Genomic DNA, 115,343 nt, shown 5'->3' with positions numbered 1-115,343 from the left:
CAGTTCGTGGTAATCAGAGGGAGAAATATCCCGAAGCTGTCGTATAAAGGCGGGAAAAATTTTCGCAGGTACATCTCGACAAGCTGCACGGCACCGGCTATTACCAGTATGTAGCAAACGTAGCGCGTAACTTCCAGCCCATAAGGCATCAGCACCATGTGGTCGATAAGCCATGTCAGCACGCCAGCGAGCGTTATAACGAACGTTACGGCCAGTCCCATTCCGAAAGCCATATCGAGCCTGCCCGAAACTCCTAAATAGGGACAAATGCCGAGAAATTTCGTAAACACAAGGTTGTTGATAAGTACAATTGATATGAAAGCCGTCAGAAGTAAATAAAATTTATCCATAGTTAAGACCCTCGTACGGATTTTTGGGTAAATGTATTGACCAACGCCATCATGAGCCCCAGCGTAACGAACGCGCCGACCGGCATTCTCATCGCAGCCCACGGCACGAAACCTTTCCACAAAACAGGAATATCCCAGATGGTTCCAACCGACAGCAATTCCCGGATGGAAGCGAGAATACACAGCACAATGGTAAAGCCAATACCCATACTGATGGCGTCGACCGTGCTTACAAAAATCCCGCATTTGCTCGCGCACGCCTCGGCGCGGGCGATGATTATGCAGTTGACGATAATCAGCGGCACATACGGCCCCAATACTTCGCTCATCTGCGGCGTAAAGGCACGCAGAAACAAATCCGCTATCGTAACAAACGCCGCAATAGTCAGCGTAAACATCAGTATCCGCAGGTGCGGCTTGAGAAGGTTTCTCATAAGGCTGACCATAATGTTGCTGCAAAGCAGAACAAACAGCACACTCAGACCCATAGTAAGCGCCGGCTTTACAGCCGTCGTAACCGCAAGCGTGGGACACATCCCGAGAATAAGCCGAAGAACCGGGACCTCGGTCCAAAGCCCGCCTTTCAGCGCATCCGCGGCTGTCATTGTTTTATCTGCCACTGTTTACAATTCCTTTTTGTACGAGTTGTTTTTTTATTTGCTCGAGATAATTATTGAAGATATTGACGACCGCTGTGCTTGACACCGTTGCCCCGCTGATGGCGACAATATCGCTGTCGATTTTTTCTGCTGAACCCTGCTTGGTAAGAATCAGCGTCCCAACGGGAGCGCCTTTGAACTGGCCGCGGTAATAATTCCCTTTAATCCTGTCGCCGAACCCTGGTGTTTCATTGCTCGAAAGAACGCTGTAACCAGCGATTTTTTCGAAAGCTGCGTCAACGGCAATGACAAGCTCTATCTTGTCGGCAAAGCCGGCACCTTCGGCGTTGAAACAGAACCCCGTGGTTTTGCCATCGGAGGTGACAGCTTTGTAAACATTAGTCTTTACGATTTTGCCTTTGCCGAGCTCGACCTGCGCGCCTTCGAGAACAATCTCGAATTTGTTTGCGTCGGTCATAAGAGAGTTCATAAGGCCGTTGAGCTTGTCAATTTTGTTCTGCTCGATTCTTCCCGACCATGCCGAGTTGGTCAGAGCGAGTAAAAGCCCGAACGCAAAGGAACAGACAATCAGAAGCCAGCTCTGTTCTATGTAATTTGCGATTATTTTCTTAAGCATTCGGTTTACCTCCCGCAGGGACCAGTTTGCAGAACCTGTCAATCAGAGGCGTTACGGAATTCATCAACAGGACCGAATACATCACGCCTTCGGGATATTCGCCGAAGATTCTTATAAGCATTGTTATCATTCCCACGCCGATTCCGAAAATCCACCTGCCCTTTATTGTAAGCGGCGCAGTAACTGGGTCGGTTGCGATGAAAAACGCACCTATTAGCAGGCCGCCGCTGTACAAATGACTTAGCGGTGAAATATAGGCATCTCGATTGATAAGATACATAATCCCGGCAAAAGCCGAAGCAGATATTATGACCGCCAGCGGAATGTGGGGACGAATTGTTCGCCTTATCAATAAATAAGCTCCGCCGATTAAAAGCGCCAGAGCGCTTGTTTCACCGAGACATCCGCCGACTTCGCCTTTGAACATCGCTTCGAGCTGCTCATTTACATGGTCAGCCCCTTTTTTGGTTTTTATAGCCTCTTTGCTCCATGCCAGTGGCGTTGCCTGTGTCCTCGCATCAATTTTATTCTCGGCAGATATGACCGGCATCGAGCGGTCAATCGTGGCCGGCACAGTCCACGTTGTCATCAGCATACCGAGAGAGGCAGTGAGAAATGCCCTGCCGACCATAGCAGGATTGAATATATTGGCCCCCAGCCCTCCGAAGACCATTTTACCGATTGCTATCGCGAAGACGCTTCCTATTATTGCTGCCCAGACAGGGAGCGCCGGCGGAACCGATAACGCGAGGATTATACCGGTTACCACAGCGCTGAAATCACCGGTTGAGTTAGGGTTTTTGCGGATTAGATTACAAAGCCATTCGGTTGCAACCGCGGATAAACAGCAGGTAGAGATAAGAATGAGCGCATAAATGCGGAAATAATATCCAGCCGCGGCCATTGCAGGGGCCAAACCTATTATGACGTCTATCATCGCCCTGCGTGTAGAAAGCGGCTCACTTATATGAGGCGCACATGAAACTCTTAAGTCTCTCAGCATTTACTCGTTTTCCTTTAAGAACCGTCTGTATGTCATAAGAATTATCAGCCTGGTATCTTTTTCTTCTGTCTTGCAAGAGTAATTTTGCCTGTTTTGATATATCCTGCTATTTCAATTTTGGCCGGGCAAACATAACTGCAGCAGCCGCACTCAATACAAGCGCGGATATAATAACTTTCTGCTATGTCCCAAAGGCTGTTTTTCACCGCGTGGGCGATTTTAGTAGGCATCAAATTTTCAGGGCAAACTTCCAGACATCTGCCGCAGCGAATACAGGGCGTTTGACGTCTTTCAAATTTAGCCTTGCCTATTTGCTCTTCCGTTAAGACAGTTACAGCGCCGGTGGTTTTTGAAGTTGGTGTTGAGAGGTCGGCGATTGCGATACCCATCATCGGCCCGCCGACGACAACCTTTGCGGATTTTTGAGTTACACCGCCGCAGAAATCTATAATTTCGGAAACCGGCAGACCTATGGGCATGTAATAATTGCCCGGCTTGGCGATTGCCTCTCCGGTAACGGTTACGACCCTGTGAGTCAGCGGACGTTTGCATACGACTGCCTCGGCGATTGCGGCTGCGGTAGCAACGTTTAACACTACAACGCCAATCATAGGAGGGATTCCGCCTGTTGGAACGTATCTGTTGAGAACTGCTTTTATGAGCTGTCTTTCACCGCCTTGGGGATATTTCGTTTTGACCGCGACGACCTTAATATCGTCGTCTCCGGAAGTTTTCAGTGCTTCGCTAAAACTATCGATTGCCTGCGGCTTGTTATCTTCGATGCCGATGAAAACCTTCGAGCAGCCGGTCGCTTTTCTCGCAAGTTTGACTCCTGCAATGATTTGGTTTGTCCACTCTAACATAATCCGATAGTCACAGGTGATATACGGCTCGCACTCACAACCGTTGATAATCAAAGTTTCCTTCGGCTGCTTTGGATTCGGGTCTATTTTCACTCTCGTCGGAAATCCCGCACCACCCATACCGACAAGACCGCCTTCGCGTATGGCTGTGCATATTTGTTCGACCGAGTATTTTTCTTCACTGAAACTGCTTGTAAATTCACTAAAAACCGGCTCTTTAGGAAGATTATTTTCGGTGTTTGCTTCGATGACTACCGCCGGGCTTCGTCCGAGCACCGGGTGCGACTGCAGCGAGATTTCTTTTACTTTGCCACTGATTGGTGAATGAACCGGAGATGATACGAATGCGTCGCTGTCGCCGATTTTCTGTCCTGCCTGAACAAGGTCTCCCTTTTTTACCGTCGGCTGGCAGGCGGCTCCTGTATGCTGGCTTAGCATTATCGCGACTTGTTTTACGGCAGGGCCCGGCTGTATACTGCTTTCACAGGTGAGGTTTTTGCTCTGAGGAGGGTGTGTTCCACCGGGGAAAGAAAACCTGCCTTTAGTATCAATTTTCATATATATCCTGGTGTTACTCGTTTTTGTTAAGGCGTTTGCTTATTGCCTTTATAATCAATATCGCCACGAGAGTTACTGACAACGCCAGCAGAAAGTCGAGGGCTGTTCTCAGGCTCTTCAAGTCCGTTGTTCCGGCTAAAATCCTTTCAAAGGCTGCTAATGAGACAATAAAAATGAGCAGGGGCAGCAGGAAAGCGACCACAGCTTTGAAAACAACCGAGGGCCCCTTGGCTTTGCCCAATTGCTGATAAATATCCTGGCACTTGTGCTTCTGGTCACATTCCTGACAAGGTTTTAGCTCTGCCATAGCGTTTACTATTCGTATAAAATAAGCCGTTTCTTATAGTAAATATCCGCCGGGTTTTCAAATAAAAATTCTATAAATTTGGAATACGTACTTTACTCTCTGTGAAAAAAAAGTCCGACTTCATAATCGGAAGTCGGACTTGATAGAATTACTATCTTTGTACTTTCACCCGGAACAACGACAAAACACCACATCTGCCTTGCGCTCGACTAAAGAGCGGTGAAAAGTTTATCAGTTTTGCTATTTCTTCTTTTCTGTTGCTGGTGATGTGTCGCCGCGAGCTTTCTTTCTCATATCTTCTAATGCGCTATAACCGCATTTAGGACACCTATCTGGGAGATCGTTGCCAGTCCCTCTTTCGAATATGATATCGCATTTTTGACATTTTTCAGCTCGATAACCGCTTGCCTCATTACACTTGGGGCAAACAATTCCCGGTACGGTCATACCACTTCGATTCTTTTCTATATATTCGAAATAATCTTTCTTATCCATTTGCCAGGTGTTTTCACACTTTGGACTGCGGCACTTGATCCAAATCATAGTGCCTCGTTTGATGGAAGCAATGCCCCCATCGGCTCCGGATTGAGATGCAACAGTTATTACAATAGCTGCAACTATACACGCCACAATGATTCCAATCATAATTATTTTTTTCTTGCCTTCTTCCATACCTAAATCTCCTAATAAACAGCAATATAGTTAGCGATTTACGATAATAAACTATTACTTATTGTGTTATTTGTCAAATGCTTATTTTTTTATTATTTACGGACCGGCAGAATATTTATCGGTTCGGTCTGTGCCATTTTAAGGATTCTGCCAGGCTCTTCCGGCATACTCGTACGGGCCGAAAGATATGATGCTTCAATAACGGCCATATCCTTTAGGTTCTCCCTGCCGCTGCTGCAAAGCTTGTTTTTATCAGGCAATAATATACTTAGTGCAAAGTTTTTCAGCAGGGCTGTATACCAGATGAGTTCATCGTCGTCGTATGCTGATTCCTCGTTTGTCTGTCCAAGGCCGTCGCTGATGGCAAATCGCGTGTTGCTGACCGTTAGAATCTTATCCTTGCCGTAGACCTTAAGAACTTCCTGTTCCGAGCCAAAGACCCTGCTTGCTATCAGATTGCCAAAGAAAGTGTCGGTAAATTTCATCGTTACCACCGCCGTATCCTCTGTCAGATAAGACCTCTGCTGTCTGTCGCCGGCTGTATTGGTATTCAGGGAATAGACCTGCTGCGGCGAGGCTATGCTCCAAACTATCTGGTCGATTATCTGGTAGCAGTTACGCAGCAGCACTCCTCCGCCGGCCAATTTCGGGTCGGTTTGCCAAGTGCCCGCTTGCTCATTACCAACGGCACAGAAGGCAGTTATCAAAAAGATTTGCTCAATCCGGCCTTGCTGTAAGAACTCTTGCAAAGCAAGGTAACTTCGGGCGAACCGATGGGGATTTGCGATGGCAAATTTTATGTTTTCATCTTCGGCAAGGTGGACAAATTCCGCAGCTTCCTGAAAATTCCTCGCCAAAGGGGCGAGTTTAAGTATGTTGGTTTTCTTTTTCATCGCCATTTTGATGTATTCGTCGCAACTGTGAACGCCGGCGGCGACTAATAAACAATCGAACTGGTTTTGCATTATGAGCTGGCGGTAATCGTCGTAATGGTCACACTTGTATTTGTAACCTGTTGATTCAGCAAGAGTTGCGTCTGTGTCGGCGACGGCAGCGATTTGAAAATAGTCGATTTGGGAGATGACTTCGAGCAGAAACTTGCCTTTATCATCCAAGCCGAGCACCGCGGTTTTTAATTTGCCTTCGCTCATTATACCTTGCCTATAAAATAGTTACGATGAATACAGAAATAAAGTTCGATAGGTGATATGATAAATGAAATTCGCCGATAGCTCAAAATATTTTTAGAAAAGTGAGAGATTTGTGGGTGGAAAATGGGGTCTGCGTTTTGCTCCGAGGTGTTAAAATAAGGAAGATGGGTAAAGTGGGGTAGCACCAAACGCGCAAGTTTGCGTTTTTAAGCGGGTGTAAAGTGGTAGAAATTGCTAAATATTGGTAAAAGTGTGCGCAAAAGTGAGACAAAAGGTATTGAAATGGTCAAAAAATGTGTGAAAAAATGTTAAAACTTATGGTAGGCAATGCAAACTATAACTATTCGCAGCTGATATAAAGATTAATCACAAATTACACGGATTTCTCAAGAATATTCTTGACAACGGGGGACAGGGGCATATAATACACGATACAACAGCGATAGTTTTTCCCAAGCTTTTCTGAAAACAGGAGGCGGTGTTGGAAAAATGCGGAATATCATTTCGGGTCTTTGCGAGTTTATTGAACGCTAATGGTGCGGAAAGCCTGCGCTTTGAAAAAAATTAACCACGAATGAACACGAATTGACATAAGCTTTTTAGACGCAGATTTCGCGGATTACACTGATTTTAATATAGAAAGCTGAATAAAAAACAAAGCTAATCAGAAAGGGAGAAAAAATGGAAACCGGAAAGAAACGAGCGAAAAAGTCACCCGCCTCCCCGCCTCTCGGCGAGGCCGAGGGTCAGCGAGGCCAATGGTTTGCTATTTTATTACTAATTTTGGTGCTAAGCCTGGTATGCAGCAGCTACGGCGCAGATACCACTGCTCCAAGGCCGGTCCCGGCGAAGTGGCGGATTGTCCCGATAACACTTGGGCCAAATTCAATTCAGATGGCTTCCGTAACTGCTTTGGATCAAGCCAATAGTGTTCCCATAGAGTACTTGTTTGAGTGCTCCAGTGTCCCCTCAGCCAGCAGCACATGGCAAACAGACACCAATTACGTTGCTACAGGCCTTACTCCGAGCACTGTGTACACATTCAAGCTTAGGGCACGTGATAGCGCTTTGAATATGACCAGCTGGTCACTCGTTCGCTCCGCAACCACAGATGCTGTAACTACACCACCCGTACTGCGGCTGGACCTTAACTACACGCCAGATAATAACGAACCAAACACACAGGTCAGTTTTACCAAGTTTAGCATCGCAAACAGTGGAAGCGAAATAAATGGTGTTACAATTGATTTGGGAGGTACCATTACATCAACCAGACGTGATGACCCTTGCGGTGGATGGTCGAGATACGCCGGCTCACCCTTAATGCCGGGCGACCCATGCTATTATGCTCAGCGAGCGGGCGAGAGAATTTATCGCGATTTTGTCTTCGGTGTTAATCCGAGCGGAGTTACAATCACGCTATGGGGACTTGGCATCAACCGGGACTGCAACATAACCATATGGGCATACGACAGCCAAGTCACAGATGCCAATCGAGTCGCTGAATGGTATGCCAACGGCACATATATTTTTGACACAAACTTCATAGGCGGTCCGAATAGTCGGCCTTTGCAGGATAACTATTCTCTCTCCGCCTCTAATGATTTCTGGAAGTGGGCCTTTAGCGGAAGAGTCACGGCAGATGATTTTGGCAGAATTATCCTGACGAGCGAAAGGGCTCCATCCAGTCCGACAGGCCAGCCTTTCGCCTTTGTTAACGCCTTACAGGTGGAGCCTATAGGAGATTTCGTCCCGACAAGATATGCCCACCGTCCGGTGCCGTTTGATGGGACAGAAAACGTGCTTGTAAATGGGGTGCTTAGCTGGAGGCCTGGGGTGGATGCCAACAAACACGATGTATATTTGGGCACCGATTGGGATGATGTCAACGACGCCAGCAGAATAAATCCGCTGGGCGTACTGGTTAGTCAAGACCAGGAGCCTAACACCTTTGACCCTTATGGTATTACCGGCTTTCTCAAGTTGGACCACACTTACTACTGGCGAGTTGATGAGAATAGTCCGCCTAATGTCTATAAAGGTGAGGTCTGGAGCTTTAGGACATTAGCGTATTCTGTTGTGGACAACTTTAATCATGTGTATGACGTCTTCTACCCTGACAGGATTAATGATACCTGGAAGGATTACTGGACCCAGGGTGCACCCAGGACTAAGTCGCAAGTTTATAATATGTCAGACCCGAACCACGATGGAACAACGTATCAGTCAATGAGCGATGAATCCTACGATGACGCAAGTTTATTTATGCTCACCAGCAGCATTCGCGGGACGGCTGAGGCAGCGTGCAGGCCTTATAATAAGCTGTCAGAGGAAGAGAAAAATCGAATTGACGGAACTGGCAACTATTCAGCCGCCGATTACCAGCAGGATTCATATTCGTTAGATACGTTATCTGGTATTTTTGCAGGAAGTGCTGAGGGTATCGTCTATCAATATTATGGAGGAACAGACTGGCTCATCGTCTCGCCGGATTTGGGCGGGTCAGTATTATGCTTAGTTGAATATCAAAACGCCATTTACGCCGGAACACGTGATGGCAAGGTATGGAAAACCGTATTTTCTCCAGGGACTGGTTACATTTGGACAGAGGTAATGTTCCCATCTGGCCAAGAACCGGGTCAGGTGAATGCTCTCATCGAATATAAAGGGGAGTTATACGCTGGTACCGGATACGGTTCGGCGAAATTATTCCGTTTACATGGTAATGACCAATGGGAATTTGTAACAACAGCGAATGGGTTTGCCGGCATCCGTTGTCTTTATGTATATCAGGATATCTTGTTTTTAGGAGATATTGCAGAAGATAGATTTGGACACTATTATGAAGGTGTATATACTTATGATGGTATGTATGGTATAAGCTGCATCTGGGATTTTCAGGAATATAATAACCGGCTATATGCTGGTTCCTATCTTGGAGATGTATATCGCTTGCAGGAACTACTGCCTAATCCATTAACAAGTTTTACTTGGGGGAAAGTGCGGGAAGCTGATAATTATGATACCTGGGAGCTTGAAACATTTCAGGGCCTCTTATATGTTTCTCATTGCGGAGAGCTTTTAACATATGATGGCGATACATTTTCCGAATCAACCATAGTAATTCCTAATGGAAATACGATTATTGCCATGCTAACGTGTAAGGATGGATGGGGAAATCTTCTGATTGGAGTCGGCCAAGAAATGGGTGCTGGCGAAGGTTGTACCGGCACGGTTGGCAGAATCTATCTGTATAACGGGACAGAGTTGATATCAATTTCCGGAGAAATCGGAATGGGGATCCAATGCTTTCTTGATACAAGAAATCTTATACAACTGACCCAGTCTGACGATGTCAATGATGGTGATTGTGTTGGGCCGGGGGATGAGATAAATTACAGGATTGATTACAACTATCCCATGGAGTCAAACATTGGGGATATTTATGACGTGAATATTGTTGACGAACTGCCGGAGGAGGTAAGGTTTATCTCGGCAGATTCCAATGGGACTTATGACCGATGTTCACATACCATCAGGTGGAATCTCGGCACGCTGGAGCCGGGTGAGTCGGGTTTTGTTACGCTGAAAGTCCAGGTGAAATGTGCCGGATGCGATTGGACAGGCAGCATAATCAAAAATTGCTGCGCGATAAAAAGCGTTGGCCAGACATTAGGCATCGCTTGCGAAAGCACGCCCAAATGCTATGCAAGTGACCCGAGTCCGCGTTGCGGGACAGATGTATCAAAGGATGTGGTTCTTGGCTGGAGGCCGGGGCCGAAAGCTGTTACGCATGATGTATATCTCGGCATCGATAGAAGCAAGGTGGCCAGTGCCAACAGAAGCAATCCGCTGGGTGTGCTGGTCAGTCAAGGCCAAGATTCTAACACTTATGACCCTTGCGGACTTCTCGAGAAGAACCAATGTTACTACTGGCGGATCGATGAGGTCAATGACTCCAATATCTGGCGGGGCGGTGTATGGCACTTTAGAACAGGCGCGGATGATATAACTTTGGTTGGTGATGGTCCGCAGTACTCGATGGGGTATTGGTATAGAAACAACCTCACGCCATACTTCTCTGAGGTCAGAGCGGATATTGGCACCGGAGACGCTCAATTGCCTATTGACAAGAACTGGCTTGGGATGAACGCCAAATCACTGACGATGTGGTTCTATGGCATATCCACCAATGCCGTCACTGAGAAGATGTATGTGACACTGACCGATGGCACGAATACCGCGAAAGTACTATACAAAGGCGATATGAACGACATAAGGGCAGAAGAGTGGCAAGAGTGGGATATCGACCTGCAGTATTTTGCAGACCAGGATGTGAATCTATCTAATGTTGCGAAAATCTATATCGGGTTCGGCGACGCTACCAATCCCGCCCCCGCAACAGGTTCAGGTACCGTGTATTTTGATGATATCCGGCTGTATAATCGCAGATGTGTTCCTGAACTGTTTGAAGGTGATTTGGATTGCGATTGTGTGGTCAATTTCAGAGACTTTGCTATCCTGGCGAATGAGTGGCTCGAGACGGGATGCTGTGAGGCTGACCTGTATGAAGATAATAAGGTCGACTTCAATGACCTTGCTATTCTGGTAGATAACTGGCTTGAGAAGGGATAATTGTGGCCGTGAGAGGAATAGTCGATAAACCGGAGTGGATTAGAGAATTGGCAATACTCACGCGGGCAACCACGGCCAGAGTAACCCCTGCCGCGAGCGGCAGGGCTAACCAACCCCCAAGCAGGCTTGTGGGGGCTAAACATATTTGAGATTGCCACGGCCTACGGCCTCGCAATGACCCCGATGAGATAGTAAACAGCACATCTCACGGGGCAGGCGGGGTAAATTTTGCCATCTGGTCAAGGCCATCGAGGCATAATTGTGACCAGGTTTCCATAGAATCGCGGACATCGTGCAGTTCGGCGGGGGTCATAAAGGACATCTGGGTAATCATCTGCTCACGTCTATTGACGTTCGGCTCATCGAGAGTCCACAAGTGAACGATTCCCAAATGCACCTGGCCAACCTCATTCGAGTCGTCATTAAGAAGAGCAACAACTTTATTCTCGTATTTCGCTTCTACCGATACCTCTTCGGCAACTTCACGTTCAACAGCGGTAAGATAAGCTTCATAAAAGTTGTTATTGAATAACGGCATATCGTCGCCGGGGTTTATATGGCCTCCTATGCCGATAGAACGTTTGGCGACAAGGCGGGTTTCGCCTGCACGCTTTCCGCGGACGTAAGTTAGGTATTTGCCGGCGCAGGTCATAATAACATAGGGAATAAGCTGTTTGTATGAAGGGTCTTTCTCGGCTTTTGAGCGAGGTATGAAGCGCGGGACGCCTGTGGCGAAGATTTTGTCGCGATAGCGGTCAACGTCGAAAGCAAGGCCATTGAATGGGCCGAGCTGCTCAAAGATTTTTCGCTCGATTACCAGAATCTGCTCTTCGGAAGCCACGCTGCAACTCCTTAAATTAGAACAGCCAGGGTGTCAGGAAGTCCAGGGGCCGCGGGAATTCCGGATTATTTGGAATAATAAAGTGCTCCGGGACAGGGAATTGGGAAGACAGAAACAAAACTTCTTTGCCGACATCCTCAATAACGGATTCGTTGTCGATGTTTTCAACGATTTTGTTTATAAAGCCGGCGATGAGTCGCATCTGCTCTTCCTTCATACCGCGAGTGGTAACCGAGGGAGTACCGATGCGCAAGCCGCTGGGGTTGGCGGGGTGGTCCGGGGCCATAGGTGTAGTGTTATAATTGGTTTCGATTTTTGCTCTATCGAGCGCTTTAGCGAGCGGTTTACCCTGGACTTTCTTGTTTCTCAAATCGATTAGGATTAAATGATTATCAGTTCCGCCGGATGAGAGGTTAAAGCCGTATTCGAGGAGTTTTTCGGCGAGAGCCTTAGCATTTTTGACAATCTGCTTTGCATAGGCTATGAACTCTGGGGTGTCGGCTTCGGCCAAAGCTACGGCGACAGCGGCAATAGTATTCATATGGGGGCCACCCTGCATACCCGGGAAGACGGATTTATCGACTTTGTCTGCGTGCTCAGCTTTGCAGAGCAACATACCGCCGCGAGGTCCGCGCAAGGTTTTGTGTGTCGTGGTCGATACGATATCGGAGTAGGGGACAGGGCTTTTGTGCATTCCTGCGACGACAAGGCCTGCAATATGAGCAATATCACTGACGTGATAGGCGCCGACTTTTTTTGCGATTTGGCCGAACGCCGCAAAATCGATTTCCCTCGGGTAAGCGGTCGCTCCGGAGATTATGATTTTGGGTTTGTATTTTTTCGCAAGTTCTTCAATCTGGTTATAGTCGAGCCGGCCGGTGTTGGGGTCAACATTGTACCTGACGGAGTTAAAGATTTTGCTGGTGACGGAGACTTTCCAGCCGTGGGTTAGGTGTCCGCCATGTGGGAGTGTCAAGCCCATAATGGTATCTCCGGGGTTGATTAAGGCCATATAAGCGGCGACGTTAGCCACTGAGCCGGAGTAAGGCTGGACGTTAGCGTGGTCTGCTTTGAACACTTTTTTTGCGCGTTCACGAGCTATTGTTTCGATGATGTCAGTAACCTGCTGGCCTTCGTAGTATCGCTTGCCGGGATAACCTTCGGAGTATTTGTTTGTGAGGCAGCTTCCGTTGGCTTCCATTACGGCCCGCGACACGTAGTTTTCGGAAGGGATAAGGCGGATACAAGCGCTTTGGCGAGCCTTTTCCTGTCTAATAAGCTCATAAATCTGAGGGTCATAGCGTTCAAGAGCAGTTGCCATGTTAGTTTCTCCTTAGAGTATTTTTTAAGGCTATCATTTTGCGCCATATTGCAAAATGGAACGGAGTTTTTATAGCACAAGAACGGTTTTTATACAAGTATTTATTTGTTGACAAATTTCAGCCGAAAGTTAGGATAAATGTTTTAGAACCGCATCGAAAAAGGGAAAAGATATAAAATATGCCGGAAAAAGATATTAGTCAGGTATTGGCCAAGGCCAAGGACTTTTTTGAGAGGGCATGGTCGGCATCGGAGAGAAACGATTTCGATTACGCTATCGACATGTATCTCGAAGGCCTCCGATGGGTACCGGATGCGGTTCAGGACGGCCATATAAGGCTTCGTGAATTGGCACTTTATCGCGAGAAAAAAGGCTGGCCCAAGCCATCGGCGGCAGAAGCAGCGGAACGGCTTGGAGCTAAAACAGCTCTTGAGCAAATGCTCGGAGCTGAATACCTTCTTGCCAAGAACCCGGGCCATTTGCCATACGCCGAGGCGCTACTAAAAGCTTCGATAGCAGGCGGTTATAGAGAAACGGCTAAATGGATTGCAGATTTGATGTTTCTGGCGAATAATAACGCCAAAAAGCCATCCTTACAAATATATCTTTTATTAAAAGATTCATACGCAGCAATCGGTCAAATAGACAGAGCGGTAGCTGCGTGCCGAATCGCTATCAGACTCAAACCGGGGGACTCGGTTTTGGTGAGCGAGTTTAAAAAGCTCTTAGCCAAACAAGCAAAGGCCGACGAAGGGGACGTTATGAAGGTTGAGGACCGCCGTCTGGCAGCAGTTGAAGCAACATTAGAGCGCGAGGCAAAAGAAGATGATAGTCAGTTATTGGCTAAGGCCCGTGCTTTTTTCGAAGTGGCGAAAAACTCTTCGGAGACGGATAATTTCGATTACGCCATCGATATGTACCTTGAGGGTTTGCATTGTGCTCCCGATGCTCTCCAGGAAGGCCATATACCGCTTTGCGAGCTGGGCCTTCGTCGGCAGGGAAGAGGCGGCAAGAAACCATCGATGATGGAAAGAGTAAAACGTATGGGAGGTAAAAACGCTCTTGAGCAGATGCTTAACGCCGAATATCTTTTCGCGAGAGCACCCGACCATTTGCCGTATGCCGAGGCGATGCTGAAAGCGGCGGTGGCAGGGGGTTACAGAAAGACGGCCGGCTGGATTGCGAATTTTGTGTTCCAAGGAAACAACGCGGCTGCAAAACCATCTGTGCACACATACGTTCTTTTAATGAAATCATACGAAGCCCTCGGAGAGCTTGATAAGGCGGTAGTTGCGAGCCAGCGAGCGTGCAGACTTAAACCTGAAGACAAAGGGCTGACGGATGAGTATCAGCGTCTCTCGGCGGAACTGACTGTTGCCAGCGGTAAATATGACCAGGAGGGAGATTTCAGGCAATCCATAAAAGACCGCAAAGGCCAGGAAAAACTTCAAGCCCAGGAGAGCGTTATCAAGACGGATGCGTACCGCCAATCAGCGGTCGAAGACGCCAGGAAAGCAATGGCACAGGACTCAAATCTGCCCAAGAACATATTTAATATGGCGGAGGCTTTATCGGATTTGCGAAACGACAAAGCTGAAGACGATGCAGTAAAACTACTGGAAGATGCGTATGAAAAGACGAGGAATTTCAGCTTTAAGCAGCGAGCAGGCCAGTTAAAGATAACACATCTCAAACGCAGGATAAAAGAGGCGGAACCCGCTCTTGCGGCCAAACCCAGGGACGCGCAAGCTGAGTCAAGGGCAGCAGAATTGTCGGAGCAGCTAAATGAGACTGAATTGGAACATTACCGTCTCAGTGTGGAAAATTATCCAACCGACCTTCGGGCAAAGTACGAATATGGTGTTCGCCTGATTCGTTGTAAGAAATATGACGAGGCGATACCTTTGTTCCAGGAGGCCCAACGAGACCCGAGACATAAGATTACAGCGATGGATAAAATAGGGTTTTGTTTTCTTATGAAAGGCTGGTATACAGACGCAATCGACGTTTTTACGCGGGCGATGGAGGCCTACGAAATAAAAGATGATAGCATTGCAAAGGATTTACGGTATAATCTTGCCCGCGCTTACCAGGAACAAGGTAATACTGAGAAGGCTTTGGAGATTTATCGCAAGATTGCCCAGCTTGATTTTGGATACAAAGATATTCGTCAGCAAATAGATAAATTGAGAGGCGAGAAAACAGAGCCGACGTCTCAGTGAATAAGTATTTGTAAATAAAGAGACAGTGATTTTCAGGAGATTACAGTGGCACATTCGTTATCAGCAAAAAAAAGAATTAGGCAAAACGCAAAAAGAAAGACGATTAATCGCTCGCGTAAGGCCCAAGTAAAGACGCAAATTAAACGTTTCGAGGCGGCATTAGCCGGCGGTGACGCAAAGGCCGCGAGTGAACAATACAAGCTTATTGCCAAGAAACTGGACAAGACTGCTGCTACCAGCACAATACATAAGAGGACCGCTGCGAGAAAGAAGTCGCGTCTTGCCAAACGGCTTAATGCTCTTAAGGCGAAAGTTGGATAACAGCCGATTGCCAGCACAATACGCTGCAGAGTTTTTAGTTTGACTTCAGATGAATATATCGCCCTGTCGATATTGAAATTGACCGGGCGATTTTTTACTTTTTACAAGCAGGCCAAATGTCTGAGATTTTCAAGAGACAAATAATTAAATTTTTGAAGCACCGGGACTATACGCCGCTGAAGTTAGCTCCGCTGGCAAAGGCACTGGGGGTAAGCCCGGAAGATTATCCGCATTTTAAATTAGCTTTTGAAGAATTGCGCCGAGCAGGGCACGTAATGATAGGGACCGGCAATTTGGTCAGTCTGCCGCCGTTATCCGGCCGAATCATAGGAACATTCAGGGCAAACCCGAGAGGATTTGGTTTCGTAATACCACTGGAACATAATTTGCAGGGCGATTTGTTTATACCGCCGAACGCAACGGCAGAAGCAATGACCGGCGATATCGTTGCCGCCAAGGTCGTCCAAAAAGGCGAGCGAGCCGGACAGATGCGATACAGCGGCAATGTTGTCGAGATTCTCGAACGAGCGCAAAACAAGATCGTTGGAACCTTAGTGAAACGGCCTGAGGGATGGATGCTTGAGCCGGACGGAAAAGGATTTACCGAACCAATCGGGGTTGACGACGTTACTGCGAAAAATGCGAGGGAGAAGGACAAAGTTGTCGTCGAAATACTAACATGGCCGAGCGAGAAATATCTGGCCCGCGGGGTGATTATCGAAGTTTTAGGCAGGGCAGGGCAATATGAAAGCGAGATAAGGTCAGTAATCCACCAATATCATTTGCCAGGCGAGTTTGAAGCCGACTGTATTGAGCAAGCCCGCAAGGCCGCCGCTGAATTCAAGCCAGAGGCAACCGGCAGTCGGGAAGACATAACGGGGAAAGTGGTTATTACGATTGACCCGCCGGACGCGAAGGATTTTGACGATGCGATAAGCATAGAGAAAAACACAGAAGGCAACTTGGAACTCGGTATTCACATTGCGGATGTGAGTTTCTTTGTGACGGCGGATTCGCCGCTGGACGTGGAGGCAAAAAATCGCGGCAACAGCGCATATCTGCCGGGCAGGACCATTCCGATGCTGCCGGAGATTTTAAGCAACGGCATTTGCAGTCTGCAGCCTGGGCAAAGACGCTTTTGTAAAAGTGCATATATAACTTATGACCGTGAAGGTAATATTCTGGGAAGACGTTTTGCGAACAGCGTTATTAATTCGATGCAGCGTTTGACCTACGAGGATGCTGACAAAGCTCTGAAAGGCCATACCAAAGAGATTAAGCCGGAAGTTATTAAGCTGCTGAAAGATATGGAGATGCTCGGCCGGGTAATTGAGAGACGGCGAGAGAGAAACGGGATGATACATTTAGATTTGCCGGAGATAGAATTGGTGATGGATAAATCTGGGCGTGTCGTTGACGCTCGCCCAGCCGATACAAGCTATCCGCATACGATAATCGAGATGTTTATGGTCGAGGCCAACGAGGCGGTCGCGTCACTGCTGGACAGAATAAATGTTCCATTTATGCGGCGGATTCATCCGGACCCTGACGCTCTGGGAATGAAAAGTCTGTCGCAGCTCGTCCGGGCGTTCGGAGTCAGTGTGCCGCAGGTGCCGGACCGAGCCGCCATACAGAAGTTATTAGCTGCGGTCAAGGAAGCAGATTGCTCCTTTGCGGTGAACATAGCAGTATTGCGAAGTTTCGAAAAGGCCCAATACTCACCGCTGAATATAGGGCATTATGCATTAGCTTCAACCCACTATTGCCATTTTACCAGCCCGATACGGCGATACGCGGATTTACTTGTGCATCGCCTTTTGGAGTATTATCTGCAAAATCGTCTCGATGCGGCCAAGGGGGACACTGCGGAACCGGATTTGACCGAGATTGGAAAGCACCTCACCTTTACAGAACAGCGGGCAGACGATGCAGAGAACGAACTGAAAGCCGTCCTGATATTACAGATGCTAAGCAAACGCACCGGTGAGGAACTTGACTGCGTAGTAACGGGGCTGACGAATTTCGGCGTATTCGTGCAGTCACAAAAGTTCGGAATAGACGGCCTTATTATGATGGAAGATTTAGGGGGTGATGTCTGGAAATATAACCAAAAGGCCCAATGCGTTACGGGAATGCGCTCCGGCGAAAACATTCGTTTGGGCAAGGCGATAAAAGTGCGCATAGTTTCAGTTAACGTTCCAGCCAGGCAGCTAAAATTGGTTCCTGTCAAGCCATTGGTAACACCTGCCTCAGAAAGCTCGTTTCGGCGCAGAGGCCGAGACGCAGCGAAAGGGAAAGACAGGGGAACAAAAACCCCCAAAAAAGCAAGACGCAGGGAGAAACGCAGACGAAGCCGACACTAAAAAATATTCTAAAGAAAACTATCGGAGTCATACTGATTATCATCGGTCTTGCGGCCCTGGTTACTCCTCTTACTCCCGGTTCGTGGCTTGCACTGATAGGGCTTCAGATGGTGGGGCTGGGTTTTTTGTTAGAAAACAGGATTGTCCGAGCGATAAGAAAGAAGTTTGAGGGCCTAAAAAGAAAGTCCACGAAGAATTCAATGTAAAGTACGTAACGCCGGTTTTCTTGACATCCTACTTAGATTCTGTAATATTTATTTCGATGCTGGATAAAACAAGTAAAATCCTCATAAAGATTTTCGGCTCCCGCAACGAGCGATTAGTAAAGGAATATTCTGTAGTAGCCAGACAGGGGTATATGACATGCACGACGAATTTATATTCAATAAAGCCGTTCCAGTCCCGGTAGCCCGACAGGCAGGAGAGTACGATATGCACGACCCCGCCTACTTGGATTCGGTCATTGACCGCATGTTGCCGGTTTGCAAAGTTGCACGATCTGTCAACGCCTACCACTTAGAACCAAGCGCACTCAAGGGCGGCACTCGTGACTGGGTATATATCTGTATGAATTGGATAGGTGTTCCCAGCGACACTATTCCTTATAACCACATCTTCATCTACTCCCGCAAATCAGGCCTTTCTGTTCCAGGCAAGGTCGAACTGTCTACCGAGTCTTCGCAGGAACATCCACAGGGAGATTCATCTCTATTCTTTTACATCTTGCACGATCTCCATATCTCTTTGAAAGGGGTTGCAGCTATCATTGCGCATGAATGTACGCACCTTTATCTAATTAAACAGGGTAAGCAAAAGTGGAAAGGAACAAGCACAATCTTGGATTCAGAGGACGAGATCGCAACTGATGTCGCTAGCATCATCCTGGGTTTAGGGAAAGTGGTCCTCAACGGCGTGTGTGACTATACGATGAAGAAACCCAGCGAGAGAATAGGATACCTAACAGTTGCTGATTTTGGTTATGTTTATGCTATGACAGGCGTTAAACTAGGTTTGACACCGTCAATATTGCGACAGGGTCTGATACCCAGTGCTATAGCTATACTTCCAAGAGGCAAGATATAGCGATGAATTAGAGCTAGTAAAATGGCATTTGAAAAAATAGGAAAAATTTTAGTAAGTATCTTCGGCTCACGAAGCGATCGCTTAGTGAAGACATATTTAGTGGTAGCGCGAGAGGCAGGAACCTATGAAGACGAGATCAATCGCCTTGATGATGAGGCGCTGCGGGCCAAGACGGCTGAGTTAAAAGCATCTCTGCTCTCCGGCACAAAGCCGGAAGATATTCTGGCTGAAGCGTTCGCTTTGGTTCGTGAGGTATCCGACAGACATTTAGGACTGCTTAATGTCCTTGTAGATGATTATAAATTTGACACATCCAAACTAAGTGATGCAAGCAAAAGAATATTTCAAGATTTAAAAAAACAGGTTCAAGAGGGTACAAACCTGCATGACTTGAACGTGCCAATAGAATTTTACGCTGAGATTCGCAATCTTTATCCTGAATCAAAACAGCCTTTTCGATTTCGTCATTTTGACGTGCAGCTCATCGGCGGCAATGTCCTCTATGACGGCAAGATTGCAGAAATGGTTACGGGGGAAGGTAAAACACTTGTGGCAACCTTAGCGGCATACCTTGTTCATTTGACGGGGCGACACGTCCATGTCGTTACGGTCAATGATTACTTAGCCAAGCGAGACTCAGAGTGGATGGGGCCGATTTATAAAGCACTGGGACTATCTGTAGGGGCGATTCAGGCGGATATGAATACGGCCGGTAATGAGCGAAAGACCCAATATGGTTGCGATATAACTTATGGGACAAACAACGAATTCGGTTTCGATTATCTTCGCGACAATATGAAGCTGTCGCTCGAACAAATGGTGCAGGGGGAGCTTGAATACGCCATAATCGATGAGGTTGATTCGATTCTAATCGACGAGGCGAGGACGCCTCTGATTATATCCGGGCCTGCCTTCGATGATGTAACCAGATATGGAAAAGCAGACGAGGTGGCAAGAAAACTAATTTCTCTGCAAAGCAGTTACGACCGTATAAAGAAACAAATCGATTCTGCCGAGCGAACGCAGGCCAATGCCGAAGGCGAGCTGGCCGAAGCAAAAAAAGACAAGGATAATGAACGAGTCGAAAAGGCCCAGAGTGCAATTGAGAAAGCAGAGAGAGAGTTTGAAGACGCACAAGGGCGACTAAGCGGTGCTACGCAGTATTACGAGGTTGAATACGACAGAAAAGCGGTCCACCTGACCCACGAAGGGGTAGGGGCCGCACAGGCTGCAGCGGGAGTAGGGTCGTTTTTCACAGGCTCAAATATGGATTGGCCGCATCTATTGGAACAGAGTCTGCGGGCACATGTGACTTTCGAGAGAGAGAAAGATTACGTTGTAATGGACGGCAAGGTCATAATCGTCGATGAATTTACGGGGCGGCTGATGCACGGCAGGCAATGGTCTGACGGACTGCACCAGGCAGTAGAAGCAAAAGAAGGTGTCCAGGTGAAAGAAGAGACTCAAACACTTGCTACTATCACACTGCAGAATTTTTTCAAGCTTTACGGCCAGATAGCGGGAATGACCGGCACTGCTGCCACCGAAGCTGAAGAATTTAATAAGATTTACAAGCTCGAAGTTGTTGCGATACCGACGAATGAACCCTGCATAAGAAAAGATATGGAAGACATAATCTATAAAACGAGGAGGGAGAAACTTAACGCGATAGTTGAGGAGATAAACAACATCAGCATAGCCAGCCGACCGGTGCTTGTTGGGACGGTGAGCATAGAAAAGAACGAAGCACTATCCAATGCCCTTAAGGGACGGTTCGGTAAAGAATACCCGCATGAGATTCTGAACGCCAAAAATCACGCAAGGGAGGCTGAAATTGTAGCCAAAGCCGGCCAGCAGCACGCGAGCAGGGACGGCCGGATGCAGGGTAATATAACCATTGCAACAAATATGGCAGGTCGAGGAACCGACATAAAACTCGGCCCCGGCGTGGCTGAAATCGGCGGCCTGCACGTTCTCGGGACAGAACGGCACGAGGCGAGGAGAATTGATAACCAGCTCCGAGGCCGATGCGGCAGGCAGGGAGATGCGGGTTCGAGCCAGTTTTTCCTCAGCTTCGATGATGACCTGATGCGAATTTTTTCTCCAGAATGGACGGTGAAGGCACTTTCGTGGATTGGATGGGAAGAAGGACAGCCGATACAGAACAAGCGGATAAGCAAGGGAATTGAACGAGCACAAAAGAAAGTGGAGGAGCGGAACTTCGAGACGCGCAAGAGCCTGCTCGAATACGACGAGGTGATGGATTACCAGCGAAAGATTTTCTATTCCCGCAGGCGCAAAATTCTAACGGGCAAGGAACTGAAAAATATTATCAAGGAAATGATAGAACATTCTATCGAAAAGAATTGCAACACCATTTTGAAGGAAGACTATTCAGCCAAGTGTATCATTGAGTGGGCAAGAAAAAATTTTGATGCCGATTTGAAATACAAAGATATTGTCTATAGGCTGGAGGAAATCGGGATCGAAGTAAGAGAGAAACAGGTTAAAGCAATCGAAAGATTAATAGAGCAACAGACAAAAGATGATGCATCAAACACCACCAAGCGAATTCTCAAAAAGCAAGGTGCAGAGTCAGAACTAATGAAATTTTTATCTGAGGACTTTAAGGGAGACAAAGTTGGATGTATTATCGAGTGGTTTAAAAATAACTTCGGTACGGATTTCAAACGATCGTATATTGCTTCAAGATTGGAGGAAGTGAGAAAATATGTAATAGAGGAACAAAGAAAAGATGTCGAAATGCTAATAAAGGTTCAAGCACAAGATGATGTCAAAAACAACATATCGCTTTCTATTGGAGAGTATTTGGAAGATTACTCAGACAAGCAAAGCTGGGACGTCGAAGGTTTGTGCAAGTGGGCGATGAGCGAGTTTAAAGTCGACTTAAGCCCTGCCAAAGTGAAACAACAGGAGCCGGAGGAAATTGAAGAGCAACTGATTAGCGCCGCCGCCGAGCAGATTGACAAGAAGGACTGCTCACAACTGGTTGAATTTTTGAAGGAAGATTTTGCCATTCGCACATTTGCCGAGCGGGCACAAGCCAAATTCGATATAAAATTAGACGCCGAGCAGCTAAAGGGCATCAGTACTTCACGAGTCAGTCAACTTCTTATCGAAATGGCTACTGCCAAATACAAACAAAGGGAAATAGAGTATCCGGCTGATTTCAGCGACTTTGAAAAAAATTTCCTACTAGACGTCTACGACAGCACATGGAAGGACCATCTTTATTCGATGGACCACCTGAAAGACAGCGTATGGATGCGTTCTTTCGCTGAAAAAGACCCGAAGGTCGAATACAAACGCGAAGGTTTCCGGATGTTTAACGAGATGCTCGAAACCATTGAGGACCGTGTTTCAGGTATCATCATTGTCTCAGGTATCATCATTACCAATTTAAAAGCTGGAGCAAGAACCATAAAAGCCAGAAGTGTCTGGAATGTAAGGGAAACAACCCACGATGAGGTAGGGCAGTTCGCTATGGCCGAGCAGCAGCGTGCCGCCGCCCAAGCGCCGCAGGGTGAGCAGAAAGTAAAACAAATAAAATTAGAGCAGCCTAAGGTCGGCAGAAACGACCCATGCCCGTGCGGAAGCGGCAAAAAATATAAGAAATGCTGCGGCAAAAACGCATAGAGAGGGGCATCGGGATATGAAAAAAGAAAACATCGGGCTACGTCTTTATACCCGATGTTTTCCGGAGGGGAGAAAAATTCCTTTTCTGTTTTTTTATCGTCAACAATCCAATAGCTACTTTACTTAAAAAAGCTGCGTTTTTTACCTGTTTCTATAAAGTCTTACGCCGTCAGTGTATGAAGGTTCTGCATTTTTTCCCTGAAGTAGAATTGCTTATCGGACAGATGGCTGATAAGGCTAATAAAGACTCATCGGCTCGCTTGCCCTGCTGCGGCGGCGATAAATCGTAATTCCTTTACAGCCAAGATGATAGGCCAATTTATATGCCTTATCGACTGCCGCAATGGGGGCATTTTCACTGAAATTTACGGTTTTGCTGACCGCTGCATCGCAGTGCCGCTGAAAAGCAGCCTGCATCCGAATGTGCCATTGCGGCTCAATATCATAGGCGCATTTGAAGACTTTGCGTATTTTGGGCGGGATTTGAGGGGTTTTCTGAATGCTGCCGGTTTTGGCAATCTGTTTTTCGAGTTTTTTGGTGTAAAAACCGTTTTTTTCGGCTATTTGCTGAAAAATCGGGTTTACCTGCAGCAATCTTGCTTCGCTCAATATCTGGCGGAGAAAGACCAGCGAATAGGCCGGCTCAATCCCACAGGTACAATCCGCGATGATACTTATGGTGCCGGTAGGGGCCACGCATGTAATGGAAGCGTTGCGGATTTTTTTGCTCTTCTCTGTGCGCCATAGACTATGATTCCAGTTTGGAAACGGCCCTCGCAAATCGGCGAGAGTGCCGCTGGCCCGGCGGGCATTTTCGTTGATAAATTTCGCGATAGTTTCGCCGAACTCGATACCCTGCTGCGAATCGTAAGGTATGCCGAGCAAAAACATGCAATCGGCAAACCCCATAACACCGAGACCTATTTTGCGGTTAGACTGAGCAATGTGCGCCGTGTTTCTTACAGGATAATTGCAGGCGTCGATGACGTTGTCGAGAAAACGCACGGACAATTTAACGGTTTCTGCCAGCCCCGGCCAATTCATTTCAAGTTTAGGCCCGTCCGAAACAACAAATTTCGCAAGGTTGATACTGCCGAGGGTACAGGCCTCGTAAGGCAGCAGCGGCTGTTCGCCACAGGGATTGGTCGCTTCTATCCGGCCAAGCGACGGAGTCGGATTGTCACGGTTGATTCGGTCGATAAAAGCCACACCCGGCTCGCCGGTTTTGTGGGCACATTTGACTATCATTTTCCAAATGTCACTGACGGTGAAGAACTTGTCTTTGCGTTTCGGCGGTTTGCCGGTCAATTTATACAAATCGTTTATTGTGTAGTTTGCGATATCAATTCGACGAGGCAGTAAATACCGCTGTTTTGTGCGAGGGTTTTCCACGATGTGGGCAGCATTAGGCGATTTGGCAAGCGTCCCCATCCAGTCATCGGTGATTTTGACGGAGATATTGAAGTTGGTAAAGGCCGTTAAGTTCTGCTTGGCATGCAGGAATTTCAGAATGTCTGGATGTCCAATGCTCATCATACCCATATTAGCGCCCCGGCGAAAAGCGCCCTGCTGAATCGCGTTGGTGGCTTCAGAAAAAACCCGCCAAAAGCTTATCGGCCCGGAGGTTGTGCCGCCGCTGGATTCGATGCGGTCGCCCGCGGGTCTTAATTTATCGAGTGAGAACCCTGTGCCGCCGCCCGCTTTTTGAATCAGGGCGGTCTGCTTAATCGTTTCGAATATTCCTTCTATGCTGTCTTCGATGGGCAGCACGAAACAGGCGCTGAGCATTCCCTGCCGGCCCGCATTCATAAGGGTAGGGGAGTTGGGCAGGAACTGAAGCTGTGTCATCAGGTCATAATATGTTTGGTGCCACTGTTTGACTTCGTCGGGTGATGCGCCATATTGAGCTTCGGCGTTGGCTACCAGCATTGCTACGCGGCTGAAGAGCTGAGCCGGCGTCTCTACGCATTTACCATGCTCGTCTTTGATTAGGTACCGGCTTTGCAATACGGTCAAAGCGTTTTCGCTAAGAATAGGTGCCTTGCCCGGCGGAGGTATGATATTAAGCTCTGTCATAAAAGACTCCGACTCTTAGAGAGCAGTGTAGAGCTAAAATTTTCGCAGCCACTTAAATCTGAAAACATTACGAATCTTTTCTGTAAACCGGACTCCCAGATGCTGTGTGCTGGTTTTAAATTCCATTCGCCTGAAATCATCCGCAGCAGGCCTGGACGGCCGCCTACCGAATACCGACAAAAACAAGCCGATGAGTGAACCAAGAAACGAGTTTGTTTTAGGGCGAACAGACATTTCAAGATTATTAATATATAACTTACTATACGATTTTCAAATACACATACCCGCACACAAGCTAATATTGTAATACAGGACAACCGGTAGGAACAGAGGTTTTTTGCAGAAAATTCTCAAAAAACCCATTGACAAGTTAGCTAAAGCTAACTATATTAGGTTTAGCTTACTAATTAAGATAAAAGGGTTATTATGGAAACAAAAAACAACGGTTTAAGCGCTTCTTTAGAGGATTATCTCGAAGCGATTTTTAATCTTGCAGGAGAATCTAACGTGGCCCGCAGCAAAGAGATAGCAAGGGCGCTGGGCGTATCAAAAGCGTCCGTTACCAGCGCACTGCGTATCCTTAAAGGGAAGGGACTGGCCAACTATAAGCCGTACAATTACGTTACACTTACGGAATCAGGCAAAAGAAGCGCGGCGGAAATCGTCCGAAAGCATAATATTCTCAGCTCCTTTTTTATCGATATATTGGGCGTCGAGAAAAACGCCGCACAAAAGGCGGCATGCAGGGCGGAACACACCCTCGGGCCGGAAGTCATCGCGAGACTGCTGTCTTTTATAGAGTTCGTTTCCAAAAACGGCAAAAAGGGACACGAATTTACTGATAAATTCGAAAGATTTTATAAAAACAGCAGGAAGAGAAAAAACAGGAAAACTGCATATGACGGATAAGCAGGTTAAACCACTGTCCAGTGTCAAGAGCGGCGAGAAGGTCAAGCTGGCTTATATAGACGCCGGAAGAGGATTAAACAGCCGATTGGCTTCCATGGGACTTGTGCCGAACGTGGAGATAACGGTAATAGGGGGCGGGCATCCCGGGCCTTTTGTGATAAGCGTTAAGGGCTGCAAAGTGATGTTAGGCAGGGGGGTGGCGCGGAAGATTATGGTGTCGCAGGAATTATGAAGAAAATAACAGTAGCGATAGCAGGCAATCCCAACAGCGGCAAAACCAGCATATTCAATATGCTGACCGGCGCCCGTCAACACGTAGGAAATTATCCCGGAGTAACGGTAGAAAAAAAAGAAGGACTGTGCCAATACAAGGATTACGAAATAACAGTCGTGGATTTGCCAGGGACGTACAGTCTGTCGGCTTACTCGGAGGAAGAGCTTATTGCACGTAATTTCATAATCGAGGAACAGCCGGAGGTTGTGCTTGACGTTATTGATTCGTCGGTTATCGAGCGCAATTTGTATTTGGCGACACAATTGATGGAAATGAACGTGCCCCTGGTTTTGGCTTTTAATATGAGCGACATCGCCGAGCGGAAAGGCCTGCAATTCGATACAGGGTATTTATCGGAGCTTCTGCAAGCGAGAATAGTATCCACCGTTGGCAACAGGGTAAAAGGCAGAGCGAATCTGCTCGATGCCGTTATTGAAACAGCCCGACAAGGGAAAGTGGAAAGGATTCACAGGATTAACTACGGGGATGAAATTGGAACGGAGCTTATAAAAATTGAAACACTTATCGCCGACAAAGAACAGCAATTGGCGAAGAAATTTGGGCAGCGATGGCTGGCAATAAAACTATTAGAGCAGGACGGCAACATAAGAGAAAAAATCGGAAGCGAAGAGGTTCTTAAATATGCGGCAGAGAGTATCGAGCATCTTAAAAATATTTTCGGCGATGAGCCGGAAATAATCCTTGCGGACAGAAGATACGGCTTTATATCCGGCGCCTGCCAGGAGACCATCAAAAGCACCGTCGAATTGCGGCATGACAAAAGCGATATGGCCGATGCCATCCTGATACATCGTGTTCTGGGTCTGCCGATATTTCTGCTGCTGATGTATTTGGTATTTATGCTGACGTTCAGGATAAGCGAGTATCCGATGAGTTGGCTGGAGCATTTTTTCGGCTGGGCTGGTCATACGATAGCGAACTTTTGGCCTGCCGGTTCCGAAAGCTGGCTTAAATCGCTCCTTGTTGACGGCGTAATAGGCGGCGTCGGGGGCGTGATTGTGTTCCTGCCGAACATACTGCTGCTGTTTATGTCGATTTCTATACTCGAAGACACCGGCTATATGGCGCGTGCGGCGTTCGTTATGGACCGCATAATGCACAAAATCGGTCTGCACGGCAAAAGCTTCATTCCGATGCTCATCGGCTTCGGTTGCTCGGTGCCCGCCATAATGGGGGCGAGAATACTCGAAAACAGGCGCAATCGGCTGACGACGATAATGGTTGTCCCCCTGATGAGCTGCGGCGCTAAATTGACGATTTACGCGCTTATAATACCCGCTTTCTTCGTGGAGAAGTGGCGCGGGCCGATGCTGTGGCTTATTTACCTAATAGGAATTGTTCTGGCGGTCATCTGCATTAAGGTCCTGCGGGTCACTATCTTTAGCGGTGAAACTACACCTTTCGTTATGGAGTTGCCGCCTTACCGGATGCCTACGCTCAAATCCGTCTGCCTTCATATGTGGCACAGGGGATGGATGTATCTGCAAAAAGCAGGCACGATAATCCTTGCCATATCGATTGTCCTCTGGCTGGCGGGCAGTTACCCGAAGCCGAGCGAAGGTTCACTGGCAGGTTTGAATCCCGAGCAGACCCAGCAGAAAAAGCTTGAATACTCGGTGATTGGACGGATAGGGCTTGCAATTGAGCCGGTAATAAAGCCGCTCGGCTTCGACTGGAAAATAGGGACTGCCCTGATTGGCGCGACCGCCGCCAAAGAGGTATTTGTCTCGCAGTTGGGGATAGTTTACGCGGTCGGCAATAACGAGGAAGGCTCGCATACCCTTAGGGAGAAATTACAGGCAGCTTACAGTCCTTTGACGGGTTTCTGCATTATGCTGTTTTGTATGATTTACGCGCCTTGTGCGGCGACGGTCGCTATGACCAAACAGGAAACAAACTCATGGGGCTGGGCGCTGTTTCAATTCTTCGGCCTGACAGCTCTGGCGTATATCGTAACCTTTATTGTCTATCAGCTCGGCTCTCTTTTTGCAGGTTAGGATACGTTCATATTCAGCCCCCAACCAATCCAAATTAATCCTGATGGTAAGCCGGGTCGGATGTGAGCCAGTTTTCGGCCAAGAGGGCGAAATCCATGAAATCAATGAAGTCATCCTGAAATAAGTCCGCATCGGAGCCGGGGGCTTCCTGCAGCCAGTTTTCAGCAATTTTGAGAATATCGTTATAGTCAACAATATAGTCGAGGTCGAAATCAGCCGGCAGCGGCGGCGGCAGTTCAAAAGCAAAACCATAATAAGCGGTTTCGTCAGTTGAATTATTCATAACTTTGAGAGTGTACCAGCCGGAATGGGTAAGCAGAATATCGCATTTTATAAGGTTATCGTTGGGGTCGAAACCATCAGTCTGCTTGCTGAAGATTGCGTTTGTATTATTCGGTTCGTAAATTCTCAAATCAAGGTCAGCTAAATATGGATGAAGCTCACCCTCGTCGATTTTACCAATAATGCCTGTGCGCCGATTGTCAATCCATTCCACTCTGCGGCTCCATGTCAGTGTGGTTACGAGGCGGTGCCGCTTTGGGGCATAAATTGTATAAACGTGCTGTTGACCATGGCCAATGGTATTAAAAGCCCATCCTTTTTTCTCCGTGATGCCGGCACCGGTAGAGACTTCGTTTGAATCGAGTAATTGATACGCCCTTAACGCATCGATTCTGCCGTAGCCTCTATCTTTATTCCAGGGGTTATTAGGGCCGGCAGGAATGGTTGGGTTACCGAGTTTGTCGAGTATGTTGGGAAAAGTTGAGTTGACTATCACAGCTTTTATGACCTCGTTCTGGTTGTCATCGGGGTTTGCAGTATCGTCAGCCAGTCCCAGCAGAAGCGCAGCTACTCCCGCGGTGTGAGGTGTGGAGAGGCTAGTAGCGCCATCGGGGAAAATCCATTCGTGCCAACCGGTATCAGAGGTGCCGTGCGGCATTGTTTGATTTTGTGAGGGAGCAGCGAGGTCGGGCTTTTGTCTGCCGTCCAGAGTCGGGCCGCTGTTACTGTTTGTCCCGACTTTTAAGTAGATATCTGGGTCGGTGACCACAAGCCCTCCTGTTGTTATGCCGTTGTAACTGTCGCCGAATACGGTCGGGCTGGTGTAATCTTTACCGGAGGGGTTGGCGAAGATTACATTATGAGTATAGGCATAGTAATCGTAGAGCAGCGTCCATTGGCTTTGACCATTGGGGGACAGGTCTGGACCGAATGCGATACCGGTTACAATTACCCGGCAATCACGGTCATTTACAAGACTGTCAAGAGCATCGGCCATCCAACCGAATGAGATGACCCGGTTGGGGTCAGTGGAGCTTTTCTTTCTGGTAACCTTTGCGCTATGTAGGTCAACACCCGGCGCTACGCCTATATCATCCGGATGGGAAACACCTCCTCTACTTGCGACTACGCCGGCCACCCATGTGTCGTGAGAATCCGGTTCGTAAAGGTCTTCATCGGTAGCATCATAATAGAATGCGTGCGATACACCGTTGGTGTCTTTGAATGCTTCATGTGTTATGCGGGTGTTCTCCGCAGAAATCAAGCCGACATTGACATCTTCGCCGGTTTCGCCAAGGGCGTGAACAGCCTGGGCATTTGAACCATCTTGCGCAGTAGATTCTTCCAATGCATAGGCTTTTTGTATAGCTAATTCGTGGCAGAAAACAACTACACAAACAGCCCCTATTGTCAAAATGCATCTGTATTTTGACACATCACCCTCATTAAACAGATTGAAAACACTATTATAGCAAAATTTCAGATGTTTTTCAAAGTAAATCTGTCATTACCGGCACAGCACTTTACTTTCCATCAATTCCACGGGAGTTTCTCGGACTTTAGAACCATATTTTCGCCAATGGCGGGCGGGGTAAATGGCACGAAGGAACCGTCTTTATACTGTAGCCATCGCAGTGAAGGGTCTTCAAGGGGGACAGAAAATGTGAAAGCCGCTTTGGCGGGGCGGTTGTCGCCGGTGAGTTCCAGTATCTCAACAGTCATACCGGTCAGCTTGATGCGGTCGCCGACGGAGAAGGGATGCTTTTTATCCCGGAAGAGAGCATCCAGGACCCAGGCATAGTATCCATATTCGGGCTGGACAACGATGGTGTTGGAGTCTGAGCAGTGTATTTTTACGGGGCGGAACAGACTCGATGTGAGAACTCTCAAATGGCGTGGCATCGGATAGTTTTCACTTTCCCAAACGAGGGAAGAGGACATAGCAAGAAATGCAAGAGGCGGGTTGACTACTACAAGGTCCTGATTTTCGATAGAGTTATCCAGAGGGCAGTTGAGCATAAGCTTTTCAGTAATTTTTTTCGGCATCATCGGGTAAGCAGCTTTAACTGGCAGAGCGAGTGGGGCAATGATTAGATGGGCGAATATAAGTATTACAGCAAGGACTGTTGCAGGGATACGCCAGAGAATCAGTTTGGGGCGGTACTGGGTTTTGCCAAAGACAACGAAAAGCAATTGTGCAACAAGGCCCATTGCACCGATACCAACAAATGTCAGAAGACGGTCGGAAGGAAAAGTTGCGCAGATAGGCAGTATAGAAAGCAACATACCGAACATCCAAAAACGTGCAGTCCTGTCCCGTCGGAGGAGGGGAGTAAAAACAAAAGCTAATAACACAAGAAAGATTAGAGCCCCTCGCCATAATGGAATCGAGTACCAGGGAGGCAGCATCATAGTTATATCTGACGGCGGCAGGGCCAACTGACCCAGCAATAGAAACGGGGCGCGGTCTTTCACAGCGGTTATAAAGCGCAAAGGTTCACTAAGCGGGTCAACGTAAACGCCAAAGTTTTCCATACCATACCCCAGATGCGTCCACAAAAGCCTCCAAACTATAACTACAGCAGCGTAAGGAACCATGGATACAATTCGCTGACGCCAGGAGCTTCTATCGATAAAGAACATATACGCAGCCAGATATGCGCAAGTTGATATTCCCGCTTCTGCTGATAATAGACTTGCTGTCAAAAGTAAAGGGCTCAAAACCATCCCGGCGAGCCAATTGTTGCGCCGCCATTTGTCGTGGGCGATGATTGTGAGGACGCCAAATAAAGTTGCCATAAGGGCATTGCGATTTGCAAGGAAGCCGACTGGCGTGCCGTGGGCGTCGTCAATGGCATACAAGAGGGCCGCCAAACCTGCAACCAGAGGGACAACTTTAAATCTGCGATAGAGAACTGCCACCGCCATTACAAAGGCACCATACCAAAAGATACTATGCAGATGCATAAGCGGGGGACTATTCGGCCAAATGATGTAATCGAGCCAGTGTGTGATTGAAGCCAGAGGTCTCCAGAATGCTCCTTTGATTCTCTCGTAAGTCCACCACGGCAGGAAACCATAGTCCATTGCTTCGGAGATATGCTCCGGGTCGCCGTCAAAGAAGTTAAACATATCGATTGGTGAATTGAGAATTCTGATTGGACTGTCGGAGCCGGTCATTAAGAGCTTATGGTGGTAATCGTCGACAAGCAATCCTGCGTTCAAAGAAAGGAGTGTGAGTATGACAGCCAAGAGGGCGGCGTAAAGCGGAAAGAAGCGGTGAGTTAGAATCCTGCTGATGAAACTGCGAAAGCCAGAATCTTTTTGGTCTGCTTGTATTTCCATATTGGGGGTTATTCATTTTGTCTTAGCCATTCGACGAATTTTGCGAGGCCGGTCTGAATCATTGTATCCGGTTTATAGCCAAGCTCGTTAACAGCTTTGGTGACATCAGCAAACGTGCGTTCGACGTCGCCGGGCTGGGGGGGCAGATATTTTTTGACAGCTTTTTTGCCGAGGGCTTTTTCGATTTCTGCGATTAAATTGCTGACCGATATGGGGCGTGATTCGCCGAGGTTATAAAGATGGAAGCCAGCACATTTATCCATTGCCGCGGCGACGCCGTCGATTATATCATCAATGTATGTGAAATCCCGCATCATAGAGCCATCGCCATAAACCGGTATGGGTTTACCTTGTTCGATGAGCTTAGCAAATTTATGGATGGCCAAGTCGGGTCTTTGCCGAGGGCCATAGACGGTGAAAAACCGCAGGGACGTTATGGAAATTCCGTAAAGGTGATGATACGTATGGCAGATAAGCTCACAGGCCTTTTTTGTGGCGGCGTAGGGCGAGATTGGGAAATCAACGTTGTCGTCTTCGGAGAAGGGGACTTTTTTATTGTTGCCATAAACGCTTGAGCTTGAGGCGAAGACGAACTTGTTGACCTTATATTTTTTTGCAGCTTCGAGCAAGACCATAGTTCCATTTATATTGACATCGGCGTAAAGCAACGGCTTCTCAATGGAAGGTCTTACGCCAGCCCTGGCGGCGAGGTGGACGATTATTTCAATGCCGTCCCCGACGACTTTATCCATAGCAGAGCTATCGCGAATGTCGGCCTCAACAAGCTGGAAATTTTTATTCTTAAGGCAACCTTTGATATTTTGCCGTTTGATTCGAGGGTCGTAAAAGTCGTCGAAACTGTCAATACCGACTACCATCAAGCCATTGTCAAGAAGTCGCTCACTAAGGTGTGAGCCGATGAAGCCGGCTGCTCCTGTTACAAGTGTTTTCATATAGTCTACTTACGCTGAATAAATAATGAGCGCCCCGATGGCCAGGCCGATTAGAGCGATAACCCGAAGAAACATAGCCGGCTGTTTTTGCCACCAGCTAATATAAGATTTGACCTTTTCAAGCCCGAGTATGAATATCAACAGTCCTGATATTATGAAAAGGACTCCAAAGGCAAATATTACCCAGAAGTAACGGCATTGTCTCGCAGCGACTAAAAAGACAATTGCCAACGCGAGCCGTATCAACGCTACAAAATATATTCGCCTGCCTTGTTTGAAGAATTCCATTAAGCTTTTCGTAACGTCTGGCTTTAAAAAATACACGATTGTCATAAAAACAAAAACTACACCTATAATTGTAACAATGGTATCCATAGTGCTGCCCCTAAATGTTCGCTGCCAACTTTTTAATATACTCCTTCAGGTTTTCAGCTACATCATCCCGTTTGAGAGCAAACTCAATATTTGTTTTAATGAACCCCTCCTTGCTGCCGATATCGCAGCGTTTTCCATCGAGGTAGAGACCATGCATCGGGCGGTCTTTCAGCATCATCCGCAGGGCATCAGTAAGCTGAATCTCGCCGCCATGACCAGGCCCGGTTCGGCTGAGATAGTCAAAAATATCGGGCGTTAGGACATAACGGCCTGCAATCGCCAGGTCCGAAGGCGCCTGTTCCGGACTCGGCTTTTCAATAATGTCTTTTACCTTACAAACGCGTGCATTAACCTGCTCTGCATCCACTATCCCGTAACGGCTGACTCTGTCGCGGCCCACTTTTTCAAGCAATACCACGGGCGTTTGATATTTTTCAAATACCTCCTGCAGCTGGCTGGCCGCCGGTTGGCCGGAATCTATCAGTGTGTCACCGAGCAAAACTACGAAGGGCTCATCTTTGACGTGATGGCGGGCACAGTAAACCGCATCACCAAGGCCTTTTAATTCTTTTTGCCAGACAAAATGGATATCAGCCAGTTCCGAAATCCGCCGGATCTTCTCCAACTCGGCCTTTTTGCCCTGCTCAAGCAACTGGACCTCCAATTGAAAGCTTCGGTCAAAGTGCTCCTCTATGGAGCGTTTGCCCGAGCCGATAATCATCAGTATATCGGTAATGCCGGATTTAACCGCTTCCTCAACCACGTATTGGATGACCGGCGTATCGACAATCGGCAGCATCTCTTTGGGTTGAGATTTGGTTGCAGGCAGAAAACGAGTCCCAAAACCTGCTGCGGGAATAACTGCCTTTTTAATCATGTTTCTGCCTTTCTTGTGCCGTTGACAATCTTCGGTTTAATTACCTTAATCTTCAACTTACGAAGCTTTTCCCTGAGCTGGTCGAACATCTGGTCGTTTTCGTATGTCCCCACAATTGCTCCGCCGGAGCCTGTGAACTTTGCGCTGGCTCCTACCGAACGTGCTGTTTCGACCATCTGAATATTCTCATCGCTTATGCGATAGATTTTGCGCCTCTGGTCGAAATTTGCGTTCAGCAAATCGCTTATTTTCTCCGTTTGTCGATTCAGAAGACAACTTCTGAGTTTGACAGCCAATTCGGCCCAATACTGCATCGCGTCGACTACCTCTTGTTCGCCCCTGCGGAAACGCTCCCGAATATTATTGTGAAAGATTTCGGTCGGCTCGCTTAGGTCCTCACGATAAGCCACATAAAGTTTTGGAAGCAGTTCGGGGTCAAGCGGTTCATAAACGCCGTATCCCTGCCTATCCATAATTTCTTTCGAAAAGTCCATATAAACCAGACCTTCGTAGACCTGTATCACACGGTCCTGCAACCCCGCGGAAATGTGAAGCTCGTCGACCTCTGCTGAAAGGATTAAATTAGCCTGTATATATTTCGGGATGCTAACGCCGTAAAAAGCCGAAAGAGCCCGCAGGCAGCCTGTAATGATTGCGCTGGAACCTGCCAGCCCCACACTGTGCGGTATGTTTGAAGCGTAGCGGATAGTGAAATTCTTTTTGTGCAGCTCTATCTGGTGTTCCCTGCAGTAATCGTGGAACTTTTTTATCGTTGCCTTCAATAACCTGATACCCCCATAGTATCCGTGCAGATTCACATCTTTGACTATATCAGTAATGCTATTAAATCGTGAATGGTCCTTTTCGCTGGGCAGAATCTCCAGCTCAGGTGTTTCGTATAAAACGACCTCTGCGCAAAAATTGCCGAATGCAAATGATATAGTTTTGCCAAAGTATCCATCTGATGGGTTTCCGATTAGCCCGACTCGCGGATACGCTTTGGAACAAATAATCATAATTATAGTTCCTCAACAGCTAACGGCCGATACAGCGATATTCGCCAATATTCCGTCTGACCATACAAATCTTCATTTTACCAGTTCCTACCATCCAGCAATACAAATTTTGCCGCTACAAGAGCAAAGTATTGAAAAAATCACGGCGTCTGCTCATCAATAACCTCTATCATATCAGTATCTATCTCGACGCTTGTTGCTTGGCCGAGCATATCCACCTGCAAAAGCAAACGCATAGTGTCTCTGGTTTTGACGACGATACCGTGCAAACCAGCTAATGCCCCACCTATGACTCGGCAGTGTTGGCCCGCTTTGATGTATCTATGCGTTGTCAGAGCTACACCTGTTCGAAGAGCTCGTTCAATTTGTGATAATTCGTCAAGCAATTTTTGCTGGTTAGTAACCGCGAGCAGATTTGCAACACGATTGGTCCGCAACACTTCAATACGCTGGCTCTCCTTACCGCAAAAAAACAGATATCCGCTAAATAGAGGCAAAAGCGAGCGTATTGTTCTGCCTCTTTGACGGCGAACTTTCCAACTCATAGGAAGAAAATAGCTGATATCTTTTTGAATCAAGTCCTTGGCCAAGGCTTTTTCACTTCTGCTTTTAGTATGAGCAACCCACCACAAACCGATAAAATCATGAAGTGATTTTTCCTCAGGCCAAGCAATCGGCGGATTTTCGCCTACCTTCAACAACTTTACGCTCCTGAATGTGCCGACGATTCGTCGCCGACCATTTTTAAACTATCATGATACCGCCCACGGTTACAGGTCATTTATTGCGGTTAGATAAAATCGTTCCGTTTACCCATAATAACTAAACTGGCACTTAACTCCAGTCGATTAATTAAATTGCGGCAATCAGTTTAGATGTATATAAGCAAAAAGTCAAAAGAATTGCCCTTTAGCATTGACTATTTACAGATTGACGTCTAAAGGCGGGTTGCTTATTATTGAAGTTAAATTATATTATTACAAATGCACATTAGGCAGAGATTATGACTAAATCGCGAGCAGTTACTGATAAGATAAGTATTTTATTTACCTGCATCGGCAGAAGGGTTTCCCTGCTCAATAGTTTTCGCAGGGCAGGAAGGCAACTGAAGATAAACCTTTCGCTGCTCGGCACAGACGCTACGGAGTTAAGCTCCGCCCTGCAATTGTGCGATAAAGGCTTCACAGTCAGGCCGACAACACACGCCAGTTATATCAAACAACTGCTGAATATCGTCAGGACTAACCATGTAAAATTACTCATCCCAACCGTTGACTTGGACTTGAAACTTCTGGCGCAGAACAAATCGAAATTTGCCACAGCGGGTTGTCGTGTGCTTGTCTCGAAACCGAATGTAGTCGATATCTGCCAAGACAAGAGAAAAACTTTTCGTTTCCTGCTCAAGAACGGTTTTGATACCCCTGTTACTATAAGCCCTCGCGCTGCGCTGTCAAAAAAGAAACTCAGCTGGCCTTGTTTTCTTAAACCCTGGGACGGTTCTGCCAGCAAGGGAAATGCTGTCGTGAGTAACCGCGAAGAGCTGTCAGTCTTTGCGAAAAGAATACCAAAAACCATTTGCCAGGAATTTATCGAGGGTACCGAATATACGTGCGATGTATATGTCGACTTTGATATGGAAGTCCGCTGTGTTGTTCCGAGAAAACGCATCGAGACAAGAGCCGGTGAGGTGAGCAAGGGGCAAGCGGTGAAGGACTCCCGCATTATGAGCGAGGCAGCAAGATTAGTTAAAGTACTTGGGGCAGGGCCCGGTGTCATAACTTTGCAGTTGTTTCTAACCAATAACGGGGAAATAAAGTTCGTCGAGATAAACCCGCGATTCGGTGGCGGTGTACCGTTATCTATCAAAGCAGGGGCGAACTTTCCAAAATGGATTCTGCAGGAAATCCTTGGGAAAAAAACAATCATTAGTTTCAACGGTTTTAAAGATAATTTGATTATGCTCCGCTATGACAGCGAGATCTGGCTGGAAAAACCCTTAAGAAAGAAGGTTAGGAAGTGATATTCGATAAAATAATCGGGCCGGAACGGCCAGTTACATGGGTTTTTCATTTTTGGCCTATATTGGCGGCCTCCTTTGTCGGTTCGCTGGGAGCCACATGGCTGTGCAAAAAGATAGCCATAAGATTCGGAATTGTCGACAGACCCGATGATTTAGTCAAGACACACAAAGAACCTATAGCATATCTCGGCGGAGTCGGAATGTTCATCGGCTTGACGATGGGCGTGTTGGCAGGCACCAGCTATTTGAGAGACGAAGAATCTTTCAGACCAATACTAAAATGGCTTCTGGGAATACTGGGTGGTGGGGCGATAGCATGTATCATTGGGCTTGCCGACGATATATTTGTTATGAAGCCGAAGCAAAAAATCCTCGGCCAGGCTGCTGCGGCTGTTATTCTGCTGTTGGTGGGTATCACACCAAATTTATATCGCATTATGGACCCATTAAATTTATCAATGTCCTACAACCTCGAAATGATTTTAAGTGTTTTTATTGTAATCTGTTTCGTGCTTGGTGCGACAAATTCATTAAACTTGCTTGACGGACTCGACGGACTTTGTGGGGGAGTAATGGCGATTATTACTGTCGCCATGCTGCTTCTGTCGATACATCTGGCGACATGGGGGTACAGTGAAGTCGGCGACCCTGTACGGATTATAGTTTGTCTCGGGCTTGTAGGTGCCGTCTGCGGATTTTTGCCTTTCAACAGGTATCCAGCCAAGATATTCATGGGCGATGCCGGTAGTATGCTTTTAGGTTTTATGGCAGCTACACTAATGCTTTTATTTGCGGAGCAGATTCCGCGGTGGTGGATGGCTTCAATCGTTGTGTTCGGCCTGCCCATTCTCGATACCGCTGTTGCACTGGTAAGGAGACTGCTTAATCACAAACCTTTGTTTGTTTCTGACCGCGGTCATATTTACGACCAGATGATAGACAGAGGAATACCTTTAAAAAGGACTGTTACAATTTGTTATATGCTTAGTGGTATTTACGCGGTAATCGGGTTAGCGATGAGCCAAATCAGAACAAGATATGCTGCGGTTGTGTATGTTTTTGTTTTTGCGGTCTCTGGCCTGATAGTGTGGAAAAAGGGTTACTTGAAAATGGAAGGATTACGTGGAGCCATCCATAAGGAAGAAGCATGATAAACTCTATATTAATTAACTATCTTTCCGGTGCGGCATTTCTCAGCTATACAAAACAGATTGGTTGATTCAAATAATCTACAATCAAGATTTCGAAGATTAGAAAGAGCTTTATGTACTAGCTTGAGCCGCTTAAGAAGATAATTTATATTACCAATTACTCGACTGAAGAAACCCGCACCATCGAAATCAATAACGCTGAAACCAGCTTCTGTCAGCAGCTTCCTGAGCTTATCCCGGCTGAAGTGTTCGTGCCAGCGTTTCATCGCTGAAACATCCCCAATCAAACCCTCTGGATTTGATACATATCGACGTTCGTATTCTACTGGCGAGTGTCTGAGACAATAATACCACCGATGCAATTTTGGAAACCGAAATTTAAGATTTCCTACATCAAAGACCGAAAACAAATGCTGCCCCGGGACCGTAACTATGAGTTTGCCTCCGTCGATAAGCACACGATTTAGCTCTGTAAGAAGCTTAGCTTGCTCATAGATGTGCTCGAGTACGTCCATGATAGTTACTGAGCCAAAGGTAGCATCATCGAACGGCAGGGGAGCATCCTTGTGTATTTTTACAATCTCGAGGTCAGGAAAAAGTTTTCGGCCTTGTTCCACTTGTTCTTCAGACGCGTCTACACCAACCAACCGTCCTGCCTTTTTGCGATTGAGCCCGTTTAGGAGATGCCCTTTACCGCAACCAAAGTCCAGATGTGCGGCCGGGCCTGCCGGGACATGTTCCCAAGCAAAACCCCACCGATCGTATCCATAAGGATTATCCGGACTTATTTTTGTATGCATATCAATTTCTATTTTTCTTGTTTTTCAACTACGCGCCAGATAATACCCGCCGGTATGAAGCTATACCGCTTGAGTAAAAAGTCCGGGCAATATCCCTTCACAGGTGAGACCACATAAACAGTTTTATCGGCCAGTAATTTCGTTATAGTTTGCTCATTAAACTCAGGCGAATCTTCACTGTTGACGAGACGGGGTATAATCTTGGTGTCACTGCGTCTTTTCTTAACCTCCTGTAAGTACAACAGAGGGGATACCGTTGTGCTGTCAGCATAGATTATCGAATTACATTCGATTGTATTGAAAACCTCATCAGCAAATCGTTCCGGACCGTAGCAGCCTGTTTGCCACGGCCGCAGGAACCATACGTACTCATTCCGGTAGGGTATGTCTCTTTTTGTGGTAAGTTTAAGCTGCGTTTTTTCCGCTATAACAGGAGCAATGATGTAAGCCGGGATTGGCAGCAGAGCGAAGATAAAAACTATTCGACACAAGGTTCTGCGATTCGGCTTGGTAACAAGGGCATTAAAACCAACACCAATCAAGATGGAAACTAAACAATAAAAGGGCATAAAAAATACGTATCTATCCAACACTGTATATCTAAAAGCAAATACAAAAAAAAGAATTAACAATGCCAAAAGGATATTTCTGAAACTGCGTCCCGGTGATGCCTTCTTCAAGCTATAGAGACCTGCAAAGAAAAATATAACGTTCGGCGTGGGAAAATTATATGCCATAAATATCAGATTCTCTCCGGCAAGTCTGGCTGACAAATGCGTGTTAAGAACAACTCCACTCCATTTCTTGCCAAAGAAAGTCGACGCTATCACAGTTGCAAAATCTCCGGTCTGAAGGATATTTTTAATAATTAGATATTCGTATGGTGCCGCACCTATAACCCACAAGCATACACAAACTGCGATGTTCCTTAGTTTGATTTGCTTTTGGACTAATAAAACTGCTACAAACACAACATAGCAAGCAAGGGGGATGATGCCCCACATATGATCGGCGATTGCCAGGCCATTGAACAGCGCCAACAAATACAAGAAACCGACACGTTTGGTTCTAACATACTGCAACAGCATTATCAATTCTGTGAGCAGCAAAGCCAAGTACAAGGTATAGACTTCGGCGATTGATGCTGATTGCCAAATTGTCCAGGATAGAGCAAGTGTAATTGCCGCAAGCAGGGCAGGGGCGTTTTTACCGAGCCAAAGGCGCAACAGCAAAAAAAGATTTGCAATGGCAAATGCTGCAGCAATGGCAGAAATCAAATTTACCCTGTAAGCGAACTCACCGAGCGGGATGTATTTTAAGCCGATGCCAATAATATGATAGAGGGGGTGTGAAAGCGCCAAGCCGAGCTTGCCCTCGATATCGTTATGCCAGATTCGATACTGATACATACCGCTATCCTGCCACAACGGCCCTGGGGCACAGGACACTATATAAAGCACGGCCGCAGCCAAAAGAACCACAAAATAATTAACGGCAAGACTTCTTGGAATGAAAAAATTATTTTCGTTCTTCGTTGTTTGCATACGTTCCTGCGGCCCCGATTATACACTGATTAGCGGAGCTGCTTAATATCCTCAAGCCAGGCATCAAGCAACTGCAATTCTTCCCGACCAATTAGGGACATACCAACTAATTTTTCGTAACAAATTTTAAGATTGTCGCCGATTTTTTCAACGCCTGATTCCAAAGACAAAGATTCCAAGGCTTCACAGATTTCGCTATTGTGCAGGTAGCCGGGGACTTCATCGTTAAAATCACGCAGCAAGTTATGCACATTGCGTTCCTGCCTCATGGTTGGCTCGTGGAATAGAATCGCCCAGTCATTAAGCCAGGCAATTCTCTGAGCGATGAAACTACGCCAGATATCCGTCATTCGAAAAGAGCAATACGAAGGCAAATAAAGCAGTTCAAACGCATCCGGCCACCACGCAGTGTTTTGGCTATTAAAAGGACACCATGAACCATTAGCCAGTGCAATTCGACGTTCTTTTGTAAAGGTTTGCGGAAGCGGCAAAACGAGACGATATACCGCATCGACATCAGGATTCTCATCAGCCAATCCCTGCTGGACAGGACAATCAATTTCCGCTGCGTTAAGCGACTGGTACGAAGGAACCTGCTCCTGAATTTGTTCCAGAGGAAAGCCTCGCGGCCAAATATTCTGACCGGTAAAATAACGATAAACGTTCACCCAACCACCTTCCTTGAGAACCGGAACGCTTTGAATCCGCTGCCGTTGTTGCCAAAACTGCTGGAAAGGTATGTTATCATCATCAGTTTCAATGATAATCGATGCACCATCACGAATAGCGAGAAGATAGCCGATGTTTTTGCGCGCGTAATGTTTGGTCGGACACAATTGAGCAAACTTTAACTTTGTTTGTTTTTGCCTTTCCAGACCGTAAAAGTCACAGCCGTCAATATTAAACTCGGCTGGACTGGCCTGGTCGCCTATAACGATGAATTGATATTCTCTTTCACTACAGCCTTGAGCCAATTGCTGGAGAATCACGTTTTCTGAACCGGCAATAGATGTTACAACAATGTAAATTTTGTCTTTCATAAAACCAAGCGTTTTCGTGTCAATAATTACAAATTACCTGTGAGACGTCTTCTAAATAATCGAAATAAATTGCTAAAAGCATCAATAATAACCGCAAAATTTACGTTTTGGCTGGGTGCGCGATAATGTATCGGTACCTCGACTATACGCATATTTCGGCAATATGTTTTGATTTCAGTCTGGAAAAAGTGCCCGCGGGAGCTAATTCCCTTTTCCAAGACTTTTCGCAAGGCAGCGTTGGTGAACATCTCGAAGCCGCTGGTCATATCTTTGAGTTTGGTGCCGAGCAAAAGATTCGTCATGGCACTGCCTGCATAACTTATAAAATAACGGCTTAACGGGGCCTCTGTAAATTTTCCGCCTTTACAAAAACGGCTGCCGAAAACACAGTCGAAGCCCTCGGCCATTTTATCAAAAAATTGTGGGATTTGCGAAGGATGGTGGCTAAAGCTCGCATCAATCTCCAATATCCAATCGCAATCAGCATTCAAGGCTTCTCTGTATCCTCTGACATAAGCATCCACAACACACCTATCTTCAGGGGCCCAGATTACTTTAAGTTGGGGTAATTTATTCTGCAGCTCTTTGAGTAAATCTACAGTGCCATCTTTGCAGGCATTATCAAAGACGACGAAAAACATCACAGATTTGAAACCTTTGCACTGTCCCAATACCGCGTTTACGAATTCTACAGCGGTAGGTCGTTCATTGGCCATCGGGCAAACAATTCCCAGGCGTATATTAGAAAACCGAAGGCCGTCACCGGCTGTTTTGGAACTATTCATTTTTTTCCTGTGAGATTACTATCAAGTATTGAGTATCGTCGGCGAATCGCATCGCTCCTTCATAAGCAGCAGGCACAAGCAGACAATCGCCTGCCTTGAATTCGACTAAACTTCCATCGGCTCCCAGAATCGCTCCAAAGCCGGCTAAAATAATCAGCGTTTTCATTCTGCCGGGCGAAAGAAGCGTCTCGCAGCCTTTGGCCTGATGTCCTTTATCTATTTTGAAATATTCGCAATCAACCAATCGACCCACCGTTGTTACAGGAAGATTAACACCAGCAGCGTCAAAGTTAATGCTTTCCAACGCTTCGGCGATGTGCAATGGTCTGGCTTTGCCCGTTTCGTCGACTCTGTTCCAGTCAAAAACGCGATACGTCGTATCTGACGGCGTTTGAATCTCGGCTATCAGGAGACCTGCCCCGATGCTGTGGGCTGTACCGGCCGGAAGGAAATGACACTGGCCGGTCTCAACAGGCACCTTTACCAACAATTCAGCAACGCTGCCCTTTTTTATCGCTTCGGAAAATTCCTCTTTTGTTACACCTTCTTTGAGCCCTTTATAAATCACGGCGCCCGGCACAGCGGATATGATATACCAGCACTCAGTTTTGGGGGTTCCTTCGCCCATTCGCCGGCAGGTTTTAGAATCGGGGTGGACCTGCACGCTCAAGATGTCCTCGGCATCGATGAATTTAATCAGCAGCGGAAAAGGGCCTTCAAAATTTATGTCACCCGTTATTTCTTTCGGATATTTTTTGATTGCGGAGTTAAGAGTTTGGCCGACCAGTTCGCCGTTGGCGATTACGGATTTATCATCCGGTAAATCGGCCAGTTCCCAGCTCTCGCCGATTCTCTCAAAAGGCGGAATATCCTTGTCGAATACTTCCCGCAGCTTCTGTCCGCCCCATATTCGCTTTTTGTAAATCGGTTGAAATTTTAACGGATACAAATCCACACTAAAATCTTTCCTTCGTTATTTACAATCGCCGCCTCCACCAAAAAAGTACGAAAGCAAGGGTTGATAAGAGCGCCAAGGCAGTAATAATCCAGAAAGACGCAGGATTACTGGCCTCAAGCGGTATCTTGACATTCATTGAAAAGTAACTTACCACAAATGTCGGCAGCATAATTGCAAGGGTTAACAGCGTCAGCATTTTGATTCGGATGTTCAAGTTGTTGGCGACAATAGATGCCCTGGCGTCCATCAGACTTGCCAGCACCTGTGAATATATGTTGGCCTGCTCGCGGCATTGGTTGTTCTCAATAGCAAGGTCATCAAGAATCTCGACGTTTTCCGGACTAAAACCTATCTTGCCGGTGCTATTCTTAAGTCTTTCTATAAGGACACCATTTGAATTCGTTGCGTTGAAATAATAGACCAGACTTTTTTCAAGTGTAAAAAGATTTAGCAGATACTTGTTCTCCATTGAAGTGCTTATCAACTGCTCAATGGAGCCGGCAAGCGTGTTTATCGCCTTCAGGTGTTCAAGGAAGTGAAGTATTGAACGGTTAATCATTTTGAGGACAACGTCCTGGATGGACTGTACCCTCAAAAAAGACCTGCCCTCAAACAGTTGTGCCTCATCAACAGTCACAATTATGAGTTTATCCTTGAACATAAAGACGCCGGTGGAAGCCACCTTGAATAGGAAATTGTCTTCTGCGGCATAATGTCTCGGCCGCTTGAAAATCATAGCAACGTGTTCCGGTTCGAACTCAAGGCGTGAGAGCTCGTCGGGGTCCAAGGAGGAATTCAGCGTATGTTCGTCAATTTTATACTGCTCGATAAGCTGTTTTTTCTCTTCGTCCGTCGGGGCTGTATAAACGTATACCAGCGGCTCTGCCTTGTCATCGTCCTGCAGCTTGCCATTGTCGGATATATACATTCGTTTTAACATCTTCTGACCTCGAAAGCCAATTGCTATGAAAGCTTCGGTATTTTTGTTTGACTCTATCTATCTAAAGTAAACAAGTCAAGTGTGGTGATAGATTTCTATGTTATTTTTTTCTGCTGCGTGCACCAGCAGGGCAGGGCACATTGGTATTAAAAATACTTTCGGAGTTTCAAGCGCACTGCGGGCAAAGACCTTCAAGATGCACCTGCTGACGATGGATAACGAAACCCTCTTCTATGTGTTTAACGAGCGGGATAGATACTCCGACCATACAGTTTGTTGCACCGCAGTTTGTGCAGGTAAAGTGCGGATGGCATTGTGTATCGGTACATCTGTCAGCGAGTTCGAAATGCTCCGCTCTTTTACGAATAAATGCCTTATGCACCAATCCCGCTCCGACCATACTTTCCAATGTTCGATACACGGTTACTTTGTTCGCACTTTTCCTGCTCATCGCCGCCATAATTTCATCAGCTGTTTGGGGGTGTTTAGTATTCAATAAAATATTCAGAATTATTCTTCTCTGGTCAGTTCGCCTTAATTTCGCCGAGCCTAATAAATTGTCGACGCTCTCTTTTGTCTGCGACCTCATTTTACTTCCCTTCGACACTAATGCCCGTGGTTATGATGCCCGCCGCCGCAAAGAACACATTGCTGGCCGTCAGTTTTAACGAGCAGCATTGGAAAAACTATATCGCTAAAACAGCAGGGCAACCACACGGCCACAAAAAGAACAATAAAAATACCAAGAGCCAGCACTGCAGTCACAGGCTGGTACGTGTTCATCATAATATGTGCCGCAGATGCCCATGTACTTATCAATATATGAAAGGCGTGTGGCAGTTTTGTCCTCGGCAGAAAATATGCAATCACTACTCCCAGCAGTGCTGCAGGATTCACGAGGTACCACTCCTCGATAAATCCGAGGTGCAGCTCATGGCCATGTTCCTCCCCTGCTCCACCATGGTGTTCATGCGAATGAACAGCCGCCTCTGTCGGAACCGCCACGCCAAGTATATCTTCTCCAAAAAACGGAAGTATCGAATCACTCAAAGTAGCAATGCCTATCGAACCGACATAACCGACAATCAGCACGATAAGAAAATTTTTCGTCTTTTCGTGCAGCCGGAACAGTGATGCCGTTACCATCGCGCTTAATACAACGTGCGCCGGGTGGAATATATAAAACAGTCGATAACTTGCCTGATGGCCGATGTTCCTGAACAGGAGCATTAATGCTATACCCGTAAACGCGCCGAACAGGGTAAATGGCGAGTGGGCTTTTAGCTCAACAAAAACTTGTTTCAATCTGCCTGATATAGACATTTTCGCGGCACCTCAAATTCTCAATATCTTCCTGTGAAATTTTCGCTGCCGGCTATTATTTCCAAATGCAACTAAGTTGCAAGTGAATTTTAATTTTTTAAGTGAAAAATGTAAATAGCTGCCCATCGGATTAAAAAGCCGTTGCAGAATCGGGCACAAACAGGTAAATTGATATTTTGTTTTGTCAGAAACTCTGTTTTGCAGACTGGATAAAACAGACACAAGTTAAATGCAAATTATAAAAACAGAATCTGAGCTTGAGAAAACCAGAGCTGGGGCAGTGCTGACCATTGGTAATTTCGATGGCGTGCATACCGGTCATCAGGCGATTCTATCTGCCGCCAAACGCATCGCAGCGCAAAAACAAACAGAATTAGTTGTAATGACATTTCAGCCGCATCCGCTCAGTGTCTTGAATCCCAAAAAGGTACACGGCGCCCTTATGCCGCCGGCGTTGAAAGAACATCTTCTTGCCGAGTTAGGCGTAGGAACGCTGTTTGTGGCAAAAAGTGAGCCGGAGCTTCTGGAACTTGCGGCGGAGGACTTCGTAGAGCGGTTTATTATGAAAGGAATTCGGCCGAGCGCTATCGTTGAGGGTGAGGATTTCAACTTCGGCCATAAGCGGGCAGGCTCCGTGCATACGCTGCAAAAACTCACAAAAGCAAAGGGCATCGAGGTGATTATAGTCGATGCTAAAAAGGCTAAGCTGGCAAGCGGCCAAACAGTTGAGGTCTCAAGCACGGTGATTCGTGATATGGTAACAAAAGGCAAAGTAGCGGACGCAGCAATTTTGTTAAGCAGACCATATCGACTTATCGGCAATATCGTGCCCGGCCGAGGCAAAGGCAAAGAACTGGGCTTTCCAACGCTGAATTTGAAAAAGCCGCAGCAGATTATCCCAGATGAAGGCGTATATGCGGGCCTGGTAGAAATCGGAGACAGCGAAGCTCAGGTCTGCTCAACAAAGGAAAAAATTCCCGCAGCTTTCAGTATCGGCAGAGCAACTACCTATGGGGCAGGTCAATCCTTACTTATAGAAGCACACCTGCTGACAGATAATGCTGGGCAGTATACCGGCCGATATATGACAATGGACTTTATCGAACGAATCCGCAGCCAGCAGAAATTTGAGACGGGAAAAGAGCTTGCCGAGCAAATTGGCAGGGACTGCCAAAAAGCACAGCAAATTTTATGTAATGTGGTGGTGTAAGCTGTCTTGACAATTATGAACCTCTATGCAATAGGGGATATACGATGTTCGGTTATGAGTTAGTAGTTATAGTACTGATGCTGGTTTTCAATGCTATTTTCGCAGCCTACGAGATGGGGCTTGCCTCTATATCCCGCGCCAGGATTACCTTTTTATTAAGTGAAAAGAAAAAAGGCGCAGCCGAAGCCGCCTTTATGAAGGACAAAATGGAGGCAAGCTTAGCTACCATCCAGCTCGGTATCACAATGGCAGGCGTTGCTGCCGCTGCGACCGGCGGAGCCGGCGTGCAGGAAACTTTTGTGCCTTACCTTCAGTACAGCTTAAACATCTCCGTAACCGTTTCTAGAATACTGGCAATAGTAGTACTGATGATACCTCTGACGTTTGTTATTATAATCTTCGGAGAGCTTGTGCCGAAAATGATGGCTTTAAACAATAAAGAATGGGTAGTGCTGAGACTTTCGCCCGTTATGAAAGTCCTTTCACAAATCGCTTACCCTGTTGTTTTGGTAGTCGAAATTATAGTGAAAAAAGTGGTAGGTCTGCTTACCCGGTGGGGCGGTATAGAACCAAGCAGCCAGAGACACTGGCTGCACGAGTTAAGGGCCGCAGTTTCGCTGGCCAGGACCTCACAACTTATGGGCGAGCGGGAAGAAAAGATAGTTTTAGCCGCCGCACATCTATCTACTCATCTGGTACGAGATATTATGATGCCGGCGCAGGATATATCGACGATTTATATCGGCAGCAGCCTGCCGGAGGCACTTGTCAAAGCACATCTCGATATGCACACAAGATTTCCCGTTTGTACGAAGAAAGATGACCCCCAAAGTATCGAGGGTTACGTCAACTTCAAGGATGTTGTATCGGCGATGAGGGTAAATCCATCCGATCCTACCATCAGAGGAATATCAAGGCCTATAAAAAAGGTCAATGAAGATATGCCTTTATCCCGGCTTCTGGAAGAGATGATACGGGAGAAAAATCATATAGTAATTGTTATATCCGGTGACGGAACCATAGTTGGAATGGTAACATTGGAAGATATTATCGAGGAACTCGTTGGCGAGATTGAAGATGAGTTTGACCGTTTACCCACGCATATTCATCCCTGCGGCTCGTCCTGCTGGGTTGTAGGGGGCGGCGTCTCGATGGGTGTAGTGACTTTCATGGTAGGGCTTGACTGGTCGGGTAAATTCGGCGACGGCAAGGTCCCAACTGTTGCTGAATGGTGTGTGCAGCAGGTAGGACCCCTTAAGGGTGGCGAAGTTATAGAAAGCGATGGCCTCAAAGTGGTACCGCGTAAATTCCGCAGAAAGAAGGTATCGGAAGCTATGGTGACCGTCATCGGACATTGAGCTGGTTAATTAATAATTGGTTAGCGGCGGAAAATGATTATGATTGATAATTCGGATTTTCAAAAGGCGGTTGAATTAATTAATAAATCAAAGCGGGTTTTGCTGACGACGCATACTCGGCCGGACGGCGACGGGTGCGGGTGTATTGCAACGATTGCTGAAACGTTAACCGCTCTCGGCAAGAACGTAAAAATATTGCTACTCTCGGAATTGCCGGCGTGGTACGATTTTTTATTTGAGCAGAAGCCGGAAACGTTCAGCAAAGAAACAAAAATGGATTCCGATTTAACCATTATCGTCGATACTGCCGCTCATAACCAGCTGCCCGGATTAGACAAATATCTAAAACAATCAGATAAGCTGATTTTGGCGATAGACCACCACGTAACTAACGACGGCCTCGGCGCCGTCAAACTGATTGACAGCAGCGCTGCGGCTGCGGCACTAATCGTCTTTGATTTGTTGAAATACGCCGGCTGGCCAATTACGAAAAAAATAGCAGAAGCGCTCTTCGTGTCGGTCTCCACTGATACGGGCTGGTTTCAGTTCGATAATACCGACAGCAGGGCGATGAAGGTTTGTGCTGAGCTGATTGATGCCGGTGCAAATCCTTCACGGATATATCGCAATTTGTATCAACACTCTTCACCGCAGCGATTCAGGCTGATGGTGGCGATGTTCAATACGCTCGAACTGCACCTTGACGAGCGTTTCGTAATGCAGCATTTATCACAGGCTGATTTCAAACGAACGGGCGCGAAATTAAGCGATACGGAAAATCTGATTGATGAATGCCGGCGGATAAGCAGCGTCGAGGCAGCGGCTTTGTTTGTGGAACAAGCTGACGGGCAGGTGAAAGTTTCGCTGCGGAGCAGGGGGGCCGTCGATGTCTGCAAAATCGCCGCGAAATTCGGGGGCGGCGGACACAAAATGGCTGCGGGCGCTCATCTGCCGGGACCGATTGAAAACGCCAAAAAGCTCATTTTTGATGCTGCTGCGGAACAATTCAAGTAACCTGATAGCAAAAAATCCTCATTCGATTTGACAATAATGAGCAATCTTTCCGCTTTTATTCGGGAGGGCAAGCTCTTTCAAAATAGCTTGTCCTTCGTTGCTGTCAGCTGGCACCCACTGCTCATCATCAACCCTGCGAATAAGTCTTCCCTTTCCCCACCGCTTAGCACCACTTGCTCCTGAACCGCCAGGCTCAAGTCCCTCTTTTTTTACCGCAGGGTTAGGCATTTCTAAAAAGCCAATAAAACGGTTTGTTTCGTTCGGCTCGTCGGCGTAACTGAATACGTAAGCTTTGACAGGCGCTCGCTTTTGGCTGGGCAACGTGCCCGAAGTGGCCTCAATGGGTGAAACATCATCGCTTTCTGCGACGAAAAGTTTGCCGGTATTTGGGTCATAGAACCACTCTTCTTCATACTCCTTGACTGTTGTTACGGTCTTTTCAGGCATTGACAACCCTATAATCACCAATAGTATAAGCACAGAAGCGAGAGTGATGCTGACGATTATCATTGGATTTTTGTTAATCCATTTCCTTAGGTCTAATTGCCCCCATCGCTCTTGAATTTCGTATCGCAACCAATCAGGAAGTGTAAAAAACATTTATCTAAACATCCTTTCTGCGCTGAGATACATCCACTTTAAACAGAAATAATTCTCAAACAAGATTTACTTGAGCGCTTCAAGCAAACGTTCAATATCAGGGTTATTAACCGAAGCTTCTTCTGCTGATATTTCCCGATTTGCAAATTTGACTGTCCGCTGGTCCTTCCACTTCCACCACTCGCAGTGACCGTCTGCGAAAGACGCATTGCAACCGCCACGGTGCCTTGCAGTTATCTGCTGTCGATGGTAAGGGTCATCCCAGGACCACCATTGCCGCACTCCAGCATATTGCTTTTTTATAGGAAAGTAGCTGCCATGTATCCATCTCCAACTGCTGCTTGCACCAACAAAAATCATCTTTGATGAAGGTCCCGAAATACCAGCCAAGTTCCCACCTCTGCAGAGGGAATAACTCCGCAAAAAATTAGACCGGTCGCTTTTGCACTTGTACAGGCCTAAAGTCTCCTCGGTATAACACCACATCGCTCCTTCTGCGATAGCTTGTTCGGTATTGCCTGTATCATTACTTGGTATATCCAACCCATCAGCAACCCAGTAATTACCCCCCGAATCATTCCAGTACGTATCTGGTGAACAAAGATTATCGTTGTTATCCATAGAATACAAATACCAGGCCAGCGTCAGCTGCCTCAAGTGTGAAAGGCAGTCCGTACGTTTGCCTGCTTCCATGGCTCTGCTTAACGACGGAAGAAGAATAGACATTAACATGGATATGATGGACATGACCACAAGCAGTTCGACGAGAGTAAATCCTCTCAGTTTAATTTTATGACCCGTTGTTTCCTGCCGCTTAGACATGTGCCTTTCTTTGTTTTAATTCAAAGAATAAGACCTATCAGTAAATATTAAAAGATATTGTATAACAGTCGAAACCGGCCTGCAAACATTAAAAGTTGTTCCTTATTCGCAACTATCCGTTCCATTGAAACAGCAGTGATTCCCCTCACCGTTGCCGGCGTAAAGATCCTTCTCCTCTAATTTGAGACGCCGATTATGCTGAATTTGCTCTGACTTAGGGAGAAAATCGCTAAAATCTGATTTTTAGGCCGATTTTGAACAATATCCCTGCGATAACAGTAGTAAAAAAGCGGGTAGTGAAAATTTTTTAAAAATAATAAAAAATTCTTGACGGGGGGTTGATACCATAATAGAATCACATATGAGTAGTGGGTGAGATTGGGGTGATTAACAACCCAATCAGAAAGGGTTTGTTAGGATTTTAAAGAAGATCTTAATAACTAGTGTTTTCTGGCTTTGAACTGTTAATAAACGGATACTTGTGCATGCACAGGCCGCTGACAGTTTTGAGCGGCCTTTTTTGTTGCTCTTTTTTAACTGAATATGTAAACTATCCGACCTCGACTCAATTTGTCGATATTGGTTTACGGCTTGCGTCTTGAAGGCAGTTGCTTCAAACAGCCGACCGAAAAGAGTTTGGGCTCGTAGCTCAGTTGGTTAGAGCGTGCGCCTGATAAGCGCAAGGTCGGAAGTTCGACTCTTCCCGGGCCCACTTTTAGTTTGAGATTTCATGTTTCAAATTTGTTGGGTTCCGGGGGACGTAGCTCAACTGGGAGAGCGCCGGCTTTGCAAGCCGGAGGTTGCCGGTTCGACCCCGGTCGTCTCCATTTAATTCGCGAAGGCGAATTAAATGTCCTGAGCAAACCCCGATTTATCGGGATGCGTTGAAGGACATTGTTGTTCTTTTACAAGTGAATATGCAGATGCGTGAATGTTTTTCGTATTTTCCGACGAAAAACTTTACAATTATGAGCGATAACTTAGGGAACACAGACCAATACAATCAAAGATTGATATGGTCAAGTTACTAAGGGTGTATGGGGGATGTCTAGGTGTCGAGAGGCGAAGAAGGACGTGGCTGACTGCGATAAGCCCGGGGCAGGTGTCTAGCAACCGTTAATCCCGGGGTTTCCGAATGGGGCAACCTGTCAGAAGCGGGCAACCGTCTTCTGTCATCTGCGGCTGAATGCATAGGCCGTAGGAAGCTAACGCAGGGAACTGACACATCTCAGTACCTGTAGGAAAAGAAATCAACCGAGACTCCGTCAGTAGCGGCGAGCGAAAGCGGATGAGCCCAAACCAGAGGGCTTGCTCTCTGGGGTTGTGGGCACCGGTAAGCAGTTACAAAGGCATCGTAAGCAGAACGGTCTGGAAAGTCCGACCATAGAAGGTGATAGTCCTGTATGTGAAAGCGAGAGCCCTGCGTTACTGCCGGTGTACCAGAGTAGCACGGAGCTCGTGGAACTCCGTGTGAAGCTGGGGGGCCCACCCTCCAAGGCTAAGTACTACTCGACAACCGATAGTGGATAGTAAGGCGACTGAACGATGAAAAGTACCCCTATTAGGGGAGTTAAAAGTACCTGAAACCATACACCTACAAGCTGTGGAAGCCCTATGACCAGTCTTCGGACTGGTAATGGGTGACCGCGTGCCTTTTGCATAATGAACCGGCGAGTTACCGTTTGTGGCAAGGTTAAATCTTTAAGGGATGAAGCCGTAGCGAAAGCGAGTCTTAACAGGGCGATTAAGTCGCAGGCGGTAGACGCGAATCCAAGTGATCTACCCATGGCCAGGTTGAATCCGCCGTAAAAGGCGGAGGAGGACCGAACTCATTAACGTTGAAAAGTTATGGGATGAGCTGTGGGGAGGAGTAAAAGTCTAATCAAACTTGGGGATATCTCGTTCTCTTCGAAATAGCTTTTGGGCTAGCCTTGAGCTACTACTTTACGGGGGTAGAGCTACTGAATGGGGACTAGGGAGCCACCAGCTTACCAGCCCCAACCAAACTCCGAATACCGTAAAGATTATCTCAGGAGTCAGACTGCGGGGGATAACCTTCGTAGTCAAAAGGGAAACAACCCAGACCGCCGGCTAAGGTCCCAAAGTTTTGCTGAGTTCATAAGGAAGTTGAATTGCCGTGACAGCCAGGATGTTGGCTTAGAAGCAGCCACCATTTAAAAAGTGCGTAATAGCTTACTGGTCGAGCAGTTCGGCGCCGATAATGAACGGGAATAAGCAAAACACCGAAGCCGCGGGTTTGTGGACAGGTTCGCCTGTCTGCAAGCGGTAGGAGAGCGTTGCTGCCAGCAGCGAAGCCGTACGGTAACGAGCGGTGGAGCGGCAGCAAGTGATTATGCCGGTATGAGTAACGATAAAACAGGTGAGAATCCTGTTCGCCGAAAGCCTAAGGTTTCCTGGGGAAGGTATATCCGCCCAGGGTTAGTCGGCCCCTTAGTCGAGGCTGAAAGGCGTAGACGATGGACAGCAGGTTAATATTCCTGCACTATGTATCGAAGGTTATAACTGTGGGGGTAACGCAGCAGCAGAGGTTGGAAGCCGATTAGTTGTGGCTATTCTGCCGGAGGAGTCGTCGGCAGGCAAATCCGCCGGCACAAGACTCTGAAGGACGGCAAGGGCCAATTTATGATGCCCGAGCAACTAAAGCTGCTGTCGAGAAAAACCTCAAACAGGACGACGATGCGTATCCGTACTAAAACTGACACAGGTAGGCGAGGAGAATATCCTAAGGCGCTCGAGAAAACCGTTCTTAAGGAACTAGGCAATTTGACCCCGTAAGTTAGCGATAAGGGGTCCCTCCAGATGTGCTTGATTTCGATCTTGCACATGCTGAGGGCGCAGTGAAGTGGCTCTGGCGACTGTTTATCAAAAACACAGTTCTGTGCCAACTCGTAAAGAGGATGTATACAGAATGACGCGTGCTCGGTGCCGGAAGGTCAAGGAAGTCGGTCATTGGGAGTAATCCTGAGAAGCTGACGACCGAAGCCCCGGTAAACGGCGGCCGTAACTATGACGGTCCTAAGGTAGCGAAGTTCCTTGTCGGGTAAGTTCCGACGTGCATGAACCGCGTAACGACTGGAGCACTGTCTCAAGGACGGACTCGGTGAAATTGTATTTGCGGTGAAGATACCGCATTCCCGCGGCAAGACGGAAAGACCCCGTGAACCTTTACTGTAGCCTAGTATTGATGCCTGACATATCTTGCGTAGGATAGGTGGGAGGCTTTGAGGCCCCGATTTCGGTCGGGGCGGAGCCAACGTTGAAATACCACCCTTGCTATGTTAGTCACCTAACCACGGCCCGTGAATCCGGGCGTGGAACAGTGCTTGGTGGGCAGTTTGACTGGGGCGGTCTCCTCCAAAAGAGTAACGGAGGAGCTCAAAGGTACACTCAGCGTGGTTGGCAATCACGCAAAGAGCATAAGGGTATAAGTGTGCTTAACTGCGAGACTCATTAGTCGAGCAGATGCGAAAGCAGGACCTAATGATCCGGTGAATCCATGTGGAAGGGTCATCGCTCAACAGATAAAAGGTACTCTGGGGATAACAGGCTTATCTCCCCCGAGCGTCCATAGCGGCGGGGAGGTTTGGCACCTCGATGTCGGCCCATCGCATCCTGGGGCTGTAGGCGGTCCCAAGGGTTTGGCTGTTCGCCAATTAAAGCGGTACGCGAGCTGGGTTCAGACCGGCGTGAGCCAGGTCGGTCCCTATCTGCCGTGGGCGTAGGAATCTTGAGGAAATGTTTCCCTAGTACGAGAGGATTGGGAAGCACTGACCGATGGTGTACCGGTTGTCCCGCTAGGGGCACCGCCGGGTAGCTAAGTCAGGAAAGGATAACCGCTGAAAGCATCTAAGCGGGAAGCCCATTCCAAGATTATGATTCCTTGCAGTCTTCGGACTGCTGAAGAGCCCTGATAGACTATCAGGTTGATAGGCCGGGTGTGTAAGGCGAGAAATCGCTTCAGCTAACCGGTACTAACGCTCGATTACTTGACCATATCTATCTTTGGTTGATTTGGTTAACGCTCATATTCGCATCTGCATATTACTTGTTTATAAGTGAATACATCATCAGGGCAAACTTGCCCCGATGTAACAAACTTCCTGGTGACCATACGTACGGGGAAACGCCTGATCCCATTCCGAACTCAGAAGCTAAGCCCGTGCGGCCGATGGTAGTCCTCTGGGGCGAGAGTAGGTATCGCCAGGATTATAAAGGCCGGTGTCCTAAAGACATCGGCCTTTTCCTTTGCGCATAATTACCTATTGATTTTACTGCCGAAATACGTTAAAATGGATAAAGTGGGTAAGGGTGAGGTCTATAAAGGACCTAAAATCATGAGAATTTCGCTTTTTTCTCTGCTAATCGCTGTATTTTTGGCTAGTTCTGTCATTGCCAAATTATGCCCTCCAGACGACCTCAACAACGACTGCAAGGTCGATTGGGAGGATATTCGAATTTTCACAGACCAGTGGCTTAATGATATAGATATAGAAGAAGATTGTCAGCAGCCCGGCTGTGCCGACCTAGACAGTAATGGCAAAATTAATCTCGTCGATTTCTCGGTTCTGTCAAATCAATGGCTTAACCGCGGCATACCTCTGGTCATCAACGAATTTATGGCTTCTAACAACAGCGACAGCGGCATCCATGACCCATTGGGTGATTGGGATGACTGGTTCGAAATCTACAATTTCGGCGATACGCCAATAAACCTTGCCGGGATGTATCTGACGGATAACTTCGGTAACCCGACGAAGTGGCAGGTCCCTTATGGCTACCCGTCGCAAACAACTGTTCCCGCCGATGGTTTTGTCCTTTTCTGGGCCGATGATGAGACTAGCGAGGGGCCGCTGCACACCAGTTTCAAGCTGAGCGCAGACGGTGAAGAAATCGGGCTATTTCTCGATGCTGATACTATGGTTGACGGCATTATCTTCGGCGAACAAGTTCCCAATATTTCCTATGGCCGTTATCCAGATGCCAGTGATAACTTACAGTTTTTTGCTGTTCCAACTCCGCTGGCGGACAATAACGGAACATACTACGGTTTTGTTCATGAAATCGAGGTCAATCATGAGCGGGGTTTCTACGAAAGCGCCTTTAACTTGTTACTGACCTGTGATACTAATGGAGCTGCGATACGCTACACGTTGGATGGAACAGAACCAAGTGAAACAATTGGGACGGTTTACACCCCAGGCGTGGGAATCCCTATTACAACTACCAGGTGCCTGCGTGCCATAGCATATAAGGCAGGAGACAAGCCCAGCAGAACAACCCACACCTACATCTTCATCGACGACGTCGCCGAGCAGCCGACCAATCCGCCCGGCTGGCCGAGCGACTGGGGCTACTGCTCGGAGTGCGGCGATATTACGCCGTCCGACTACGAGATGGACCCGCGGGTCGTCACCAGCACGCTGCCGGGATATTCTATCCGCGATGCTCTGCTCGATATCCCTGCCTTTTCCATCTCGATGAATCCAGACGAATTCATCAGTGACGCCATCGGCCTTTGGGCCAATCCACAAAGCACCACGGAATACAAATGCTCGATAGAATATATCCCGCTACACGGCGAAGGATTCCAGTACGACTGCAAAATTGAAAATCACGGCGGGTCCAGCCGGCGCCCCTATCGCATGCAGAAACATAACCTTCGGCTCACTTTCACCAGCCAATACGGCCCGGCAAAGCTTAATTACCCGCTCTTTCCGGATTCTCCTGTGGAGGTATTCAACCAGCTGCTTCTTCGCGCCTGCTTTACCGATTCATGGGGCCTTGTCTCTTGGGGTAATACACGTTACCGTCCGAACGATTCTCAATACACCCGTGATGTCTGGATGAAGGAAAGCCTGCGCGATATGGGTCAGCCCTCCAGTTACGGAAACTACGTGAACCTCTACGTCAATGGGCTTTACTTCGGCGTCTTCAACCTCACCGAACTTGTGGGGGACGATTTCTTCGCTGAACACCTCGGAGGCGAAGCTGAAGACTGGACAGTCAATAAAGATTTCTACACCCCTGATGCCCGCTGGAACGCGATAATGGCTACCGACGTATCTACACTAGTAGGTTACACCCAGGCCCTGAATTACATCGACATCGAAAACTTCGCAGACTATATGCTTTTGCATTTCTATGCAGACGCCGAAGATTGGCCCAGCCACAACGGCTTTGCCGCCGCAAATGCCGTCAGCGGCGACGGCAAGTTGCGATTCTTCGTCTGGGACCAGGAGATAGCGCTCGATTACCACGGACGTGCCGCCCAGCGCATCGATGACAGCAGCGGGGTCGGCGCGCTTTTCCAGAAAATGCGCACCAGCGCGGAATTCCGGCTTCTCTTCGCCGACCGCTTCCAGAAACATTGCTTTAACGGTGGAGCGCTTAATATCGCCAACTCTCAAAGCCGCTACCTCGAAGTTGCCAATATGATAGATAAAGCTATAGTCGCCGAATCAGCACGCTGGGGTGACACCCGGATGAAAACTCCGTATGGAAGCGCTATTGACATACCAAGTGACCCGAATGATCCGAACAATATTTTCTACCCGGCGCCTCCGCATGGCCCCTGGCCAAACTATTACTTCACGCGGGAAGATTCTTGGATTAAAGAGCGCGACTGCATAATCAATTACTATATCCCTGACATTCACAATTCCAATAACTCTTACGCCCTAATCAATCTTCTGCGAAGCAAGGACCTTTATCCGGCCCTCGATGCCCCTGTTTTCTATGTCAATGGCTCTCAGCAGCATGGCGGTAATGTCTTAACCAGCGACACATTAACCATTACAGACTCGTGTAGCACAGCTACCATTTATTACACATTAGACGGCAGCGACCCAAGGGTTCCGGGCGAAGTTATTCCGCCGGATACAATCTTACTGGTTTCAGACGGCGCAGCCAAAAAAGCACGGGTTCCGACCGGCGATATCGGCACAACCTGGCAGGGCGGCAGTGAGCCATACGACGATGCGAACTGGACAAGCGGCACCAGCGGCGTCGGATACGAGAGAGAATCAAGCTACGACCCCTTCATTGGTATCGACGTCGAAACGGCTATGTATAACATCAACGCGACCTGTTATATCCGCATCCCGTTCAATATAGACCCCTGCGATATCAGTCAAATCTCCTCGCTTACGCTGCGTATGCGACAAGACGATGGCTACGTTGCATATATTAATGGTGTAGAGGTAAAACGAGTCTATTTCACCGGCACTCCGGCGTGGAACTCTAATAGCACGTCGTCGTCGCCCGAGGCAACATCCGCATGGTATTCTTATGGCATTTCGGACTACATAAATCTGCTGCATCCCGGCAGCAACATCCTGGCCATTCACGGCCTGAATAATTCTGTAACTAGTACAGATTTTCTTATTTGCGCCGAGTTGGAAGCCGCTACTAGCGGCAGTTCCACCGACCCGACTATCTCGCCCAGTGCGATTGAATACATGGGTGGTTTTAATATCAATACAAACACCACTCTAAAAGCCCGCGCTTACATAGGCAGCACACAAAAATGGAGCGCGCTTAGCGAGGCTGACTACGAAGTAGACAATTAAGCGAAAACTGACATTTATAAGCCGGAAATTGCCGATTTGAATCCGGCCGTTAAAAGCTGAAAAACCCTTAAAAAAGGTAAAAATCAGGGAAAATATTATCGCTTTGCCTATTTCCCTTGACTTTTATAAAATAATTTTGGTATGATGGAATTTGTAAGGGAGGGGTTTGTAGACATCTAAATAGGGCATCTTTAGCCACAGAAGAAGGAGAAGTAGAGATGAAAAGATTAATTTTTCTATTGGGCGTGGTTTTTTTATTGGTTCTGGCTAGTGCAGCCAACGCAAACCTTATGGCCGTCTGGGATTTTGGTCCTAGCTCAGACTATTACACGCTCGTTCCGCAGTATGAATATGTCTCAGGAGTACCTACTTTAGACGCTGGCAATGCCGATTACGACGACAACGGCGGAAATGGCGTTGAGTTTACTGACGCCGCAGGTAATTATCACATTGCTGGGCAGGCCCTTCATTGGGGCGACGTATCGAAAAGCGGTGACAACGATGCTTACATCATTATTACAATCAACACCACTGGCTGGCAGGATATGTCAATCCGCTGGGATTATATGTCGGACAACTCCGGCGACAAGACAGGACCTGTAAGCTTTGATTTGGATTATCAGGTTGACGATGGCGAGTGGACCAATATTGTGGATAACTACGCGATTACCAGGGACGATGCTTGGCACCAGTTTAGTTATGATTTGTCATCGCTGACAGCCATAAACAATCAGCCATCCGTCCAATTTCGAATAAACGACTTCGACGAGAACGATTTAAGCGGCGACTATTGGCAGGACAATATCCAGTTTACAGGTGTTCCGGAGCCGATGTCAATTGCCTTCCTTGCTCTCGGCGGAATCGCGTTGTTAAGAAAACGCACAAAGTAAAAATAAGGGCATAAATCAACCTGAATTTATAAAGGCCGATTCGTTTAACGACTCGGCCTTTTCTTTTTCATTTAGCCATCGCCGGCACTTGTCTGCTTAATCCGAAAGCCCCCAACTTCACGTTGGTGGTCGTCCCCTCACTTTTGGCAATTTTTTGTCATTCCTGCATAATTTATCCCTAATGGCGTAAGCCATCCCAAAGGAGGAAGCAGGAATCCAGATCGCCTACGATATGCGTTCACAGTTGACAGATGCCAATATATCCAATATAAATGGCGGCAATTGGGTTGCGAACTACTCTTATTATAAAAACGGCGATATGATTAGCAGGATGATACAGGCGAATCAGACTGATTTTACCTATTCAGGCAACCAGATGATAACAGCAGGCGGTTCAGGCCTCGACTACGATGAAAACGGCAATATGCTTAATAACGCCTCCGCCAAAACCCTCGAATACAACTGGGACAACAAGCTCCGCCGCTTCAAAGACGGCGAATACGTTAAACTTGCTCTCAAATATGACCCGTTCGGCAACCGCATATATAAAGAGACGGCCGACGGTTCGACGAAACGCAAGTATATCGTTGATATCGTGGGCGGCCTGCCGACCATGTTGATGGAAATCAATCCAGTAAACGGTTCGATCTTTAGGACCTATATCCACGCCAACGGCCGGCCGCTTATGCAGCACAACGGCAGTTACACGGCGAAAGAATTCTACCTGTGCGACCGGCTCGGCAGCGTCCGCGGGGCTTTTACTAATACCGGCGCCGTAAACGGTTATTCGACGTATAGTCCGTTTGGCGAAACTCTCGAAGAAAATGGACTGATGTGGCTGCTGGCTTCGTTCCGCTTCACAGGCCAGTATTACGACAGAGATATCGGCCAGTATTATTTCCGCGCCCGCCAGTACGACCCGTATATCAGCAGGTTCACAAGCCGAGACCCTGCGGAAGGTCTGTTTGAAAACCCATTGATGTTACATAGGTATCTATACTGCGGAAACAATCCTATTAACTATATTGATTTAGATGGTAATTTCGCAGTTATAATAGGCGGTAGTGCCAGTGGTAATCTTACAATCGGAGGTGCCTCTTCTTTAACCAGCGGCTTTGGTCTTATGGGGTACTACATAGGTGTTTTGTCATATTGTTCACAAGCTATTGATATGGCAGGGGTAGGTGGAACAGCAGGAGCGGGGATATTTTTTGGTAAAAATACTGAAGAAACAGGGTGGCTTAATACCAGCGGTTGGTTCTGGGGAGATATAGGATGGGCAGCAGCTGGCGGATCTGTTGGCATGTCTGGTGCTTCATTTACGGCGGATTTTAGTTTTTCACCTAATGCAATGAAAGCTTCGGATCTTGAAGGATGGTATACAGAGTATGGAGGTTCAGTTACTTTTCCTGCACCAGTTGGTTCTCCCTTTTGGTTCGCAACTGGCGCTTTTAGTTATTCAGTAAGTGACAATGGAACTAAATTATACACCCTTTCTGGAGGTCCGGGGCTTTCTACTTGGGGTGTCGGTGGTGAAGGTCACATATATAGAGGACGTGCATGGGTTAACGAGTGGTAATAGATAGGAGTATTAGATCAAATGGTTAAGGTTGTTACAATATTGGGATTTATCTACAATTTGTTTTCAGGTGAAGCAAAATTTGCCTTTCTTATATACTTTGGAATAATTTCATTTGGGGTCTCTGTTGCTTTGGCAATATTGATAATGATGGTTAACGGTTTCCGTATGAATAGATATATGAAAAATCATCATTTTGACATATGGGAAATTCCTGATGGTAAATCGTTCAAAAAGAGTGCTGAATATGGCAAAGCAATAAAATCCATTAATGATCCTGCTCTAAAGGAAAAATCAGCAAAAGCAGATAAATATGCCAAATCATGTTTGCTTGTTTGGTTTATCTTGTTTCTGTTGGTTTTGAGTATTGTTATGCTTTTACATATGCTTGGAATTTAGAAATAATAGAAAATCGACATTGCTGGCAATTTGCCGACTGTTTTACTCGAATTAAACCCGAACGATAATATGAGCATCCAGAAGACATATGTCCACGCCAACGGCCGGCCGCTTATGCAGCACAACGGCAGTTACACGGCGAAAGAATTCTACCTGTGCGACCGGCTCGGCAGCGTCCGCGGGGCTTTTACTAATACCGGCGCCGTAAACGGTTATTCGACGTATAGTCCGTTTGGCGAAACTCTCGAAGAAAATGGACTGATGTGGCTGCTGGCTTCGTTCCGCTTCACAGGCCAGTATTACGACAGCGATACCGGCCAGTATTACCTCCGTGCCCGACAATACGACCCATATATCAGCAGGTTTATATCGAGCGACCCAGCCTTCGGAAAATTCCAAGAGCCAATGTCACTGCATAAATATCTCTATTGTCAGAATGACCCTGTTGATGGAGTTGACCTCGATGGAAGAAAGGTTTATTGGGCAGCAAGAGACACCTCTTTTTCCCCTTTTGCGAATCATCACTTTATCTTAGCTGCTCCAGATAAACCAGGTGATTTTACATTTTTAGATCAGATATTTAAAGCGATGAGTGAGGATGGTGTTGGTATTCTACAAAATATTGGTGGAGGCGAGAAGGGATTTGCAATGGGTGCTGAAAGTCAAAATGATAGACTGAAAGCTGTATTTAACAAAGGATATGATATTGATTCTTCTCGTCAGTATTGGGGTGAATCTAGGTCTTTACGCAGTTGGGACTTTGATAGGCGTGAGGTCATGTCGGAAGAAGATGATACCTCGTTTGTATACAAGTTGGTGTTACAGGCCTTTATTTATGTAGATAAAGAGGAATCTGCGCCCATTGATTTTGATTTGCGGAATGGACCGAATTGTGCAAGTTGGGTTAATTCAATGTTCCGATCTGCTGGAATTAGTGAAGCAAGACGGCATATAATAGGTGGTAGCTTTTCTGGCATTAGTCTAGGTCAAGATTACTTAATTGATGATTGGTATTTCGACTATTAATTGATAGGGAGTTGTTATGCTTAAAAAAAATTCATATCAGTTAATGCTTGTGGCCATTAATTTTGTCAGACTTAGTGCCATAGGTGTATTGGTGGCGATTACAACAGGTATTGTGATTGCCGGTGGAGACCTTGAAGTTGTTCCAGCAGCCCTTTTAGCTATACTGTTTCTTCTTCCTGCGATGCTTCTCTATAATCTCGGTTGTGCCTTGAAGCTAAAGCAGTTCACCTGCGATATACTTTATTTCATCGGTTTTCTTTCCTTAGAATTGTTTTTTTGCATCAGTCTTATTTTAGTGCATGTACATCCATCTGGTGATGGAGAGGACGGATTTATCGTCTTTTTCCTGTATATTCTTACGTTCATCGGCATTGCTGTTTACCTTGCAGAAACCATCTTTAGAACTCACAGAAGTATAAAAGAACTAAGGCACAAAGAAGTACTCGAGAAGTTTAATCAAGGAAATATCTCTAAACACTCGCGAGCGATTTTGATTGGAGTTGTCAGATCGTGCGTTATGGCCGTTGTAGTTGTTTTTGTCGCGGCAACTGGTTCAGGATTTATAAACTTTCGGTTAGAACCAATATTTATCACAAAAGGAATAATTTACTTAACGGGTTTGTTGCCAGCAATAATTATTTACAATACTGCTTACGCCCTAAAGCTGAAATGGTGGAAATGTGACGTGCTCTATTTTGTCGCCTTTACATTCGCGGAAATCTTCTTTTTACCATCTGCCATCAATTTGAATGTGCCGCAGTATGTCACGGATCCGGGTTATCATCTGAGCCGTTTACCAATTTATGCGATGGCTGTAATAGCTCTTGGATGCACGGTTGTTTATATGGCAGAAGTTTATTTTAGAAACTGGGTTGTCCTCAAAAATCTGAAAACCAGTGCGGCGAGCAAAACAGGCGAAGTTTATTCCTATTACCCTGTTAGACAATCGCTGCTCGATATTGGCAAGTTTGTAATCGTGACAGCTATTTTCGTTTTTATTGTTGGTTCGGTGTTTGGCTTTGTTAAATATAGAGAACAACAAAAACAAGATCAAATGCAAACTTTTGTCTATCAGATTATTGATTCAGTACGTAATCAGACTGAATTCTACAAGAATAATGCAGAAGAGATTGCGATTGAAAGGTTAAATAACAGTATCGGAAGAATGTCTGGCAATTTCAACGTTTTTGTTGGATGTTATAATTTTGGTTTTGGCGGGCATGGTAACTGTCAAATCGTTTTTGAAAATGGTGATGTTTTTTTTGCAAACGTTGAATATGAAAAGGGTAAATTCTTCTTGTCAGGTTTTGTGTCGAAACCTTCGCCTGAACTAGAAGTAAAAGTTCGTGAGGCTGTTAGAACAGCATATCTTGAGAGTATCAAAAGAAAAGCAATTGAGGATGCTAATAAACTTGAAAACGAGAATAAGTGAAAGTGAGAAAGAAGGGTAGTTTAATCGGGAAGGGCTGATGAAAATTAACAAGACCTACATCCACGTTTACCCGCCATCCGTGTGGCGGGCCAACGGCCAGCCGCTTATGCAGCACAACGGCAGTTATACGATGAAAAATTTCTATCTGTCTGACCGTCTCGGCAGTGTCCGCGAAGCTTTTATTGATACTGGCGCCGTAAACGGTTATTCGACGTATGGTCCATTTGGTGAGACTCTGGAAAGCAATGCAGCTATAGGAATGGTAGCTTCGTTCCGCTTCACCGGCCAATACTACGACAGCGACACCGGCCAGTATTACCTCCGTGCCCGACAATACGCCCCATATCTTTATAGATTTACTTCCCGCGACCCCGTCTTCGGCAAATTTGAAGAACCGATGACGTTGCATAAATACCTTTACTGTCAGAACAATCCGGTTAATAAATTGGATCCAAAAGGAGAATTTCCTTGGATAGCTGCTGGCGGCGCATTAACCGTTGGTGCCGCATTTTATGCTTTGCATCATTATTGGGATTATTTTGATATTCAGGGACTATCTTTTGGGAGAATACAGGATATTGATATTCAAAAGTCAATAGCGAGAAGTTCTACTGCATACGATGTACTAAGCGATCTACAGAAGAGTAACCACGGGATAACAACATTATCCCAGTTGAAAGAAACTCTCGAAAGCAAAGGAGTATATGGTGTAGGTTTATTTGGTTGTGGAGTCGTAGGTGAGGGACATAAGCTACCTTACGGGCAAAGAAAAATAATCTCACATTTTGAAGATCTCGATAATCTGATGAAAAACCACCCAGATATCTTTATGGAATTCCCGAAACCTTATGAATATAGCAAAGATCCTGCAGGATGGATGGAGCGTCAGATCGAAGCAGAATTGAAAAGGATGGAAGCTGTTATCACAGAATTAAATGCAGAATATATAAGAAGACTAACGGAAGAGTGATAAATTAAATCTTATTATGAGAGTCCAAAATGAGCCTTAATTATAATAAAAAGAGAATTTTGCAAGAGTTAACGTTGCTGATTTCTTTATTGTTTGTTTTGCATTTTCTTATTTCTCTAATAACGTGGTTTCATTTTGAGATATGGATACCTAAATTTAAATGGGAAGATGGGAACATAAATTGGCGAAGAATGGTTGCTGCCATTCCAAGTATTTTATTGTTTTTTGCTTCTATAATGGTTTCTCTGATGATATACAAAAAAAAGAGTAAGGCTACATTATTTCTGTTATTGTTATTTCTTGTTTCAATTGCCTGCTTTTGCGTAGAAACCCAAAATCATCTTTATCAGCTTGAGGCGCCTGCTTGCCATATAGGTTCAGAATATTCATTTCTTGTTATTGGATGGAGGTATCATTACTGGAATTGGTGGTGGTATACAGAAACAAAAAGTTTTGAAGAATTAGAAAAAGAATCGAAAATGAGCAACAAATAGAAAAATTAAAGAGTAATTTTTTTAGCAGGAAAGGCTGATGAAAATTATGAATACCCCCCGGCTGAAAATAACAGCAGTTACACTTTTGACCTTGGCGGCACTTGCCAAATCCTATATGTTCAATCTCTAATAGGTCCCAGCGAAGCGAGGCGAGTCGGCACCGCTGCACACTCCATCCTTGTGTTAATTCGTGTCCATTCGTGGTTAATCCATCTTTTCCTATCTCCTGCACCCTAAACCCTACACCCTATCATCTTTTCAATCAAACGCGCATATACCCGAACACCAAAAACTAAAAAATCTAAAATTTTCTTACTCCTTTTCCCACATCGAGTTACGAGGGCCAAGCGACGAGAGACGAAAGCAATTTTCGCATCAATCGCGCATGTTCCTCCAACAGTAGAGAATCAGTCTATCTTGAAAGGAATAACCAATGAGCGGTTTCAAATAACCAATTAATACTGTTTGTAATTTACTTCTCTTTTTTCTCTGTGGCTGAAATTTCGGCAGCGGAGATTTTCTGTTTATAGCTGAAAAATCAATCAAAATGATATTAATTATGCGAAACAAAGCCAATTTCCAAAACCCCCAAAATGAATATAACTTTAGTGTTAACAATAACTAACAACCAAAAACAACGAACTATGAACTCGAAAAAACAAACCCAATCAAACCCAATTTCAAAAGGTGCACCCTTGAATCGGGACTCTTCTAAGACTATCTTATGTGAGCATATTATGCATTTGAATCGATTTTACTGCGAGTCTCTGAAAGAACCGGCAGTTGAGCTGACCGGCGGCGAAGCACATCATCTGTTCAATGTGTGCAGATTGAAAACAGGCGACAAGGTCGAGCTCTTCGATGGAGCAGGAATATTGGCGACGGCTTCCATTGAAAAGGCAGCGAGTAAATCTGTGTCATTAAAAATTATCGACCTCAAAAAAATAGATAAGCCCGACAAACCCGAAATCGCGATAGCGGTAAGTCCCCCGAAAGGCGAAAGATTTGACTGGCTGCTCGAAAAATGCACAGAGCTTGGAATTGACCGTATCATCCCTGTTATCTTCGAGCGGACTATAAAACAGCCGAAGAATCCTAAAGCTGTTCAGCGATGGCGAAATATAGCGATAGCAGCAGCCAAGCAATGCCGGCGAATTTTCCTGCCGCAAATCGATATGCCTGTGACTCTGGACAAGATTCTTTCAGCCCTGAAAAATCAGCACAACAAGGCGGAAATTTTGGTTGGCAGCCTTGAGCCAAATTCACCGGCCTTAACCACAAAGCGGCTCGACACAAAAGACATAATAGCATTTGTTGGCCCCGAAGGCGGAATAACAGAAGGTGAAAAAACCCTTTTAGAGGATTTCGGAGCAAGATTCGTTCAACTTACAAATACAATCCTTCGCATTGAAACAGCGGCTTTGGCCTTTGCAGTAATCTTATCAGCCGAGCGTGATAGCTGAATAAAAGAACGGATTATATATGTTCACTGTTCGTGTTTTTTATCGGAACGTCCAAAGCGGTTTTCCAAACGTCTAAGACCCACCAGAACAATAACCGCGATGAGAGTTGATATGACCGCCAGCAGATACAACTTTGCGCCGCAGGCCATACCGACGCTGGCCACCAGCCAGATTGTCGCGGCGGTGGTCAGGCCGTGGATGCCGCCCCTGTCCTGAATGACCGCGCCTGCACCGAGAAAACCTACGCCTGTTACGATTTGGGCCGCGATTCTTGTGATAGAATCCTTATCGCCGGCCATTCTCGCCGAGATTATAGTGAAAACGGCTGCGCCAAGGCATATCAGAACATTCGTACGCAGGCCTGCGGGTTTGCGTTTGAGCTGACGTTCGAGGCCGATGGCAGCCCCGCAGCAAACCGCCAGCAGTATGGCAAATATATCACCTGTCCAGTTCATAGAGCTACCTTTCTATGAGAGTTTCATCGACTTGCATACCGAAATGCCTGCCGGCCTTTTCGATATGGCCAAGCACCTTATCGCCCAGTTTCAAACTCGTAATCGAAATCGCTTTCCCATCGGGGCTGACTAATCGGATTGTCTCGGCATTCTGCATAACAAGACTTATCGGCATACCTTCGGCCTCGGCTTCAATAAGTATCATAGGTCTTTTCTCAATCTTGTTTCTGCCCAGATATGCCGTCTGGCTTTTGCCCTGAAAATCTACCACCATCACCTCGTCACCGGCCTTCAAATCGGCCAGATACATGGTTTTACCGCCAGGCGCCAGAGTGTATGCGTGCACCGCACCGGCATTGACGCGGAAAGGCCGAGATGCCACATAAGGATTGTCGATGGATTCCGAATGCACCAAAAAGAAACCCGAAGCCGTATTTCCGACGAGCATACCCTCACCCAGCTCCATTTGCGTGCAGGTATCGAGGCAAGCCCGGTCACCCATCCCGAGCTGTTTTGCGGCTGTAATAGTAGCTGTTACAAGAGCGACCTTTTCGCTTACGCCCTGAATGAGGTCAGCGGTTTTTTTAATCTCGTTGACGTCTGTCGTATTCAGCACAACGCCGTCGACGCCTTTCTCCAATATCTCGACCATCAATTTGGCCTGTTCGCTGTTTTTCACCTGCACCATTATATTTCTGCCGCGCTTGGCCAGCAGATTCTCAATCGGGATAATCGTCCAGTCGAGCATTCGCAGCACAATGATTTTGCTCTCGGGCACCGCCGCAGCTTTATCCTCGTCTGCTTTGCCTGCTATATCGACGAACTCAACATCAATGCCGGGTTTAATATCGCCGTTTTTCTCGACCGTTTTGATTTTACCGAACTCGCGAACAGTTGCGCTTTTTCCGTCCGGCAAAACCACTGCTTCAGCACCGCTTTCAAGCGCAGCTATAGCAATGTCCTTTTCGTATGGAACAACATTTACCCATAGCTTTTTCATTCTGTTAATTCCTTATCGGCTACGTATGTTAACCCCGAAGCATTTTGACTGCCTTTTCGACGCTGATGCCTTCGTGTACCATTTCGCAAAGAACACCGACTACTTTTTCAGGATTTTTGTGCTGGAAAGCGTTTCGGCCGATAGAAAGACCCGCGGCACCGGCTTTCAATGCCCCTTCGACCATCTCAAATATGTCCTTGTCGCTTTCCATCTTCGGCCCGCCTGCAATCACCACCGGCACAGGACAGCCCTGGACTACCGTGGCGAAACTTTTGACACTGCCGGTGTATGGCACCTTGACAATATCGGCGCCAAGTTCTGCCCCGACTCTGGCGGCGTGCTTGACATTGGCAACATCGTATTCATTTTTGATTTTGGGCCCGCGCGTGTACATCATCGCAACAAGCGGTATCTGCCATTGCATACACCGCTCGCTTACGAAGCCCAATTGCCCCAGCATTTCTTTATCCGTCTCGGCACCTAGGTTTATATGTACCGACACGGCGTCAGCGCCCAGCTTAATCGCTTCCTCAACGGTGCAAACCAGCTCTTTTGCGTTTGGGTCAGGACTCATTGACGTTCCTGCCGAGAGGTGGATAACCAGCCCGATGTCCTTGCCTGCGCCTCTGTGGCCTGCACGAACCATCCCTTTGTGCATCAGGATAGCGTTTGCTCCGCCGGCCACGACTTTGCTGACCGCCTCTCGCATATCCGTCAGCCCTTCAATAGGCCCGACAGTAACGCCGTGGTCCATTGGAACAATTACCGTTCTACCAGAATTGCGGTCGATTATTCTCTCTAATCTTATCTTTTTTCCTATCATTGCGGAATCTCCAATCATAATTTTATTTGTAGAATCTACTCAAAGTTGTCAAAAACGCAAGAAAAAACCGCCTAACCCTTAAGCTTATAACCATCGTTGCAATATATCCCTCCATAGCATATCATATCGTCAATTTATAGCTTTGTTATGAACTGCGAGTGAAAAATGACATATTTAGCCGTTCCCATAGCAGCTAAAAATCAGGACCAGGCAAAGCAGCAAATCAAGGCCGCCGTAGCCGAAGACGCCGAGATGCTCGAATTGCGAACTGATTATCTCGAAAATATCAGTGTTGATTTGGTTAAAAATTTAATTGCCGAAGTTAAAACTGCGTCTCCTCCGCCGCCGATAATCGTAACTTGTCGCGACAAGCGGCAGGGCGGCGCGATTGATTATCCAGTCCGGCTGCGAATTGAGATACTCACAGAAGCCCTGAAAGCCCATGCCGAATTTATTGACTTTGAATATGAAAGCTTTCTCTCTGCAGAAAACCAGGAAAGAATACGCAAAGCCCTGTCGCAGGTGTCAAAGGGCCGGTTGATTTTGTCCGCCCATAATTTCGAGACTAAATTTCCCGACATCATAAAACTCCATCGTAACATCCAGACTTTATACCCGGCCGCAATTCCAAAGCTGGTCTATACGGCCCGTCACATCAACGACTGTTTCGACATTCTGGATTTGCTGCACGGCCGGAAAGGCGACCTTATCGCTTTTTGTATGAATGAGCCGGGTTTTATTACGAGGATCCTCGCCAAAAAATTAGATGGCTCTCTAACATTTGCCAGCATCGACGAAAAGACCGCGACCGCGCCGGGACAATCGACAATTGCCCAGTTAAAAAATCTTTATCGCTGGGAATCCATAAACGTTCAGACCGAATTTTATGGTGTCATCGGCTCACCGATTGCCCATTCGCTAAGTCCCGCCATCCACAATGCCTGTTTCGCCAAAGCCGGCTTAAATAAAGTTTACCTGCCTTTGTTAGTAGCGGGGGGGCAGGCCGAATTTAATGCCTTTATGGATAATATCCTCTCGCGTCCCTGGCTGGGCCTTAGCGGTTTATCCGTAACCATCCCGCACAAGGAAAACGCCCTCAATTTCGTAAAGGAAAATCGCGGCTTTGTTGAACCTTTAGCCGATAAAATCGGCGCCGTCAACACCATTATCATCAGCCCCGACAGCAAATTGTCCGCTTGCAATACCGATTACTCGGCGGCGATGGATGCTATTATCTCGACGCTTGGCTCCAAGACCAATTTGAAAGATTTGCCGGCGGCTGTCGTCGGCGCAGGCGGCGTGGCAAAAGCCATAGTAGCAGGCTTGAGCAACGCCGGCGCCAAAATCACTGTTTACAACCGCACTGTTGAAAGGGGCAAAAAGCTGGCAGCCGAGTTTGGTTGCCAATCTGTGCCTTTAGAGGATTTGACAAATTTGGATGCGAAATTAGTTGTAAACTGCACCAGTGTCGGAATGTATCCGAACATTGATGAAACGCCTATACCGCGGGAATACCTGAAAAAAGATATGGTAGTCTTCGATACGATTTATAATCCAGCCGAAACCCTGTTATTGAAACAGGCAAAGCAAGCCGGTGCAAAAACAATCGATGGCTTATTAATGTTTACAAAGCAGGCCGCTGCCCAATTCAAACTTTTCACAGGCAAAGACACCGACCCTAAACTCATGAGAAAAACCATTTCTAATTGCCTTAGTCAAAAATGAAAAAATGTTTGTGGCCAACAGATGAATACACGATTACAACAACTCTATGATGACAACTGGCTAAACAATGTAAAATCCAAAAATATTTCATCTTCGTGGGTAGAAGATGTGCTAAGAGATATTGGCGGATATGGTGGCATCTATCTATACAAAATTAGAGAGTGGTTTCTAAAATTTCCTTGTAGTACTAAACAATCAAAACATATGAAAAAGCGCCTTGAAAGTGTGGTTACTGAAGATCACCTTGGTGCTGTCGATGAACTGTTTTGGTGTAATTTGGCAAAGTCCCTTGGATGGGATTTGCAAACGGTGAAGGAAAAGAAAAGCGCGCCTGACTTCAATGTAATTTCACCCACGCACTTTTATTGTGAAATTACGACTCTCAATATTTCTCAAACTGATCGGAATTTATCTGCAAATGGCAAAAATATACCCATTACTAATCACGACAAAGAAGCATTACGTATCCGGGGGAAGATTGCTGAGAAGATAAACCAACTTAAGTATGGTTACGATAAACAGAAGCCAAGCGTTCTCGTTGTTTTTGATTATACCACGTCGAGTGGGTTCGGAACACAACGTCATCATTCTTTCGCAGATACATTGTTAGATGCATCTGCGATGCCAGAAGAATTGTCAGCTTCGGTCTATCTGGAACGCTATGTATCAAAAGGAAAGTTTAAGTTAAGGCTGTCGCAATCAGCAGCATACCACAACCCATCGGCGGATTACCCCCTCGAAAAGACTGTCTTCAGTTGGATTAAGCAGTTCCATCCTGAATATTCAGAAATCCCACTACAGTTAAGTCCAGATTTGCTTATTGAATAAAGAGTGCAGAGATTATTAAGCCAGCGTGAGAAATTTTATTTTTCGACAATTATACAAATCTCAGATAACTCGGATAGACTTTTAGTCTTCAGCAATTTAATTGTTGCTCTGCGGGAGCAATTACTGGTATATTAAAGCAAACTAAAACAGTGTAAATCTGTGTTAATCCGTGTCGAAAGATAAAGATGGCAAAGAAAGAAAAAGTTGTTTTGGCATACAGCGGCGGGCTGGATACCAGCGTAATCCTGCCCTGGCTGAAAGAGACCTACGGCTACGATGTAATCGCCTTTGCGGCCGATTTGGGACAGGCAGACGAGCTGTCCGGCATCAAGAAAAAAGCTCTGCAATCTGGCGCAGTCAAATGCGTAGTCAAAGACCTCAGAGCAGAGTTTGTCGAAGACTATCTCTGGCCAATGCTAAAGTCCGGCGCTGTATATGAAAATGGGTATCTACTGGGAACAAGCATCGCCCGGCCGTTAATCGCAAAGCATCAGGTTGAAGTTGCTCATGCCGAGGGCGCCGCAGCCGTCGCACACGGTGCAACTGGCAAAGGCAATGACCAGGTGCGCTTTGAGCTAACATATATGGCGCTTGACCCAAAGCTGAAAATCGTAGCTCCGTGGAAAGACCCTAACTTCACGCTGACCAGCCGGGAAGCGGCCGTCGATTACGCAAAGAAACACAAAATCCCCATCGACCAGAGCAAGAAAAAAATCTACTCGCGCGACCGCAATCTCTGGCACATCAGCCACGAAGGGGCAGACCTCGAAGACCCGGCCAATGAACCGAAAGAAAATCTGTTCGTTATCTCCCGCCCGGTCTCGAAAACCCCTGATAAGCCCGATTATATCAAGGTCGGCTTCGATAAAGGTGTGCCGACAAAACTTAACGGCAAAAAGATAAACGGTGTAAAACTGATTGAGCAGCTAAATCTTCTCGGCGGCAAGCACGGCGTCGGCCAAGTTGATATTGTCGAAAATCGTCTGGTCGGCATGAAATCCCGCGGCGTGTATGAAACGCCTGGCGGAGCGATTCTCGTTACGGCGCACAAAGCCCTCGAAAGCCTCACGCTCGATAAAGAAACTATGCACTACAAACAGATGCTTGCCCTGAAATACGCCGAGCTTGTCTATTACGGCCAGTGGTTTTCTCCGTTGCGCGAAGCGCTCGATGCGTTTGTCAATGTTACTCAGCGAAACGTCACCGGCGAGGTCAAGATGAAACTATTCAAGGGACAATGCACACCGGCCGGCGTAAAAAGCCCGAACAGCCTGTACCGGACAGACCTGGCAAGTTTCAAAATGGGCGCCGAATACCAGTCGACGGATGCAACCGGGTTTATTCGTTTGTTCGGCTTGCAGATGAAAATCACCGGAGCAATTAAAAGAAACAAAAAGAAATGATTTAGCCCCGGGTTCTAACGCAAAGGAGGCGTTGTGGCGGTACCGGAATGGATTTGGTTTATCTTTATTTTTGCGTTTGGCTGTTGTATAGGCAGCTTTCTCAACGTTGTCATTTACCGCCTGCCCCGCGACGAATCCCTGATAAAACCGCCCTCGGCTTGTCCTGCGTGCGGCACGCACATTCGTTTTTATGACAACATCCCGCTGGTCTCGTGGCTGCTGTTAGGTGCTAAGTGCCGGGATTGCAAAGCTCCAATCTCACCGCGTTATTTTGTTATCGAATTGCTGACCGGCTTGATTTTCGTTAGTCTGTTTTTTTTATTGTTTAGCACTGACTTGCGCACCGGTATCGGGTCATTTTTGCAGGGCGGCTGGTTCGTCTATCTTATTTATATTATTTTGCTGGCTGCCCTGATTGCCGCTTCGGCCATCGACCTGCAGTTGTGGGTCATTCCACTCTCAATTTGCTGGTTCGCCACCGTAGTGGGTTTAATCAGTTCGGCGCTCGGAGGTTACATAATCGACTCTGCCGCAATTCGTAACTACGCCCTTTTGCCAAGCGCCTCAGCCAAGGTTGCATCGCTGGCCGCAGGAGCCGTGATAGGACTGGCAATATCCTGGGGCCTGTTGGCAACCGGCCTGATTAAAAGAAGTTACGAATCCGAAAACCTTCAGGAATTCTCCCAGAAGCCGGAAGAACCGACAGAGCAACCAATTAACCACCGTCTGGAGATTTGCAGGGAAATCATCTTTTTGTTGCCGATTATCATCTGTTCGCTGGCGGCCTATTGGCTCGTTTCCCGAAACCTTTCGATACGCACCTGGTGGCTGAATTTCTCACAACATCCTGTAATTGCAGGACTTCTGGGAAGTCTCTGGGGCTACTTTGTCGGTTGCGGAGTCATATGGTTTGCACGTATTTTGGGCACTTTGGGCTTTGGAAAAGAGGCTATGGGGCTTGGTGATGTGCATTTATTGGGTGCTGCGGGAACGGTAATAGGCGCAAGTCTGGTTGTTGTGGCATTCTTTATCGCACCATTCTTCGGCCTGGCTTGGGCGGGCATTAGAACACTTTCTAAAAAAACCAGACAAATTCCTTACGGCCCTTTCTTGTCTTTAGGTGTATTTACTGTTATGATTTTTCACGATAGAATACTTGACTACTTAAACGCGGTATTTTAGTATTAAAAGCTGAAACTAACGGAAAAACTTAATTTTGATATAAAGGAGATACGAAAATGCGAACCGTTAACAAAAAAGCAATCATTCTGCTCATCTGTCTTGCATCAGCTGCACTTTTACCCGGCTGCACCGATTGGAAGAAAAAGTACAAGGCCCTGAATGTGGAGCACGAAAATATAAAAGGTCTGCTCGAAAAGGAAAAAACAGAGAAAGGCCAGCTCAATGAGCAGGTTTCACAAAGCCGCCAGACAATAGAAGAGCTCCAGAAACAAATTGCCGAACGTCAGCAAACCGCGGCCCAGGCCAGTGGTTTCGGAGAAGGTTATGATGTAGCGCTCAACTCTAAAGAGGGAACACTTACGGTAACACTTTCGGATAAAATACTTTTCGACCCGGGAAAAGCCAATCTGAAAAAAAGCAGCAGCACTGAGCTTGACCATATCAAGTCAGTATTGCAGAGCAAGTACTCCGGCCGACAGTTAGATGTTATAGGCCATACCGACTCGGACCCTATCAAGAAATCTCCGTGGAAAGATAATATGCAGCTTTCTACTGAGCGAGCTAACGTCGTGGTCAGATACCTGGTCGAACACGGAATTCCTCAGGAGAATATCCAAGCCATAGGCCGTGGAGAAAGTCAGCCTATTGCCTCTAACAAAACCGCTAGCGGTAAAGCAAAGAACCGGAGAGTTGAAATCGTTGTTCATATGAAGTAACAACTACTGCTGATATGTTGAAATAAAAAGCGGCCTTTACAATATAAAGGCCGCTTTTATTTTTGTTTTTCTGAGAACACTTTTGGAAATGGAGTTATTCCCAAAAGTTTTGCAAATTTTCTGGGAACATCCGTGTTATCATACACTCCGGTAAATATATGCGCCTGAGGACCGTAAGCATAGATTGGAACGGGTATGCCTGTATGGTTATCATGTGACCATACCGGGTATGGAGCTTTAGCCTTCTCGCCATAAGTTTTAGTCCTGATTGTCAAGCCGCCTGTTTCATGGTCAGCGACAACAATTACCAAAGTCTGGCCGTCAGCCGAAGCAAAATCAAGGGCGACTTTAACTGCCTCGTCAAACAGCAACGTCTGCTTTACCATTTTATCTGCGTCATTGAGGTGACACGCCCAGTCTATTTGATGGCCTTCGACCATAAGAAAGAAACCAGAGTTTTCTGCCGAAGAGTCCTCGTGATTAGCCGTGAGAATTTGAATAGCCTTTTTCGTCATTTCGGCAAGACTCGGCACCGGCTGCTCGCTGGTAAGAGATTTGTGTTCAAAAAGGCCTAGCAGATACGGCTTTGCCGCTGATTTGAGCTGTTCTGCGGTTTCGACGTATTCATAGCCCATTTCCTTTGCCTCGGCTATAAGGTTTCTATTGTCCTCTCGCTTGCTGCCGTGGGCTGTCTTAGGCAGAAAGAACTCCTTTCTGCTTCCAAGCAAAACATTGAATTTGTTGGCGAGTAACTGTTCTGCTATCACTGATTCCTCATATCGTGATTTTACATGGGCACCGAAGGCAGCCGGTGTAGCATCTGTTATCTGGACATTCACGGCAAATCCCGTGCGCAGTCCCGCGTCCCTGGCGGCTTCGAGGATTGTCTGGTATTTTGTTCCGTCAGGTATCATACCAATCATGCCGTTGTTGGTTTTTACCCCTGTTGCAAGGGCAGTGCCGGCCGCAGGTGAATCGGTAGCAAGAGAATCCAGTGAGTGTGTTCGGGTAATGCCAACTACTGGCATCGTTTCCATATTGAGCATACCATCCGGCCCAAGTTTCTGAATCCTCGTAAGAGCCGTCTGCGACAGCCCCATTCCATCACCGATGCAAAATATTATGTTTTTGACCTTCGCATCATTTAAGTTTTGACCAGATTTTAATGAACCAGTCTTTTCGGCTGAATCACCTTTGTGTGTTTCTGCGTGTGTACAGCCGAATATGACTGTGAAGGCAACGACACTTAGGATTATCGCCGTTAGTGTCTTCGTGAAGTTTTTCATAATATCGATATCCTTTCCATATACGTATTATCTTATCACACCGTCTTTCTCGATGCAAACAACGACCGCACCGTCCTCAGCTGTATAAAAATATTTGGCGCTACCCGTTGGCTTTATTATCCGGTTTTTTTCGCGATCGCTGCGGCTGCAGCTGAATATCAAAATCTCAGCATCAAGCTTTTTCAAAAAATCCGGCGATATAGTCCTGCGTGAACCATGATGAGGAGCTACAACAACATCAGCTTTCAGGCTTGGATTCAGTCGAAGCAGTTCTCTCTGTGCAAATTTTTCAATATCAGAACACAGAAGTATTTTTCTGCCGGCATATTCAATCAGGCAAACTATCGATTTGTCATTATCGTCTAATTGCTCATCCTGACATACCTGTTCACTCGGCCAGAGTATTTTTATATTTGCGGCGCTGTTTGAATTAAAATCTTCTAAGTTTCTTATTCTAAATCCTTTTTTGCTTAGCGATTCTTTGAGAAATTTTGCCGTGCCCCATTGGTCTGTCTTATCCAAAAAAGCTTCGTTGGCATAAACACCGCCGACCTCGCAGCACTTGGCTATCTCAGGTATCCCATTGATGTGGTCTACATCGTTATGACTTATGATAATAGAGTCAATTTCACTTATTCCACTGTAATCCAGAAATGGTGTTACAATCCGTCTGCCGATATCTTTACTGTATAGCGAGCCTGCATCGAACAAAATATTGGCCTTGCCCGGCAGTTGGGCCAATATCGCCTGCCCGTGTCCGACATCCAGACAGGTGATTGTCAGATTGTCCCGGTGTGTCCTTTGCCATTTAGTTACACCCAAGAAAGTAACCAATGTTAAAATCATCGCTGTGCAAATTACTTTTTTAATCAGCAGATGGCGACGGAAGTAAACAAAAAAAGCGAAAAGAATAAAGCAGTAATAAAAGATAATCATTGTAATCGGCACGTGCCCTACAAGAATTTGCGAGATGCCTGCTTGTGCGAAGAGTTTTACTGCCCAAATCAGACAATCAGACAGGAAATTCACGATTATGCCCAATACCATCGCTGCACTCGGTAATAAAAAAGACAAAATGATTTTTACAAATCCGAAAGTCAAAATCCCGGCTACTAATGGAAAAACAATTATTGTCCAGATAACCGTAAGGGGGTTAATCGTATAAAAATGATACAGCAAAATCCCTGCCCCGCCTACCCATGCAGTAAAACCTGTAGAAAATAATTGTAATAAATATGGCCCGGGTCTTGAGGCTATTTGAAAAAAAGGTTTGCTTTTTGAAGCTTCTTTGAACGAAAAAATATCTGTAATTCCTTCATAAAGGAATAGATAGTTCCGTCGACAAAAAAGCAAAAGTCCAAGTACTGAGGCAAATGATAACTGCCAGCCGGCCCCAAATAACTGTGTCGGCCTTATTAGCAAAAGGATTATTGCTGCCAATGATAATGTATTAAGAGAATTGGGAGGTCGGTGAAAGAAAAACGATATGCAAAAAACAAAAACTATTATAGCTGCTCGTAGCGTCGGTGCCCTTGGCGGGACTATCATCAGGAAAACGCCTAATGCAATTATGCAAATAATCGCTCGCCCGCGTTTCAGCAATCCCGCTGTTTTGCACAACCACCAGACAATCCCCGCCAAAATTCCCAGATGCATCCCGGAAAGACTGATGAAGTGCAGCAGTCCCGTTTTACGAAACGCCCTGTAAGTATCGCTGCCGATATTTCCTCTGTAACCGAGCAGCAGTGCCTCAAGCAAACCGCGGTTATTCTCTTCTATCGACGAGTCGCCCAACAATGCTTGTGCAGCTGTTGCCCGAAACTTTCCTCTTATTTTTGTAAATACGCCTTTGCCTTTACTTTCAAGCAATTCAATACCGTCTCGCGATTTAACCGATGCCGCAACGAAAACATTTTTCCTTGCCAGATATTGGCTTACATCGAACTGGCCCGGGTTAGTTGCATCTCTAAATCTGTCCAGCCAGCAGTACGCCTGTATATAATCGCCAGCCTTCAAATCCAGCACCGGCTCATCAACCTGCACACGCACCGTCCCGCCCACCTTTGCCCAGCCGTTGACAGTCTCAACTTCGCCGAGCTTCAGATAAAAACTGCTCGTTGGGTCTTTGTGCGTAAACCTTACAAATTCCCAGTTCTCATTTTTATTGATGTATGGTTTGGAAATAACAAAACCCCGAATCGTCGCCAACACCCGCTCCCCAGTGACAAAATTGCGAATGTCGTTGCTCGCAGGCCGCTCGTAGCTGCTCAACCGAATCGCACCGAGACAAACAAAGCAAATCAAAACCGTATAGGCCAATATATATGGTAGTCGTTCTTCTCTACTGCGATACATGACATACAAAAGAATTGTCGCAGCCGTGCAAACCCCAATGAATGCAAGCCAACCCCAAACCGATAGATCGAATATGTCTTGTATTAAAATCCCCGCGATTAAACCCGCCGCCGCGAACAGCAGGGGGGCTGTGCTTATGATTTGCTTGTGATAATATCCCAAGCCTCCCGCAAGCTGCTCATCAATCCGTTCTAACTTCCGCCGTATATCGTCCATTAAGCGAACAAATTACAAAAACAAAACGCAAGACTCAAGACCAAATTCTTCAGCAATATCGCCTTTTGCATTGACATTTACTGAGAATAATGTAATATAGTTCGCTCTCACAACAAGGATTGAACCGAATCTTGAATGAATTCCCTGTTTAGAGTTTATTATGTATTCAGACTATATTCGTAATGTGGCGATAATCGCCCACGTTGACCACGGCAAAACGACCCTGGTTGACCAGCTTCTCTACCAGTCCGGCACGTTCCGGACCGAGGAGCTCGACAAGCTGGCCGGCAGCAAGCACGACTTGATTATGGATTCGAACCCCATCGAGCGCGAGCGGGGCATAACAATCCTCAGCAAAAACTGCGCGATTTACTATACCGACGCCGAAGGCAACGAATACAAGATTAATATAATCGACACGCCCGGCCACGCCGATTTCGGCGGAGAGGTCGAACGAGTCCTGAAGATGGCCGACGGCGTCCTCCTTTTGGTCGATGCGTTCGAAGGCCCTATGCCGCAGACAAGATTCGTCTTAAGCAAGGCCCTCGAGAATGAAGTAAGGCCCATTGTTGTAGTCAATAAGATTGACCGCGAAAACAGCCGCCCGCACGACGTTGTCAACGAGATATTCGATTTGCTCGTTCAGCTCGGCGCCGACGATAAGGCCCTCGATTTCCCCATCGTTTACGCCTCCGCAAGGCAGGGCTGGGCGACAACCGACCCCGACATAAAGACAAGCAATATGCAGCTCGTATTCGAGACCATCATCAAAAATGTCCCTCCCCCGCAGGTTATCCCCGACGCTCCGCTGCAGATGCTCGTAACCAGTCTTGAATATTCCGATTATGTGGGACAAATCGCCGTGGGTCGTGTCTTCGCGGGACAAATAAGCGAGGGCCAGAATGTTACTGTCATCGACGCCGACAATGTCCATACCCTGCAGAAGGTCCTGCAGGTCCATCTTTTCGACGGCCTCGGCCGAAAGCAGGTCCCGACCGTTTTAGCCGGCGATATATGCGCGGTATCAGGCCTTGACCCCATCGATATCGGCAACACTATCGCCTGTGCCGATAATCCCTCTCGGCTCGCTGTTATCGCCGTCGATGAGCCGACAATGTCAATGACCTTCCGCGTCAACGATGGCCCTTTCGCCGGCCGCGACGGCAAATACGTTACCAGCAGGCAAATCGGCGAACGGCTCGAAAGGGAGCTTCAGCATAATGTCGCGCTAAGAGTTGAGCCCGGCCTGACGCCCGAAGAATTTATTGTCTCAGGCCGCGGCCTGATGCATCTCGGTATCCTGCTGGAGAATATGCGACGGGAAGGTTACGAGATTTGTGTCGGCAAACCCGAGGTAATCGTAAAAGTAATCGATGGCGTTCACCACGAGCCTATAGAATTGCTTGCGGTCGATTGCCCCATCGAATGCCAGAGTGCCATAATGGCTCTTTTAGGCGAACGGCGAAGCGAAGTAATGAAAATAGATGCCAAAACGGGAACGAGCGATTTCATTCATATGGAATTTCTTCTGCCGTCGCGGGGCCTGTTCGGCCTGCACGCGAGGATGATGAACGCCACGCAGGGCAAAGCTATTATGCACCATTCGTTCGAAAGATACGAGCCGATGCGCGGCTCCATTCCCCAGCGCAAGGCAGGCGTTATGATTGCGACCAACACCGGCCGGGTAACCGCTTATGCACTTGACGCCTTATACGACCGCGGCTTCTTCTTCGTCGAGCCGGGCGAAGAAATTTACGACGGCCAAGTTGTAGGCGAACACTGCAAGGATAACGACATACCTGTAAATCCGGTAAGGGTCAAGCAGATGAGCAATATGCGTACGGCCGGCAAAGATGACGCCGCTCAAATCCGACCGGCTCGAAAAATGAGTCTCGAACTGGCGATGGAATATATCCAGGCCGATGAGCTTGTTGAAATCTGCCCCAATTCTATCCGAATCCGGAAACGCTTCCTCAAAGAACAGGATCGCCGCCGCGCTTCAAGAAAAGGGTAATAGGCAAAAGCAAAATAACTCATCTTTCAACTTTCGACTCTCGATTTTCTATTCTCTCCGCCTTTGCTGACTTCGCGATTTTCGCCGCCAACTGGCTCCGCGCCGAGTAACGATAAAATTGGCTTCGTTTGGGTTCGTTTTTCAAAGTTGGTAGTTCGTGGTTTTGGGTTGTTAGTCATTGTCGAATAGGGGGTTAAGTTCATTTTTGGCTTTCTGGAAATTGGGTTCGTTTCGCATAATTTAATTCATTTTGATTGATTTTTCCGCTGTAAATAGACAATCTCCGAAGCCGCTTGAAGCAGACAACAGACGAAAAAAACAGAATACAGAATTCAGAAGACAGTATTCAGAATAAAGAAAACATAAAAACCATAAACGAATCCTTAACTAATTACACAAGGAACAGAATACGTCCTTTCTATAATTAGAGGAACTTGCGCGTTTGATGCGAAAATTATGGGGTTTTCGGAGTGCGGTTTTGGGTAAGTCGTTGCGGTAAAAGGGATAAAAAAATTTCAGAAAATTAATTTTAGATGCCCAACTACCAACGGTTTTGATTGAAAAAAGGATTAGGTGTAGGAGATAGGGAAAAAACAAAAGTGTTGTGAGAATTTAGAAAATGGGGTAAAATTAGGTGAGCAACGGTGGAGAAAAAGCGTTATGGGGTTAGGAAAAAACCAGAAAGTGGATAAGTACTATCTAAAATTGGAACAAGTTTATGGATGAGATTGATGCACTCAAGATCTTCAGGCTAGCAAAATATTATTTTTATTCATTTACCGGTTTGTTGCTAACCGAACTGGCTTCCTTATTGTTTTTCCTTTCTGTTTATGGTCTATTTACAAAGATACTACCACCACAAGACATTTTAATTACAAGAGGGATTTTTTTATATTCCTGCATCATATTAATTTCTGCTATAGTTCTTATAATATGGCTGAGCCTACGGCGAGTTCCGACATTTAATCAAAAGCAAATAGGGATCCTTTTTGGTCCTGTACGTGATGAAGAACTTTCAAAAGAACTATCAGACCTTCGCAAGAGGCTAGAATCCGAAATACGTAGCCGCGATTTTACAAATCTTATCTCAATCAAGCAGATACCTCCAAACCACTTAACAGGTCCACATGACATAAATATCAGACTATTAAACAAAGCTAGGGGACAAGTTTTGATTTGTGGGAGATTTGAATGCCTGACAGTAAAAGGTAAACAATTAACAGGATTTTCATCGCTTACCATTTCGTGCATTAAAACTATACTACTAAAGCCACAGATGATAGCAGATGCGTTGTCTGAAAAGAAATTAGGTTGGAATATAGAAAATACTATTGATAAGAATATAGTAGCAAACAATCTCGCCGAACTTTCTAGATATATAGTCGCCCTTGGACTTTTTTCACAAAATAGGTTCAATGAATCTAAGGTTTTATTAGGTCTGTTATATGCCGATGTTAATGTAAAATATAACCAAAGGCGACGTATTGCCCCTATTAGTCGATTTATTGAAAATATAAAGCAATTGTATGCCATTTCACTGTTACAAGAAGTTCGACTTGAATACCTTCAAGAACTTTACGAAGAACGCCTATTCCAGATACCACAACCAAAACTTGAAGCTTGGTTAAAACAGACTAACTCAGCACTTCAACTTGATCCTGCCAATAGCACTACCTCATATGCACTTATAGCTATTTTCCAATTTCTTTTAGGTGACATTCCTGCTGCAAAAACATCTATTCGTATGAGTCGTAACAACCTTCAAAAAGAAACCCAAATATCATGCGATTTTTCAGAAGCTTTTTTGCTTGCATACGAGGGGAATTTGCGTGAAGCCAAAAAAATTTATAAGCGAATAATGACATATGCACCATCATTAGCATTATTAAATTCAGTGTTATTTTTCCTAACTCAAGCTATTACTAAATATCCTGACAAGCCACAGTTTAAATTTATTTACGCTCTGTTAAATGAAGGATTTGGGGATGTCAAACTAGCAATTACTGAATACCAAGAATTTATTAAAGTCTCCGAGTCAATACCTAAGTTTTCGCAATGGGTTAAAGAAGCAAGGTTTAGAATAGAAAGACTTAGGAACAATTCTAAAAAGGTGCCTAATCGAAACTAACCAAGCCGTAACCCTATAAACCAATTCTCAAAATGAAGTTAGCTGTACTCGGTAAAAGGCACACTTGCTCAGCTTGATAAATCAGTGACTATTTTCTCTTTCCCACCCATATATGGCCGAAGCACTTTCGGGGATAAATTTTGCGGGAATGATAAACGTTATCGTGCCGACAACGGCTAAACGGAAATTCACTAAATCGCCGTGCCAGCGACTGCTAAACTGGATTCAGAGTAAAGCGTCGTCGTGCCGACGACGGACACTAAACAAGATAAAAAGCCGTCGTTCCGACGGCTGCTAAACAAACTAAACGTTCAATTGGGTGACAAAATCCCAAGATTGAGGGGGAAGGCCTGAATTCTCAGGGTTAGCACAGATATATCTGGCAGCGGCACTTAGGGTATCAGCGTCATTGATAAACGTTTTCCAGAAACTTCGTGTCCATGGAGTACGATCGAGTTCCATCGCCTTGGTAGCCGCACCTTTTAACTGGTTGACAAGATATTCGATCGTGTATTCCGGTCGCATAACAAGTATATGCACATGGTCGTTCATTATCGCACAGGCAGGCACTATAACATTAAATCTGTTAATAACTGTTCGAAAACCCAATGCTACAAGCGGTCTTGTTCTATCGTTAATGAAAAACGGCGGGCGAGTTGTGCAATGTCTTGCTACAGCCCAAAATTTTTGAAGAGTCTTCTTTGCAGGTTGCGGATTCTGGCGTCCGTATTTTACAGTCCCCAAGGATTGTAATTGCCTGATGTAAACATCTTTTGAGTATGAACCACGCGGGTCGTTCGGCAACCAAGTACCGTATGTAGTAAATATAGTATGATAAGCAATAATCATTTACGATCCGATATTCGTTTAGCAGTAATCGGAACGACTACTGTTCAATAAGCATAGTCGCCGTTACGGCGACTGCTAAACAAAGCTTTCTATTCTTTCCCTTCCTCCCATATACGGCCGAAGGACTTTTGGTATTGTTACCGAGCCATCGGCGTTCTGATACATTTCAAGAATCGGTATCAAAATTCTTGGGGATGCGACAACTGTATTATTCAACGTATGGCAAAACAGATTTTTCTTCGTCTCTGCGTCTTTATAGCGCAGATTCATTCTTCTTGCCTGGAACTCATAAAATTTACTTGCACTGTGCGTTTCGCAGTAATTTTTGCGAGAAGGCATCCACGCCTCGATATCGTATTTTTTCACCTGGCCCCGTCCCAAATCGCCTGTGCATACGTTCACAACACGGTAGGGCAGTTCAAGGGCTTTCATTACGCCTTCCGAATTGGCAAGAATCTCCTCGTGAAACTTATTGCTTTGCTCGACGCTATTTTCACAGATTACTACCTGCTCGATTTTATCGAACTGATGGATTCTATACAGACCGTAAGTATCCTTGCCCGCAGCGCCAGCTTCGCGGCGGAAGCAGCTTGACATCGCCACGAATTTTAACGGCAGCTCATCTGCCTTGAGTATTTCGCCCATCCGGTAAGCGGTCAGCGGCACCTCCGCGGTGCCCGCAAGGTTAAGCTGGTCTGCCTCCATCCGGTATGTCTGGTCTTCCGAGCCGGGGAAAAAGCCGGTCCCTCTCATCGCCTCATCTTTCATAAGGATAGGCACCGACATCGGCGTGTAGCCGCGGCCGACCATAAAATCCATAGAGAACCGCAAAACAGCCCAGTGCAGAAGCGCGCCATCGCCTTTGAGAAAGTAGTTTCTCGTCCCGGCCAGTTTCACGCCGCGCTCGATATCGATAATATCGAGAGCGGAACCAAGCTGGACGTGGTCTTTCGGTTCGAAATCGAATTGCCGAACGCTGCCTTCTTTTCGGATTTCGACGTTCTCTGTATCGTCTTTGCCGATAGGCACATTATCATCAGTCGGCTGAGGAACCAGAAGAATCAGCTTATCGTATTTCGGCTGAAGCTCTTTTATATTTTCACTGAGGGCAGAGGCCTTTTGCTTCAGCGCCGAAAGCTCAATTATCATTTTCTGTTTTTCAGTACCTGTAAGTTTCGGCACCGACCTTCCGAGCGTATTAATTTCGGCGGTAAGCTCCTGAAGCTCTGATTTGTCCTTTCGTAACGCGGCTTCAACCTTCAGCAGCTTGTCGATATCGACGTCGATGCGTTTGTCGATTGCGGCTTTTTTGAATTTGTCCGGATTTTCGCGAATCTGCTTAATATCTATCATAGCTTAATTTTCTCTGAAACGCCTGACGATGACAACATTATTCTGCCCGCCGAAGCCGAAGGATTCCTTCATCGCGATATCGACCTGCATTTTTCGAGGCTTATTCGGAACGTAATCCAAATCGAGCTGCGGGTCGGGGTCGTTGAGGTTCATAGTCGGCGGGACTATATTATCACGGATTGCGAGGACGCAGGTAATCAATTCCGAAGCGCCGGCGGCACCGATTAAATGTCCGAGGGTGCTTTTGACGCTGCTGACAGGGGTGCTTTTCGCCTTATCCTTAAAGACAGCCTTGATGGCCTTGGTTTCGATTGAGTCGTTTTCCGCGGTGCTTGTGCCGTGCGTATTTATGTAATTTACGTCGGCAAAGCTGATTCCCGCATCGGCCAACGCCCAAGTTATCGCCTGAGCCGCGCCACGGCCTTGGTCGTGCATATCCGTAATCCTGAAGGCGTCGGAACTGCTGCCGTAGCCGATGACCTCAGCTAAAATCTTCGCGTCTCTTTTCTTGGCAGAGATTAAGCTTTCGAGAATAACTATCGCCGAGCCTTCACCGATGACGAAACCATCCCTGCTGGCTGAGAACGGCCTTGAGGCGGTTTCGGGGCTGTCGTTTCTTGTCGATAGGGCGGTAAGGCGGTTGAAGCCGGTGATGCCGAGCGGGTGTATCATCGAATGGGCTCCGCCGGCGATTACTACATCCGCATCTCCCCTGCGAATCATCATCGTCGCCTCGCCGACGGCCTGGGTGCTCGCCGCACAGGCGGTAAGACAGCTTCTCGTCGGGCCGCGAGCGCCTGTGAGTGCCGCGATATGGGCAGCAGGCATATTCGCCTCCTGCTCCAGCTCGTGCATCGCTTTCATTTTTACTGAGGCCACATCAGCCCACTTTTTCCAATCCATCTGGTTTGCCTGATTATCCCATCCGGCCGCGATCGCGCCGAAGAAGGCCTCGTGATTAGCCGCTCCTTCACCAGCGCCCAGATATATCCCCATTCGTTTTCGATCGATGCCGTCCGAGGGCTTGTCGGTTTCGATATCCAGACCTGCCTGTTTGCAGGCCTGAGCCACCGCTCCGACGGCAAACCTGCTGCCACGGTTACCTTCCTTGTGCAGATTGGGGTTTTTCGTGAACTTTGCGACATCGTAGTCCTTCACCTCACAGCTGAATGTTGTCGGGAAAGTCGAGGCATCGAAAATGGTAGTTTTGGCGGCCCCGCTTTTACCCGCCAGCACAGCCTGCCACATCGTCTCGACGTCGTGACCAAGCGGGCAGATAATCCCCATTCCGGTTATAACTACTCGCTCATTTTTTCCGTTGTGCGCCATTTTAATCTAATTCTTAAATTTCTTCAGTACAACCGCTGCCGTCTGTCCGCCGTAGGTGTAGCCGCAGCATAGCGCGTAGCGGATGTCGGCTTTGATTGTTTCTTTAACGATATTAAGATTACATCCGTCCGCCGTTTTCTCGCAGTTTTTCGCAGAAGGTATCAGGCCATCCCGCATAGCACAAACCGCCGCGACAACATCGATTCCGCCGCACGCAGCTCCTGTGTTACTGAGCATACTTTTCGTCGGCCAGACAGGTATTCGTTTTGCTTCCTGTCCCATCGCGGCCTCTATCGCCCTGGCCTCGGCGAGGTCATCCTGCGGAATACCTACGCCGTGCGGGATTATCAAATCTATGTCCTTAGGCGAAATGTCGGCCTGGGCAAGGGCCTTTTCGATGGCGATAGTAATACCTTTGCCATCCGGTTCGATATGCTCATATACAGGGTTTATACAGGCGCTTTGAGCGGTGCCGACTAATTCGGCGTAAATTTTTGCGCCGCGCTTTGCCGCGTTATCGAGATTCTCCAAGATAACGACACCGCCGCCGTCGCCGAACACCGAGCCGCTTGCATCGGCGTCGAACGGTCTGCACGCATTTTCCGGGTCATCATTATGCCGGGTAGTTGCTCTTTTAATCAGGCACTGGCGCATTATCAATACAGGATTTATCTTCGATTCCGCACCGCCGGCCAGCGCAATGTCGCTGCTGCCGCGTCTGATGACCTCCGCAGCTTCGGCTATCGCGATATGTCCCGCAACCTCCGCGCAGGTTATCGTATTGTTCGGCCCTTGTATGTCGTGAATGATGCCTATGTGACAGGCCAGCATATTGGGCAGGTATTTCAGCAGCCATAAGGGCGTCACCAGCGAAAGACCATCTTTACCCCACTTACGAATGTCAAACTTGCCGTCCGTAATGCTTGCCGCCACGGCAGGGGCCATCTCAATCAGGTCACAGCTTATAAGCCCGGCACCCATATTGACTGCCATACGTTCCGGGTTAACATTGACCTTTTCCGGGTCGATTCCTTTTGTAATAAGTCCGCTGTCAGTCAGGGCCTCGTTTGCCGCAACGACTGCCAGCTCTATGTCTTTGGACATCAGTTTGACAGCCTTACGATGGCTTTTGGGCACGTACTGCTGTATCTTATAATCGGGAACCTGTCCTGCCAGTTTGCAGTCGAAGCCAGCAGGGTCAAACGCCGTAATTTTGCCTATCCCGCATCTGCCGGCACACAACCCATCCCACATTTGTTTGACGGTCAATCCAAGGGGACTTACCGCACCGAGACCGGTTATTACTACGCGGGCTGAATTCATCAATCTTGTCCTGATTCCGTCGTGCCGGAATCACCTTTATCAATAGACAGGCCATGCAGAAGTGATTTGAACGTGTCAGTGAACACGAAATTTTCTTTCGGGAACTCTTTGCCGGCCAGGTTCTGGTCAATATGGCTGAACATCAAATCTATCTCGGCAATCAATTTATCTTCACAGGTAATCCTGCCGCTTGTGCTTGCCGCTTCGGGGGCGATGCTTTCAATCTTCGCATATAATTTTAGTGTATCGCCTGGCTTGACGTAGTCGAAGAAGACGCACTTCTTTATCTTTGCAAGAATCACCTTTTCCTTAAAACGGTTTGCCTCCCCGACAAGTATCCCCGACGTCTGGGCCATCGCTTCTATCATTAAACTCTCCGGCATAACAGGAAAGCCGGGGAAATGGTCATGTAAGTGCTCTTCGGCGAGCGTTACATTTTTTACCGCCACAGCACTCTCGCCGCTGTGAAACTCAACAAATTTATCAATCCATATCCAGCGCATAAACCGTCATAATAAGACAATTTCCACAATTCTTCAAGCAAAACTTGCCCAAATTCCTCCGTATTGTCACAAAGAGACACCATTTCAGCTTAAAACGAATTTTTCATTATTCGACCTTAAGAATTGACAAAAATAGAGAATGAGAAGACAATAGACTAATAATGTAATGTTTTAGAGCGATTCACGGATATTCAGATAAAAACATGGCAAAAGATGCTAAAATCCGAAGGATGGGTGGTAATTCGTTAAATTCCCAAAAGGAACAGGCGGAGTTGCTGAAACGGAGATACAAGAATGAAAAATGTCTTTGTCAGTTATGCGAATGAGGATCGAGAAAAAGTTCAAAAGTATGTCTCTCGTCTCGAGAATGAACCTGATATTGAAGTATTCTGGGATAGGAAGATAGGCAAATATGGAGACGATTTTCTTGAGGTATTAGCCGCTCAGACGACAAAAGCAGATGTATTAATCGTCTTTGTCTCACAAGCCGGTCTAAAGTCGAGATTTGTAAGGCGTGAAGTGCTGCGGGCCGATGAAAGGGAAATTCGAATTATTCCCGTTTTCTTAGAAGCTATCCCAAAGAGCTCTGCCAGTGGTCTTGAGATAATCCTGGTAACCCAAGAAAAAATACTTGAGTACCTCTTAGGTTTTGAAGATTCCTATAAAGAATTAGTTGAAAGGATACGAAGGGAACTATATGACACTCCATCCGCCAAGGATTGTCCAATTATCGCAGTTATGGGTAGGCAAGGAGGCGTCGGAAAATCAACATTCATCACTGCTACGGCCGACCTGATAGCCATGACGGGTACCAATGTCCTTATTATTGATATGGATACTAACACAGCCGGCATTGCTGGCTATCTGACACCACGTGCGAATCGGCGGCCACGTGTTTGGACTGTATTGGATGCTACATACGCAAAAACCGGAGGAAATATCGCGTCCAACCGAGACTTGGGAATGTGGGAAGTTACGCCACCGTTTCTTCACGAGAAACGCTTCGGGCAGATTTTTCTCATACCGGGCCGACATGCTAGCGACAACCGCCCAGGATTTGAAGCTGTGGCAGGCCTGAAAGATAGAAACCTTGCGGCTATGGAGATTCTCGAAGAAACAATGCAAAGAAGTGCACCAGCGCCAATTGGTGCAATCCTAATAGATTCACCAGCGGACGATACTCCTTTGGTAAGCGCAGGATTTGCCTTAGCCAGCTACGGTTACGTAATCTGCCGTCCTACCATCGAATTAGCACGTGACTTGTCTCGCTTAGACAATATTCATCAACAACGCTATCCTGATAACAATGTGCCGTCAATGCATCTAATAGTTAACATGGCCACTGGTAAGACAAAACAGCTCTGGGATGGCATGAACGCTTCCTTTGTACGTGAAGACCCCACAGTAAGAGAAAATGTGGACAAAGGCACCCTTGATTTCAATCTTGTTGGACTAACTTCCTTGTACGAGGATGTCTTGGCTGTTCACCATAAACACTTTTTGAGCACCGATCAGAAACTTCTGCCGGACGAGCTTGATGTATGGGTCAGGCCGTACATCAAAGTGCTCGTGGAACGCAATCTGTCACGGAAACTGATGCGAAACTGGTGGTTTCGATCCAAATGCTTGGCGGGCTTTATGCTGCTGGTGCTCGGAGTGGTGATGATCGGCGGCTTTGGATATCTTGGTTACCATAATATCAACAAAGGACAGCCCTCATATAAGCTTGCCGTGATTCAGGTTGACAGCAGGGACACAGCAGAAATGGCCAAGCAGAGAATCGTGAAGGGTGAAGGATTCTCAAAGGTCGCTGAAGAATTATCGACGGATCTGAAAACAGCGGCAGTTGGAGGTGTTATCGATAAGCCCATAGCACCACTGTCTCCAGTGCCTGGAATTGGCGTAATTGAAGGGCTCCAGAGTGTCCTTGAGAAAACGCTTCCTGGAGCGACATGTGACCAGGTATTTCAAGTACGGGGTAAATTTTACCTGGTTCGCTTAGTCGAGAAGCTTGCTTCTCAAACCGAAAACGCCATGCGATACCAGCTTGCGCGATTTGTTGGAGCACTTGGATTGATTCTCGGTTTCATTCTAGCGGGGCTTTCTCCATTCTTATATGTGAAGTGGCGTCGTCGGAAGGCGCTGCTTGTAGAGATTTCCCAAAGAGGCGCGGATAAACGGTATTTAGATGAACTCTTCCGAAAATCCAAAGAAACCGGAGCATTGAAGTGGCTTAAGGAAATCTTCAAAGAGGCGATTGAAGCCGAGAAGCAGAGATTGAGTGGTTGAATTAATCGAGGAAAGTTACAATGAGGTTTCAATGCGGTGAGAATTATGGTGTCCGAGGATGTAGTAGACTTGCCATAGAAGGCGAGGAGTACTGCCGGTGGCATCTAAATGTGCGTCATCTACAAAAAGAGGCTGGTGCTTGGGGTGAGTTCCTAGCGTATATTTTTGCTGGTACTGGAGTTGGATGCGGAGTGTGGTCGCTTGTATCTCTTTGGTCCTTTGCTCGAACCCCCACAGTGAAATTATTGCTGGAAGTAATCTTCGCAATCTCATTTTTAATCTGGTTATTGAGTTACGCCTTAATCTTGCTGGATAAACGCTATGCCTTGTTTGCTCAATTGTTAGCGTGGGCTATGGGTGGAGTTGGTTGCATTTTTTTTTACTTGGATGTGCGGAACTGATTGGGTACTATTCGGGCACGCAGAGCATTGTTAGTGTTGAATATTTTAAGGAAATGCCGCGTATGCTTCGTATTCTGACAGAGTTCGGGATGAGCATATATATGTTACTAGCTTGTTTAAATCATTGTTCCGGGCTCCAAATTACGCGACTTGTGCAGAGAATTGTCCTGACGGTTTATATCCTTTCAGTTATATGCGGGACAGTTTTCGATAAGGCACCAGGATATACCATTGTGATGTTGCTCTTACTGGCAGGCTTTTACTTGGACCGGCGGTATCAATGGATAAAAAAACTGCTTGGCTTCTAAACCGCCTCATAAGAAATCTCAATCCTTGATCGTTTACTGGAATTTAATTCGTTATGACTTCCGACGAGTTTCAAGGCCTACTTTGGCCAGATATTCCGGGATTTTTCGAACGGTCTGCCTATCCCACTCTTTGACGTCCTCAGGGAGTTTCTCCCAAGGTGCCAGATATGGACTAACCTTTTTATTAAGGTCTTTTTCTGGCCCCAATTTCCAGCCGTCCAGAATACGTTCAATGTTCCAACGGGCATGCTCCATTTCTGCTAAAATCTCAACTTCTTTATCGCTGAACTTCAGCAGTTTAATTCCGCGTCCCCTAACTTTATGAACGGTTAGGCTGACACTGTCGAGCTTTTCGAATATGTGGTCCGCTTGTTGCCGATTAGACTCTTTGAGATTTTCTGGTAAATTGCTCCATTCCGAAGTCGAAGGTTTTTCCGTAAGCAAGTTTCCAATTTGGTCCTGTCTGTACTGTCGGTGAATAGCCATCGCAATGGTATCTCGTACACCAGAAGGTAATTTAGGAATATCATATCTTATGAAAGTGCCGATGGTTGTTGAATCGGCAGGTAAAGGTAAAAGATTTTTACATGTGTTCCATTGGTCATCTTGGATAATTTTTGCGACTTCGCCACTGCTCTCGTCGAGAACAGCGACCTTTGCCCCTAAAGCTAATGCAATCCTATACTCAGATGCTGTTATCGTACCTCCACCTATGCCGATAACCTTAACATTTGCAGGGTCAATTCCTGAAACAATAATGTCCGTCCAGCTTTGCAGGGATTCAAGGGGGCTAAAGTTTGTACCTTTAGTATGGCGTACTCTGCTATAGCGTTTGTGCAATCTTGTATTTTTCGGCAGTCTCCGAGGGATATAACCAATAGCCCTGATGGTATTGGGATGCTTTCCTGCTATATCTCCTATAAATCCGCTAATGCCAGATGTCGTACCACCCGATATTACCACACCCTTAAATTTTCGAAAGGCATTGAAAAGGATATTCCTATATTTCCGAAGTTCTTTTTGCATACTCGAAGCGCATTTGCCAGCAACTATCACCACAGGTTTGTGAACATGTCCAGAAGCCCTCTTTTTTAACACTTGGAGCACATATTTACTTGTCTTTTTAGGGTATTTGGCTGCTAAAGAAAGCTGTAAAAGTTTGTATACCCATTCATATCCTGTAAGGAATCGCCTGACAACAGCAACTTTATTTAAAGAATTCAATGATATCTCAATCATAAATGCAGAGGTGCTAAGTTGTACTGCCTTTGCATACATATCTAAACTTTTATAAGGCTCATTGAGCAATAAGTAGAACTTTCCCATATCGTAATAAGCCCATGGTATATTTACACCAATATCAATTTGATTCCAGCATTTTTTAATGGCATTGATTAAACTTGGCTTAGCCAGCGAAACGGGACTAAGGTTCTTGCTTTTGGCGATTTCGTATTCTAGATAATTGCCGAGTGGATAAGGATCATCCGGAACTATTTCATAAGCACGCCGGTATTGTGCCGCTGCCTTTTTCCCGCTGATTTTTTTCCATGTGCCGCCAAGTGCCGACAAAGCATCGGAATCTGTGGGATTAAGTTCGATAGCTTTTTCTATACGTTTCTGTCCTAACTGAAACCTTCTGCTATTTTTCTTATATAACTTACACTCTGAAATGCCAAGGTCACGCAGTATAGGCCCGACATCCAGATTTTCAAACGGCCTAAGTGTTCTAATTGCTTTCTGCCAATCCCCCAAACACATAGCAAGCTTGGCTATACGATGTGCAACCTCAACATCTTTAGGAGCTACCGACAAAACGATGTCTTGTATAGCCATTTCCTTTTTGATCTCTTGTCTATTCATATATGCAATGTAATTGCTACTATAGTCCTTGATAGCTGCTTCAAGCCTTTCGAAAGATTTATCTGCATCTTCGAGAATCGCCGCGAGACGAGCAAATTCACGCTCCCATTTTTTGTGGGTGTTAATGTTGCTCTTATAAAGCAGGCCATGTTCGATGTCCGCCCACGTATGTTCGAGAAGTGTTCTGACCTGAATTTCTGCGTTAAGCCTATAGACATCCATGGGAATCTTAATAGGTATCTCTTTTGTTGGGAAAACACCACGCCGGAATCGTACAATATAATGAACTGATAAATATCCAAATTCATTAGCCCTAAGACGCTTAGCCAAGTCAACACTATTTTCTTTATCAATCTCAAAGTGTTCTTCAATAAATCTGGACATGGCTTTTACATGGGATAAAGTATGAGTAACCACCCTGGCTCCACAGAGATCGGTTACAGGATGAAGTGGATTGCCGTCACTGTCTGTCAGTCGGTACCTCTCAATCTTACGCAGTATTTTTTCTGCGTAGCTGGCTACTGTTTTTGCTCGGGCTTGGATAATAGCCAATGGAGCGTATCGATTAGCAGCTTTCTCCAAAATCACTTTAAGAATTTCCGCATATTTGTTATAGCGAGGTCTTTCTTTGGCATACCGTTTGATTTTTTTCCGAACCAACTCTTCGTTGGTAAGTTTACTATCACTCAGCGGCATAAATACCTCCTGAACGATTCTCTTTTATACTACAATATCAATCGAACGAGTCCCGTTTCTGTTCCGAAGACGAACCGCTATATATCTTAGCAAAGTGGTAGAACTGTTTACAAAGGTCCATCTTTGCCAAGTTGCTCTGATCGACCCAGATGTATTCATTATGTTCATCACTGAGTTTAACTTCACCGGAAATAATCGTTCCTTCCAGTATTATGTATGCTACTTTTTTAGTGGGAGTTTCGGATTGAGCTGAACCGACTACTTTTTCCAGTGATATTTTTAGACCTGTTTCCTCTGCCACTTCGCGAAGTAATGCTTTTTCAAAATCCTCGTTTGTATCGACTTTACCCCCAGGAAGATCCCATTTGCCTTTATTATACTTGGAGCTCATCGACCGCTTTAAAAGCAGACAGCGGCCATTCTTATCAAGTATCACGACTTTGACTGATAACGCAAAAGGCTTTTCCGACATCAAAAACGCTCCAATAAATGCTTTTCGGATTATGTGTTAATAAACATATATATTCTAAAGGTTGCAGCACGCGGCATCTACTAACTTCTAATTGCAGCCAAGGCCTCTCTGTTTGCTTAGATATTCCGCGTTGCATCATACAAATGGTTAACAGTGTGAACCTGACGTTAGAAATAATATCAAATTAAAATCCGCCTGTAGCGGACAAGTCCGTGTCGAAAATTTTACGCAGCGTTCAGCTTAGTATCTATGTAATTTACAATCGCACCGACAGTAAACAAATCGCCCAGCTTATTGATATCCGGGTCGTTCTCGAATGTGGCCAGGTCGGTATGCGGCATTTTCTCCCGCAACTCAACCAGTCCTGCCCCGGTCAATTTCCCGTTACTGATAAACGCGGGATTACTCATCAGACTCTCGGCAGGAAACAGCTCCTCTCGCGGAATCTTTATTCCAAACGCCTTTTCCAATCGGAATACTATGTCCAGAAAGTCAATGCTTTCAGCTCCCAAATCTCCCATCAAGGTTGCACCGGTCGTAACCTCATCATTGTCAACCCCCAGCGCATCAACCAGAACTTCCTGAACCTCCTGAAAAATCTCATCCCGACTCATTGCCATAGTTTTTTACCTCCAGCAACTACGATTTATCTTAGCAGTTCCCATCGTTTCTTCATATTTTCGATTATTTTCGCATCGGTCGCCGCCATCGCGGAATCCTTATCGGCAAGGTTAAAGTGTCTTAATCCAAATTTTGCTTCCACAATCTGCTGGCCGCCTGACACACCAAAGCCGGCGAAACCACTGATGTTCTCTTCTAGTGTTTTTGCCTGGACTGTATATTCTATCTGGGCACCGGGCGCCGCGAAACTCTTATACTTTACATTTCTCGCTTCTTCAAGCAATATCATACTGTGGGCAAAATTTTCCGCCTCCCGGACCAGCCAAGACGCTGACTCAATCAACCCTTCCAGTAGAAACACACCCGGCAGCACCGGAAATGTCGGAAAATGGTCCGCCAGATATTCTTCGGCCAGAGAAACGCCCTTGACCGTCTTTATCATTTTGCCTGTTTCCAGCAAAACAACCTTATCAATGAGTATAAATCTCATAATCCCGGCCATTGTAACTATAAGCAATCTCTTTTCCAGTCTTTTTTCCTTTCTTTTTTGGTGTTTCCCGCATCTGACCGGGTTTCCAACAAGATTAATGTTGGAAAATAGCACACGATTGGATATACTTTTTATCTATGAAGGTACGCAGTGCAAAAATTACCGATGCCAAAGCCATTCATTCTCTGATTAATTTTTATGCGGAAGAGAATAAGATGCTGTTCCGGCCAATGGCTGACATTTACGAGAACCTGCAATCTTTTTTGGTTGCTGAATTAGACGGCAGGGTGGTGGGCTGCTGCGCCCTGCAGGTAATATGGTCAGACCTGGCAGAGATAAAATCGCTGGCAGTCGAGGAAGCAAACACCAATAAGGGAATTGGCAAATCGCTCGTGGCGGCCGCTGTTGAAAAAGCTGTTCTGCTCGGCGCACCGCAGGTTGTTGCTCTTACATTATATCCTGAGTTCTTTCAAAAGCTTGGCTTTGAAGTGATACAAATGGACAAACTGCCTATGAAGGTCTGGAGCGATTGTGCCAGATGCTCCAAGCAGCAAAATTGCGATGAAATAGCGGTTATTAAGACCCTATCTTGTTAATCGTATCTCGAAGGACTGTTTAAGTAAAAAGGGCGTCGCAGTTTTACGACGCCCTTTATTTTCTTATTTGTCTTAACTGAAAACAGACAAAGTCAGAACTTATGCACGTTTTCTTCTGCGAAACAGCAAACCGCCCAAACCAAACAGAAAAAGTGTAGTGGGTTCGGGCACAAACAGTGCCTGAGTATCTAGGTTCAATATCCCACTACTGGGATCGAATGAAACGATCACCTCATCAAAAATCAAGAATTGCGGGTCAACCGGCAGAGTCGCCCCTGAGAAAAGCGTAAAAGTCCCAGTTTCCGTGAGACCGAGTGTATTGCCGTTGCCGAAGTCGATAACTTCAGTATCTGTCATGAATATATCGCCTGGTACACTAATCACGTTCTCAAATCTTCCACCAAATGCTTGGATGCCGACACCACCTAAATAGCCGGAATATGTCCCTTGGACATCGAGTTCGTAGCGGTCCTCGTTCCAAGCAGTCGGCACTACCTGCCCCGTGTTAACAAGTATGCCTAATCCGCCATCATACATAATAGTGGTTTCGAAACTATAACCGGTTGGACTCAAGTCATCAAAGTTGGCGGCTAACGCAAATACCGGGGGCTTCTTCGGATGATGCTTAGTCTTCCACGACTTTCCATACGCGACTATGTCGAAAGATGTGGGAATCGAGGTAAACTGGATCGTTGTATTCGCATAGCCGTTGTCCAAATTCAAAATGCTTGTACCGGTCCCGGCCAAGGCTTCACCATTGATCGTGCCTGAGATAAGTATTTCTGTAGTTAAGGTTTCACATAAGGCAGGTGCAGGAAGAGCCATCACAACTAAGATACTGATGACAAGGGAAGGCACAATATAATAATTTTTTCTTCGTCGAGTAGACATAATATGGTTCCTTCATTTAAATTTAGTTTATTTCCCCTGTTTCTCTTGCCTTTTGAAAAATAGGGACAGTCATTTATCGTCACCATTGCGGGTAACGCGCATACCATTACCATTGTTCCAACCGCACAAATTGTCATTCCTTTTTTTTCATCTCTACTCCTCCAGAAAATCTCAAGTATCCTTTACCGAAGAAATTAAGCTGCTGAAAGAAAATGGGGAAATCGGAAGAAAACCAAGACATCCTGACCAGTGCCTCGAATTTCTCACTCCACCTGCCTTCCATCACTCTCAACCTCTTCTTTTAGTTTTTGATAGTTTTCTTCTTCTCAAAAATATTATCCGGATGTGTTAAGGATAGTTGAAGTTTTATGGGATAAAAGAGATGTGCGCACGGTCGCCGCACATATGGGCTTATAAACGGAATGCTTTTTCCTCCGCATCACCACTCTCAACCTCCTTCTTACGGCCGTAACAAAAGAACGGCCTAATTCCACATAAACTACCTTGTACCCCTCCACCATCCGGAATGTCAAGACTAAATTCTGAAAATAGCCAAATTTTCCGGGTTTTCTCGGACGAACGCTGATTTTGGGCCAAAAACGCTGTTGTTTTACGGCACGGCCATCTCTGTATTTGGAAGGTTACTGCCGCTATGACGTGACATTTCGCCTGTTGGACTAATCGCGGCTATTTTATTTTGCGCAACTCTGGGAAATCAGGGACAAGATACGAGATGCGAACAGCGAATTATCCTACCTGCCGGCGCTGGAAGAAAGCAACAGCTAAAGCAAGAATACCTATCGTATAGCACGAGGCATAAGAAGCGCTTATTAGTATATACTTCAGAGGCACTTCACTGCCCTCGTAAATCGCATCGCTTATCCAGAAAACCTGCAAATTCGGCACCAAAAGCCTGCCTATTTGGGCCCACAATTGCGTTTCTGCGAACCTGCCGAACGTGTAATCGCTTATAAGACCCAACAAAAAAATCCCAATACAGGCTGAGAGCGTTACCATAATATTAAAACGGGCAGAAAACGCCACCGCCAGAGCCACAATTATAAGGGCAGCTAACAACAGCAATATCGCCCCATAGACATCCAGCGTATTTATGCCGTTGTCCTTTGGGTTAAATTGCCAGTTTCGGTCTATAAAATATAGAAATATGATGCCGACCGTAGCAAACATACCAAGCAGTACGATGGCCGTTGACGAAAATTTCCAGTCATAAACATAGTTGAAAAAAGCACTTAACAAAAATGCCGCCGCAAACACAACCGCCGCTGTGCCTACAACCGTCCAGTCGGTCGTATCATTCACCGATAGCATTACGCCATGCCTGATTGCCATCAGTAGGGCGATAGTACAGATATAATGTGCCAGAGCCACTGCGGCAGAAACACCAAAAAACTTCGCAATAATGAATATCGGACGTTGCACCGGCTTAGTAAGGACGGTGGTTATCGTCTTATTTTCGATTTCCTCGGCCACGGCCCCGGATGCGGAAAATATTGCTATGAACAAACTGGCCAAAAACAGCGTAGATAACCCTACTTCTCGCAAAAGTTTATTGTCGTCGCTCATTGTGTACATAGTCAGGGATGGACTTATAAAGAATAAAAACAGGGCCGCGAAGATTATTACGGCGTAGACGGGCTGTCTTAATGTCTCTATAAAGGTGTTTTTAGCTATTGTAAATAATTTCTTATGCATTATTCACTACCCGTTTGCGGCATAATTTTAAGTAACAAGTTTTTTGTAATTGACTCTAAATGATGTTTATTATTATATTACGCAATCTATAGATTGTAAAGAGTTTGTATATATCTGGATATATACCGTATTCGCGGCTTTTTGTTCGAAGTATAAAAGTAAGGATAAAGAATGACAACATCGTCCAAACGTGCTGAACATATAGCTCGAGCATCCCTGATTTTAAGCATCGTGTTTTTCGGCATCGTCTTTTTTGTGGGCCGATGGAGCGGATTCTTCGCGCTTTCTGCAATCAGTTGGCTTATCCTCTCGGCAGCCCTGATTTGGTTTGTTCTGGCCATTCAGTTTCATCAACGGGCCTTGGCCGAGCAGGAAAAGCTCGATATGGGCCAATTGGCCGAGAGCAAGCAGGCCACCACCATATTCCAGGCAGGGGGGGAACGGGCTGTTATGTTCGCTGTTGCCCAGCGCCGGCTTGATTTGCTCGAAAAATGGTTCATTCCCATATTCTCCGCAATTATAGCCGCTTACCAGATAGCCATTGGGCTGTACTTATTAAAAGCTGTCCAGGCCGCTGCCGAGCACGAGGCGAAGCAGCCTTTAGTTTGTGCCGCTTGTATGACGGCCGTGGCGTTCGTCAGCTTCATAATTTCCCGCTATGCCACGGGTATGTCGGCACAACTGCAGTGGAAACCCTTAAGGGCCGGCGGCAGTATCTTGCTCGGTATAGCTATTTTGTGTTTCGCGCTGGCTATTAGCCTGGCGTTGGCACAATTCAAGATTTTCATTGTGATTAATGTAATCGATCTTATTGTCCCTATCCTGCTGCTCGCCATTGGTGCAGAAACCGCTCTGAACATCGTCTTCGATATCTACCGCCCGAGGCTAAAAGGCCAATATGCCAAAAGCGCTTTTGACAGCAGACTGCTTGGGACTATAAATGAGCCGGGCGGATTATTCCGAACAGCCGCAAGCACCATCGATTACCAGTTCGGTTTTAAAGTTTCTCAAACATGGTTTTATAAACTCCTCGAAAAAGCAATAGCACCTTTGATTCTTTTTGCTGCGGTTACACTGTATCTGTTGAGTTGTATCGTAGTAGTGAACCCGAACGAAGAGGCAATAATAGAGCATTTCGGCAATCCCTTAAGCGAAACCAACCAGGTTAGACTTGCCAAGCCCGGACTGACTTTCAAATGGCCCTGGCCCATCGATATCACCTATAAGCATCCCACGAAAATGGTTTCAGAAATCAGCATAGGTTTTGTCCCGAAGTACAAACCAGGCACCAAAGAGCTTGACCGTGAACCGCTGCTGTGGGGTAAAGCTCATTACGAAAAGGAAGACCTTTTGCTGGTCGCCAGTGAACAGACAAGTTCCAAGACGGCCGCCGGAGCTGTCCCCGTAAGTCTCATAGTTGCTACCGTTCCCGTTCAATACAAAATAAAAGATTTGTATTCTTTCATTTATAACCATAACGAGCCGGAAAAGCTGCTTGAGTCTATCTGTTATCACGAGCTTACCCGGTTCGCAGCCAGTGCAAAGATTGAAGTGAATGACGAAGCCAGTATAAATCAGAGCCTGCTTGGAGCCGGCCGTGCCGAAGCTGAGCGTACTTTAATCAGCCGCATTCAGGCCGCTGCTGACGAAGCCGGCCTAGGTGTTGAAATCATATTTTTGGGCCTTCAGGGGATTCACCCACCGCCCCAAGTCGCAGGAGACTATCAAAAGGTTATTGGGGCCGTTCAAAAGAAACAGGCACTTATCCTCGGTGCTTATGCAGAGCGCAACAAAGTTTTGAGCGCCCTCGCAGGTTCTGTAGAGGACGCTGACAGGCTTTATAGTCTCGCAGCCAAATACCAGCAGGTTAAGGAGAAAAATCAGCCCAAGGAAATCGAAAAACTTGCCAATGATTTGGATTCGGCCTTCGCAGAAGCAAAGGGCAAGATATTCAGCACATTACGAGAAGCGCAAAGCTACGCTTTTGAGAAAGCAACACTTGCTCAGGCGACGGGACAGCGATTCGACAGCCAGCTTAAAGCCTACAGGGCCGCAAAAGAGATTTATAAACAGGAACAGAGATTAGCGGCTTTGGAGGAGGCTCTTGAGAACACACGAAAATATGTTGTGGTCGCCGACCAGAATGATACACAGGTTTTTATATTCGACGCTCAGGACAAACTAACGCCGAGTTTATATGAATTAAGCGGTCTTCAGGAGAGTAACAAAAAATGAAAAATATAGCCATTACAATTTTTATCATATTGATAGTTGCCATTATGGTGCTGTATTTTGTCTCGTTCCAGGTCAGGGAGATAGAATCTGCTTTGGTAACTACCTTCGGCAAACCCACCCGCGGAATCACCGAACCGGGCTGGTATTTCAAATGGCCTGCTCCAATCGAACAGGTTTATAAATTTGATTCCCGAATGAGGGTCTTCGAAGCCGACCTCGGCGAGACAACAACCAAGGGGGCCGTACCCATTATCGTGAACACCTACGTCGTTTGGAAAATTGCCGAGCCGCTCATGTTCTTCAATGCCGTCGGAACTATCAAGGAAGCCGAAAACAAATTGCTCAGCCAGCTTAGCGATACGCAGAATAAGATAATCGGCGGGCACGATTTCGCTGAATTTGTGAATAGCAACCCTTCAAAAATAAAATTTGAAGAGATTCAAAACGAGATGCTTGCCGACCTCAAACAGCCTGTCAGGGCCAATTATGGCATTGAAATCAAAACCCTCGGAATAAAGCAACTTAAAATCAGTGAGGAGGTCAGCAAAGACGTTTTTGAACGAATGAGGGCTGAAAGAAACCGTAAGACCGAAGCCACTATTGCCGAAGGAAACGCCGAAGCCACCAGGATAAAAACAGACGCCGATTCAAAAAAGACAGAGCTGCTTGCCGCCGCGGAGGCAAGGGCAAAGGCAATACGTGCTGAGGGCGACGCCGAAGCCGCGAAATATTATAAATTGCTCGAGGAAGACCCAGACTTTGCAATCTTTCTGCGGAATATCGATGCTCTCAAAAAATTTCTGGAGAAAAGGTCAACTATTGTTTTCAGCACTGATACAGAGCCGTTTGAATTGTTAAAGGGAATGCCCAATATCAAACCGAAAAAATAATTAGGTAATTATGACAGACGATAATAATAAACATCTGATACAACCGCCCGGAAAAGCCGCCGGCGATGAGCTTGATGCCGCCGGTAAATCCCTGTCGGAGGCGTTACGAATCAGCTTTATTGTCCTAAAGATAATAATGATTGTGCTCATTGTTGTTTTTCTCGCCTCGGGTTTTAGAACCGTTGAGCCCGACGAGCAGGCGCTTGTTTTGAGGTTCGGAAAGATTTGCGGTATAGGAGAAAACAGAATCCTTGGGCCGGGATTGAAGTGGGTGTTTCCATATCCGATAGACAAAATTGTAAAAATCCCCGTAGCCAAAAAGCTAAATTTGCCGGTCGACTCATTTTGGTATTATCAGCGGCCGGACGAATTGCTGCTGAGCCCGGAAGTTAGAAAATCTCGAGTGCCGGCGACATTAAACCCTATAAGAGAAGGTTATTGTATCATCCGGAGTGAAGAACAGAGCCAAACTATCCCCGGACTTACCGGAAGCGACTACCATATTGTCCATTGCAAATGGCAGCTCACCTATCAAATTGGCGACCCCGAACGCTTCTTTAAAAATACTTACACGGATGATACATCGCCGGGGCAAAACTACGCTGACGTTATAGAAAAAAGTATAAGGCCGTTATTGGAGGACCTGTTCGAGGATGCGGTTGTAACCGCAATGGTCAACTACACCATTGACGAGGCAATCTCAAGCCAGGACAGAATCCCGAAACACGTTAAAAAATTGCTGCAGGAAAAATTAGACCATATAGAAAGCGGCATAGCAGTTGTATCGGTACAACTCACCGACATAACCTGGCCCCGGCAGGTTGATAGAGCATTCCTGGCCTCTATCAAGGCGAGCCAGGACAGTCAAAAGACCATTAGTGAAGCAAAGGGCTATGCTGAAAATACTCTTAACGAAGTCGCAGGTCCTGTCGCCGCCCAGCTTTTTGAAACCCTTAAGAATGAAACTACCGGCGAAGAGGAAAAAGAACTGCTGTGGCCTCAGTTAGCCGGCCAAGCTCAGGAAAAAATCGCCGGCGCCAGAGCATATAGAACAAAAGTGGTGGAAACCGCCAAAGCAAATGCGGAATACCTCCAAAAACTACTGCCAGAATACCGCAAACGGCCTGAACTGGTTGTTCAAAAAATCTATCAGGATGCTATAGAATATATCCTTAACAACGTAGACGAAAAAATCATAATTCAGCCGGATGCAGGTATCAAAGGCAGGGAGATTAGACTTCTCCTGAACAAAGACCAAACGCTAAAACCGAAATCTGAGGAAAAATAAAAAACATAAAATATGGCTCACGACCACTTACATTTGAAAGATGAAATTACCGTTGAGCATACCCGCGGCAAACAAATCCGCGTAAGCATCGCGATGCTGGGCACATTGGCAGGCGGAGTGCTGCTGATAAACAGCTGGTTAGCCGGCTTCTTCTATGGCCACGGTAGTTTCAATACTGAGCTCCTGGCAATGGCCGGCGCAATACTGCTTGGTGCACCCATTGTTCTGCACGCAGTAAAAAGCCTCCTACAAAAAGAAATGCATATGGATGAGCTGGTAGCTCTGGCAATAATCGCCGCTTTTGCAACGCAAAACTATGTTACTGCAGGGGTCGTTGCATTCTTTATGCTTCTGAGTCAGCTTATAGAAAGCCGAACCGCTCTTGGCGCACGTGCATCTATTGAATCGCTTATTAAACTTACACCCACCAGGGCAAACCTGATCGAGCAGGGCGGTTCTGAAAAGGAAGTAAACGTTAGTGCCCTTCAGGCCGGCGATTGCATCCGGGTCAGGCCGGGAGATAATATATCCGCCGACGGCGAAATCGTAAAAGGACTCAGCTCCGTTAATGAAGCGACAATAACCGGAGAATCCCTCCCTGTCGATAAGGTGCCGGGAATGCAGGTCTTCGCCGGAACAACGAACCTTACCGGCGTCCTCGATATCACCGTAACAAAAGCCGGCAAGGATACAACTCTCGGCAAGGTCCAGTCTTTGATTATTCAGGCCGAGCTGACAAAGATACCGATTATGAGGATAATCGACAGTTATGTTAAGTGGTACACGCCAACTATACTAATGATTGCAGGCATCGTCCTTTTCTTTACCAGCGATGTTAACAGGGCAATTACGATACTTGTTATTTCCTGTCCCTGTGCGTTGATTTTAGCGACTCCTACGGCAATGGTCGCGGCGATTTCAGCTTCGGCCCGGCTTGGAATTCTGATAAAGAACGTCGCTGACCTTGAGATTGCCGGGAAGATGACAGCGATGGTCTTCGATAAGACCGGCACGGTAACAACCGGCCGGCTGTATGTAACAAAATTGACGCCCGCGGAAGGTGTTGAAGCGGCTGAACTGCTGTCAGTCGCTGCTTCTGCTGAACAAATGAGTAAACATCCCGTAGCAAGAGCTCTCCACGAGGTAGCAAAAGAGGCAAACCTTACACTGCCTGAACCGAGCAACTTTAAAGAAACCCCCGGCAAAGGCATAACCGCCCTCGTTGACTCTGCCAAAATTGTCCTCGGTAGAGAATCCTTCCTGAAGGAAAACAATGTGGACACAACCACAGTCGCTGCCCCAGGCCTTCACGAAGAGCACGGTTTCAGCACTTTATATGTGGCAAAGAATTCCAAGTGCATCGGCTGGATTGGCTTGCAGGACAAAACCAGACCCGAAGCTAAACAGGCCGTTACTGAGTTGCTCGACCTCGGCATAAAAAGGATAACTATGCTCACCGGCGACAGAGATGAGGTCGCAAACCGTGTCGCTGCCGAACTCGGCTGCACCGATTTTAAAGCACAGTGCTTGCCGCAGGACAAACTTTCGATTGTCGAGCAAATTAAAGCCACCGGACACACCGTCACAGTAGTCGGTGACGGCATAAACGACGCGCCGGCCCTGGCGGCAGGCGACCTTGGTATAGCTATGGGGGCCGCAGGTAGCGATGTCGCTATAAATTCCGCTTCTATTGCACTTATGAGTAACGATTTGAGGCGGCTGCCTTTTCTTGTTCGCCTTTCGCGAAAAACCAGAGGTGTTATCAGTCAAAACCTTTGTTTCGGAATTATCTTTATCATTCTTGGCGTTGCTGCTGCCGCCGCCGCGTGGCTGCCGGCCATTTATGCCGCAGTTCTGCATTTCGTCGGCTCATTGGTTGTTGTTTTTAATAGTGCGCGGCTTGTGCGCTTTGGCGAGGAACTCAGCCACGAACCATAATTGCGATACGTCAGGTGCATCTCATTTAAAATATGAAATACGAGATACGAAACTATGGAATATGCCATTGAAACTTTTTCTTTGACCAAAATTTTCTCCGACTGGTGGGGCAGGGACAGGGTTTATGCCGTAGATGACCTTAATTTACAGATTCAGTACAATGAAGTGTTCGGCCTTTTGGGGCCCAATGGGTCAGGAAAAACGACAACTCTGAAAATACTGCTCGGCCTGCTTTACCCAACAAAAGGCAAAGCCCTGTGTCTCGGCGGAGAGACCGCCAATCCCAAAATCAGCGCTCGGATAGGATTTATGCCTGAAGAGTCCTACCTTTACAGGTATTTGAACGCCCGTGAAACACTGGACTTTTACGGCAGATTATTCGGCTTGCCGTCCAAACTGCGGAAAATGCGAATCGAAGCGCTGCTTGATATGGTCGGGCTAAAGGCCGTCGCAAACAGACCCATCGGAACCTTTTCAAAAGGAATGGCACGAAGAATCGCTCTCGCACAGGCTCTGATAAATGACCCGGACCTCTTAATGCTCGATGAGCCGACAACAGGACTTGACCCTATCGGAACAAGACAGATAAAGGATTTAATTATTCATCTTGCAAAACGTGGTAAAACCATCCTGCTTTGCAGTCACCTGCTTGCAGATGTCGAAGATGTATGTGATAGAATCGCGATTCTTTACGGCGGCAAAATCCAGTCCGAAGGCAAAGTCAAAGAGCTTCTGCAGCAGACCGACAAAAGGCAGATTACTACCAGCTCCATCAGTGATACCGCTGTCGAGAAAATAAAGCAGATAGTCAGAAATGAACAGGCTGATTGTGTCGTTACCTCTCCAATGGATAAGCTTGAAACATTTTTCATCAGAACCGTGACTGAAGCCCAGCAGCTTTCCACGCCGACAAGCGGTGCAATTAGTACCACCAAAATCGGCCATTTTCTCGCCCCTCAGGACCATCCCGAAAACATACTCGATAAACTTGTCTCCACGTCGGTATCGCCGGAAGTCCCCTCAAAACCTCCGGCAACAAAGCAAGTCGAGCCCGTTAGAACTTCTGAACCTAAACCTGATGAGCAGCTGCTTAGTAAGCTAACCGAGCAGGCCGAATCAAAACCCGTTGTTGAAACAAAACCGGTTGAACCGCAAGCCCCTCGGAAAGAGCAAGTCAAAAAAAGTATTTTAGATAACCTCACAGACCATCCATTAGACCAAAATGCCGACGGAAAGCAGACCGGCAAGCCACAGGCAGGAGATTCAGGCAATGCGTAGCATCTGGGCTGTCGCTATAAATACTCTAAAGCAGGCTGTCAGGATGAAAACTGCCATTATCTTTATAATCCTGCTGATTGTCCTGCTCCCCCTTATGGGTGTTTCGATGACAGGCGACGGCACTCTGAAAGGCAGGCTCCAAACCTTTATAAGCTACAGCTTTTCACTCACTGGTTTACTGCTCTCTCTGCTCACTATAGTAGTTTCGGTTTATTCATTGACCAGCGATATTCAGCAAAAGCAAATATACACCGTTCTTACCAAGCCCATCCGCCGTTTCCAGCTTCTTCTTGGCAAACTGCTTGGTATAATAATGCTGGATGTGGCACTGTTGATTCTCTTTTCTGCCGTAATATACACCGTTACCATTTACACACCGAAATTTTACAAAGCGAGCCAGGCAGAACTTATACAGGCTGACAACGAGTTTTTCACCGCACGGATCGGTTTATTTCCTCCCGAAGACGATGTCAAACAGGAGGTCGAGGACACCTATAAGAAGCTTGAAGAAACCGGACAACTGCCGGCGGGCATCACTGGCAATAAAGCCTCACGTGAAAATTACAAAAAAAACATCGAACATACTATAAAATTTAGGAAACGAGCTGCTGCGGTCGGCAACGAGTTGGTTTGGGAATTTAATAATGTTAAACCTACCGACCCTAATCAGAGCTTGTTTATAAGATTCAAATATGAGGTTTCAGTAAATCCTCCCAACTTACAGGTATTTGGTAAATGGTTCGTAGGTGACGACCGTCCGTTCAAATACGGCATGGAACGCCAAACGCCGTTTTATACCGTTGACCGTAAAGACCTCATCCGCACTTTCTACGAGATAGAGGTTCCCGCCGACGCGGTAGCACAAGATGGTTATCTGGCCGTCAGGTTCTTCAATCCCCCCCTTAACAACAACACTGTCGTAATCTTTCCGCCTGAAGACGGCTTAGAGTTGCTTTATAAAGCAGACTCCTTCACTGCTAATTTTATAAGAGGCACTCTTTTAATCTTACTCCGTTTGATTTTCCTTGCTTGTTTGGGAATATTAGCGTCGACTTTCCTCTCGTTCCCCGTGGCCATACTGCTATGTCTGACAATCTTCTTTGCCGGAACTATCAGCGATTTTTGTATAGAGTCCTTTGACTACCTCAGCAAAGACTTAAGCAGTATATATTCCTACACCATCAAGCCTATCACTCAGCTCTTACCACAGTTTGACCAGCTCAACCCCGCAAGATTCCTGATTCCTGCGCGATTATTGCGATGGTCTTTAATGGCCAGAGCCGTCGTTTCTTTAATTGGTATTAAGGCGCTTTTATTATGGCTTGCGGCCTTGATTATTTTCAGATATAAGGAAATTGCAAAAGTTATAGTTTAAAAAAATAAAGTATCTTTTTCATTTTAATCTTTATCTTTCCTATGCGTTTGCGAGACATAATAATTTGGTTTGTTTGCATCGTGCTCGCCGTCTCTTTGCTCATTACCGCCGGCACGCAGCTTGATTACATAAATTCCCAGCGGCAGCAAATGAAGCTGATAACCAACGAGCCCCTTGAAAATGCTCCGCCTTCGCTGGCATTCGCAACCGTCGCTATGGGCGCTTTTCGCGGTCTGCTCGTGGATATACTATGGCTGCGGGCGGATAAACTGAAAGACGAGGGCGAATTCTTCGACGCCAAACAGATTGCGGAGTGGATAACCACTTTACAGCCTCGATTCCCTTCCGTATGGGAGTTCCATGCGTGGAATATGGCCTATAATATTTCTGTCGCTATACCCGCAACTCAGCCCGAAGAACGATGGCGATGGGTCAAGAACGGTTATGAGCTACTTCGCGATAAAGGCATTCCGCTGAACCCCAAAAGCATTTCACTCTACTTTGAAATGGCCAGAATCTTCCTGCACAAAATAGGCTCCGTATCAGATGATGTGCACGAATATTACAAGCTGCAGCTGGCACTGGCAATGGAACCGCTGATTACCCCGGCGGATAACGAGTATTTCAAGGCGATCGCCGAGGCTCCGACTGACTGGAAACAAATTGTAAATGACCCAAATGTTACCCCGCTGATTACAGCCCTGAAAGCTGCTGACGAAACGTTCGAAAATAATAACGATTTTGTAAACAATTATTTATCCTTAAGGCAAAACCCTGACAGGTTTAATCCTGAAGCTTTCAAGGTAATAGATAATTTCAGAGGCACAGAAGCCCTTCGTAAATTCGATATCTTCGCCAAGGCTTACAGCCTGCGAAACACTTGGAAGCTTGACCCCGTCCTGATGCAGGAGCTAAATAAAACTTATGGTCCTACTGACTTTAATGACCCCAACATGCGCTCGCCTCTGGATTGGAGGCACCCCGACACACACGCAATCTACTGGGCAGTCAAAGGGTTACAGGTAGCTGGGAAAAATGATGCTTCCACAGCTGAAATTCAAACCGACCGCATAGTAAACCATAGCTTGCAGGACCTCTTCCGCAACGGAAAAATATTTATCTATGATGTGCCGGTCGAAACATCTTCGGGCTCGCAAACACCGCAGACAAAAATAGAAAAAAAGATATTCCTGCGGCCGGACCTGAGAATGTTTGATTCCTACAACGACGCCGCTCTGGCAAGAATCGAAAAATACGGTTTTCTCGAGAAAGAAAAAACAGGCTCTCTTCAATCCCTTAAAGACTCCCACCGAAATATGCTTATGAACGCCATTTTCTCCTTCTACCAGGCAGGCCATATTCAGCAGGCCCAGCAAATCTACGACAAAATGAGAAAACTTTACCCAGAGGATAGATTCAAAGTCCCTCTCGTTATCTATGTCAGAGACCGACTCCGCGAAGAGCTTCGGAACACTAACGTAAACAACGCCAAGGAAATTATTGGAATGATGCTGCGGGAAAGCTACTTCAGATATGCGATGCACGACGACGACGAAGCTTTCGGCAGAGAAAAAATGGCAAAAGAAGTTTATGACCATTACCAGTTACCTCACGATGAAACCAGGATTGACTTGCCCGATTTCACCTTGTTAAGATATCTTGCGCTTATAGATTTTGTGAACGACCAGCAGTATCCTCCGAATATGAGGCTGGCTCTGTATAACCGTATCAAATTAGAAAGGCCGGAACTGGCCGAACAGCTCGAAAAACAGGAAGAAGAGCTCCTTAAGCAGCTCGAACAGTCAAAGTAACCTGCTTGTCCGGCGCGGAACAAGCACTCTTTGTATGCATAATGAACTTTTGCAGCAATTGACACCATCTCAAAGAAAAGCGGTCTTTCACGTTGAAGGACCGCTGCTTGTCATTGCCGGCCCGGGCAGCGGCAAAACCCGGGTTATCACTTACCGAATCGCCGCGCTTATCGAATCAGGCGTCCTGCCTCATAATATTTGCGCGATAACTTTCACCAACAAAGCTGCCGAGGAAATGCGCCAGCGGGCAATTTCTCTCGGTGCTTCCGGCGGGGCTTATATCAGCACATTCCATTCTTTATGCGTAAGAATCCTCCGAAAATATGCTGATAAGGCACAGATAAACCCAAATTTCAGTATTTATGACGATGCCGACCAGACCAAATGCATTAAGCAAGCCATCAAGGACTGCGAGCTTGACACCGCAAATTTCCCGCCTTCTCGAACGCTCGAAAACATTTCCAAGTTAAAGAACAGGCTCATAGACGTTGATATTTTCAAAACGGAGGCTGACGATTTTCTTCACAATACGTTAGGCAAAATATATGCCCGATACCAGAGCATCTTAAGTGAAAATAACGCTCTGGACTTCGATGACCTGCTGATGAAGACCGCTTTTTTGCTACGCGACTGCCCGGACGTCTGCTCTGAGCTTGGAAACCGCTTCAAATTCCTGCTCATTGACGAATACCAGGACACCAATCACGCGCAGTATAATATCGCCAAATCCCTCGTTTCGGCACACAATAATATCTGCGTAACCGGCGACCCAGACCAATCCATTTACCGTTGGCGCGGCGCAGACATCCGCAACATATTGGCCTTCGAAAATGACTGGCCCGACGCCGCTGTCGTCAAACTCGAAGAAAACTTCCGCAGCAAACCCGAGATACTCGAAATAGCCGATAAGCTGATTGCACAAAACCAAAACAGAAAACAAAAAACGCTCATTCCCACAAAACCGCCCTCTGCTGATGTCGCCATAAACGCCTTTGGGGATGAGTTAGAAGAAGTCGAAGCTGTCGCCAATCACGTCAGGCAGTTGAGCGATAAAGGCACTTCTCTAAATGATATAGCCGTATTCTATCGTGTTAATGCCCAGAGCCGGCTGCTCGAAGAAGCATTCATCAGGAACAAAATACCGTATCAAATTGTTCGAGGCGTGGAGTTCTACGGCAGAAAAGAAATCCGCGACATACTCGCCTATCTGAAAATCCTCGTCAACCCCGATGACGAAGTCGCACTGTTGCGCATCATTAACACACCTGCCCGCGGCATAGGAAAAACCACAATTGACAAAATCCACAATTATGCCGATCGCAACAACATCACTTTTTTCGAAGCCTTGAGAAAAACAGGGCATATCGATTCTTTATCCGAAGCCGCAAAAACTAAAATCACCGCCTTTACCAATATGCTCGAGGGACTCAAAAAAGATATTACAGGCAAAGTTGCACCGCTCATCGAGCGCATCTTTACTGAATCTGGTTTGGAAAAGTCGCTTCGGCAAGCAGGTACCGACGGACAAGATGCTATTGATAATGCGAACGAGCTGCTAAACGCCGCCGCCCGATACGACCAGCAGGCCGAAGCCCCATCATTGCTCGATTACCTTCAGCAGATAGCTCTTTTCAGCGATACCGATGCGTATGACGCATCCAAAGGCTGTGTCGCTTTTATGACCTTGCACTGCGCAAAGGGCCTCGAATTTGAAAACGTCTTCATCGTAGGTGTAGAAGAAGGTCTGTTACCGCACGAAAGAAGCAATGCCGGTGATGAAGACGAGCTTGAGGAGGAGCGAAGGCTCTTTTTCGTCGGCATCACTCGTGCCAAATCAGGCCTTTATATAAGCTGTGCCCAATACCGGAAAATACGCGGCCAGCAGCTTCGAACCATACCATCACAATTCCTCTTTGAGATTGGAGCTGACCTCACCAGCCAGCCTCAGGAAACCCACTATTGCTATGACGATACCGATGACACTGGTCAAACTTACACCAGCTTTGCTGCGGGCCAGCTCGTCCGCCATAAACTCTTCGGTAGCGGAACCGTCAAAGAGTTCGTCGATATGGGCGAAAACAGCGTCATCGTTATAAAATTTCACACAGGACAAATAAAATCACTTATGTTAAAATACGCCGACCTTGAAAAACTAAATAATATTTAGCTCCCGGTCTTACCGGTGGGCTTAAATTATTAGGGAGTACAGTTGTGCCGGAATCTCAAATTAAACTCTACTATAAAAATGTTACAGCTGAAATCATTGGCAACGAGCACGGCATCACCGACGCTCAACTAAAAACCCTTGCCCAAAAAACCTCGCCGTTAATCCCCCAGTTAAACAAAGAAAGAAAAGCATATAGAGACCTTCCCCATAACAGGGAAACCATCCAGAAAGTCAAAAAGCTGACTGCTGAGCTTAAAGACCAATGTGAAAATCTCGTTGTGCTCGGCATCGGCGGCTCCGCCCTCGGAAATATCGCTCTGCAAACCACGCTAAATCCGTATATGCACAATCTCGACGACTCGCAGCGTCCCGGCCCCCGGCTCTTCGTCTTCGACAATATCGACCCGCAGCAATTAACTTCATTTCTGGATTGGGCCAGCGACAAACTCGATAAGACCATCTTTAATGTCATCAGCAAATCGGGCCAAACCGCCGAGACCGCTGCACAATTTATGATTATCCATAAGCTTCTGCTCGATAGACTTGGCCGCGAAGGCCTACGCAACCAGATCATCGCAACAACCGACCGGGAAAAAGGCACCCTGCGTAAAATCGCTGACGATTTGAAACTGCGATGCCTTGAAGTCCCCGACGGCGTCGGCGGCAGATTTAGCGTTCTTAGTGATGTCGGCCTCTTTAGTGCCGCTATGTGCGGAATTGATATCGACTCGCTTCTCGAAGGTGCCCGTGATATGGACAAAAGAGTCAGCACCGAAGATTTCTACAAAAACCCCGCAGCAATCAACGCCGCAATAAACTATCACTTCTACAATCTCGGTAAAAAAATCTCCGTAATGATGCCATATAGTTACCACCTCAAAGACTTGGCTGATTGGTACCGCCAGCTATGGGCCGAAAGTCTCGGAAAAGCACACGCACTGGATGGCAGCGAAGTCCGCATCGGCCCGACGCCGGTAAAGGCGTTAGGCACTACCGACCAGCACAGCCAGGTCCAGCTCTACCGCGAAGGACCCAACGATAAATTGTTCACTTTCCTGCAAGTCGATAATTTCGACAAGGACATGGAAATAGGCCCAGCCCCTGATTGCGCCCCGGAGCTCGGCTTCCTTGCCGGTAAAGATTTGAGCTTATTGCTTAACAGCGAAAAAAAGGCCACAGAGTATGCTCTTTTACAAAGTAAACGTCCCTGCCTTACAGTTAATTTCCCACGGGTAACTGCCTATACCGTCGGCCAGTTTATTTATCTATATGAGGTAACAACTTCTCTTGCAGGCGCGCTATTCGGCATCGACCCTTATGACCAACCCGCTGTAGAACTGGGCAAAGAAGCCGCTTTCGCACTTATGGGAAAAAACGATTTCAAAAAACTGGCACAGCAAATTCAACCTCTAACTGAAGTTGACGGAGACTTCCTGGTTTGATGTACTCTCTTCTATTCGATTGTTTGGCGGGTCTATCCGCTGCGCACGTTGCGAGGATTCGCCTTATAGGCATGCTGGCGGTATTGGTCATCGGCCTGACCTCCGGCTATCTTGCCAGCAGCCGGTTCGGCCTGTCCGAACATCTCGCAAAAAAAATAATGACCATCGTCATGATCTGTTTCAATTGGCTCATCGCTCTACTGGTAATATGGTCGATGAACCTGAGCCGCCAGCTAATCTGGCTGCCGATAGTCGGCGTTGTTTTAATGCTTGTAATTACCGTCCTTTCCGCGGTGATTTTTCACATCCTCGAGCATGACCGAAAGAAACGGCTTACCCTGATTCTCGCCGGCGCGATAAGCAATACAGGCTATACCGGCGGGGCGTTTGTTTGTTACGCTCTATTCGGTATGATGGGGCTTGCTTTGGCAAATATATATCTTCTGCTTTGCCTGCCCGTTTTTTATCTTGTTTATTTACCTTTTCTGAAATTTCGCGAGCTTCGCAGCAAGGACCGCAACGCCAAATTAAATCTCGATTTTCTAATGGACCTTCGAATGCTCGTAGCCCCGGCCATAATAATCGCTATAATCCTGAATTTGACCAAGGTAAAACAACCAGCATTCATAACTAAATTCTATTTAATCGATATTCTGGTTTACACCGCCTCCAGCATGTCTTTCTTTGCAATCGGCCTGCGGATAAAATTCTCCCGCCTCAAAAATTATATAAACTTGTATTTTCCGATTGCTGCGGTAAAATTCATTTTAACGCCGGCCGTGGCTCTTTTAATTATCGCCGCACTGAAACTGACTGGACAAAACTTAGACAGTTTATTTCAGAAGGTTATAATAGTTTCATCGGCTACGCCCAGCGCCGTTCTTATGGTGACAATGAGCAACGTCTTCGATTTAGACGGCCCGCTGGCCAGTGCGATTTGGGTGGTAACGATGGCTGTTTTCGTCGCTATCGTTGTACCGGTATTATTCCTGCTCTTTGCTTGAAAGGCCTTTGGCGATGGATTACGTAGTAGTAATGGCAGGCGGCACAGGAAAAAGATTATGGCCCCTCAGCCGCGAAAAACATCCGAAACAAGTCCTGAAAATTCTCGACGGCAAAACGCTTCTTCGGCATTGTTTCGAGCGTCTCTCGCCAGTATTTGACCAGAGAAATATAATTATTTTCACCAACGCAGGTTACTCTGACCTCGTCCGAGAAGACCTCCCGGAGCTGCCCCTTAATAACGTCGTCGCTGAACCCGTCGTCCGCGATACAGCCGGTGCCATCGGGTTAGCCGCAACCATCCTCACCAAGCACGACCCCAACGCCGCTATGGCTGTTGTAACCGCCGATCAGTTAATCGAACCTCCTGAAGTGCTCCAGCAGGCGCTTAAAGACGCCCTAGTCTTTGTGAATAACAATCCAGACGATATGATTACCTTCGGCATTAAACCGACTTTCGCCAGCACCCAGCTTGGTTATATAAAATGCGCCGACGCCAAAAAGTACCCTAATTGCAAAAAAGCAATACATGCCGTCGAAGCATTTAAGGAAAAACCAGACGAAAAAACCGCCAATAAATATCTGAAAACCGGTAACTACCTGTGGAATTCGGGCATGTTCGTCTGGAAAGCAAAAACAATCCTCGCCAATCTTGAAAAGTTTTTGCCCGAAACAGCCGAGCCTCTTCGTAAAATTAAAGCCAGCTGGGATGGCCCGAATCAGCAGTCAGCTATCAATGAATGGTTCCCTAAATTGCCCAAAATCAGCATCGACTACGCCGTTATGGAAAAGGCCGACAGGGTCCACGCAATAAAATTGGATTGCCGCTGGCTCGATATGGGCTCCTTCGCCGCGCTCGCTGATATTATCACCTCCGACAAAAACAATAATATCGTCGTCGCTGCGATGAGCGAACTCCTTGACTGCAAAAACAGCATCATAGTTACCGAAGATAAGGAGCATCTAATCGCCGTCCTCGGCCTGGAAAATATAGTCGTTGCCCACAGCCCTGATGCCACGCTCGTATGCCACGTCGACCAGGCCCAGAGACTAAAGGAGTTGCTCGAGCTGATAAAGCAGCACACCGGCGAAAAATTCCTCTAATCTCTTTACAAACAATGCGATACCTGGCAATTGATTTCGGCGACAAACGCACCGGCCTGGCAATCTGTGACCAGGCAGAGACAATCGCTTCCCCATTGGCTGTAATAGAGGGTCAAAAAGACCTCATAAAAAAAATTACCGATATAGTCGCAAGCGAAAATGTCGAAGCCATCGTCCTCGGCCTGCCTTTGAATATGGATGACTCAAAGGGTCCTCAGGCCGAACGTGTCATCCGGTTCGCCGAGCAGTTAAAAAAACATCTGCAAATTCCAATACACTTTCAGGATGAGAGATTGAGTAGTTTCGGAGCTGAAAGAAAACTGGCTCCCGCCGAACTTACAAGAAAGAAAAAGAAAAAACGGCTTGATGCCGTCGCCGCCGCGGAAATCCTCGAAGCCTTCCTCGAACAAAAAAGGCATTAACAATACAGCCAACAATCAAAAGCTGTAACGCACAGATGCATAAATATTTGTATTATTTTCAAATTGCCCGAAAAAGGTACTCGGGTAATCACCAAAGAATACATTAGCGCCGACCTCTACAGCCAGATTGTCGCTGACCTTATAATTTACATTCGGCCGCATATACACATCTTTGTCCGATGGTGAAAAATACGTGAACAACGAGCATCTAAGATTTTGATTCATCAAAAGCTTTGTAAGCCGCATAGTTATCAGGTGCCTGTCCCTGTCACGCGACAGACCCGCTGGCGAACTGTTCTGATGTCTGCTGTATTCCAGCATATGTTCGACATAATATTGAAGCCCCGCTGTAAAATCTTTACCGATGTCCTGGGTATAGCCCGCCAGAAACCGCAGCTCAGAGTTGTTTATAAGGCCGTTTTTCCCGTTTCGGTCGTCACCAGAATCATAA

The 115,343-nt window shown here is 46.5% G+C and carries 89 protein-coding genes, 2 tRNA genes and 2 rRNA genes (2 of these 93 cut by a window edge); 48 read left to right on the top strand and 45 right to left on the bottom strand.

What is annotated here, in order from left to right; genetic code table 11:
• The 8 genes from PHG53_07505 to PHG53_07470 form a co-directional block, all read right to left on the bottom strand.
• A protein-coding gene (locus tag PHG53_07505) for an Rnf-Nqr domain containing protein (GenBank protein ID MDD5381464.1) crosses the window boundary here: on the bottom strand, positions 1-350 show its 5' portion. 241 nt of this gene lie to the left of the window's left edge; 350 of the gene's 591 nt are visible here — the first part of the coding sequence; the start codon lies at positions 348-350; its stop codon lies off the left edge, out of view.
• A gap of 2 nt (positions 351-352) precedes the next feature.
• Entirely contained in the window at positions 353-970 is a 618-nt protein-coding gene (gene rsxE, locus PHG53_07500; GenBank protein ID MDD5381463.1) for an electron transport complex subunit RsxE, read from the bottom strand.
• A complete protein-coding gene (locus PHG53_07495; protein ID MDD5381462.1) occupies positions 960-1,586 on the bottom strand; it encodes an FMN-binding protein in 627 nt (208 codons plus the stop codon). The genes rsxE and PHG53_07495 overlap by 11 nt, the downstream gene beginning before the upstream one ends.
• Positions 1,579-2,589 (bottom strand): RnfABCDGE type electron transport complex subunit D, encoded by a 1,011-nt coding sequence (locus PHG53_07490; protein MDD5381461.1) that lies wholly within the window; start codon positions 2,587-2,589, stop codon positions 1,579-1,581. Before PHG53_07490 ends, PHG53_07495 begins: the two co-directional genes overlap by 8 nt.
• A gap of 44 nt (positions 2,590-2,633) precedes the next feature.
• Positions 2,634-4,010 (bottom strand): electron transport complex subunit RsxC, encoded by a 1,377-nt coding sequence (rsxC, locus tag PHG53_07485; GenBank protein MDD5381460.1) that lies wholly within the window; start codon positions 4,008-4,010, stop codon positions 2,634-2,636.
• Between the two features lie 13 nt (positions 4,011-4,023).
• On the bottom strand, positions 4,024-4,317 hold the full coding sequence (locus tag PHG53_07480; GenBank protein ID MDD5381459.1) for a SoxR reducing system RseC family protein: 294 nt from the start codon (positions 4,315-4,317) through the stop codon (positions 4,024-4,026).
• Positions 4,318-4,557: 240 nt separating this feature from the next.
• The gene (locus tag PHG53_07475; GenBank protein MDD5381458.1) at positions 4,558-4,989 is read right to left on the bottom strand and encodes a hypothetical protein; all 432 of its coding nucleotides are present in this window, start codon (positions 4,987-4,989) and stop codon (positions 4,558-4,560) included.
• A gap of 92 nt (positions 4,990-5,081) precedes the next feature.
• Positions 5,082-6,140: a Gfo/Idh/MocA family oxidoreductase gene (locus PHG53_07470; GenBank protein ID MDD5381457.1), complete on the bottom strand. Its 1,059-nt coding sequence runs from the start codon at positions 6,138-6,140 to the stop codon at positions 5,082-5,084.
• A 681-nt stretch (positions 6,141-6,821) separates the two neighbouring features.
• Between PHG53_07470 and PHG53_07465 the strand changes: the two genes are divergently transcribed.
• Positions 6,822-10,775, top strand: coding sequence for a hypothetical protein (locus tag PHG53_07465; protein ID MDD5381456.1), 3,954 nt, complete (start codon positions 6,822-6,824; stop codon positions 10,773-10,775).
• A 205-nt stretch (positions 10,776-10,980) separates the two neighbouring features.
• Here PHG53_07465 and PHG53_07460 read toward each other — a convergent pair whose 3' ends face one another.
• Positions 10,981-11,616, bottom strand: coding sequence for a hypothetical protein (locus PHG53_07460; protein MDD5381455.1), 636 nt, complete (start codon positions 11,614-11,616; stop codon positions 10,981-10,983).
• Positions 11,617-11,632: 16 nt separating this feature from the next.
• Positions 11,633-12,937: a serine hydroxymethyltransferase gene (locus PHG53_07455; protein MDD5381454.1), complete on the bottom strand. Its 1,305-nt coding sequence runs from the start codon at positions 12,935-12,937 to the stop codon at positions 11,633-11,635.
• 179 nt (positions 12,938-13,116) lie between these two features.
• On the opposite strand from PHG53_07455, the gene PHG53_07450 reads away from it, so the two are divergent.
• From PHG53_07450 to PHG53_07430, 5 genes are all read left to right on the top strand, one after another.
• Positions 13,117-15,159, top strand: a complete 2,043-nt coding sequence (locus PHG53_07450) for a tetratricopeptide repeat protein (GenBank protein MDD5381453.1) — start codon at positions 13,117-13,119, stop codon at positions 15,157-15,159.
• Between the two features lie 45 nt (positions 15,160-15,204).
• Positions 15,205-15,480 carry a 30S ribosomal protein S20 gene (gene rpsT, locus PHG53_07445; GenBank protein MDD5381452.1) on the top strand — a complete coding sequence of 92 codons (276 nt, stop codon included), beginning with the start codon at positions 15,205-15,207 and terminating at the stop codon, positions 15,478-15,480.
• 116 nt (positions 15,481-15,596) lie between these two features.
• Positions 15,597-17,843: a ribonuclease R gene (rnr, locus tag PHG53_07440; protein MDD5381451.1), complete on the top strand. Its 2,247-nt coding sequence runs from the start codon at positions 15,597-15,599 to the stop codon at positions 17,841-17,843.
• Between the two features lie 363 nt (positions 17,844-18,206).
• On the top strand, positions 18,207-18,926 hold the full coding sequence (locus PHG53_07435; protein MDD5381450.1) for a hypothetical protein: 720 nt from the start codon (positions 18,207-18,209) through the stop codon (positions 18,924-18,926).
• A 21-nt stretch (positions 18,927-18,947) separates the two neighbouring features.
• Positions 18,948-22,583 (top strand): SEC-C metal-binding domain-containing protein, encoded by a 3,636-nt coding sequence (locus tag PHG53_07430; GenBank protein ID MDD5381449.1) that lies wholly within the window; start codon positions 18,948-18,950, stop codon positions 22,581-22,583.
• Between the two features lie 237 nt (positions 22,584-22,820).
• Here PHG53_07430 and PHG53_07425 read toward each other — a convergent pair whose 3' ends face one another.
• Positions 22,821-24,659 (bottom strand): adenosylcobalamin-dependent ribonucleoside-diphosphate reductase, encoded by a 1,839-nt coding sequence (locus PHG53_07425; protein ID MDD5381448.1) that lies wholly within the window; start codon positions 24,657-24,659, stop codon positions 22,821-22,823.
• 426 nt (positions 24,660-25,085) lie between these two features.
• Between PHG53_07425 and PHG53_07420 the strand changes: the two genes are divergently transcribed.
• From PHG53_07420 to feoB, 3 genes are read left to right on the top strand one after another with little or no spacing between them, the layout of a single operon-like run.
• Entirely contained in the window at positions 25,086-25,568 is a 483-nt protein-coding gene (locus PHG53_07420; protein MDD5381447.1) for a metal-dependent transcriptional regulator, read from the top strand.
• Entirely contained in the window at positions 25,558-25,800 is a 243-nt protein-coding gene (locus PHG53_07415; GenBank protein MDD5381446.1) for a FeoA family protein, read from the top strand. Before PHG53_07420 ends, PHG53_07415 begins: the two co-directional genes overlap by 11 nt.
• Entirely contained in the window at positions 25,797-27,860 is a 2,064-nt protein-coding gene (feoB, locus tag PHG53_07410) for a ferrous iron transport protein B (protein ID MDD5381445.1), read from the top strand. Before PHG53_07415 ends, feoB begins: the two co-directional genes overlap by 4 nt.
• 34 nt (positions 27,861-27,894) lie before the next feature.
• On the opposite strand, the gene PHG53_07405 is transcribed toward feoB, so the two are convergent.
• The 7 genes from PHG53_07405 to PHG53_07375 form a co-directional block, all read right to left on the bottom strand.
• On the bottom strand, positions 27,895-29,577 hold the full coding sequence (locus PHG53_07405) for a S8 family serine peptidase (GenBank protein MDD5381444.1): 1,683 nt from the start codon (positions 29,575-29,577) through the stop codon (positions 27,895-27,897).
• A 98-nt stretch (positions 29,578-29,675) separates the two neighbouring features.
• Positions 29,676-31,487 (bottom strand): hypothetical protein, encoded by a 1,812-nt coding sequence (locus tag PHG53_07400; GenBank protein MDD5381443.1) that lies wholly within the window; start codon positions 31,485-31,487, stop codon positions 29,676-29,678.
• An 8-nt stretch (positions 31,488-31,495) separates the two neighbouring features.
• A complete protein-coding gene (locus PHG53_07395; protein MDD5381442.1) occupies positions 31,496-32,440 on the bottom strand; it encodes a GDP-mannose 4,6-dehydratase in 945 nt (314 codons plus the stop codon).
• A 9-nt stretch (positions 32,441-32,449) separates the two neighbouring features.
• Positions 32,450-32,815 carry a hypothetical protein gene (locus tag PHG53_07390; protein MDD5381441.1) on the bottom strand — a complete coding sequence of 122 codons (366 nt, stop codon included), beginning with the start codon at positions 32,813-32,815 and terminating at the stop codon, positions 32,450-32,452.
• A gap of 10 nt (positions 32,816-32,825) precedes the next feature.
• The gene (gene galU, locus PHG53_07385) at positions 32,826-33,692 is read right to left on the bottom strand and encodes a UTP--glucose-1-phosphate uridylyltransferase GalU (GenBank protein ID MDD5381440.1); all 867 of its coding nucleotides are present in this window, start codon (positions 33,690-33,692) and stop codon (positions 32,826-32,828) included.
• Complete coding sequence (locus tag PHG53_07380; GenBank protein ID MDD5381439.1) at positions 33,689-34,708, bottom strand: GHMP kinase; 1,020 nt, start codon at positions 34,706-34,708, stop codon at positions 33,689-33,691. The genes galU and PHG53_07380 overlap by 4 nt, the downstream gene beginning before the upstream one ends.
• A gap of 140 nt (positions 34,709-34,848) precedes the next feature.
• Positions 34,849-35,409, bottom strand: a complete 561-nt coding sequence (locus tag PHG53_07375) for a transcription termination/antitermination NusG family protein (protein MDD5381438.1) — start codon at positions 35,407-35,409, stop codon at positions 34,849-34,851.
• A gap of 302 nt (positions 35,410-35,711) precedes the next feature.
• Between PHG53_07375 and PHG53_07370 the strand changes: the two genes are divergently transcribed.
• A complete protein-coding gene (locus PHG53_07370; GenBank protein MDD5381437.1) occupies positions 35,712-36,728 on the top strand; it encodes an ATP-grasp domain-containing protein in 1,017 nt (338 codons plus the stop codon).
• Positions 36,725-37,879 carry an MraY family glycosyltransferase gene (locus tag PHG53_07365; protein MDD5381436.1) on the top strand — a complete coding sequence of 385 codons (1,155 nt, stop codon included), beginning with the start codon at positions 36,725-36,727 and terminating at the stop codon, positions 37,877-37,879. The genes PHG53_07370 and PHG53_07365 overlap by 4 nt, the downstream gene beginning before the upstream one ends.
• 11 nt (positions 37,880-37,890) lie before the next feature.
• On the opposite strand, the gene PHG53_07360 is transcribed toward PHG53_07365, so the two are convergent.
• The 8 genes from PHG53_07360 to PHG53_07325 all read right to left on the bottom strand — a co-directional run bounded on the left by PHG53_07360 (position 37,891) and on the right by PHG53_07325 (position 45,269).
• On the bottom strand, positions 37,891-38,679 hold the full coding sequence (locus PHG53_07360) for a class I SAM-dependent methyltransferase (GenBank protein ID MDD5381435.1): 789 nt from the start codon (positions 38,677-38,679) through the stop codon (positions 37,891-37,893).
• Positions 38,680-38,687: 8 nt separating this feature from the next.
• Positions 38,688-40,223, bottom strand: a complete 1,536-nt coding sequence (locus tag PHG53_07355) for a DUF2723 domain-containing protein (GenBank protein ID MDD5381434.1) — start codon at positions 40,221-40,223, stop codon at positions 38,688-38,690.
• Positions 40,224-40,252: 29 nt separating this feature from the next.
• Entirely contained in the window at positions 40,253-41,263 is a 1,011-nt protein-coding gene (locus tag PHG53_07350; GenBank protein ID MDD5381433.1) for an STELLO glycosyltransferase family protein, read from the bottom strand.
• A gap of 26 nt (positions 41,264-41,289) precedes the next feature.
• The gene (locus PHG53_07345) at positions 41,290-42,048 is read right to left on the bottom strand and encodes a glycosyltransferase (protein ID MDD5381432.1); all 759 of its coding nucleotides are present in this window, start codon (positions 42,046-42,048) and stop codon (positions 41,290-41,292) included.
• Positions 42,041-43,003 carry a mannose-6-phosphate isomerase gene (locus PHG53_07340; GenBank protein MDD5381431.1) on the bottom strand — a complete coding sequence of 321 codons (963 nt, stop codon included), beginning with the start codon at positions 43,001-43,003 and terminating at the stop codon, positions 42,041-42,043. Before PHG53_07340 ends, PHG53_07345 begins: the two co-directional genes overlap by 8 nt.
• Positions 43,004-43,025: 22 nt before the next feature.
• Positions 43,026-43,946, bottom strand: coding sequence for a magnesium transporter CorA family protein (locus PHG53_07335; GenBank protein MDD5381430.1), 921 nt, complete (start codon positions 43,944-43,946; stop codon positions 43,026-43,028).
• A gap of 166 nt (positions 43,947-44,112) precedes the next feature.
• On the bottom strand, positions 44,113-44,535 hold the full coding sequence (locus tag PHG53_07330) for a transcriptional repressor (GenBank protein ID MDD5381429.1): 423 nt from the start codon (positions 44,533-44,535) through the stop codon (positions 44,113-44,115).
• A gap of 17 nt (positions 44,536-44,552) precedes the next feature.
• Positions 44,553-45,269, bottom strand: a complete 717-nt coding sequence (locus PHG53_07325) for a hypothetical protein (GenBank protein ID MDD5381428.1) — start codon at positions 45,267-45,269, stop codon at positions 44,553-44,555.
• A 229-nt stretch (positions 45,270-45,498) separates the two neighbouring features.
• Between PHG53_07325 and PHG53_07320 the strand changes: the two genes are divergently transcribed.
• Genes PHG53_07320 through PHG53_07310 form a run of 3 tightly spaced genes read left to right on the top strand, consistent with a single transcriptional unit; the run spans position 45,499 to position 48,851 of the window.
• Positions 45,499-46,479 carry a bifunctional riboflavin kinase/FAD synthetase gene (locus PHG53_07320; GenBank protein ID MDD5381427.1) on the top strand — a complete coding sequence of 327 codons (981 nt, stop codon included), beginning with the start codon at positions 45,499-45,501 and terminating at the stop codon, positions 46,477-46,479.
• A 44-nt stretch (positions 46,480-46,523) separates the two neighbouring features.
• The gene (locus PHG53_07315; GenBank protein ID MDD5381426.1) at positions 46,524-47,837 is read left to right on the top strand and encodes a CNNM domain-containing protein; all 1,314 of its coding nucleotides are present in this window, start codon (positions 46,524-46,526) and stop codon (positions 47,835-47,837) included.
• A gap of 39 nt (positions 47,838-47,876) precedes the next feature.
• The gene (locus PHG53_07310; protein MDD5381425.1) at positions 47,877-48,851 is read left to right on the top strand and encodes a bifunctional oligoribonuclease/PAP phosphatase NrnA; all 975 of its coding nucleotides are present in this window, start codon (positions 47,877-47,879) and stop codon (positions 48,849-48,851) included.
• An 18-nt stretch (positions 48,852-48,869) separates the two neighbouring features.
• On the opposite strand, the gene PHG53_07305 is transcribed toward PHG53_07310, so the two are convergent.
• Complete coding sequence (locus tag PHG53_07305; GenBank protein ID MDD5381424.1) at positions 48,870-49,451, bottom strand: hypothetical protein; 582 nt, start codon at positions 49,449-49,451, stop codon at positions 48,870-48,872.
• Positions 49,452-49,517: 66 nt separating this feature from the next.
• Positions 49,518-50,273 carry a prepilin-type N-terminal cleavage/methylation domain-containing protein gene (locus PHG53_07300; GenBank protein MDD5381423.1) on the bottom strand — a complete coding sequence of 252 codons (756 nt, stop codon included), beginning with the start codon at positions 50,271-50,273 and terminating at the stop codon, positions 49,518-49,520.
• A gap of 638 nt (positions 50,274-50,911) precedes the next feature.
• Between PHG53_07300 and PHG53_07295 the strand changes: the two genes are divergently transcribed.
• The 13 genes from PHG53_07295 (at position 50,912) to PHG53_07235 (ending at position 66,115) form a co-directional block, all read left to right on the top strand.
• Positions 50,912-50,985 (top strand) — tRNA-Ile (locus PHG53_07295).
• Between the two features lie 42 nt (positions 50,986-51,027).
• Positions 51,028-51,100 (top strand) — tRNA-Ala (locus tag PHG53_07290).
• A gap of 190 nt (positions 51,101-51,290) precedes the next feature.
• Positions 51,291-54,288: ribosomal RNA gene (locus PHG53_07285) — 23S ribosomal RNA — on the top strand.
• A 105-nt stretch (positions 54,289-54,393) separates the two neighbouring features.
• Positions 54,394-54,500 (top strand): 5S ribosomal RNA (gene rrf / locus PHG53_07280).
• Positions 54,501-54,628: 128 nt separating this feature from the next.
• Complete coding sequence (locus PHG53_07275) at positions 54,629-57,862, top strand: FN3 associated domain-containing protein (protein ID MDD5381422.1); 3,234 nt, start codon at positions 54,629-54,631, stop codon at positions 57,860-57,862.
• 218 nt (positions 57,863-58,080) lie between these two features.
• Positions 58,081-58,752, top strand: a complete 672-nt coding sequence (locus PHG53_07270) for a hypothetical protein (protein ID MDD5381421.1) — start codon at positions 58,081-58,083, stop codon at positions 58,750-58,752.
• Between the two features lie 232 nt (positions 58,753-58,984).
• Positions 58,985-60,331 (top strand): RHS repeat-associated core domain-containing protein, encoded by a 1,347-nt coding sequence (locus PHG53_07265; GenBank protein ID MDD5381420.1) that lies wholly within the window; start codon positions 58,985-58,987, stop codon positions 60,329-60,331.
• 21 nt (positions 60,332-60,352) lie between these two features.
• Positions 60,353-60,730: a hypothetical protein gene (locus PHG53_07260; GenBank protein ID MDD5381419.1), complete on the top strand. Its 378-nt coding sequence runs from the start codon at positions 60,353-60,355 to the stop codon at positions 60,728-60,730.
• Positions 60,731-60,991: 261 nt separating this feature from the next.
• The gene (locus tag PHG53_07255; protein ID MDD5381418.1) at positions 60,992-61,756 is read left to right on the top strand and encodes an RHS repeat-associated core domain-containing protein; all 765 of its coding nucleotides are present in this window, start codon (positions 60,992-60,994) and stop codon (positions 61,754-61,756) included.
• Between the two features lie 16 nt (positions 61,757-61,772).
• Positions 61,773-63,188 carry a hypothetical protein gene (locus PHG53_07250; GenBank protein MDD5381417.1) on the top strand — a complete coding sequence of 472 codons (1,416 nt, stop codon included), beginning with the start codon at positions 61,773-61,775 and terminating at the stop codon, positions 63,186-63,188.
• Positions 63,189-63,225: 37 nt separating this feature from the next.
• On the top strand, positions 63,226-64,158 hold the full coding sequence (locus PHG53_07245; protein MDD5381416.1) for an RHS repeat-associated core domain-containing protein: 933 nt from the start codon (positions 63,226-63,228) through the stop codon (positions 64,156-64,158).
• 29 nt (positions 64,159-64,187) lie between these two features.
• Positions 64,188-64,652 (top strand): hypothetical protein, encoded by a 465-nt coding sequence (locus PHG53_07240; protein ID MDD5381415.1) that lies wholly within the window; start codon positions 64,188-64,190, stop codon positions 64,650-64,652.
• 737 nt (positions 64,653-65,389) lie between these two features.
• The gene (locus PHG53_07235; protein MDD5381414.1) at positions 65,390-66,115 is read left to right on the top strand and encodes an RsmE family RNA methyltransferase; all 726 of its coding nucleotides are present in this window, start codon (positions 65,390-65,392) and stop codon (positions 66,113-66,115) included.
• A gap of 23 nt (positions 66,116-66,138) precedes the next feature.
• Here the strand turns inward: PHG53_07235 and PHG53_07230 are convergent, their stop codons facing one another.
• The 3 genes from PHG53_07230 to PHG53_07220 are packed head-to-tail and all read right to left on the bottom strand — an operon-like array spanning position 66,139 to position 68,393.
• Complete coding sequence (locus PHG53_07230) at positions 66,139-66,570, bottom strand: MgtC/SapB family protein (GenBank protein ID MDD5381413.1); 432 nt, start codon at positions 66,568-66,570, stop codon at positions 66,139-66,141.
• Positions 66,571-66,574: 4 nt separating this feature from the next.
• Positions 66,575-67,570, bottom strand: coding sequence for a 3-dehydroquinate synthase II (locus PHG53_07225; GenBank protein ID MDD5381412.1), 996 nt, complete (start codon positions 67,568-67,570; stop codon positions 66,575-66,577).
• Between the two features lie 28 nt (positions 67,571-67,598).
• Entirely contained in the window at positions 67,599-68,393 is a 795-nt protein-coding gene (locus PHG53_07220; GenBank protein MDD5381411.1) for a 2-amino-3,7-dideoxy-D-threo-hept-6-ulosonate synthase, read from the bottom strand.
• 165 nt (positions 68,394-68,558) lie between these two features.
• Between PHG53_07220 and aroE the strand changes: the two genes are divergently transcribed.
• The 5 genes from aroE to PHG53_07195 all read left to right on the top strand — a co-directional run bounded on the left by aroE (position 68,559) and on the right by PHG53_07195 (position 74,247).
• A complete protein-coding gene (aroE, locus tag PHG53_07215; protein MDD5381410.1) occupies positions 68,559-70,118 on the top strand; it encodes a shikimate dehydrogenase in 1,560 nt (519 codons plus the stop codon).
• Between the two features lie 21 nt (positions 70,119-70,139).
• Complete coding sequence (locus tag PHG53_07210) at positions 70,140-70,946, top strand: hypothetical protein (protein MDD5381409.1); 807 nt, start codon at positions 70,140-70,142, stop codon at positions 70,944-70,946.
• A 185-nt stretch (positions 70,947-71,131) separates the two neighbouring features.
• A complete protein-coding gene (locus PHG53_07205) occupies positions 71,132-72,349 on the top strand; it encodes an argininosuccinate synthase (protein ID MDD5381408.1) in 1,218 nt (405 codons plus the stop codon).
• Between the two features lie 33 nt (positions 72,350-72,382).
• Entirely contained in the window at positions 72,383-73,531 is a 1,149-nt protein-coding gene (locus tag PHG53_07200; GenBank protein MDD5381407.1) for a prepilin peptidase, read from the top strand.
• Positions 73,532-73,587: 56 nt separating this feature from the next.
• Positions 73,588-74,247, top strand: coding sequence for an OmpA family protein (locus PHG53_07195; GenBank protein MDD5381406.1), 660 nt, complete (start codon positions 73,588-73,590; stop codon positions 74,245-74,247).
• A 56-nt stretch (positions 74,248-74,303) separates the two neighbouring features.
• On the opposite strand, the gene PHG53_07190 is transcribed toward PHG53_07195, so the two are convergent.
• Together PHG53_07190 and PHG53_07185 are read right to left on the bottom strand one after the other, a co-directional pair.
• Positions 74,304-75,533: an alkaline phosphatase gene (locus PHG53_07190; GenBank protein MDD5381405.1), complete on the bottom strand. Its 1,230-nt coding sequence runs from the start codon at positions 75,531-75,533 to the stop codon at positions 74,304-74,306.
• 27 nt (positions 75,534-75,560) lie between these two features.
• On the bottom strand, positions 75,561-78,104 hold the full coding sequence (locus tag PHG53_07185; GenBank protein ID MDD5381404.1) for a DNA internalization-related competence protein ComEC/Rec2: 2,544 nt from the start codon (positions 78,102-78,104) through the stop codon (positions 75,561-75,563).
• A 160-nt stretch (positions 78,105-78,264) separates the two neighbouring features.
• Between PHG53_07185 and typA the strand changes: the two genes are divergently transcribed.
• Positions 78,265-80,118, top strand: coding sequence for a translational GTPase TypA (typA, locus tag PHG53_07180; protein MDD5381403.1), 1,854 nt, complete (start codon positions 78,265-78,267; stop codon positions 80,116-80,118).
• Between the two features lie 718 nt (positions 80,119-80,836).
• Positions 80,837-82,246: a hypothetical protein gene (locus tag PHG53_07175; protein ID MDD5381402.1), complete on the top strand. Its 1,410-nt coding sequence runs from the start codon at positions 80,837-80,839 to the stop codon at positions 82,244-82,246.
• 303 nt (positions 82,247-82,549) lie between these two features.
• Here the strand turns inward: PHG53_07175 and PHG53_07170 are convergent, their stop codons facing one another.
• From PHG53_07170 to PHG53_07150, 5 genes are all read right to left on the bottom strand, one after another.
• A complete protein-coding gene (locus PHG53_07170) occupies positions 82,550-83,095 on the bottom strand; it encodes a transposase (GenBank protein MDD5381401.1) in 546 nt (181 codons plus the stop codon).
• A gap of 75 nt (positions 83,096-83,170) precedes the next feature.
• Complete coding sequence (gene serS / locus PHG53_07165; protein ID MDD5381400.1) at positions 83,171-84,448, bottom strand: serine--tRNA ligase; 1,278 nt, start codon at positions 84,446-84,448, stop codon at positions 83,171-83,173.
• A gap of 3 nt (positions 84,449-84,451) precedes the next feature.
• Entirely contained in the window at positions 84,452-85,777 is a 1,326-nt protein-coding gene (locus PHG53_07160; GenBank protein ID MDD5381399.1) for a beta-ketoacyl-[acyl-carrier-protein] synthase family protein, read from the bottom strand.
• A 6-nt stretch (positions 85,778-85,783) separates the two neighbouring features.
• Complete coding sequence (locus PHG53_07155; GenBank protein ID MDD5381398.1) at positions 85,784-87,100, bottom strand: beta-ketoacyl-[acyl-carrier-protein] synthase family protein; 1,317 nt, start codon at positions 87,098-87,100, stop codon at positions 85,784-85,786.
• The gene (locus PHG53_07150) at positions 87,100-87,603 is read right to left on the bottom strand and encodes a beta-hydroxyacyl-ACP dehydratase (GenBank protein ID MDD5381397.1); all 504 of its coding nucleotides are present in this window, start codon (positions 87,601-87,603) and stop codon (positions 87,100-87,102) included. Before PHG53_07150 ends, PHG53_07155 begins: the two co-directional genes overlap by 1 nt.
• Before the next feature lie 294 nt (positions 87,604-87,897).
• Here PHG53_07150 and PHG53_07145 point away from each other — a divergent pair, with 294 nt between their 5' ends.
• Entirely contained in the window at positions 87,898-89,892 is a 1,995-nt protein-coding gene (locus PHG53_07145) for a TIR domain-containing protein (protein ID MDD5381396.1), read from the top strand.
• A gap of 760 nt (positions 89,893-90,652) precedes the next feature.
• On the opposite strand, the gene PHG53_07140 is transcribed toward PHG53_07145, so the two are convergent.
• From PHG53_07140 to PHG53_07125, 4 genes are all read right to left on the bottom strand, one after another.
• A complete protein-coding gene (locus PHG53_07140) occupies positions 90,653-93,157 on the bottom strand; it encodes a RyR domain-containing protein (GenBank protein ID MDD5381395.1) in 2,505 nt (834 codons plus the stop codon).
• 37 nt (positions 93,158-93,194) lie between these two features.
• On the bottom strand, positions 93,195-93,629 hold the full coding sequence (locus PHG53_07135) for an NUDIX domain-containing protein (GenBank protein MDD5381394.1): 435 nt from the start codon (positions 93,627-93,629) through the stop codon (positions 93,195-93,197).
• Positions 93,630-93,853: 224 nt separating this feature from the next.
• The gene (locus tag PHG53_07130) at positions 93,854-94,249 is read right to left on the bottom strand and encodes an acyl carrier protein (protein MDD5381393.1); all 396 of its coding nucleotides are present in this window, start codon (positions 94,247-94,249) and stop codon (positions 93,854-93,856) included.
• Between the two features lie 26 nt (positions 94,250-94,275).
• The gene (locus PHG53_07125) at positions 94,276-94,767 is read right to left on the bottom strand and encodes a beta-hydroxyacyl-ACP dehydratase (protein ID MDD5381392.1); all 492 of its coding nucleotides are present in this window, start codon (positions 94,765-94,767) and stop codon (positions 94,276-94,278) included.
• Between the two features lie 110 nt (positions 94,768-94,877).
• Between PHG53_07125 and PHG53_07120 the strand changes: the two genes are divergently transcribed.
• Positions 94,878-95,336: an N-acetyltransferase gene (locus PHG53_07120; protein MDD5381391.1), complete on the top strand. Its 459-nt coding sequence runs from the start codon at positions 94,878-94,880 to the stop codon at positions 95,334-95,336.
• Positions 95,337-95,435: 99 nt separating this feature from the next.
• Here the strand turns inward: PHG53_07120 and PHG53_07115 are convergent, their stop codons facing one another.
• Together PHG53_07115 and PHG53_07110 are read right to left on the bottom strand one after the other, a co-directional pair.
• Positions 95,436-96,227, bottom strand: a complete 792-nt coding sequence (locus tag PHG53_07115; protein ID MDD5381390.1) for a PEP-CTERM sorting domain-containing protein — start codon at positions 96,225-96,227, stop codon at positions 95,436-95,438.
• 747 nt (positions 96,228-96,974) lie between these two features.
• A complete protein-coding gene (locus tag PHG53_07110; GenBank protein ID MDD5381389.1) occupies positions 96,975-97,940 on the bottom strand; it encodes an ABC transporter permease subunit in 966 nt (321 codons plus the stop codon).
• Positions 97,941-98,111: 171 nt separating this feature from the next.
• Between PHG53_07110 and PHG53_07105 the strand changes: the two genes are divergently transcribed.
• From PHG53_07105 to ruvX, 12 genes are read left to right on the top strand one after another with little or no spacing between them, the layout of a single operon-like run.
• Positions 98,112-100,175, top strand: a complete 2,064-nt coding sequence (locus PHG53_07105) for an SPFH domain-containing protein (GenBank protein MDD5381388.1) — start codon at positions 98,112-98,114, stop codon at positions 100,173-100,175.
• On the top strand, positions 100,172-101,065 hold the full coding sequence (locus PHG53_07100) for a protease modulator HflC (protein MDD5381387.1): 894 nt from the start codon (positions 100,172-100,174) through the stop codon (positions 101,063-101,065). The genes PHG53_07105 and PHG53_07100 overlap by 4 nt, the downstream gene beginning before the upstream one ends.
• A 10-nt stretch (positions 101,066-101,075) precedes the next feature.
• Positions 101,076-102,353 carry a protease modulator HflK gene (locus PHG53_07095; protein MDD5381386.1) on the top strand — a complete coding sequence of 426 codons (1,278 nt, stop codon included), beginning with the start codon at positions 101,076-101,078 and terminating at the stop codon, positions 102,351-102,353.
• 12 nt (positions 102,354-102,365) lie between these two features.
• The gene (locus PHG53_07090) at positions 102,366-104,291 is read left to right on the top strand and encodes a cation-translocating P-type ATPase (protein MDD5381385.1); all 1,926 of its coding nucleotides are present in this window, start codon (positions 102,366-102,368) and stop codon (positions 104,289-104,291) included.
• A gap of 54 nt (positions 104,292-104,345) precedes the next feature.
• Positions 104,346-105,569 carry an ATP-binding cassette domain-containing protein gene (locus PHG53_07085; GenBank protein ID MDD5381384.1) on the top strand — a complete coding sequence of 408 codons (1,224 nt, stop codon included), beginning with the start codon at positions 104,346-104,348 and terminating at the stop codon, positions 105,567-105,569.
• Complete coding sequence (locus PHG53_07080) at positions 105,514-106,944, top strand: hypothetical protein (protein MDD5381383.1); 1,431 nt, start codon at positions 105,514-105,516, stop codon at positions 106,942-106,944. Before PHG53_07085 ends, PHG53_07080 begins: the two co-directional genes overlap by 56 nt.
• Before the next feature lie 41 nt (positions 106,945-106,985).
• Entirely contained in the window at positions 106,986-108,755 is a 1,770-nt protein-coding gene (locus tag PHG53_07075; protein ID MDD5381382.1) for a hypothetical protein, read from the top strand.
• A gap of 34 nt (positions 108,756-108,789) precedes the next feature.
• Positions 108,790-110,922: a UvrD-helicase domain-containing protein gene (locus PHG53_07070; protein ID MDD5381381.1), complete on the top strand. Its 2,133-nt coding sequence runs from the start codon at positions 108,790-108,792 to the stop codon at positions 110,920-110,922.
• Between the two features lie 44 nt (positions 110,923-110,966).
• Entirely contained in the window at positions 110,967-112,364 is a 1,398-nt protein-coding gene (locus PHG53_07065) for a glucose-6-phosphate isomerase (protein ID MDD5381380.1), read from the top strand.
• Positions 112,364-113,368, top strand: coding sequence for an AEC family transporter (locus PHG53_07060; GenBank protein ID MDD5381379.1), 1,005 nt, complete (start codon positions 112,364-112,366; stop codon positions 113,366-113,368). The genes PHG53_07065 and PHG53_07060 overlap by 1 nt, the downstream gene beginning before the upstream one ends.
• Positions 113,369-113,381: 13 nt before the next feature.
• Complete coding sequence (locus PHG53_07055; GenBank protein MDD5381378.1) at positions 113,382-114,470, top strand: sugar phosphate nucleotidyltransferase; 1,089 nt, start codon at positions 113,382-113,384, stop codon at positions 114,468-114,470.
• Positions 114,471-114,484: 14 nt separating this feature from the next.
• The gene (ruvX, locus tag PHG53_07050; protein MDD5381377.1) at positions 114,485-114,892 is read left to right on the top strand and encodes a Holliday junction resolvase RuvX; all 408 of its coding nucleotides are present in this window, start codon (positions 114,485-114,487) and stop codon (positions 114,890-114,892) included.
• A 15-nt stretch (positions 114,893-114,907) separates the two neighbouring features.
• Here ruvX and PHG53_07045 read toward each other — a convergent pair whose 3' ends face one another.
• Positions 114,908-115,343, bottom strand: partial view of a hypothetical protein gene (locus PHG53_07045; GenBank protein MDD5381376.1) — the final stretch only. Its footprint extends 932 nt past the window's final position; only the last 436 of its 1,368 coding nucleotides appear in the window; its start codon lies beyond the right edge, outside the window; its stop codon occupies positions 114,908-114,910.

It is taken from the genome of Phycisphaerae bacterium, assembly GCA_028714855.1.
In the GTDB taxonomy this organism is placed as follows: domain Bacteria; phylum Planctomycetota; class Phycisphaerae; order Sedimentisphaerales; family Anaerobacaceae; genus CAIYOL01.
The sequence above is the reverse complement of the archived record's forward strand: the minus strand, read 5'-3'. Positions and strand labels throughout refer to the sequence as shown.

Coding starts and splice junctions, on each gene's coding strand:
- PHG53_07475 (MDD5381458.1), bottom strand. CDS start 4,989: ATGGAAGAAGGCAAGAAAAAAATAATTATGATTGGAATCATTGTGGCG.
- PHG53_07170 (MDD5381401.1), bottom strand. CDS start 83,095: ATGATTATTGCTTATCATACTATATTTACTACATACGGTACTTGGTTG.
- PHG53_07355 (MDD5381434.1), bottom strand. CDS start 40,223: ATGCAAACAACGAAGAACGAAAATAATTTTTTCATTCCAAGAAGTCTT.
- PHG53_07115 (MDD5381390.1), bottom strand. CDS start 96,227: ATGTCTACTCGACGAAGAAAAAATTATTATATTGTGCCTTCCCTTGTC.
- PHG53_07325 (MDD5381428.1), bottom strand. CDS start 45,269: ATGTCTATATCAGGCAGATTGAAACAAGTTTTTGTTGAGCTAAAAGCC.
- PHG53_07370 (MDD5381437.1), top strand. CDS start 35,712: ATGACTAAATCGCGAGCAGTTACTGATAAGATAAGTATTTTATTTACC.
- PHG53_07235 (MDD5381414.1), top strand. CDS start 65,390: ATGCATTTGAATCGATTTTACTGCGAGTCTCTGAAAGAACCGGCAGTT.
- feoB (MDD5381445.1), top strand. CDS start 25,797: ATGAAGAAAATAACAGTAGCGATAGCAGGCAATCCCAACAGCGGCAAA.
- PHG53_07305 (MDD5381424.1), bottom strand. CDS start 49,451: ATGTTTTTTACACTTCCTGATTGGTTGCGATACGAAATTCAAGAGCGA.
- PHG53_07195 (MDD5381406.1), top strand. CDS start 73,588: ATGCGAACCGTTAACAAAAAAGCAATCATTCTGCTCATCTGTCTTGCA.
- PHG53_07260 (MDD5381419.1), top strand. CDS start 60,353: ATGGTTAAGGTTGTTACAATATTGGGATTTATCTACAATTTGTTTTCA.
- PHG53_07055 (MDD5381378.1), top strand. CDS start 113,382: ATGGATTACGTAGTAGTAATGGCAGGCGGCACAGGAAAAAGATTATGG.
- PHG53_07230 (MDD5381413.1), bottom strand. CDS start 66,570: ATGAACTGGACAGGTGATATATTTGCCATACTGCTGGCGGTTTGCTGC.
- PHG53_07240 (MDD5381415.1), top strand. CDS start 64,188: ATGAGCCTTAATTATAATAAAAAGAGAATTTTGCAAGAGTTAACGTTG.
- PHG53_07465 (MDD5381456.1), top strand. CDS start 6,822: ATGGAAACCGGAAAGAAACGAGCGAAAAAGTCACCCGCCTCCCCGCCT.
- PHG53_07435 (MDD5381450.1), top strand. CDS start 18,207: ATGCACGACGAATTTATATTCAATAAAGCCGTTCCAGTCCCGGTAGCC.
- PHG53_07400 (MDD5381443.1), bottom strand. CDS start 31,487: ATGGAAATACAAGCAGACCAAAAAGATTCTGGCTTTCGCAGTTTCATC.
- PHG53_07110 (MDD5381389.1), bottom strand. CDS start 97,940: ATGCATAAGAAATTATTTACAATAGCTAAAAACACCTTTATAGAGACA.
- PHG53_07155 (MDD5381398.1), bottom strand. CDS start 87,100: ATGAATTCAGCCCGCGTAGTAATAACCGGTCTCGGTGCGGTAAGTCCC.
- PHG53_07310 (MDD5381425.1), top strand. CDS start 47,877: ATGATTGATAATTCGGATTTTCAAAAGGCGGTTGAATTAATTAATAAA.
- PHG53_07070 (MDD5381381.1), top strand. CDS start 108,790: ATGCATAATGAACTTTTGCAGCAATTGACACCATCTCAAAGAAAAGCG.
- PHG53_07330 (MDD5381429.1), bottom strand. CDS start 44,535: ATGAGGTCGCAGACAAAAGAGAGCGTCGACAATTTATTAGGCTCGGCG.
- PHG53_07060 (MDD5381379.1), top strand. CDS start 112,364: ATGTACTCTCTTCTATTCGATTGTTTGGCGGGTCTATCCGCTGCGCAC.
- PHG53_07120 (MDD5381391.1), top strand. CDS start 94,878: ATGAAGGTACGCAGTGCAAAAATTACCGATGCCAAAGCCATTCATTCT.
- PHG53_07395 (MDD5381442.1), bottom strand. CDS start 32,440: ATGAAAACACTTGTAACAGGAGCAGCCGGCTTCATCGGCTCACACCTT.
- PHG53_07075 (MDD5381382.1), top strand. CDS start 106,986: ATGCGTTTGCGAGACATAATAATTTGGTTTGTTTGCATCGTGCTCGCC.
- PHG53_07495 (MDD5381462.1), bottom strand. CDS start 1,586: ATGCTTAAGAAAATAATCGCAAATTACATAGAACAGAGCTGGCTTCTG.
- PHG53_07265 (MDD5381420.1), top strand. CDS start 58,985: ATGCGTTCACAGTTGACAGATGCCAATATATCCAATATAAATGGCGGC.
- PHG53_07130 (MDD5381393.1), bottom strand. CDS start 94,249: ATGGCAATGAGTCGGGATGAGATTTTTCAGGAGGTTCAGGAAGTTCTG.
- PHG53_07250 (MDD5381417.1), top strand. CDS start 61,773: ATGCTTAAAAAAAATTCATATCAGTTAATGCTTGTGGCCATTAATTTT.
- PHG53_07335 (MDD5381430.1), bottom strand. CDS start 43,946: ATGTTAAAACGAATGTATATATCCGACAATGGCAAGCTGCAGGACGAT.
- PHG53_07430 (MDD5381449.1), top strand. CDS start 18,948: ATGGCATTTGAAAAAATAGGAAAAATTTTAGTAAGTATCTTCGGCTCA.
- PHG53_07150 (MDD5381397.1), bottom strand. CDS start 87,603: ATGCGCTGGATATGGATTGATAAATTTGTTGAGTTTCACAGCGGCGAG.
- PHG53_07105 (MDD5381388.1), top strand. CDS start 98,112: ATGACAACATCGTCCAAACGTGCTGAACATATAGCTCGAGCATCCCTG.
- PHG53_07455 (MDD5381454.1), bottom strand. CDS start 12,937: ATGGCAACTGCTCTTGAACGCTATGACCCTCAGATTTATGAGCTTATT.
- PHG53_07225 (MDD5381412.1), bottom strand. CDS start 67,570: ATGAAAAAGCTATGGGTAAATGTTGTTCCATACGAAAAGGACATTGCT.
- PHG53_07415 (MDD5381446.1), top strand. CDS start 25,558: ATGACGGATAAGCAGGTTAAACCACTGTCCAGTGTCAAGAGCGGCGAG.
- PHG53_07145 (MDD5381396.1), top strand. CDS start 87,898: ATGAAAAATGTCTTTGTCAGTTATGCGAATGAGGATCGAGAAAAAGTT.
- aroE (MDD5381410.1), top strand. CDS start 68,559: ATGACATATTTAGCCGTTCCCATAGCAGCTAAAAATCAGGACCAGGCA.
- PHG53_07210 (MDD5381409.1), top strand. CDS start 70,140: ATGAATACACGATTACAACAACTCTATGATGACAACTGGCTAAACAAT.
- PHG53_07380 (MDD5381439.1), bottom strand. CDS start 34,708: ATGATTATTTGTTCCAAAGCGTATCCGCGAGTCGGGCTAATCGGAAAC.
- PHG53_07095 (MDD5381386.1), top strand. CDS start 101,076: ATGACAGACGATAATAATAAACATCTGATACAACCGCCCGGAAAAGCC.
- PHG53_07345 (MDD5381432.1), bottom strand. CDS start 42,048: ATGAATAGTTCCAAAACAGCCGGTGACGGCCTTCGGTTTTCTAATATA.
- PHG53_07470 (MDD5381457.1), bottom strand. CDS start 6,140: ATGAGCGAAGGCAAATTAAAAACCGCGGTGCTCGGCTTGGATGATAAA.
- PHG53_07270 (MDD5381421.1), top strand. CDS start 58,081: ATGAAAAGATTAATTTTTCTATTGGGCGTGGTTTTTTTATTGGTTCTG.
- PHG53_07420 (MDD5381447.1), top strand. CDS start 25,086: ATGGAAACAAAAAACAACGGTTTAAGCGCTTCTTTAGAGGATTATCTC.
- PHG53_07450 (MDD5381453.1), top strand. CDS start 13,117: ATGCCGGAAAAAGATATTAGTCAGGTATTGGCCAAGGCCAAGGACTTT.
- PHG53_07390 (MDD5381441.1), bottom strand. CDS start 32,815: ATGGATACCATTGTTACAATTATAGGTGTAGTTTTTGTTTTTATGACA.
- PHG53_07140 (MDD5381395.1), bottom strand. CDS start 93,157: ATGCCGCTGAGTGATAGTAAACTTACCAACGAAGAGTTGGTTCGGAAA.
- PHG53_07320 (MDD5381427.1), top strand. CDS start 45,499: ATGCAAATTATAAAAACAGAATCTGAGCTTGAGAAAACCAGAGCTGGG.
- rsxC (MDD5381460.1), bottom strand. CDS start 4,010: ATGAAAATTGATACTAAAGGCAGGTTTTCTTTCCCCGGTGGAACACAC.
- PHG53_07160 (MDD5381399.1), bottom strand. CDS start 85,777: ATGGCGCACAACGGAAAAAATGAGCGAGTAGTTATAACCGGAATGGGG.
- PHG53_07175 (MDD5381402.1), top strand. CDS start 80,837: ATGGATGAGATTGATGCACTCAAGATCTTCAGGCTAGCAAAATATTAT.
- rnr (MDD5381451.1), top strand. CDS start 15,597: ATGTCTGAGATTTTCAAGAGACAAATAATTAAATTTTTGAAGCACCGG.
- PHG53_07480 (MDD5381459.1), bottom strand. CDS start 4,317: ATGGCAGAGCTAAAACCTTGTCAGGAATGTGACCAGAAGCACAAGTGC.
- typA (MDD5381403.1), top strand. CDS start 78,265: ATGTATTCAGACTATATTCGTAATGTGGCGATAATCGCCCACGTTGAC.
- PHG53_07315 (MDD5381426.1), top strand. CDS start 46,524: ATGTTCGGTTATGAGTTAGTAGTTATAGTACTGATGCTGGTTTTCAAT.
- PHG53_07135 (MDD5381394.1), bottom strand. CDS start 93,629: ATGTCGGAAAAGCCTTTTGCGTTATCAGTCAAAGTCGTGATACTTGAT.
- PHG53_07490 (MDD5381461.1), bottom strand. CDS start 2,589: ATGCTGAGAGACTTAAGAGTTTCATGTGCGCCTCATATAAGTGAGCCG.
- PHG53_07190 (MDD5381405.1), bottom strand. CDS start 75,533: ATGAAAAACTTCACGAAGACACTAACGGCGATAATCCTAAGTGTCGTT.
- PHG53_07360 (MDD5381435.1), bottom strand. CDS start 38,679: ATGCATACAAAAATAAGTCCGGATAATCCTTATGGATACGATCGGTGG.
- PHG53_07300 (MDD5381423.1), bottom strand. CDS start 50,273: ATGTCTAAGCGGCAGGAAACAACGGGTCATAAAATTAAACTGAGAGGA.
- PHG53_07185 (MDD5381404.1), bottom strand. CDS start 78,104: ATGGACGATATACGGCGGAAGTTAGAACGGATTGATGAGCAGCTTGCG.
- PHG53_07245 (MDD5381416.1), top strand. CDS start 63,226: ATGAAAATTAACAAGACCTACATCCACGTTTACCCGCCATCCGTGTGG.
- PHG53_07085 (MDD5381384.1), top strand. CDS start 104,346: ATGGAATATGCCATTGAAACTTTTTCTTTGACCAAAATTTTCTCCGAC.
- PHG53_07425 (MDD5381448.1), bottom strand. CDS start 24,659: ATGACAGAGCTTAATATCATACCTCCGCCGGGCAAGGCACCTATTCTT.
- ruvX (MDD5381377.1), top strand. CDS start 114,485: ATGCGATACCTGGCAATTGATTTCGGCGACAAACGCACCGGCCTGGCA.
- PHG53_07090 (MDD5381385.1), top strand. CDS start 102,366: ATGGCTCACGACCACTTACATTTGAAAGATGAAATTACCGTTGAGCAT.
- galU (MDD5381440.1), bottom strand. CDS start 33,692: ATGATTAAAAAGGCAGTTATTCCCGCAGCAGGTTTTGGGACTCGTTTT.
- PHG53_07100 (MDD5381387.1), top strand. CDS start 100,172: ATGAAAAATATAGCCATTACAATTTTTATCATATTGATAGTTGCCATT.
- PHG53_07080 (MDD5381383.1), top strand. CDS start 105,514: ATGCCGACGGAAAGCAGACCGGCAAGCCACAGGCAGGAGATTCAGGCA.
- PHG53_07205 (MDD5381408.1), top strand. CDS start 71,132: ATGGCAAAGAAAGAAAAAGTTGTTTTGGCATACAGCGGCGGGCTGGAT.
- PHG53_07350 (MDD5381433.1), bottom strand. CDS start 41,263: ATGAAAGACAAAATTTACATTGTTGTAACATCTATTGCCGGTTCAGAA.
- PHG53_07220 (MDD5381411.1), bottom strand. CDS start 68,393: ATGATAGGAAAAAAGATAAGATTAGAGAGAATAATCGACCGCAATTCT.
- serS (MDD5381400.1), bottom strand. CDS start 84,448: ATGATAGATATTAAGCAGATTCGCGAAAATCCGGACAAATTCAAAAAA.
- PHG53_07255 (MDD5381418.1), top strand. CDS start 60,992: ATGTGGCTGCTGGCTTCGTTCCGCTTCACAGGCCAGTATTACGACAGC.
- PHG53_07275 (MDD5381422.1), top strand. CDS start 54,629: ATGAGAATTTCGCTTTTTTCTCTGCTAATCGCTGTATTTTTGGCTAGT.